Source organism: Planktothrix rubescens CCAP 1459/22 (assembly GCA_904830895.1).
GTDB classification, from domain to species: domain Bacteria; phylum Cyanobacteriota; class Cyanobacteriia; order Cyanobacteriales; family Microcoleaceae; genus Planktothrix; species Planktothrix agardhii.
In genome coordinates, this window is the sequence record LR882958.1 from 5,083,259 (window position 1) to 5,198,601 (window position 115,343).

Annotated in this window: 101 protein-coding genes, 3 tRNA genes and 1 pseudogene (2 of these 105 running past the window's edge); 58 read left to right on the forward strand and 47 right to left on the reverse strand. The window is 40.0% G+C overall.

Annotated features, from left to right (window positions below):
• Positions 1-2,553, reverse strand: the 5' portion of a protein-coding gene (locus NMG86_RS23070) for a WD40 domain-containing protein (RefSeq protein ID WP_026796594.1). Its footprint begins 954 nt before the window's first position; only the first 2,553 of its 3,507 coding nucleotides appear in the window; its start codon is at positions 2,551-2,553; the stop codon falls past the left edge of the window.
• A gap of 2 nt (positions 2,554-2,555) precedes the next feature.
• A complete protein-coding gene (locus NMG86_RS23075; protein WP_026787867.1) occupies positions 2,556-4,274 on the reverse strand; it encodes an AAA-like domain-containing protein in 1,719 nt (572 codons plus the stop codon).
• A gap of 266 nt (positions 4,275-4,540) precedes the next feature.
• Between NMG86_RS23075 and NMG86_RS23080 the strand changes: the two genes are divergently transcribed.
• Together NMG86_RS23080 and NMG86_RS23085 are read left to right on the forward strand one after the other, a co-directional pair.
• Positions 4,541-4,807: a hypothetical protein gene (locus NMG86_RS23080; RefSeq protein WP_087882118.1), complete on the forward strand. Its 267-nt coding sequence runs from the start codon at positions 4,541-4,543 to the stop codon at positions 4,805-4,807.
• A 2-nt stretch (positions 4,808-4,809) separates the two neighbouring features.
• Positions 4,810-5,106 carry a DUF4926 domain-containing protein gene (locus NMG86_RS23085; protein WP_081692268.1) on the forward strand — a complete coding sequence of 99 codons (297 nt, stop codon included), beginning with the start codon at positions 4,810-4,812 and terminating at the stop codon, positions 5,104-5,106.
• Here NMG86_RS23085 and NMG86_RS23090 read toward each other — a convergent pair.
• From NMG86_RS23090 to NMG86_RS23105, 4 genes are all read right to left on the reverse strand, one after another.
• Entirely contained in the window at positions 5,074-5,340 is a 267-nt protein-coding gene (locus NMG86_RS23090; protein WP_199918589.1) for a toxin-antitoxin system TumE family protein, read from the reverse strand. The genes NMG86_RS23085 and NMG86_RS23090 overlap by 33 nt on opposite strands.
• Positions 5,337-5,636, reverse strand: a complete 300-nt coding sequence (locus NMG86_RS23095) for a hypothetical protein (RefSeq protein WP_026787869.1) — start codon at positions 5,634-5,636, stop codon at positions 5,337-5,339. Before NMG86_RS23095 ends, NMG86_RS23090 begins: the two co-directional genes overlap by 4 nt.
• Before the next feature lie 155 nt (positions 5,637-5,791).
• A complete protein-coding gene (locus NMG86_RS23100; RefSeq protein ID WP_043938998.1) occupies positions 5,792-6,220 on the reverse strand; it encodes a type II toxin-antitoxin system VapC family toxin in 429 nt (142 codons plus the stop codon).
• On the reverse strand, positions 6,217-6,522 hold the full coding sequence (locus NMG86_RS23105) for a hypothetical protein (RefSeq protein WP_026787871.1): 306 nt from the start codon (positions 6,520-6,522) through the stop codon (positions 6,217-6,219). The genes NMG86_RS23100 and NMG86_RS23105 overlap by 4 nt, the downstream gene beginning before the upstream one ends.
• A 92-nt stretch (positions 6,523-6,614) precedes the next feature.
• On the opposite strand from NMG86_RS23105, the gene NMG86_RS23110 reads away from it, so the two are divergent.
• Positions 6,615-7,424: a creatininase family protein gene (locus NMG86_RS23110; protein WP_026796596.1), complete on the forward strand. Its 810-nt coding sequence runs from the start codon at positions 6,615-6,617 to the stop codon at positions 7,422-7,424.
• A 445-nt stretch (positions 7,425-7,869) separates the two neighbouring features.
• Entirely contained in the window at positions 7,870-8,616 is a 747-nt protein-coding gene (locus NMG86_RS23115) for a DUF561 domain-containing protein (protein ID WP_173401010.1), read from the forward strand.
• A gap of 70 nt (positions 8,617-8,686) precedes the next feature.
• Here NMG86_RS23115 and NMG86_RS23120 read toward each other — a convergent pair whose 3' ends face one another.
• On the reverse strand, positions 8,687-9,343 hold the full coding sequence (locus tag NMG86_RS23120) for a calcium-binding protein (protein WP_026796598.1): 657 nt from the start codon (positions 9,341-9,343) through the stop codon (positions 8,687-8,689).
• Positions 9,344-9,542: 199 nt separating this feature from the next.
• Between NMG86_RS23120 and NMG86_RS23125 the strand changes: the two genes are divergently transcribed.
• Positions 9,543-10,199 (forward strand): DUF2301 domain-containing membrane protein, encoded by a 657-nt coding sequence (locus NMG86_RS23125; RefSeq protein WP_026787875.1) that lies wholly within the window; start codon positions 9,543-9,545, stop codon positions 10,197-10,199.
• 107 nt (positions 10,200-10,306) lie between these two features.
• Here NMG86_RS23125 and NMG86_RS23130 read toward each other — a convergent pair whose 3' ends face one another.
• Positions 10,307-11,635, reverse strand: a complete 1,329-nt coding sequence (locus NMG86_RS23130; RefSeq protein WP_026787876.1) for a cytosine deaminase — start codon at positions 11,633-11,635, stop codon at positions 10,307-10,309.
• Between the two features lie 272 nt (positions 11,636-11,907).
• Here NMG86_RS23130 and NMG86_RS23135 point away from each other — a divergent pair, with 272 nt between their 5' ends.
• The 8 genes from NMG86_RS23135 (at position 11,908) to NMG86_RS23170 (ending at position 25,736) form a co-directional block, all read left to right on the forward strand.
• A complete protein-coding gene (locus NMG86_RS23135) occupies positions 11,908-13,443 on the forward strand; it encodes a ferredoxin--nitrite reductase (protein ID WP_026795180.1) in 1,536 nt (511 codons plus the stop codon).
• Positions 13,444-13,497: 54 nt separating this feature from the next.
• Entirely contained in the window at positions 13,498-14,826 is a 1,329-nt protein-coding gene (locus tag NMG86_RS23140; protein WP_026795181.1) for a CmpA/NrtA family ABC transporter substrate-binding protein, read from the forward strand.
• A gap of 141 nt (positions 14,827-14,967) precedes the next feature.
• Positions 14,968-15,807: a nitrate ABC transporter permease gene (gene ntrB, locus NMG86_RS23145; RefSeq protein WP_026787879.1), complete on the forward strand. Its 840-nt coding sequence runs from the start codon at positions 14,968-14,970 to the stop codon at positions 15,805-15,807.
• Between the two features lie 46 nt (positions 15,808-15,853).
• Positions 15,854-17,857, forward strand: coding sequence for an ABC transporter ATP-binding/substrate-binding protein (locus NMG86_RS23150; protein ID WP_026796599.1), 2,004 nt, complete (start codon positions 15,854-15,856; stop codon positions 17,855-17,857).
• 39 nt (positions 17,858-17,896) lie between these two features.
• Positions 17,897-19,807 carry an ABC transporter ATP-binding protein gene (locus NMG86_RS23155; RefSeq protein WP_081694414.1) on the forward strand — a complete coding sequence of 637 codons (1,911 nt, stop codon included), beginning with the start codon at positions 17,897-17,899 and terminating at the stop codon, positions 19,805-19,807.
• A 186-nt stretch (positions 19,808-19,993) separates the two neighbouring features.
• Complete coding sequence (locus tag NMG86_RS23160; RefSeq protein WP_026796600.1) at positions 19,994-22,186, forward strand: molybdopterin oxidoreductase family protein; 2,193 nt, start codon at positions 19,994-19,996, stop codon at positions 22,184-22,186.
• A gap of 187 nt (positions 22,187-22,373) precedes the next feature.
• Positions 22,374-23,261 (forward strand): hypothetical protein, encoded by an 888-nt coding sequence (locus NMG86_RS23165; protein WP_026796601.1) that lies wholly within the window; start codon positions 22,374-22,376, stop codon positions 23,259-23,261.
• Between the two features lie 282 nt (positions 23,262-23,543).
• Entirely contained in the window at positions 23,544-25,736 is a 2,193-nt protein-coding gene (locus NMG86_RS23170; protein ID WP_026796602.1) for an alkaline phosphatase D family protein, read from the forward strand.
• A gap of 123 nt (positions 25,737-25,859) precedes the next feature.
• On the opposite strand, the gene NMG86_RS23175 is transcribed toward NMG86_RS23170, so the two are convergent.
• Complete coding sequence (locus tag NMG86_RS23175; RefSeq protein ID WP_026796603.1) at positions 25,860-26,939, reverse strand: PIN/TRAM domain-containing protein; 1,080 nt, start codon at positions 26,937-26,939, stop codon at positions 25,860-25,862.
• A 169-nt stretch (positions 26,940-27,108) separates the two neighbouring features.
• On the opposite strand from NMG86_RS23175, the gene hemW reads away from it, so the two are divergent.
• Positions 27,109-28,389 carry a radical SAM family heme chaperone HemW gene (gene hemW / locus NMG86_RS23180; protein ID WP_026796604.1) on the forward strand — a complete coding sequence of 427 codons (1,281 nt, stop codon included), beginning with the start codon at positions 27,109-27,111 and terminating at the stop codon, positions 28,387-28,389.
• A 217-nt stretch (positions 28,390-28,606) separates the two neighbouring features.
• On the opposite strand, the gene purF is transcribed toward hemW, so the two are convergent.
• Together purF and purL are read right to left on the reverse strand one after the other, a co-directional pair.
• A complete protein-coding gene (gene purF / locus NMG86_RS23185) occupies positions 28,607-30,085 on the reverse strand; it encodes an amidophosphoribosyltransferase (RefSeq protein ID WP_026787886.1) in 1,479 nt (492 codons plus the stop codon).
• A 175-nt stretch (positions 30,086-30,260) separates the two neighbouring features.
• Positions 30,261-32,708, reverse strand: coding sequence for a phosphoribosylformylglycinamidine synthase subunit PurL (purL, locus tag NMG86_RS23190; protein ID WP_087882119.1), 2,448 nt, complete (start codon positions 32,706-32,708; stop codon positions 30,261-30,263).
• A 196-nt stretch (positions 32,709-32,904) separates the two neighbouring features.
• On the opposite strand from purL, the gene tadA reads away from it, so the two are divergent.
• The 3 genes from tadA to NMG86_RS23205 all read left to right on the forward strand — a co-directional run bounded on the left by tadA (position 32,905) and on the right by NMG86_RS23205 (position 34,664).
• Complete coding sequence (gene tadA / locus NMG86_RS23195) at positions 32,905-33,393, forward strand: tRNA adenosine(34) deaminase TadA (protein WP_026787887.1); 489 nt, start codon at positions 32,905-32,907, stop codon at positions 33,391-33,393.
• A 131-nt stretch (positions 33,394-33,524) separates the two neighbouring features.
• Positions 33,525-34,199, forward strand: a complete 675-nt coding sequence (locus NMG86_RS23200) for a lysophospholipid acyltransferase family protein (protein WP_026787888.1) — start codon at positions 33,525-33,527, stop codon at positions 34,197-34,199.
• A gap of 42 nt (positions 34,200-34,241) precedes the next feature.
• Positions 34,242-34,664 carry a hypothetical protein gene (locus tag NMG86_RS23205; RefSeq protein ID WP_052338572.1) on the forward strand — a complete coding sequence of 141 codons (423 nt, stop codon included), beginning with the start codon at positions 34,242-34,244 and terminating at the stop codon, positions 34,662-34,664.
• A 52-nt stretch (positions 34,665-34,716) separates the two neighbouring features.
• On the opposite strand, the gene NMG86_RS23210 is transcribed toward NMG86_RS23205, so the two are convergent.
• Positions 34,717-34,911, reverse strand: coding sequence for a hypothetical protein (locus tag NMG86_RS23210; protein WP_026787890.1), 195 nt, complete (start codon positions 34,909-34,911; stop codon positions 34,717-34,719).
• 322 nt (positions 34,912-35,233) lie between these two features.
• Here NMG86_RS23210 and NMG86_RS23215 point away from each other — a divergent pair, with 322 nt between their 5' ends.
• The 3 genes from NMG86_RS23215 to rne all read left to right on the forward strand — a co-directional run bounded on the left by NMG86_RS23215 (position 35,234) and on the right by rne (position 42,363).
• Positions 35,234-37,942: a TIGR03960 family B12-binding radical SAM protein gene (locus NMG86_RS23215; protein ID WP_026796605.1), complete on the forward strand. Its 2,709-nt coding sequence runs from the start codon at positions 35,234-35,236 to the stop codon at positions 37,940-37,942.
• A gap of 792 nt (positions 37,943-38,734) precedes the next feature.
• On the forward strand, positions 38,735-39,907 hold the full coding sequence (locus NMG86_RS23220) for an RNA-guided endonuclease InsQ/TnpB family protein (RefSeq protein WP_043938993.1): 1,173 nt from the start codon (positions 38,735-38,737) through the stop codon (positions 39,905-39,907).
• 179 nt (positions 39,908-40,086) lie between these two features.
• Positions 40,087-42,363 carry a ribonuclease E gene (gene rne / locus NMG86_RS23225; RefSeq protein ID WP_026787892.1) on the forward strand — a complete coding sequence of 759 codons (2,277 nt, stop codon included), beginning with the start codon at positions 40,087-40,089 and terminating at the stop codon, positions 42,361-42,363.
• Positions 42,364-42,434: 71 nt separating this feature from the next.
• Here the strand turns inward: rne and NMG86_RS23230 are convergent, their stop codons facing one another.
• The 3 genes from NMG86_RS23230 to NMG86_RS23240 all read right to left on the reverse strand — a co-directional run bounded on the left by NMG86_RS23230 (position 42,435) and on the right by NMG86_RS23240 (position 45,786).
• Complete coding sequence (locus NMG86_RS23230) at positions 42,435-42,920, reverse strand: hypothetical protein (protein WP_043937797.1); 486 nt, start codon at positions 42,918-42,920, stop codon at positions 42,435-42,437.
• A gap of 201 nt (positions 42,921-43,121) precedes the next feature.
• On the reverse strand, positions 43,122-45,002 hold the full coding sequence (locus NMG86_RS23235) for a calcium-binding protein (protein WP_052338573.1): 1,881 nt from the start codon (positions 45,000-45,002) through the stop codon (positions 43,122-43,124).
• Between the two features lie 127 nt (positions 45,003-45,129).
• A complete protein-coding gene (locus NMG86_RS23240; protein WP_051319559.1) occupies positions 45,130-45,786 on the reverse strand; it encodes a calcium-binding protein in 657 nt (218 codons plus the stop codon).
• 285 nt (positions 45,787-46,071) lie between these two features.
• Between NMG86_RS23240 and NMG86_RS23245 the strand changes: the two genes are divergently transcribed.
• A complete protein-coding gene (locus NMG86_RS23245; RefSeq protein ID WP_026787894.1) occupies positions 46,072-46,578 on the forward strand; it encodes a GNAT family N-acetyltransferase in 507 nt (168 codons plus the stop codon).
• 131 nt (positions 46,579-46,709) lie between these two features.
• Here the strand turns inward: NMG86_RS23245 and NMG86_RS23250 are convergent, their stop codons facing one another.
• Positions 46,710-47,156, reverse strand: a complete 447-nt coding sequence (locus tag NMG86_RS23250; RefSeq protein ID WP_042154851.1) for a hypothetical protein — start codon at positions 47,154-47,156, stop codon at positions 46,710-46,712.
• A gap of 202 nt (positions 47,157-47,358) precedes the next feature.
• On the opposite strand from NMG86_RS23250, the gene NMG86_RS23255 reads away from it, so the two are divergent.
• A complete protein-coding gene (locus tag NMG86_RS23255; RefSeq protein ID WP_026787895.1) occupies positions 47,359-47,832 on the forward strand; it encodes a photosystem I reaction center protein subunit XI in 474 nt (157 codons plus the stop codon).
• Positions 47,833-47,886: 54 nt separating this feature from the next.
• Positions 47,887-48,003 (forward strand): photosystem I reaction center subunit VIII, encoded by a 117-nt coding sequence (locus tag NMG86_RS23260; protein WP_026787896.1) that lies wholly within the window; start codon positions 47,887-47,889, stop codon positions 48,001-48,003.
• 172 nt (positions 48,004-48,175) lie between these two features.
• Here the strand turns inward: NMG86_RS23260 and NMG86_RS23265 are convergent, their stop codons facing one another.
• The 4 genes from NMG86_RS23265 to NMG86_RS23280 form a co-directional block, all read right to left on the reverse strand.
• Positions 48,176-48,748 (reverse strand): Uma2 family endonuclease, encoded by a 573-nt coding sequence (locus NMG86_RS23265; protein ID WP_026796606.1) that lies wholly within the window; start codon positions 48,746-48,748, stop codon positions 48,176-48,178.
• Positions 48,749-48,761: 13 nt separating this feature from the next.
• Positions 48,762-48,944 (reverse strand): hypothetical protein, encoded by a 183-nt coding sequence (locus tag NMG86_RS23270; protein ID WP_026787898.1) that lies wholly within the window; start codon positions 48,942-48,944, stop codon positions 48,762-48,764.
• Positions 48,945-49,082: 138 nt separating this feature from the next.
• Positions 49,083-51,197: a single-stranded-DNA-specific exonuclease RecJ gene (locus tag NMG86_RS23275; protein ID WP_043938991.1), complete on the reverse strand. Its 2,115-nt coding sequence runs from the start codon at positions 51,195-51,197 to the stop codon at positions 49,083-49,085.
• Positions 51,198-51,373: 176 nt separating this feature from the next.
• The gene (locus tag NMG86_RS23280) at positions 51,374-51,658 is read right to left on the reverse strand and encodes a DUF427 domain-containing protein (RefSeq protein WP_026787900.1); all 285 of its coding nucleotides are present in this window, start codon (positions 51,656-51,658) and stop codon (positions 51,374-51,376) included.
• A gap of 162 nt (positions 51,659-51,820) precedes the next feature.
• Between NMG86_RS23280 and recQ the strand changes: the two genes are divergently transcribed.
• The 7 genes from recQ (at position 51,821) to NMG86_RS23315 (ending at position 59,899) form a co-directional block, all read left to right on the forward strand.
• Entirely contained in the window at positions 51,821-54,007 is a 2,187-nt protein-coding gene (gene recQ / locus NMG86_RS23285) for a DNA helicase RecQ (RefSeq protein ID WP_026787901.1), read from the forward strand.
• Positions 54,008-54,128: 121 nt separating this feature from the next.
• Positions 54,129-54,761 (forward strand): HAD-IB family phosphatase, encoded by a 633-nt coding sequence (locus tag NMG86_RS23290; RefSeq protein ID WP_026787902.1) that lies wholly within the window; start codon positions 54,129-54,131, stop codon positions 54,759-54,761.
• 163 nt (positions 54,762-54,924) lie between these two features.
• Entirely contained in the window at positions 54,925-55,965 is a 1,041-nt protein-coding gene (locus tag NMG86_RS23295) for a patatin-like phospholipase family protein (RefSeq protein WP_026796608.1), read from the forward strand.
• A 21-nt stretch (positions 55,966-55,986) separates the two neighbouring features.
• Positions 55,987-56,838 (forward strand): RnfABCDGE type electron transport complex subunit D, encoded by an 852-nt coding sequence (locus NMG86_RS23300; protein WP_043938989.1) that lies wholly within the window; start codon positions 55,987-55,989, stop codon positions 56,836-56,838.
• 24 nt (positions 56,839-56,862) lie between these two features.
• Positions 56,863-58,185, forward strand: a complete 1,323-nt coding sequence (locus tag NMG86_RS23305; RefSeq protein WP_026796609.1) for a DUF2330 domain-containing protein — start codon at positions 56,863-56,865, stop codon at positions 58,183-58,185.
• A 90-nt stretch (positions 58,186-58,275) separates the two neighbouring features.
• Entirely contained in the window at positions 58,276-58,839 is a 564-nt protein-coding gene (locus tag NMG86_RS23310) for a Uma2 family endonuclease (RefSeq protein WP_026796610.1), read from the forward strand.
• Between the two features lie 163 nt (positions 58,840-59,002).
• On the forward strand, positions 59,003-59,899 hold the full coding sequence (locus NMG86_RS23315; protein WP_052338574.1) for a pentapeptide repeat-containing protein: 897 nt from the start codon (positions 59,003-59,005) through the stop codon (positions 59,897-59,899).
• Between the two features lie 159 nt (positions 59,900-60,058).
• Here the strand turns inward: NMG86_RS23315 and NMG86_RS23320 are convergent, their stop codons facing one another.
• Positions 60,059-60,940 carry a 4-hydroxybenzoate solanesyltransferase gene (locus tag NMG86_RS23320; protein WP_026787907.1) on the reverse strand — a complete coding sequence of 294 codons (882 nt, stop codon included), beginning with the start codon at positions 60,938-60,940 and terminating at the stop codon, positions 60,059-60,061.
• A 103-nt stretch (positions 60,941-61,043) separates the two neighbouring features.
• On the opposite strand from NMG86_RS23320, the gene NMG86_RS23325 reads away from it, so the two are divergent.
• Positions 61,044-62,693: a Ppx/GppA phosphatase family protein gene (locus NMG86_RS23325; protein WP_026798766.1), complete on the forward strand. Its 1,650-nt coding sequence runs from the start codon at positions 61,044-61,046 to the stop codon at positions 62,691-62,693.
• A 29-nt stretch (positions 62,694-62,722) separates the two neighbouring features.
• Here NMG86_RS23325 and NMG86_RS23330 read toward each other — a convergent pair whose 3' ends face one another.
• Positions 62,723-66,490, reverse strand: a complete 3,768-nt coding sequence (locus NMG86_RS23330; protein ID WP_026796612.1) for a hypothetical protein — start codon at positions 66,488-66,490, stop codon at positions 62,723-62,725.
• 119 nt (positions 66,491-66,609) lie between these two features.
• Between NMG86_RS23330 and NMG86_RS23335 the strand changes: the two genes are divergently transcribed.
• Positions 66,610-67,413, forward strand: coding sequence for a Uma2 family endonuclease (locus NMG86_RS23335; protein ID WP_042154834.1), 804 nt, complete (start codon positions 66,610-66,612; stop codon positions 67,411-67,413).
• A 133-nt stretch (positions 67,414-67,546) separates the two neighbouring features.
• Here NMG86_RS23335 and petN read toward each other — a convergent pair whose 3' ends face one another.
• Entirely contained in the window at positions 67,547-67,636 is a 90-nt protein-coding gene (gene petN, locus NMG86_RS23340; RefSeq protein ID WP_071782645.1) for a cytochrome b6-f complex subunit PetN, read from the reverse strand.
• A 67-nt stretch (positions 67,637-67,703) separates the two neighbouring features.
• Here petN and NMG86_RS23345 point away from each other — a divergent pair, with 67 nt between their 5' ends.
• Positions 67,704-68,126, forward strand: a complete 423-nt coding sequence (locus tag NMG86_RS23345; RefSeq protein ID WP_026795198.1) for a hypothetical protein — start codon at positions 67,704-67,706, stop codon at positions 68,124-68,126.
• Between the two features lie 2 nt (positions 68,127-68,128).
• On the opposite strand, the gene NMG86_RS23350 is transcribed toward NMG86_RS23345, so the two are convergent.
• Positions 68,129-69,013, reverse strand: a complete 885-nt coding sequence (locus tag NMG86_RS23350) for a PhzF family phenazine biosynthesis protein (RefSeq protein ID WP_026795199.1) — start codon at positions 69,011-69,013, stop codon at positions 68,129-68,131.
• Positions 69,014-69,108: 95 nt separating this feature from the next.
• Positions 69,109-70,416 carry an ABC transporter substrate-binding protein gene (locus NMG86_RS23355; protein ID WP_026796613.1) on the reverse strand — a complete coding sequence of 436 codons (1,308 nt, stop codon included), beginning with the start codon at positions 70,414-70,416 and terminating at the stop codon, positions 69,109-69,111.
• Between the two features lie 185 nt (positions 70,417-70,601).
• On the opposite strand from NMG86_RS23355, the gene pilM reads away from it, so the two are divergent.
• The 6 genes from pilM (at position 70,602) to cobD (ending at position 77,568) form a co-directional block, all read left to right on the forward strand.
• Complete coding sequence (gene pilM, locus NMG86_RS23360) at positions 70,602-71,693, forward strand: type IV pilus biogenesis protein PilM (RefSeq protein ID WP_026796614.1); 1,092 nt, start codon at positions 70,602-70,604, stop codon at positions 71,691-71,693.
• Positions 71,694-71,737: 44 nt separating this feature from the next.
• A complete protein-coding gene (locus tag NMG86_RS23365; RefSeq protein WP_026796615.1) occupies positions 71,738-72,571 on the forward strand; it encodes a PilN domain-containing protein in 834 nt (277 codons plus the stop codon).
• On the forward strand, positions 72,568-73,356 hold the full coding sequence (locus NMG86_RS23370) for a hypothetical protein (RefSeq protein ID WP_026796616.1): 789 nt from the start codon (positions 72,568-72,570) through the stop codon (positions 73,354-73,356). The genes NMG86_RS23365 and NMG86_RS23370 overlap by 4 nt, the downstream gene beginning before the upstream one ends.
• 120 nt (positions 73,357-73,476) lie before the next feature.
• Positions 73,477-75,804 (forward strand): secretin GspD/PilQ domain-containing protein, encoded by a 2,328-nt coding sequence (locus NMG86_RS23375; protein WP_043938988.1) that lies wholly within the window; start codon positions 73,477-73,479, stop codon positions 75,802-75,804.
• Positions 75,805-76,170: 366 nt separating this feature from the next.
• Positions 76,171-76,476, forward strand: a complete 306-nt coding sequence (locus NMG86_RS23380; protein ID WP_026787917.1) for a non-specific DNA-binding protein Hbs — start codon at positions 76,171-76,173, stop codon at positions 76,474-76,476.
• Between the two features lie 9 nt (positions 76,477-76,485).
• On the forward strand, positions 76,486-77,568 hold the full coding sequence (gene cobD / locus NMG86_RS23385; RefSeq protein ID WP_026796618.1) for a threonine-phosphate decarboxylase CobD: 1,083 nt from the start codon (positions 76,486-76,488) through the stop codon (positions 77,566-77,568).
• Between the two features lie 650 nt (positions 77,569-78,218).
• On the opposite strand, the gene NMG86_RS23390 is transcribed toward cobD, so the two are convergent.
• Entirely contained in the window at positions 78,219-79,580 is a 1,362-nt protein-coding gene (locus NMG86_RS23390; protein ID WP_081694415.1) for a polysaccharide deacetylase family protein, read from the reverse strand.
• A gap of 88 nt (positions 79,581-79,668) precedes the next feature.
• Here NMG86_RS23390 and NMG86_RS23395 point away from each other — a divergent pair, with 88 nt between their 5' ends.
• From NMG86_RS23395 to NMG86_RS23410, 4 genes are all read left to right on the forward strand, one after another.
• Positions 79,669-80,241 (forward strand): Uma2 family endonuclease, encoded by a 573-nt coding sequence (locus NMG86_RS23395; protein ID WP_026787919.1) that lies wholly within the window; start codon positions 79,669-79,671, stop codon positions 80,239-80,241.
• Between the two features lie 166 nt (positions 80,242-80,407).
• Positions 80,408-80,896, forward strand: coding sequence for a DUF29 domain-containing protein (locus NMG86_RS23400; RefSeq protein ID WP_026787920.1), 489 nt, complete (start codon positions 80,408-80,410; stop codon positions 80,894-80,896).
• 292 nt (positions 80,897-81,188) lie between these two features.
• Positions 81,189-81,338 (forward strand): hypothetical protein, encoded by a 150-nt coding sequence (locus NMG86_RS23405; protein WP_155806310.1) that lies wholly within the window; start codon positions 81,189-81,191, stop codon positions 81,336-81,338.
• A gap of 192 nt (positions 81,339-81,530) precedes the next feature.
• A complete protein-coding gene (locus NMG86_RS23410) occupies positions 81,531-82,379 on the forward strand; it encodes an acyl-CoA desaturase (protein WP_026795208.1) in 849 nt (282 codons plus the stop codon).
• A gap of 79 nt (positions 82,380-82,458) precedes the next feature.
• Here NMG86_RS23410 and NMG86_RS23415 read toward each other — a convergent pair whose 3' ends face one another.
• Positions 82,459-83,172: a rubrerythrin family protein gene (locus NMG86_RS23415; RefSeq protein WP_026796619.1), complete on the reverse strand. Its 714-nt coding sequence runs from the start codon at positions 83,170-83,172 to the stop codon at positions 82,459-82,461.
• A 143-nt stretch (positions 83,173-83,315) separates the two neighbouring features.
• Here NMG86_RS23415 and NMG86_RS23420 point away from each other — a divergent pair, with 143 nt between their 5' ends.
• The 3 genes from NMG86_RS23420 (at position 83,316) to NMG86_RS23430 (ending at position 84,331) form a co-directional block, all read left to right on the forward strand.
• On the forward strand, positions 83,316-83,738 hold the full coding sequence (locus NMG86_RS23420; RefSeq protein ID WP_042154808.1) for a Fur family transcriptional regulator: 423 nt from the start codon (positions 83,316-83,318) through the stop codon (positions 83,736-83,738).
• Positions 83,739-83,940: 202 nt separating this feature from the next.
• On the forward strand, positions 83,941-84,153 hold the full coding sequence (locus NMG86_RS23425) for a hypothetical protein (RefSeq protein ID WP_026787924.1): 213 nt from the start codon (positions 83,941-83,943) through the stop codon (positions 84,151-84,153).
• Between the two features lie 105 nt (positions 84,154-84,258).
• Positions 84,259-84,331, forward strand: a tRNA-Ala gene (locus NMG86_RS23430).
• A 114-nt stretch (positions 84,332-84,445) separates the two neighbouring features.
• Here NMG86_RS23430 and NMG86_RS23435 read toward each other — a convergent pair.
• Complete coding sequence (locus tag NMG86_RS23435) at positions 84,446-85,102, reverse strand: pentapeptide repeat-containing protein (RefSeq protein WP_026787925.1); 657 nt, start codon at positions 85,100-85,102, stop codon at positions 84,446-84,448.
• Between the two features lie 150 nt (positions 85,103-85,252).
• Positions 85,253-86,317, reverse strand: coding sequence for an undecaprenyldiphospho-muramoylpentapeptide beta-N-acetylglucosaminyltransferase (murG, locus tag NMG86_RS23440; protein WP_026796620.1), 1,065 nt, complete (start codon positions 86,315-86,317; stop codon positions 85,253-85,255).
• 95 nt (positions 86,318-86,412) lie between these two features.
• Here murG and NMG86_RS23445 point away from each other — a divergent pair, with 95 nt between their 5' ends.
• The 4 genes from NMG86_RS23445 (at position 86,413) to pyrF (ending at position 89,442) form a co-directional block, all read left to right on the forward strand.
• Positions 86,413-87,255, forward strand: a complete 843-nt coding sequence (locus NMG86_RS23445) for a DUF8623 domain-containing protein (protein ID WP_052338575.1) — start codon at positions 86,413-86,415, stop codon at positions 87,253-87,255.
• A 137-nt stretch (positions 87,256-87,392) separates the two neighbouring features.
• Positions 87,393-88,364, forward strand: a complete 972-nt coding sequence (locus NMG86_RS23450) for an ABC transporter ATP-binding protein (RefSeq protein WP_026796621.1) — start codon at positions 87,393-87,395, stop codon at positions 88,362-88,364.
• A gap of 190 nt (positions 88,365-88,554) precedes the next feature.
• Positions 88,555-88,628 (forward strand) — tRNA-Met (locus tag NMG86_RS23455).
• A gap of 106 nt (positions 88,629-88,734) precedes the next feature.
• Positions 88,735-89,442, forward strand: a complete 708-nt coding sequence (gene pyrF / locus NMG86_RS23460) for an orotidine-5'-phosphate decarboxylase (protein WP_026796622.1) — start codon at positions 88,735-88,737, stop codon at positions 89,440-89,442.
• Between the two features lie 37 nt (positions 89,443-89,479).
• Here pyrF and NMG86_RS23465 read toward each other — a convergent pair whose 3' ends face one another.
• The 3 genes from NMG86_RS23465 to NMG86_RS23475 form a co-directional block, all read right to left on the reverse strand.
• Complete coding sequence (locus tag NMG86_RS23465; RefSeq protein ID WP_026787930.1) at positions 89,480-90,433, reverse strand: BadF/BadG/BcrA/BcrD ATPase family protein; 954 nt, start codon at positions 90,431-90,433, stop codon at positions 89,480-89,482.
• Positions 90,434-90,625: 192 nt separating this feature from the next.
• Positions 90,626-91,510: a S1 RNA-binding domain-containing protein gene (locus NMG86_RS23470; protein WP_026787931.1), complete on the reverse strand. Its 885-nt coding sequence runs from the start codon at positions 91,508-91,510 to the stop codon at positions 90,626-90,628.
• 188 nt (positions 91,511-91,698) lie between these two features.
• A complete protein-coding gene (locus tag NMG86_RS23475) occupies positions 91,699-92,433 on the reverse strand; it encodes a dienelactone hydrolase family protein (RefSeq protein WP_026796623.1) in 735 nt (244 codons plus the stop codon).
• Between the two features lie 301 nt (positions 92,434-92,734).
• On the opposite strand from NMG86_RS23475, the gene NMG86_RS23480 reads away from it, so the two are divergent.
• Both NMG86_RS23480 and NMG86_RS23485 read left to right on the forward strand, forming a co-directional pair.
• Positions 92,735-93,718, forward strand: a complete 984-nt coding sequence (locus NMG86_RS23480) for a GntR family transcriptional regulator (protein ID WP_026787933.1) — start codon at positions 92,735-92,737, stop codon at positions 93,716-93,718.
• A gap of 55 nt (positions 93,719-93,773) precedes the next feature.
• Complete coding sequence (locus NMG86_RS23485; RefSeq protein ID WP_026796624.1) at positions 93,774-95,264, forward strand: hypothetical protein; 1,491 nt, start codon at positions 93,774-93,776, stop codon at positions 95,262-95,264.
• Positions 95,265-95,420: 156 nt separating this feature from the next.
• Here NMG86_RS23485 and NMG86_RS23490 read toward each other — a convergent pair whose 3' ends face one another.
• Positions 95,421-97,481, reverse strand: a complete 2,061-nt coding sequence (locus tag NMG86_RS23490; protein ID WP_026787935.1) for a prolyl oligopeptidase family serine peptidase — start codon at positions 97,479-97,481, stop codon at positions 95,421-95,423.
• Between the two features lie 194 nt (positions 97,482-97,675).
• Between NMG86_RS23490 and cofG the strand changes: the two genes are divergently transcribed.
• From cofG to NMG86_RS23510, 4 genes and pseudogenes are all read left to right on the forward strand, one after another.
• Complete coding sequence (cofG, locus tag NMG86_RS23495) at positions 97,676-98,656, forward strand: 7,8-didemethyl-8-hydroxy-5-deazariboflavin synthase subunit CofG (protein ID WP_043937808.1); 981 nt, start codon at positions 97,676-97,678, stop codon at positions 98,654-98,656.
• Positions 98,657-98,672: 16 nt separating this feature from the next.
• A tRNA-Cys gene (locus NMG86_RS23500) sits at positions 98,673-98,743 on the forward strand.
• Positions 98,744-98,867: 124 nt separating this feature from the next.
• Positions 98,868-100,088: a DNA double-strand break repair nuclease NurA gene (locus NMG86_RS23505; RefSeq protein WP_026796625.1), complete on the forward strand. Its 1,221-nt coding sequence runs from the start codon at positions 98,868-98,870 to the stop codon at positions 100,086-100,088.
• Between the two features lie 143 nt (positions 100,089-100,231).
• Positions 100,232-100,518: pseudogene (locus NMG86_RS23510) on the forward strand (transposase); the annotation flags it as partial.
• Positions 100,519-100,674: 156 nt separating this feature from the next.
• On the opposite strand, the gene NMG86_RS23515 reads toward NMG86_RS23510, so the two are convergent.
• The 5 genes from NMG86_RS23515 to NMG86_RS23535 all read right to left on the reverse strand — a co-directional run bounded on the left by NMG86_RS23515 (position 100,675) and on the right by NMG86_RS23535 (position 107,110).
• Positions 100,675-101,154 (reverse strand): nucleotide exchange factor GrpE, encoded by a 480-nt coding sequence (locus NMG86_RS23515; protein ID WP_026787938.1) that lies wholly within the window; start codon positions 101,152-101,154, stop codon positions 100,675-100,677.
• 78 nt (positions 101,155-101,232) lie between these two features.
• Positions 101,233-101,589 carry a J domain-containing protein gene (locus tag NMG86_RS23520; RefSeq protein ID WP_026787939.1) on the reverse strand — a complete coding sequence of 119 codons (357 nt, stop codon included), beginning with the start codon at positions 101,587-101,589 and terminating at the stop codon, positions 101,233-101,235.
• A gap of 12 nt (positions 101,590-101,601) precedes the next feature.
• Positions 101,602-104,358, reverse strand: coding sequence for a tetratricopeptide repeat protein (locus NMG86_RS23525; protein WP_052338576.1), 2,757 nt, complete (start codon positions 104,356-104,358; stop codon positions 101,602-101,604).
• Positions 104,355-104,900 carry a LysM peptidoglycan-binding domain-containing protein gene (locus tag NMG86_RS23530; RefSeq protein ID WP_043937809.1) on the reverse strand — a complete coding sequence of 182 codons (546 nt, stop codon included), beginning with the start codon at positions 104,898-104,900 and terminating at the stop codon, positions 104,355-104,357. The genes NMG86_RS23525 and NMG86_RS23530 overlap by 4 nt, the downstream gene beginning before the upstream one ends.
• Complete coding sequence (locus NMG86_RS23535; RefSeq protein ID WP_026796626.1) at positions 104,900-107,110, reverse strand: Hsp70 family protein; 2,211 nt, start codon at positions 107,108-107,110, stop codon at positions 104,900-104,902. The genes NMG86_RS23530 and NMG86_RS23535 overlap by 1 nt, the downstream gene beginning before the upstream one ends.
• A gap of 922 nt (positions 107,111-108,032) precedes the next feature.
• Between NMG86_RS23535 and NMG86_RS23540 the strand changes: the two genes are divergently transcribed.
• Both NMG86_RS23540 and NMG86_RS23545 read left to right on the forward strand, forming a co-directional pair.
• Positions 108,033-108,449 carry an element excision factor XisH family protein gene (locus tag NMG86_RS23540; RefSeq protein ID WP_026787943.1) on the forward strand — a complete coding sequence of 139 codons (417 nt, stop codon included), beginning with the start codon at positions 108,033-108,035 and terminating at the stop codon, positions 108,447-108,449.
• Positions 108,437-108,772: a XisI protein gene (locus NMG86_RS23545; protein WP_026787944.1), complete on the forward strand. Its 336-nt coding sequence runs from the start codon at positions 108,437-108,439 to the stop codon at positions 108,770-108,772. The genes NMG86_RS23540 and NMG86_RS23545 overlap by 13 nt, the downstream gene beginning before the upstream one ends.
• Before the next feature lie 155 nt (positions 108,773-108,927).
• Here the strand turns inward: NMG86_RS23545 and NMG86_RS23550 are convergent, their stop codons facing one another.
• The 9 genes from NMG86_RS23550 to NMG86_RS23590 form a co-directional block, all read right to left on the reverse strand.
• Entirely contained in the window at positions 108,928-109,626 is a 699-nt protein-coding gene (locus NMG86_RS23550; protein ID WP_026796627.1) for a hypothetical protein, read from the reverse strand.
• A 46-nt stretch (positions 109,627-109,672) separates the two neighbouring features.
• Complete coding sequence (locus NMG86_RS23555) at positions 109,673-111,190, reverse strand: tetratricopeptide repeat protein (protein WP_148291985.1); 1,518 nt, start codon at positions 111,188-111,190, stop codon at positions 109,673-109,675.
• A 182-nt stretch (positions 111,191-111,372) separates the two neighbouring features.
• Positions 111,373-112,083 (reverse strand): Mov34/MPN/PAD-1 family protein, encoded by a 711-nt coding sequence (locus tag NMG86_RS23560; protein ID WP_202806749.1) that lies wholly within the window; start codon positions 112,081-112,083, stop codon positions 111,373-111,375.
• Positions 112,084-112,139: 56 nt separating this feature from the next.
• Positions 112,140-112,649: a ubiquitin-conjugating enzyme E2 gene (locus NMG86_RS23565; protein ID WP_043939644.1), complete on the reverse strand. Its 510-nt coding sequence runs from the start codon at positions 112,647-112,649 to the stop codon at positions 112,140-112,142.
• 2 nt (positions 112,650-112,651) lie between these two features.
• Positions 112,652-112,906, reverse strand: coding sequence for a ubiquitin family protein (locus tag NMG86_RS23570; protein ID WP_026787947.1), 255 nt, complete (start codon positions 112,904-112,906; stop codon positions 112,652-112,654).
• A gap of 8 nt (positions 112,907-112,914) precedes the next feature.
• A complete protein-coding gene (locus NMG86_RS23575; protein WP_026796629.1) occupies positions 112,915-114,072 on the reverse strand; it encodes a HesA/MoeB/ThiF family protein in 1,158 nt (385 codons plus the stop codon).
• Between the two features lie 390 nt (positions 114,073-114,462).
• Positions 114,463-114,648 carry a hypothetical protein gene (locus NMG86_RS23580; RefSeq protein ID WP_026787949.1) on the reverse strand — a complete coding sequence of 62 codons (186 nt, stop codon included), beginning with the start codon at positions 114,646-114,648 and terminating at the stop codon, positions 114,463-114,465.
• 158 nt (positions 114,649-114,806) lie between these two features.
• Positions 114,807-115,223: an alternative ribosome rescue aminoacyl-tRNA hydrolase ArfB gene (arfB, locus tag NMG86_RS23585; protein WP_026787950.1), complete on the reverse strand. Its 417-nt coding sequence runs from the start codon at positions 115,221-115,223 to the stop codon at positions 114,807-114,809.
• Positions 115,224-115,257: 34 nt separating this feature from the next.
• Positions 115,258-115,343, reverse strand: partial view of an ABC transporter ATP-binding protein gene (locus NMG86_RS23590; RefSeq protein WP_026787951.1) — the 3' portion only. Its footprint extends 1,255 nt past the window's final position; 86 of the gene's 1,341 nt are visible here — the last part of the coding sequence; its start codon lies off the right edge, out of view; its stop codon occupies positions 115,258-115,260.

The following is a 115,343-nucleotide window of genomic DNA, read 5'->3' on the forward strand; positions in this document are numbered from 1 at the left end:
GCCGTTGAGAGTCCGCAACAGTTTACGCTCTCGACTCCACCACAGCTTAATGGTGTTGTCTTCACTCCCAGAAGCCAGGGTTTTACCGTCGGGACTCCAACTCACACTCATGACCGACTCCTCATGGCCGTTGAGAGTCCGCAACAGTTGACCCTCTCGACTCCACAACTTCATGGTCTTGTCTAAACTCCCAGAAGCCAGGGTTTGGCCGTCGGGACTCCAACTCACACTATAGACCCCACTCTCATGACCCTTGAGGGTTTGCAACAGTTGACCCTCTCGACTCCACAGCTTAATGGTGTTGTCCCAACTCCCAGAAGCCAGGGTTTGGCTGTCGGGACTCCAACTCACACTATAGACCCGCTCTTCATGACCCTTGAGAGTCCGCAACAACTTGCCCTCTCGACTCCACAGCTTAATGGTCTTGTCTAAACTCCCAGAAGCCAAGGTTTTACCGTCAGGACTCCAACTCACACTCCAGACCGACTCCTCATGGCCGTTAAGAGTCTGCAACAGTTGACCCTCTCGACTCCACAGCTTAATGGTCTTGTCTAAACTCCCAGAAGCCAGGGTTTGGCCGTCGGGACTCCAACTCACACTATAGACCTGATTCTCATCGCCATTGAGAGTCCGCAACAGTTGACCCTCTCGACTCCACAGCTTAATGGTCTTGTCTAAACTCCCAGAAGCCAGGGTTTGGCCGTCGGGACTCCAACTCACACTCCAGACCGACTCCTCATGACCCTTGAGAGTCTGCAACAGTTTACCCTCTCGACTCCACACCTTAATGGTGCTGTCATAATCCAGCTTAAATGGGGTTTTATAACTCCCAGAAGCCAGGGTTTGGCCGTCGGGACTCCAACTCACACTCATGACCAACTCCTCATGGCTCTTCCAGCTATTCTGCTCTCTGATGTTATACAACGTCTTCTCAAGGGTGGTAATTGTTTGCAAACGGGTATCATTTTTTTCCCAAACAGAAGGATCTAATTTTTTCAGTTGTTTGGCTGTGGTTAAGGCTTCTTTTAGGGCTAATAATTCTTGACCCTGACTGAATAATTCCCTCGCAGAAGAAGCTTTTAACCTGACTTCTGTGGCTGCTAAAGTTAACTTTGCTTCTCTGACTGCAATCGTAACTCCAACGAAAGCAACGAAAGCAACGGCAAAGGCGACACCAGAAATCAGCCCGATTAAAGTAGCTCGTTGTTTGGCTTTTGATAAAATTTCATAAGCTTTTTGTTTAGCATCTAATTCTACTTGCATCGCCCGTTTATCTAATTCTTCACTGGCTGCTAAATATTGATAATCTTCACTACTCAGGCTTTTTCCCTCAGCCCATTTTTTCGCTTCTTTTAACGCTTCCCCCAGCAACAACCGGGACTCATCCTGACGTCCTGACTTTTCCCAAGCACTAAACGCTTCTGCATAAGGTCGTAAATCTGCTAAAGCTGTTTCTACCCAAGTTAAATTAAAAACCGTTGCATATATTTGATTATAAACGTTGAGTTTTCCCTCATGTTTAACCACTAATCCTGATAGCCGCAACATCACTTGATCAGAGTTATCTTCCGCCGGAATTCCCTGTTGTTGTAAGATTTGTTGATAGAGTCCGAGAAGTCGTCCCGTGCGTTGATGTCCGGCATAAAAAATGCGAGATCGAATTGTTCTTAAATGTTCGGGAGTGTCCTGTCCTTCCCAGTTGGTAATAATTCGCTCGTGAACTAAATTTTCCACCCATTCTGTCTCTTTATTTAGGGGAATTTTCTGCTCCGTTTCTCGAATCAGTTTACAGAGTTTTTGGGTTAAAAACGGTTGTCCTCCCGACCAATATAAGACCGCTTCTAATACCTTTTCTGGGTTATCAGTTTGAGCTATAAATCCATCGGCGAGGGGCTGAGATTCTGTTAACTGAAATCCGGTTAATTCTATCCCTCGACCAATATTAAAGGGAGTGCGTCGTTTATCTTGAATTAAATCCGGTGGCGTTGTCACTCCTAATAAGGCAAAGGTTAACCGTTGATAAATCGGTTGATCTGCACGATGATTATAACATTCTCGAATTAAGGCAAAAAAGTCATCAATTTTAAAGGGTAAACTTAAAATACTATCAATTTCATCAATAAAAATTACAATCGGTTTTGTAATTAATTTCAGAAGAATGTCTTCTAAAAACCTGCCAAACCGTTGCGTAAAGGATAAATGTTGATGATTTTCCCACCATTCCTCCGAGTCAAATTCCGTATATAATTCTAAGCTATTACTAATTTCTTCAATCATCCCTCGATACCACTGTTCGGGGGTAATTTCTAAAGTTCCAATGGCGGTAATATCAATCGCCACACAAGCATATCCTTCCTCGTCTAACCGTCGCCTGGTTTGCACCCTTAAACTGGATTTTCCCATCTGACGACAGTTAAGAACATAACAAAATTCTCCCTGTTTTAAAGCCTCGTAAAATTCCTGATCAGCCGCTCTTTTAATATAGGTGGGAGCATCAACGGGAAGACTCCCCCCCACTTGATAATCATAGCGAGATTGGGAATTATTATTCATAATTATACCCCCAAGCGATCGCTAAAATAAAGCCGATAAAGATTACACAACGGAATCACATCATTTCCCCGAAATTTAACTAAACCCATACTTCTAAGTTTAAAGCCTAAATTGCCTTCTAACCGCACAGGATTCTCAGAAGCAACAACTCTTTTCATCGCATTAGCTAATTCCCCATCGTTTTGATTTAAGTTAGATAAAAGACGACGTAAATGATCACTATATAACCCTTCTTCTGTCGGAGAAATTGTGATAAATTCTTCTAGTGTTAAACGCGATCGCGCCATTTCATACAACGCTTTTCTAACTAAATAGGGGTGTCCATCTACCATTCCCATTAAAGTTTCTATTTCTGAATTTGACCAGTTTAAACCATGTCGTTTAACTAAATCTGTAACTTGTTCTCCCGTTAATTCTGGTAATTCAATCGGTAAACCCACATTAAAGGGAGATTGATTAATATTTAAGGGGATATACACTTCTTTAGAATGGGCAATCACTAGCCGTAACCGTTGCCATACAGGTTCATTTTTGCCCTTTTCGTGCCAAGTTCGCAGTAACGCAAAAAATTCTTGAGCAATTTCAAGATGTTGAAACACCTGATCAACTTCATCTAATCCTAACGTTAACGGTTCAGAAATTGTTTTCAATAAATACCGTTGAAAATAGTTACTACATTTGGTTTTACTCCCTAAACCTCCTTTCCAAAAATCCGATAATTTATCCTCTAATTCTAACTCATTGGCAACATTAGCACAAAATCCTTGTAAAAACAAATCAAGACTATTGAGAGAATCATGATCAAATTCTTGAAAATTCAGATAGGCGGTTTGATGTTGATGTTCTTTTGCAGAGTTTAGAATCCGTTGCATTAAAGATGTTTTTCCCATTTGTCGGGGAGCTTTAATTCTAATTAATGCCCCTGTTTTTAAGATCGTTTCATAACAATCTGATTCAATGGGAGGACGTTCAATATAAAGGGAAGAATCCAAACGCACCGATCCTTCTGGACTATCCAAACTTTGAGAACAAATGGTTGATTCTGTTAAAGAATCTGGATGTTCAATAATCGTTTCAAACGCTCTTGTATTCTCGTGATTTGTAATCGTCTCTGCGATTTCTAATTCTACTGAAGGATCTAAATCACATTGTCGTTTAATAATCGGGTTTAATTCCTCTGGAATTCCTGCCATACTAATACTCGTACAGCCATATTTATAAGCAAATTCAAAGTCTTTACCAGCACCCAAAGCATCATAAAATCCTATCGCAAACTCAATGGCTGCTTTATCTCCTACCGCCTGTTTCATCCCAATTACATAAGGGATATGATGAACAATTCCTTGGGCTTGTATTTCCGAGTAACAGGCATTTAAAACCACACATTCTATATGCTCTTTAAACAGTTTAAATAAACTCGCCAACGCCTTCGCATTCACCAGTTGAACTTGTCCATTTTTATCTTCTAAAGCTAACCCCCCTTCTCCCACTCCATGACCAGAAAAGTGAATAATTTGAGGGTTTAATTCTAAAACCGCACGCTGCATATCTCTGGGAGTAACCGCCCATCTTTGCTCTAAATTAAATTCGGCTCTTTTTTTAGATCGTTTTAATCCTTCTTCAATTTCTCTAACTTCTTCATCTAAACGCAATGGAGTAGAAGATTTAGGATTTGCGGCTAAAAATAAAATTGTTTTCTTCTTGCGACTGACACCACTCATCAATAAAACTCCTACTATACACACTATACGAGGTGAAAAATTCTCAATTTCCTACGATTGAGTTTAATTTTAAACCCTATTGTCCAGAATTCACCTCTGTTTTAACATAAAAATATTAATCCGCCTAGAAATTGCATTCCCAGGTGGGTGAAAGCTAAGAGAGTTAAGTTTCCCAATCCCTACCCTAAACCGATTTAGGATTGCTATCCCACTCCCACCCCAGTTGAATTGGGTATAATTAAAAAATCTCTCAAACATCAGATGTTATGAATACTCTTAAATACAAGACAACTATTAAAAACGGTAAACTCGATTTACCCTCCCTCGATTTACCCTCCCTCGATTTGCCAGAAGGAACTGTTGTTGAGGCAATTTTATTAATTGGCAAATCAACCGAAACCGATGAAACAGATTATCTACTATCTACAGAAGCTAATCGCCACCATCTAAAAGAAGCTGTAGAATCACTTAAACATCCTGAGAACTATATTTATGTCGATATTCTGAGTAACCCCATAGCTTCAAACCACTGATTATGAACGAAATTCAAGAATACGATTTGGTGGCTCTAACCGAAGATGCGATCGCTACCCACAAAGTCACCAATCAGCAAATCCTACTCCGTCGAGGGCAAATGGGAACAGTTTTGATGTCTTTTGATCAAAAAGCATTTTTAATTGACTTTACAGATCAAGAAGGCAATACTTTTGCAATGGAAACTATCGAAACCGTTAAACTTTTACGCCTTATTAATGAACCTGAATTAGTAGGGTGTTCCATCGCAGCGCCCGCACCAATATTAGATCACAATCACAGAGAAACGTTTAATTAATTGTCTATCATCTTTTTGCCAATGAAAACTATACTTAATTATTTTTACTTGTTCTGATTGAATTTCAAAAAATTCAAACATTTCTAAAAAACTACGATCTTTTAAAGTTAGTCGGTATCGCCATAGTCCTTTAGTGACTTGTACTTCTTCTCTAAGAATGGTGAAACCTATCACTTCTGGACAAAGAGCAATTAACGATTTTATCAAAGCTAAATAATCTTCAGCATTGATCATAATGCTTTCTCTAAATTACCAATTTTGACTAAAATATCTTGACGCAATTTACACAAACTAAACCACTCAAAAAAATCCATCTCATCCCCTAATATTCCCGCCTCAAATTGTTGTATAAACTGTTCAGAATCCAATTTATAAGTTTGCTCAAATTTGCTAATATCCTGATTATAAATTGCTAACTTCTGCTGATGACGAGTCAAAATAATGCTGAGAAGTTGCCCAATAATTCGATCTAATTCTGTGCAATCGCTACAATTTTCACTTAGGAGTTCTAATTTTTCTAATGTATTCATAATTACCCCGATTAACGGCTAAACTTGATTAATATTAACTCTAGTATACAATAGTTAAATCATTATCTTGAATTAACGTAATTGAACTCATGATCCACAAGAAATTGTGATTGTTTACTCAGCAAACCGGGTTTCTTAGTCAAATCAAAATTAAACTAGCGATTATCAACAAAAAGAATAACAAAACCCTCTTGAGTAAAATGATGATCGTGAGTTAAAATTCGACTGATTTCCATTTGCTTCATCGTCATCATTGAAATACAATCTGTTAAACTATATCCCTTATCTAGTCGCTGTTCATATAACTCCAAAGCACCTAAAAACGTTGACCGAGATTGAGATAATACTACCACCTTTTCTGAGTCAGCATTTAGTAACTGACGAACCGTAATAACCGCCTGTTCGCGCAACTTTGTACCACCATCAGATAAAAAATTAAGAACTTCAGTTAACACTTCATCAGTCGTAATAATTTTAGTCTTACCTAGTTTTGTTGTAAGTGCGATCGCTTGACGGTGGAAAGTATCACGGGGACTGAGTAAGGCAACCCAATAAAAGGTATCAGCAAAAATTAGCTCAGTCATGATTGCGTATTTTTGTAGAGATAGCGATCATGATGTTCTGCACCATCCCTTGGCAAAACATCCAAATCCTCATCCGATAAATTACTAACAAAAGAACTAGCAATTTCTAACAAAAATGCACCCGTATCTTCTGCCGGATCTAAAGGGTTTTCTGTTAAATTGGAACTGGGAAGTGGTTGCTGATTTGTATTGAGTCGCCATTCTAAAAAGCTAACAAAATCTAAAACCTCTTGCAAAACAGGTTCAGATAAAGTTTCTAAATGCTCTAATTTGTCTAAAATAAGCTCTTTGATTGCGTTCATAATTACCCCGATTAACGGCTAGACTTGATTAATGTTAACTCTAGTATACAATAGTTAAATCATTATCTTGAATTAACGTAATTGAACTCATGATCCATAATTTTATTCCCCCAGAACGATTTTTTCCCTATTTAACCTGGACAGAAATTGAATCAATGACTGATAAAAATAATGTGGTTATTTTACAACCGATTGGCTCAATTGAACAACATGGCCCTCACTTACCGTTAATTGTTGATGCTGCGATCGCAACGGCTATAACAGGTCACGCCTTAGCCCAACTTAATCATAACATTCCTGCATACGCTTTGCCAACAATTTATTATGGAAAATCTAACGAGCATTGGCATTTTCCTGGTACAATAACGTTAAGTTCCCAAACTTTAATGGCGGTATTAATGGAATTAGGCGACAGTCTTTATCGGGCTGGATTTAGAAAATTAGCTTTTATTAATGGTCATGGTGGACAACCGCAAATATTAGAGATGGTGGCGCGAGACTTACATCAAAAATATGAGGATTTTTCCGTATTTCCTTTATTTGTTTGGCGGGTTCCAAATATTGCTGGGGAATTATTAACCCCGAAAGAATTAGAGTTAGGAATTCATGCCGCAGATGCGGAAACCAGTTTAATGTTATCTTTACTGCCAGAACAAGTTAAAATGGAGAAAGCTGTGTGTGAATATCCCCATAATTTACCCGAAAATAGTTTATTAAGTATGGAGGGAAACTTACCCTTTGCTTGGGTAACAAAAGATTTAACCAAAAGTGGAGTTTTAGGTGATGCAACGGTGGCAACCAAGGAAAAAGGCGATCGCATTTTAGCCTCTTTAGTTAATAGTTGGGTACAAGTTATTGAGGATTTATATAATTTTCAACAACCCCAAAGGTTTAGGGATTAATTGAATATTAACGCAGTGCGAGCGTCCCCGCTCGCTAGTTTCTCTAACAATAGGTTTGGTTTTTATAACAATAGGTTTGGTTTTTATAATATAGCAATCTTAAATGATTTGCGATCAGAATATAGAACCCCACCCTAGCCCTCCCCTTACTAAGGGGAGGGTTGGGAGGGGTCGAGATAGATGGAAATATTACAACTGATTTAGGATTGCTATAATAGGTTTGATTTTTATAATAATAGGTTTGATTTTTATAACCAGCGAGCGAGGACGCTCGCACTACTTTAATTTATATAATTGCACACCAAACTCAAATAAAAATGCTATAATTGCAGATAACAAATAATTTTTATGCTTACGATCACCGGAATGTTATCAATTGTGGCATAATGTTTTTTACCTAAGATAGATAGAGCCCTGAAGGGCTCACTACGTCAATAATCAAATTATGATGAATTCATCCTTACAACGAGCATTCAACCAAGGTAACGCCCTAAAAGTAATTAGCGGTTTAACCAATTTCAACGTCGGACGGGTCGCTTCTGTGGTCAAAGCCGCAACCAAAGGCGGCGCAACTTTTGTGGATATTGGCGCTGACCCTAATTTAGTCGAAATCGTGCGTCAATTAACCCATCTTCCCATCTGTGTTTCTGCGGTTGAACCCGAAAAATTTGTAACTTGCGTAGACGCAGGTGCAGACCTGATTGAAATTGGCAACTTCGACGCTTTTTACACTCAAGGACGGCGTTTTGAGGCGGCGGAAGTGCTGCAACTAACCCACGAAACCCGGGCTTTACTGCCCCATATTACCCTATCTGTCACCGTTCCCCATATCCTCGAACTCGACCAACAGGTTGAACTCGCCCTGGAACTCGTCAAAGCGGGTGCAGATATCATCCAAACCGAAGGCGGTACCAGTTCTTCCCCAATTCATGGCGGGACATTGGGACTAATTGAAAAAGCAGCCCCGACCTTAGCAGCAGCCTCGGAAATTTCTCGCGCCGTGTCCGTCCCGGTGTTATGCGCTTCGGGTATTTCTAATATTACTGCTCCGATGGCGATTGCGGCTGGTGCTGCGGGCGTTGGTGTGGGTTCAGCTATTAACCGCCTCGATAACGAAGTGGCGATGCTGGCGGTAGTTCGGAGTTTAGTCGAAGCCTTAGCAACGGTTAAAGCTAACCGAGTTTACGCTTAATATTTTTTTGGAAATCAAAAAATGTAGAGACGTGAAATTTCACGTCTCTACGGGATTTAAACATAACGACTTATGAATAATTTATAAACCAGATTGAATAATCTTCTAGCAAAATATAGTTTGGAGAATCTTCATCTGATGGTTCTAATTCCGCTAAAGAAAGGGTAAATTCTCGTTGATCACTCACCCGTTTAACATCTACCATAATCCCATCCGTTTCATCAAATTTAGGCTGAAAATTTTCTAATACAAAAACATCGGTGTAAGAGGGATTAGTTTTTTTTAATTTCTCATACTCTTTGGTTTTTCCTGGGCCATAAAGATATTCTTCTTCCCATAAAAATTCTTCTGACCCACCCAAATAACAAGGTAATTCAAGATTTTCTTTCAAATACTTAAAATATTTATTTAAAGTTTTTTGATTAACCTTGATCCGGCTATTACCTAAAATTTTCTTGATTTTTCCTTCAAATTGTTCAACATCAAAGGTTTCATCGTCATCGTCATCGTCATCTTCAACATCAAAAAAATCTTTATTAATTAATCCCAATGACTCCATCTGTTCAATCATACTTTTCAGTATCATTCTGGGATCGGAGGAGTCCAGACTATTTCGTCGCTTATTCACTAAACCGGATACAATCGTTTCATCAATTTGAATAGGTTTCAAATCATCTCCAGGTGGCTGTAATTTGTTTTTGTTTTTGTTTTGATATAGTTTAGACATTCTGTTACACCAAGCACAGTAGTTCTTCGTCTCAACCCTAGATGATTTTAATTAATCTGGTTTAAGGTTTATAGTGATAGAGACGTGATTAGTTTACACATCTACCTACTTTCAGCCTTAAGATTTTTCTATGGGGAAGGGAGTAGAATTTAGTATATCGTGCCACAGGTATTTTTGATATTCTCAAGGGGAAAAAATTATGGTACAAACACAGCAGGACTCTATACCCGTTATTTATCAAGGACAGTTTGGCAATTATACAATTAACGATCACGATCGCCAAAGTGTGATTATTTACCGCACGGGCATAATTATAGCAGCCCTGTGCTTCACCGTCGCCACCGGATTAGTTTTATTCCAACTCAATACCCCCGGGGTTCTACAAGCATTAACCCCCATCTACTTCTGTTTTTGGTTAGGTTTAGGAGTGAGTTTATTCACAATTCATATCTATTTAATTCAGTTACATCAACTCCTAGAACTGTTTTGGTTAATTGGTGGAATTGCTTCGGTAGTTTTCGCTGTGGTCGATGCAGAACCCTTAGCATTAACAATTTATCACAATCCTTATAGCTTATTTGGAGTGGGATTTACCTTTGTGGCGTTAACAGGAATTTATTTTAAAGAAGCCTTCTGTTTTAATCGGGTGGAAACGAAACTCCTAACTCCTTTGGTTCCGATTTTGTTATTAGGATTTATGGCTGGTTTGTGGTCAGTTGATGCTCAAAAAATTTTACTGGCATTTTGGGCGATTCAATTTATCATTTTTGCAGGTCGGAAAATATTCCAAGGAATTCCAGGGGATATTGGGGATAAAAGCGTTTTTGATTATTTAAAAAATCAACAGTTAGCCTAATACAAAAATTGTTGATCCCCCCCTAACCCCCTTAAAAAAAGGGAGGAACAAGACTTCAAAGTCCCCCTTTTTAATGGGGATTTAGGGGGATCGTATCTGGGCTGTAATCAAAAGTTATCAAAAATAAGCGGATCTAATTCTGAATAATCGGGTAATTTTTCTTCTAATATTTTACCATTTCTAATCACAATCCGATCGCTTTGACACCGAGATAATATTTCACTCAAATAACGTCCTTGAAAAATAATAAAATCCGCAACCATTCCCACACCAATGCGTCCTGTATCGACTAAACCCATAAAATCCGCCGGGGTTTTGGTGACACTCGATAACCAATCTTGAAACGGTCGATCTAAATGACAAATTCTCACCGCCATTTTAAATACTTCTAACTCATCATGGTCACCAAAACCATAAAACGGATCACGACAATTATCACTAGCAAAAGCCACGGAAATCCCCGCTTGTTTCAATTCATGGACTAAGGTTGTTCCCCGCCAACGGGGGGTTTTTGGAAGTTCAGAGGGATGATATTGACGATCTTGTAAATAGAGATTACACATCGGTAAACTGACAATTCCAATATTCGCGGCTTTCACCAATTCTAGGATTTTTTGAACAATATCCTGCGGTTGTACGGCTAAACTACAACAATGTCCGCAAATAATTTTACCTTCAAATTGATATTTTAAAGCTGCTTCCGCAATTTTATATAAACAAACAGATTCCGCTTCTCCTGTTTCATCAACATGAAAATCTAAGTTCAAATTCCGATCTTTAGCAATGGCAAAAATTCGCTCAATTTGTTGCTCTAAATCAGGATTAATATAGGCAAAACCACCTAAAATTCCGCCTGAATCTGCTACTTTATTAACTAATTTTTCCCCTTCTATCGTTAAATAATAGTCTAAAGTGGCTAAGGAAACACCTTGCAAAATTAAGCGATCTTCCCATGCTTTTCTTAATGTGTTAAAAACATCCCAGTTTATATCTATCAATCTTCCCGCCGAATCTAAATGGGTTCTAATGGCTTTAGTTCCATGGATATAACTACACTTTAAACCAAATTCCATTCGTCGGTAAATATCTTCGGTAGTCCAGGTTTCTTCATCTTTAAATATAGCGGTTAAGGCATCTGCAAAGGTTCCTTTAATATTTGGCGATCGCTCCCAAATATGACCCTTATCTAAATGAGTATGAACATCCACAAAACAGGGCCAAATTTGTTTCCCATGTAAATCCACCGTTGGGATATTTTCTAACTCAACAGATCCAGTAACAACAATCTGATTAATAATTTCTGAGACAATTTTAATATCAACTAAAGCCATACCCTCCATATTAGCTGAATTTGCGATCGCCCTATCAACATCGGTGAGTACACAAACCGGGACACGAACATTTTTCAGCCAGTAACAAGCAGTATTTGGAATCATAGAGCTAGGGAATAGGGAATAGGATTGCTATATGCAAAAAATGTATCGTATCAATGCTAAATCTTCATAAAACTTTAAGTTTTGTAACATTAGCTACGATTGCATCGGGTATAGGGGTCTAACTTAGTCACATTGCTTAACCTTTGGGTTGAGGCCAAAAACCTCCCAGTTCAAACACAAAAGGTCAATACTCTGATTTTAGATGACAGACCCGTTAATGTTTGGCCAAATTTGATCCAAATTCGAGACATAGCAACACCGAGGAATCCGCTATGACCAGCACAGTCCCGCAAAAAACAGCCACAAACAAATTTGAAAAACTCAAAGCCGAAAAAGACGGTTTAGCGGTTAAAGATGAACTAGAAACCTTCGCCCAACTAGGCTGGGAAGCTATGGACGAAACCGACCGAGACCACCGCCTGAAATGGCTAGGGGTGTTTTTCCGTCCGGTGACTCCGGGGAAATTTATGATGCGGTTGCGTTTACCAAATGGGGTGATCACCAGTGAGCAGATGCGGGTTTTGGGCGAAATCGTGCAACGCTACGGTGATGACGGTAGTGCTGATATTACCACAAGACAGAACCTTCAGTTAAGGGGAATTAGAATTGAGGATCTCAGCGATATTTTTCAGAGGTTTGAAAGGGTTGGACTAACGAGCATTCAGTCGGGAATGGATAACGTCCGTAATATTACGGGTTCACCCGTTGCTGGATTAGATGCCGATGAACTCTATGATACCAGGGAGTTAGTGCAACAGGTTCAAGACATGATTACCAACGAAGGAAAAGGGAATCCTGAGTTTAGTAATTTACCTCGAAAATTCAATATTGCGATCGCAGGCTGTCGAGATAATTCAATTCACGCCGAAATTAATGATATTGCCTTTATTCCCGCATTTAAACAGGAAACTTTTGGCTTCAATGTCATAGTTGGAGGATTCTTTTCTGCCACCCGTTGTGAAGCCGCTATTCCCCTAAATGTTTGGGTAAAACCCGAACAAGTTGTCGGTCTTTGTCGAGGAATTTTAGAAGTCTTTCGAGACAATGGGCCCAGGGGAGTTCGCCAAAAAACTCGGTTAATGTGGTTAATTGATGAATGGGGAATTGAGAAGTTTCGTTCTGAAGTTGAAAAACAAATCGGTTATGCTTTAGAATTAGAAGCCGAAAAAGATGAAATTCTTTGGGAAAAACGGGATCATTTGGGAATTTATAAACAAAAACAACCCGGATTAAACTATGTAGGATTAAATGTTCCCGTTGGACGTTTATATGCTAACGAAATGTTAGAATTATCCCGCATTGCTGAAGTTTATGGTAGTGGAGAAATCCGCTTAACCGTTGAACAGAATGTGATTATTCCCAATATTTCTGATAGTCGGTTAGAGGCGTTTTTAACCGAACCGATTTTAGAAAAATTCTCCGTTAATCCCTCCGCCTTAAGTCGAGGATTAGTTTCCTGTACCGGATCACAATTCTGTAACTTTGCTTTAGTAGAAACTAAAAATCGGGCTGTCGAATTAGTTAAGGAATTAGAAGCGGAATTAACCGTCGAAAAAACCGTCAGAATTCACTGGACAGGCTGCCCTAATTCCTGCGGACAACCCCAAGTAGCTGATATTGGATTAATGGGAACAAAAGCCCGTAAAGAGGGCAAAACCGTTGAAGGAGTAAACCTTTATATGGGCGGAAAAGTCGGTAAAGATGCCCAACTAGGTGAATGTGTACAAAAATCCATTCCCTGTGAGGATCTCAAACCCGTTTTGCGACAAATTTTAGTGGAACAATTTGGCGCCAGAGTCAAAGAATAATCAATTTCAAAATCCACATCAACACCCTACTAATACGGAATCAAAACACATAACATGAGTAAACTTTCACGACGGAAATTCCTGTTTACAGCCGGTGCAACAGCGGCCGGAACTCTCATCATTCATGGTTGTGCTGCTAATAACAATCCTTCCACAACCACCACTACAACCTCTAGTCCAGCCCCGGCGGTTAATATTAATCCGGCGGATGCTCCAGAAATAGCAACAGCAACATTAGGATTTATTGCCTTAACCGACTCCGCCCCCCTAATTATTGCCTTAGAAAAAGGCTTATTTGCTAAGTATGGAATGTCGGATGTTAAGGTGCTTAAACAAGCCTCTTGGCCAGTAACACGGGATAACCTAGAATTAGGTTCCGGTGGAGGCGGAATTGATGGGGCGCATATTTTATCCCCCATGCCCTATTTAATGACATTAGGAACTATTACCAAACAACCCGTTCCGATGTATCTTTTAGCCCGATTAAATACTAATGGTCAGGCAATTTCTTTAGGTAAAGAATATCTGGATGCTAAAATTACCGTTAATGATAGTGCCAAATTCAAAGATATTTTATTAACCGCTAAAAATGCAGGAAAAGAACTCAAAGCTGCCATTACATTCCCCGGAGGAACTCACGATTTATGGATGCGGTATTGGTTAGCATCCGGGGGGACTGTTCCAGATACTGATATTTCCATTATTCCGGTGCCACCTCCCCAAATGGTAGCAAATATGAAAGTCGGAAATATGGAAGGTTTCTGTGTTGGTGAACCTTGGAATGCCCAATTGGTTAATCAAAAAGCAGGATATACCGCATTAATTACCGGAGAATTATGGAAAGATCACCCCGAAAAAGCCTTTACCATGCGGGCAGATTGGGTTGATAAAAACCCCAAAGCCGCTAAAGCTTTAACTATGGCTGTATTAGAAGCGCAACAATGGTGTGATAAACCGGAAAATATTGAGGAAATGTGTAAAATTGTTTCCCAAGATAAATGGTTTAAAGTGCCTTTTGAAGATATTATTGAGCGATCTAGGGGAAATATTGATTTTGGGGATGGTCGGGTGATCACCGCCAGTCCCATCGCCATGAAATTCTGGAGAGATAATGCCTCTTATCCCTATAAGAGCCATGATAGTTGGTTCCTAACCGAAGATATTCGCTGGGGATATTTACCAGCCGATTTAGATATTAAAGCCACCGTTGATAAGGTCAACCGCGAAGATTTATGGCGGGAAGCGGCGAAGTCTTTAAATGTTCCCGCAGCCGAAATTCCTGCTACTCCTTCTCGTGGCATTGAAACCTTCTTTGATGGCGTACAATTTAACCCCGAAGATCCTAAAGCCTATCTCAATAGTTTAGCGATCAAAAAGGTCTAATTTTCCCATATTTTCTGTAGCGGCGGGTTATTCAAGGTCTAACAATTCCTACAGATAATATTAATAAACAATGATCCCCCCTAACCCCTGCTTGGTAAAGGGGGGCTGCAAGAGAAAAAAACTAACTAATTTATAATCATCATGACTACTGGCACTAAAACCACTTCTAATAGTAATAATCCTTTGAATTTTGTTTTCAATTGGTTTAATAAAAATCGTAATCAAATTATTCGTCCTTTGATTGGGGTCTTTATTTTTCTGGCAATTTGGCAACTATTATGTTCAGGAGAAAATCCTAATTTACCTTCTCCCATTACAACAGTTAAAGAATCTTGGAATTTAATTATTAACCCATTTTTCGATAATGGGGGCACAGATAAAGGGTTAGGTTGGCAAGTCATCGCCAGTTTACAACGGGTGGCGGTTGGCTTTAGCTTATCGGTGGTCGTGGGAATTTCCCTAGGGATTTTAGTGGGGAGTAATAGCTTTATGTATGATGCCTTAGATCCCCTATTTCAAATTCTCAGAACAATTCCGCCTTTAGCTTGGTTACCTATTGCTTTAGCTGCCTTACAACAATCGAATCCTGCGGCTATTTTTGTGATTTTTATTACGGCAATTTGGCCGATTATTATTAATACCACCGTTGGGGTACAACAAATTCCTCAAGACTATAAAAACGTGGCTAGAGTCTTACGTTTACCCAAACATAAATACTTCTTTAAAGTATTATTTCCCTCCGCAGTTCCCTATATTTTCACCGGATTAAGAATTGGGATTGGTCTATCTTGGTTAGCGATTATTGCGGCGGAAATGTTAGTCGGTGGAGTTGGGATTGGATTCTTTATTTGGGATGCCTATAATAGTTCTCGAATGAGTGCAATTATCGTGGCTTTAATTTATGTCGGAGTCGTCGGTTTAATCCTAGATAGAACCATTGGTTTTATTGCTTCTAAAGTGGTTCCCGCCGACCAGAAATAAACCCGAAACTATACTTGTTAACCCTTAACTAATCTAATCTTTAATTATGTCTGTATTCGTACAAGTTGATCACGTCAATCGCGTTTTTAATCTTCCCAATGGAGAACAATATATTGCCCTAAAAAATATCGAACTCAAAATTGATAAAGGGGAATTTATTACCTTACTTGGACACTCTGGCTGTGGAAAATCTACCCTATTAAATATTATTGCGGGGTTAGATCAAGCCTCAGAAGGAGGGATTATTTTAGAAGGGCGAGAAGTTCGAGAACCTGGGCCAGATCGAATGGTGGTATTTCAAAATTATTCCCTATTACCGTGGTTAACCGTTAGGGAAAATATTGCCTTAGCGGTTGATGAAGTGTATCGTAAACTTCCTAAAACTGAACGAAAAGAAATTGTTGAAAAACATCTTAAATTAGTCGGTTTAAGACAGGCTGCGGATAAACGACCGGGGGAAATTTCGGGGGGGATGAAACAACGAGTCGCGATCGCTCGTGCCCTATCCATTCGACCCCAATTATTACTCCTAGATGAACCCTTTGGAGCCTTAGATGCTTTAACTAGAGGTGGGTTACAAGAGCAGTTAATGAAAATCTGTGAAGCCAACCAAGTCAGCGCCGTCATGGTGACCCACGATGTCGATGAAGCCTTATTATTATCCGATCGGATTGTAATGTTAACTAACGGCCCAGAAGCTCATATTGGGCAAATTTTAGACGTGAATATTCCCCGTCCCCGTCAACGGATGGAAGTGGTAAATCATCCCAGCTATTATGCCTTGCGGAATGAAGTTGTTTATTTTCTCAATCAACAGAAAAAAGCCAAAAAATCAGTTACCAAAAAAGCACCTATGGTTATTGCTAAAAATGGCTTAGAAAAAGTCAATTTAGACCTGGGTTTTATTCCCCTAACAGACTGCGCCCCCCTAATTATTGCTAAGGAAAAAGGGATCTTTGAGGAATATGGATTAAGCGAAGTTACCCTCAGTCGAGAAACCAGTTGGAAACTGTTAGGTCAAGGCGTAGTAGAAGGTCGTTTAGACGCGGCGCAAATGGTGGCAGGAATGCCCATAGCGATGACCTTGGGCTTTGGAAACAATCTACCCATTCCGATTGTTACGGCCATGACTCTCTCTCGAAATGGGAATGGGATTACCCTGAGTAAAAATTTATATGAACATGGGGTAAAAACCCTAGAAGATTTTAAAATTTATATCGAAAATAACCTTGACAAAGTGCATACTTTGGGTATGGTTCACCCCAGTTCGATGCACAATTTAATGTTGCGTTATTGGTTAGCATCCGGGGGTATTAATCCCGATCAAGATGTTAATTTAACGGTGATTCCACCGCCCCAAATGCAAGCCAATTTAAAAGCCGGAAATATTGATGGGTATTGTGTGGGGGGGCCTTGGAATGCCCGATCTGTTCATGAGGGGTTAGGATTTGTTATTGCTAATAGTTTTGATATTTTCCCGAATGGACACACGGAGAAAGTTTTAGGGGTGAAAGAGGAGTGGGCAAATCGCTATCCTAAAACCCATGTTGCTCTAGTAAAATCCTTAATTGATGCCTGTGACTATTGCGATGATCGGCGAAATCGAGAAGAAATTTTAGAGATCTTATGTCGGGATGAATATATCGGATCGGCTCCAGAATATACCCGTTTAGGATTTATTGACCCCGTTGATCGGGGCAATGGTCAACCAGCCGAATTATTGATAAATTACAATCAGTTTTATGTGGATAAAACTAATTACCCCGATGCTACAGAATTTCTCTGGATCATGGCAGAAATGGCTCGTTGGGGGATTACACCCTTCCCGAAAAACTGGGTTTCTATCCTAGAAAGGGTATTAAGAACTGATGTTTATGGCCAAGCAGCCCGGGAATTAGGATTGTCCGATACAGGACGCGATCGCCAAAGCGTTAAGCTACTTGATGGCACTATTTTTAATCCTAACGATCCGATTAAATATCTCAAAAATCTCAAGATTAAACAAGAAATTCGGATTGAAGAAATTATCCTAGATCCCATAGCAGCCTAAAACAGTCTAATCGTCAACCATTGTTTAGTCTAAAAAAATATGCAAATTTTAGATAGTATTTCTTCTAAACCAATGCCATTTTCAAAATCCGATGCTTTTTTGGTAATTGATCAAGTTTCTAAAGTCTATAACACAGCAAAAGGTGAATATGTTGTACTTGAAAACGTCAATCTTGAGGTGCAAGAAGGCGAATTTATCTGCATTATTGGTCACTCTGGTTGTGGAAAATCTACCCTATTAAATATGGTGGCGGGGTTTAATCAACCCACCACTGGGGTCGTATCAGTTCAGGGAAAAACTATCACCGAACCTGGGCCAGAACGGATGGTAGTATTTCAAAACTATTCCCTCCTACCCTGGTTAACCGCAAAAGAAAATATTCAGTTAGGAGTTGAGTCAGTATATCCTGACAAATCCGCCGCCGAACATAAAACCATTGTTCAGGAAAATTTAGAGTTAGTCGGGTTATCGGAAGCAGCGAATAAAAAACCCGCCCAACTCTCAGGAGGTATGAAACAACGGGTTTCCATCGCTAGAGCTTTAGCTACCCGTCCCCAAATGTTGATTTTGGACGAACCCTTTGGCGCCTTAGACCCCATCACCCGGGAAGAACTTCAGGAAGAACTACTAAGTATTTGGCAAGATCATCGAATTACGGTTCTGATGATTACCCATGATATCGATGAAGCCTTATTTTTAGCCGATCGTCTGGTGATGATGACCAATGGCCCAGCGGCTCAAATCGGGGAGGTACTAGATATTCCTTTCTCCCGTCCCCGTAACCGCGCCAAAATCACCGAAGATCCTCGATACTACGAATTACGCAACTATGCCCTCGATTTTCTATTCCGGCGCTTTGCCCACCATGAAGAAGATCAAGACACAACTGAAGATACAACATCTGACATGGAATCGGCACAAAGCACTACAATATCACCCAGTTCTAGTCCTATAGCAACAGAGGTGCTGAATATGCAACCCGATAATCCTAACCCTAATGAAAATCCTTATGCTAAACCTTCTGAACCTGAATTAATCCAGGAAGAAAGTTCCGCCACGATCTCGGAAGAAATGTCTCCATCGGCGAAAACCGGAGTGTTATTTGCCCTATGGGGAGTCATTCTCGCCACCTTAGTCGGATCATTAGTTTTTAACTCCTCTGCGCCTACTACCCCCAATAAAGAGGCAGAAACCCCAGAATCTTCCTCAACGACAATGGAGACGTCAACCCCTGTGATTGTGGAAACCGCGACTCCGATCACAACACCCTCTCCGACTTTATCGCCTAGTCCCACGGCGACTTTATCCCCAGGTACAGTTCCCTCCGTTAGTATTTCTCCATCCCCTGAGTCTGTCCCAGTGGCTTCTCCTAACCCGGTGGCAACGACTTCCCCTAGTCCCACTAATAGCGTTGCATCTACCACAACAATAATAACAACAACCCCCTCTCCCAGTTCAACAACGGCGATCGCACCTACCACAAATGTATCTCCAACGGTTTCTCCCTCACCCATTGCTACGGCGTCCCCAACCCCAGGGAGTTTAGCCGAGGCTACGGCATCTCCTTCTCCTGTTGCTACCGGATCTCCGGCTACAACACCAACAACAACGTCTTCGCCTTCGCCTTCTCCTATGGCAACATCCCCCAGTAGCAGCACTACAGCCACTCCTAGTGCGGCGGATTTAGAAAAGTTGAATCAAGAGGTTTTTGCTAACATCAATGAGGCTTGGACAAGCACTCCCGTGACCGCAGTTTCTGTTTATTTAGTTAAGGTGAGTCAAACGGGGGAAATTTTGAGTTATGAGGCTAAATCTGCCGATGCAACTCAAAATCTGAACAATACCCCTCTGCCTAAGTTAGTGAAATCGGATGTGACCCAAACTCCCTATACGCAATTTGAGGTGACATTCACTCCCGTAGGAACCTTGGATCTAAAACCTGTTCCCTAGGGAATATTTTAAGAGGAATTGGGAGTTAATTATTATCCCAATTTCTCACTCTGAGTTAACAATTTTTATATTAAATAAATTTTGGAATTCGTTGTTGGGCTTTAGCCCTCAATATTCCTGGGCTGAAGCCCCAAAAGATGAAGGGCTGAAGCCCAACAACTAGCCCAACAACTATTTTATAAAACAATGAAATCAATTAAAACCCTTTGCCCTTTTTGTGGTGTCGGTTGTGGTTTAGAAATTCTATCCACAGCAACAGCCGATCAAGATATTAAACGAAATGAACAGGAAAACCCAGTTTGGAAGGTGAGAGGCGATCGCCAACATCCTTCTAGTTTGGGAATGGTCTGTGTTAAAGGAGCCACCGTCACCGAATCAATTCATCGCGATCGCCTTTTATACCCAATGATTCGAGAAACCCTAGATCAACCCTTCCGCCAGGGGAGTTGGGAGGAAGCTCTAACTTTGATCGTGGATCGGATCAAAACCGTTAGTCATGAATATGGTTCCGATGCCCTATGTATGTACGGTTCCGGTCAGTGTGTTACCGAAGATTATTATGTGGCACAAAAACTATTTAAAGGTTGTTTAGGAACCAATAATTTTGATGCCAATTCTCGTTTATGTATGTCATCTGCCGTTTCAGGTTATGTTCAGAGCTTGGGGGCTGATGGGCCGCCCTGTTGTTATGATGATTTAGAATTAACTGATTGTGCTTTTATTGTAGGTAGTAATGCCGCCGAATGTCATCCAATTATATTTAATCGTTTAGCCAAATATCATAAAAAAAATCCCCACGTTAAACTAATTGTTGCTGATCCTCGATGCACCCAAACCGCAGCAGTTGCCGACCTGCATTTACCGATTCGCCCCGGAACTGATATTGACCTATTTAATGGTATTGGTTATTTATTATTAAAATCGGGAAATATTGATACCCTATTTGTGGAAGAATGTACCCGCAATTTTAAAGAATATGCTCAACTTTTACAATCTTATCCTCCCGAAAAAGTTGCCGAAACCTCTGGAATTACTATCGAAGCCTTAGAAACCGCTGCCCGTTATTGGCAAGAATCTAAACGGATTTTATCTATGTGGTCAATGGGATTAAATCAATCCTCCGAGGGTACGGCAAAAGTGCGATCGCTAATTAATTTACACCTAATGACCGGTCAAATTGGTAAACCCGGTTCTGGCCCGTTTTCCCTCACCGGACAACCCAACGCCATGGGCGGACGGGAAGCCGGAGGACTGGCCCATCTATTACCCGGCTATCGATCGGTAACTAACCCCCAACATCGGGCTCAAGTTGAACAGTTTTGGGGTATTCCCCCAGGTCGCATTTCCCCCCATACCGGACGCACCGTTTGGGATATGATTATCGGTTTAGAACAGAATCAGGTGCAGTTTCTCTGGATCGTCGCCACCAATCCGGCCGTGAGTATGCCTGACCTGAAACGCACCAAAGCCGCCCTATTAAAATCCCCCTTCACTGTCTATCAAGAAGCCTACTATCCCACGGAAACCGCCCCCTACGCCCATATTTTACTCCCCGCTACCCAATGGAGTGAAAAAACCGGGGTGATGACCAACTCCGAAAGGCGTGTAACCTACTGTCCGGGGTTTGATATCCCTTTGGGAGAAGCCCGACATGACTGGGAGATTTTTGCTGATGTCGGTAGGCGTTTAGGGTTTAAGGAAGAATTTGCTTTCCAAACCTCGGCGGATGTCTATGCTGAATTTGTGCAGCTTACTCAAGGGCGTCCCTGTGATATGTCAGGGTTAAGCCATGACCGTTTGCAACAACAGGGGCCGACCCAATGGCCCTGTCCAGAAGGAGAAGTTGACTCTCGTATTTCCTCCAAACGCCTCTACACCAATAATTATTTTGCCACCCCCGACGGTCGGGCGATTTTTGGCCCTTACCATTCCAAGGGGTTAGCTGAACCCAGTGATCCCGATTATCCCTATGTGTTGACAACGGGGCGTTTATATGGGCATTGGCACACCCTCACCCGCACCGGGAGAACGGCAAAAACCCAACAAATGCACCCCGACCCATTTATAGAAATTCATCCCAAAGATGCAGCTAATTTGGGGATTGAAAATGGCGATATTGTGCAAGTCTGTTCTCGACGGGGAAGTTGTCAATTTCCCGCTAAAGTCACTGCCTTTATTGCCCCTGGAACCGTCTTTGTCCCGATGCACTGGGGGGCGTTGTGGGCCGCAGATGCAGAAGCCAATAATTTAACCCATCCCCACGCCTGTCCTGACTCCCGCCAACCGGAATTAAAAGCCTGTGCAGTACAGTTATCAGTTATCAGTCATCAGTCATCAGTTATCAGTTCAAGAGTTGACAGTCATCTAGGGAACCTTTGATAATTTTTATCGACTATTAGAGTAAGTCAGGAATTAGAGAAACGACTAACTCCCATCTACCCTAAAGAACTTAAAAAGTCTGATCAAGACCTTTAAAATCATCTTTTGGGATGATGCAGAATCCCTAAAAAAATGTTAGCCTAAAATAAATAAAGGGATTCAAAATTTTATTAAGTTGAGTTAACCCATGAAAACCACATTAACCTTAGCAACATTAATATTATTAGCCAGTTCAATGCTCCCAGCCCATGCTGTGATGCTCAATAACCGGACTAATACAGACTTATCAAGACAACCCTCTCAAGATTTAATTCTGGCTCAAAATAATTTTGACCAATATCGTCAACAGCGTCACGCACAGTTAGAACAACAAATGCGGGAGGAGGTGAAAAAACCTCAATATAATAATTTGTCCCCAGCCCAAAAAGTCCAAATGATTCGGGATGCTCATAAAACTTTAGATCAAAGTTTAGACCGGGAATATGAAACCTGGAAAAAACAGCAATCTAATAATAATAATAATGGCCGTTACAACAATAACGGGAATTATAATAACAACAATCCCAATAATCAACAATCCTTTGATCAATATCGTCAACAGCGTCATGCACAGTTAGAACAACAAATGCGGCAAGATATGAATCAACCTCAATATCGCAATTTATCCGCAGCCCAAAAAGCCCAAATGATTCGAGATGCTCATATTAATTTGGATCAAAATTTAGATCGGGAGTATGCGAATTGGCAACGGGGTAACAATAACGGGAATTATAATAACAACAATCCTAACAATCCCAATAGTCAACAATCCTTTGATCAATATCGTCAACAACGTCATGCACAGTTAGAACAACAAATGCGGCAAGATATGAATCAACCTCAATATCGCAATTTATCCGCAGCCCAAAAAGCCCAAATGATTCGAGATGCTCATATTAATTTGGATCAAAATTTAGATCGGGAGTATGCGACTTGGCAACGGGGTAACAATAACGGGAATTATAATGGCAGCGATCGCTATGATCGTTATAATCGTAACAATCAACCCTATCCTAATGGGGGTTATAATCGTTAATTGTAGGGTGTTTAAGTACGGCGCACGAACCATCTCAAATCAATTGATCATTAATCAACAGCCTTGAATTAAAATGAAGGCTCAAAACTCAAACTTTAGTCAATTTTAACCGACTAAAGTTTGATTATTTTTTGGGAGGTAATATTAGATTCTAAATATTAAACTAACCACAATATTTTAGGAAATTAACAAAAAATCCGTCCCAAGGTTGTAATATTTTATTGTAGGGGTTTGGTCTTCAAACCCAACCCAGTATCGGAAGTCCCCTATTAAATTGTATTTATGTTATCAGCCAATGGCTTATTTAATGAATCCTTTTATTTAGCACAAAACCCCGATGTGGCGGTGGCGGTTGCTAGTGGAATTATTGCTAATGGATTTCAACACTTTATTGAGTCCGGTCAATTTCAGGTTCGCCAACCCAGTCCCCTCTATGATGAATCCTATTATTTAGCTACAAATCCTGACGTTGCCCAATTGATTAAGAGTGGAGTTTTTGCCAGTGGTTTTCAACATTATATTAACCTGGGACAGTTGGAAAATCGCAGCCCCAGTGTTTTATTTGATAGTACCTATTATTTAACCGAAAATCCGGCTCTTGCGGCCATCGTTGCCCAGGGAAATATTACCGGAATTGAGCATTTTGTTAACTTTGGACAATTTGAAGATCGCAGTCCCACACCCTTTTATAATTCTAACTATTATTTAGCTAAAAATCCCGATGTTGCCATTGCCGTTGCCCGGGATGAACTCACCGGAATTGAACATTATATTAACATTGGAGCCGCCGAAAATCGTCAATTTACCCCCTTTATTCAACCCCAAGGTTCTAGTTTACCTAATCGAGTCGCCACCGGAGATACAACCCCCAATTCCACGGTATTTTTAACCCGTAGTTCGGCGGCGGGAACTGTTAGTCTGGAATATGGGAATAATCTTAGTTTTATTAATCCTTTGGGAATCCTTTATACTACCGTCACAGATATTACCGAACCTGTTAAGTTAACAGCTAATAATTTAACTCCAAATACTCAATATTTTTATCGGTTTACCAATGCAGAAGGAACATCATCAGTAGGAAGTTTTCGCACTCCAGCAGCTATTGGAACCCAACAGGGATTAAGATTTGGAGCCACCGCCGACGGACAAGGGGAATTAATGCCCTATATGTCGGTTAATAATGTTCCTGAACGCAATTTAGACTTTTTTGTGGGATTGGGAAATACCATTTCTGCTGATACGATTTCCCCCGATTTACCCGGCGTTGAACAAGCGGTTACTCCCCTAGATTTTAGAACTAAATATAATGAGATTGTTTCCCCCCGTTTAGAACTTAATCCTTGGGCAAATTTACAAGCTGCAACAACAATATATAGCACTTGGAATGATCAAAATTTAATTACGGGTTTTGCGGGGGGAGAAATTCCCGCTTTATCTCCTCAACAGTTATTTTTTGGAACTGACGGACAATTTATTAATAATACTGATCAATTTAACATCGGTTTACAAGCCTGGAAAGAGTATAATCCCGTGGGAAATCAAGTCTATGGAAAAACCGGAGATCCTCGTACTACTAATCAAGAAAAACTTTATAGATATCAACCTTTTGGCAGTGATGGGGCGTTATTTGTATTAGATGCACGTTCTTTTAGAGATGCACCTTTACCTCAAGTTCCTGACCCGGCTTTAGATAGTCAAATTAATCAATTTTTAGCATCTTCTTTTGACCCTAACCGGACGTTATTAGGAAAAGCACAGTTAGATGATTTAAAGATTGATTTATTAGAAGCACAAAACTCTGGGGTGAGTTGGAAATTTATTTTTTCTCCGGTTCCAATTCAGAATTTAGGATTATATGATTCTGCTAACCGTTGGGAAGGATATGCCTCTGAACGTCGGGATTTATTACAATTTATTGATCAAAATAATATTAAAAATGTTGTATTTGTATCGGGAGGTGCCGGAGGAACTATTGTTAATGAGTTAACCTATCAATTGAATTTTGATCAACCTCAAATTAAAACCGATGCGATTGAAATTACTGTAGGGCCCATCGGTTATCAGTTAAATTTAGGTGAAAGCTTTATCCCTGGAACTTGGGGGTCAGAAATTATGAATTTTAGTTCTATTGATACTATTACCCAGGATACTAAGGATTTTTACGCAGGGTTAGATACGGCTTCAAGTAAAGATCAATTAGTCCAAAATATTCTGAATAATCAACTAAATCAATTCGGATATGATCCGATTGGTTTAGATGAAACAAAACTGAATGCTGAGTTAATTAAAGGGTCTTATTTTGCAGTTCATAATTTTGGCTGGACTGAATTTATTGTTGATCCAAAAACTCAAAAATTGCAGGTGAATGTCTATGGAATTGAACCTTACACCCAAACAGATATCCAGTCAATTCCAGCTAATATTATTAATCGTCAGCCAGAAGTAATTAGTCAATTTGTGATTAATTCAATATAGCGCTAGGGAACAGCCCCCCGTGCACGGGGGATTTGGGGGAGAGGTCACACAGTTTTTCCTAGAGAATGAAACAGCCCCCCGTGCACGGGGGGTTTGGGGGGGCTATTCCCTATTCCTATAAATTCAAGCGATCACAGAATGTTCAGGACGGGCAAAAATCATCCGACCTGCGGAAGTTTGCAAGGAACTTGTCACAATTACTCGTACCAAATCTCCGACATACTCACTTCCATCTTCTACAACAACCATTGTACCATCATCTAAATAACCAATACCCTGAGATGGTTCTTTCCCTTCCTTTCTAATTTTCAACTCAATAATATCCCCTGGTAAATAGGAGGCACGGATCGCTTGCACCAAATCATTAATATTCAAAACTGGAACTTGTTGTACCGTTGCCACCTTTGATAAATTGTAATCATTGGTTAATAGCGTGCCATTGATTTCTTGAGCAAATCGGACTAATTTGGCATCGACTGTTTGCGGTTCTTCATAATCAATGGAATGAATCGAAATCTGATCGGGATAGTCTTCTCGTAGACGATTCAAAATATCTAATCCTCGCCGTCCTCGCACCCGTTTTTGATCATTAGCGGCATCAGCAACTAATTGTAACTCCTGTAAAATAAACTGAGGTACTAAAATTTGACCTTCAATAAACCCTGTTTCTAACAAACTTTCAATCCGACCATCAATAATACAACTGGTATCAATTACTTTGGTATAAGCAGGTTTTAGAGTTCCTTCCGCCAATAACATTGAGTCTAAACTACCCGGATTAATAATTCTGAAAAATGCCCGTCCGTGGGTATCCGCTAAATTAACGCCCGTAAACCCAAACATGGCACTACATAACAGTGCAAACAAAGGTTTCATAAACCCAAATTCCCTGGGAATAGGCAGTAAAAATAACGGTGCTAACATTAAATTAGCGACTAATAATCCAATCACCAAACCGATAGCACGGGTGATTAATACGTCAAGAGGCATCTGGCGAACTTGGTCTTCTAGGCGACGATAGGTGGTTTGCACCACTAAACCAATTACGCCTCCGATTAAAGCTGTAAATGCACCCGTAACCGATCGCAGTCCTTCGATATTTGTGACTTGATCGAGTACGGGTTTCGGAAGCAATTCGATGCCGTAGAAGCCCGTCCCAGCACCAGCTATTATGAATAAAATAATAATGATTGCATCTAGCATGATTTTAAGCCGATGGGAGTGGTTTGGAAATCCCGTTCAGGATATCCGTGGGTTTGTGTACCATTATATCTTCAGTGGGAAACCTAATCGGTATCCGACCGCTAGGGAAAACCGACCGCACTAATTATCCCGACTCCATTATTGTCCACAATCTCCCTAAACCCTTAATATGACTAATTCTTCTATTCTCACTAACACTCAATCTCAACCCGGTTTTCCATCTTTAGAATCACCCACATCCGCTTATTTACATATTCCGTTTTGTCGTCGCCGTTGTTTTTACTGTGATTTTGCCGTTGCGGTTGTAGGCGATCGCAAACATGGGGATAATTCTGGCATGATTCAAGAATATGTAAAAGTATTATGTCAAGAAATTGCCCAAGAATCCGTTTCTGCTAATATTTCTCCTTTAAAAACCGTTTTCTTTGGCGGTGGAACTCCTTCCTTATTATCGGTTAATCAGTTAGAACAAATTTTACATCTAGTAGATCAACAATTAGGTATTGCTACGGATGCAGAAATTTCTATGGAAGTAGACCCCGGAACTTTCGATCAAGAAAAATTACAAGGTTTTCTGGATTTGGGGGTAAATCGAATTAGTTTAGGGGTACAAGGATTTCAGGATAAACTCTTACAATTAGCTGGGCGATCTCATACCGTTGATGATATTTTTTCAGCAATTAATATTATTGAAAAAACTGGAATCAAAAACTGGAGTTTAGATTTAATTTCCGGTCTACCCGAACAAACCTTAGAAGATTGGGAATATTCCTTAAAAACCCTATTAAAAATTAACCCCAATCATATCTCGATTTACGACCTAATAGTCGAAGATAAAACACCCTTTTCTCGATATTATACTCCGGGTGAATTTCCCCTACCCACGGAAGAATCCACCGCCCAAATGTATCGTTTAGCTCAACAACTTTTAACACAAGCTGGCTATGAACATTACGAAATTTCTAACTATGCCAAACCCGAATTTCAATGTCAACATAATTTAGTCTACTGGAAAAAACAACCCTATTATGGTTTTGGCATGGGGGCGGCAAGTTATCTTCAGGGTTATCGCTTAACTCGACCTCGAAAACGACAAGAATATTATGCCTGGGTTAATGGTAATTATTCATACAATATTGCCGAATTTGTCGATACAACCCAAGAAAAACTATTAGAAACATTAATGTTAGGATTACGGTTAGCAGAAGGAATTAATTTAGAATATCTATCACAACAATTTGGAGCCGAAACCCTAGCCAAAATATTAACAATATTAATTCCTTTTAAAAATCAAGAATTAGTTCAATTTTTAGATACCCAAAAACAACCTATTTCTAACACCATTCAACCGGACTTAAATCAAGGTTTTATTCAATTAACAGATCCCGATGGTTTCTTACTTTCTAATCAAATTTTATCTACATTATTTGCAGAATTAAGTGATCTGTAACTTAGGTTATAGCAGTTGCCGCATCTATTAGGACATTCTTGAAAGCTAAAAGCTGCTCACAGTAAGTATTTACCTATAGCGAGATTGCCTATTCCCTATTGCCTCTTGCTATACATCCTATTCTTTGTGTCTTTGTGGTTAAATAAAGATAAAAACCGGGTTTCTTAGGTCAAAAATCCGGTTTTTGGGGGCAAGTTTATAAATTATATTTCAGAATTTAAACCGTTACCGATTTTTCCAAAATCAATTTAGATCGTTTTACCTTTTCAGGAATATCAATCGGATAATTCCCAGTAAAACACGCCGAACAGAAAGTATTAGTATCTTCCCGAGTGGCGATTAACATTCCTTCCCAACTTAAATAAGCTAAAGTATCAACCTCAATCTGTTGACGAATTTCTTCCACTGATTTTGTTGCCGCAATCAATTGATCCTGACTATCAGTATCAATCCCATAAAAACAAGGATGAGTCACCGGAGGAGAAGAAATTCTCATGTGAACTTCCTTAGCACCCGCATCCCGCAGCGCCTTCACAATTTTGCGGCTGGTAGTACCTCGGACAATCGAATCATCCACAATAATCACCCGTTTACCTTCCAAGACATCCTTTAACGGGTTTAACTTCATCCGAATCCCCGACTCCCGCATACTTTGAGTCGGTTGAATAAACGTCCGACCCACATAACGGTTTTTAATTAATCCCTCAGCAAAAGGAATCCCAGACTCCTGAGAAAATCCAATCGCCGCCGGAATCCCAGAGTCAGGAACCCCGATCACAATATCCGCATCAATAAAGGATTCTCTAGCTAAAATTCGTCCGATTTCCAAACGATAACTATAGAGACTTTCGCCACACATCACACTATCAGGACGGGCAAAATAAATCATCTCAAACACACATAATTTCCGGGCGGGTTTCTGACTCCAGTGGAAAGAAGACATTCCTTCTTCTGTAATCCAAACCAATTCCCCCGGTTCCACATCCCGCAGATATTCCGCCCCAATAATATCTAATCCACAGGTTTCCGACGCCAAAACATACCGTTGCGGACTTGTCGGTAAAATTCCAATCACTAATGGTCGAATCCCATTCGGGTCACGGACTCCCATCATTCCTTTGGGTGTCCCAATCACTAAACTATAGGCCCCCTGACACTGGGTAAAAGCACTTAACGCCCCTTCTAACCAGTCTTTGCCACTATTGACTTCTGAAGCGATCGCTAAAGCAATCATTTCGCTATCGGTGGTGGTCAGAAAATCACATTCCCGCCGGGTTAATTCTGCACGCAATTCGCCCGTATTGACTAAATTACCATTATGTGCTAGAGCCAGGGAACCCAGGCGAGTTGAAACCACCGCCGGTTGAGCATTCACCCGACGGCTTGATCCCGTCGTGGAATAGCGGGTATGACCGACAGCCAGATTCCCAGTTAACTCATTTAAAATATTTTCATTAAACACCTGGGAGACTAATCCCATCTCCTTATGTAAATGCACCTTGTCGCCATCAAAGGTGGCAATTCCGGCGGATTCTTGGCCTCGGTGTTGTAGCGCATATAGACCAAAATAAGTCAGTTTAGCGACATCCTCCCCTGGAGCATACACCCCAAAAACGCCACAGGCTTCTTCCGGCTTATCAGGTCGTTCGTGATCAACCTGAGCAGAGTGGGTATCTAGGGAATCATTTGGAATCATTTTACGGTTTTGCTCCTGATTGGCAAAGTCAGATAGTGGGATTTATGAATTAAGGCTACTGGATAGCGCGAGTATAACTACTCAAAAGTTAACATTTTCTTAATCTTATCCCTTTTTAGCTGAAATCGCAAGAAAGTCTCGCGTCTGGAATCTTCTCTGTGTCTTTGTGGTTAAATTAATCCTGACCATCCACCCTGCGTTCAATCGCATTAAAATAGCGATCGCCCATTTCTCCAAGATCAACCTCAATTAAACCCTGATCATCGGCTAAAATCCTTAAAGGTTCAGATCCCGAACCCACAAAACCAAAGTTTTGCCAGATATCGTTTTCTTTCCCTAACTGTTGTTCTAAAAACCCTTCCCAAACCAACTGAGATTCAGGATGCACAGAAACCAGAATTTGTCCCCCTCCTTCTCCAAATAGAATATTATCCCAACGGACAGAAGGATTAGAACCTAAACCCAGCTTAACCGTCGCCCCTTTTTGGCCACTCAGACAAGATTCGGCCAGCGCCACCGCTAACCCCCCTTCAGCACAATCATGGGCCGATTTAATCCAACCTTGACGAATACCTTCCCGACAGGCAGTTTGTACCTTTTGTTCTAACTCAAAATCTACCCTCGGAGGCTTACCCGCAATCGTACTATGCAACACCGCCAAATATTCCGACGCGCCTAACGTGGGTAAAGTTTTGTCATCCCCCAAAAGATAGATTAAATCCCCCGAACTTTGCCAACCTTGACCACAAACCTTAGTTAAATCCGTAATTAGTCCCACCATTCCCACCACCGGGGTCGGATAAATTGATTCCGGGTTCCCCTCTGCATCTAGGGTTTCATTATAAAGTGACACATTCCCCCCCGTCACCGGAGTATTCAACGCCTTACAGCCATCGGAAATCCCCCGACAAGATTCCGCCAACTGCCAATATCCAATCGGTTTTTCAGGACTACCAAAATTCAAGTTATCCGTCACCGCAATCGGTTCGGCCCCCACACAACTTAAATTCCGGGCGGCTTCGGCTACCGTTGCCTTCGCTCCTTCGTAGGGGTCAAGATACACATACCGAGAGTTACAGTCTACTGTTGCGGCTAGTCCACGATAGACCCCCCTCAGTCCCCCCTTACCAAGGGGGGAAGCCGGATCTTCAAGCCCCCCCTTATCCAGCAGGGAAGCCGGATCTTCATCTTCAAGCCCCCCCTTGGTAAGGGGGGGTTGGGGGGGTTCCAACGGCCTTAACCGAATCACCGCCGCATCCCCACCCCCAGGAACTAAAACCGTATTATTCTGAACTTGATGATCATATTGTCGATAAACCCAGCGTTTAGAAGCAATAGAAGGGGTGTCTAATAAAGTCAATAACACTTGATTCCAAGATTGAAATTCCCCCTTAATTTTAATTCCTGATATTGTAGATTCCGGTAAATTTTCCGGTTTCCATTGCCAAGCTATTTGAACATATTCTGGCGGTTCTGATAATATTTCTCGCGGATATAATGGCGTATTTTCTGCTAAAGCATCCGCCGGAATTTCCGCCGCAATTTCCCCTTGAAATAAAATTCTAACTATGGGTTCGGCAATCACAGTTCCCGCCACAACCGCTTGTAATCCCCAACGATGGAAAATATCAATTAACTCCTGTTCTCGCCCTTTTTGAGCGACAAATAACATCCGTTCTTGAGATTCCGATAATAGATATTCATAGGCAACCATTCCCGTTTCCCGTACCGGAATTAAGTCTAAATCTAGCTCAATTCCTACCCCACCTTTTGCCGCCATTTCTGATGTTGAGCAGGTAATTCCTGCCGCTCCCATATCCTGGGCTGCTACCACCGCACCCGTTTTAAATGCTTCTAAACAAGCTTCCACTAAAGACTTTTCTAAAAACGGATCTCCCACCTGTACCGCCGGACGATCTTGAATCGATTCTTCACTTAATTCGGCACTGGCGAAACTCGCTCCCCCCATGCCATCCCGCCCCGTTGTTGAACCAACATATAACACCGGATTTCCAATTCCTGAAGCACCAGATTTGACAATTTCTGGGGTTTCCATTAACCCAATTGCCATCGCATTAACTAGGGGGTTTCCGTTATAAGCTGGATCAAAATAAACCTCTCCCCCAACAGTTGGAACCCCGAAACAATTACCATAATGACTAATACCAGAAACCACCCCTTTAAATATTTGTCTAGTTCGGTTATCTTCTAAGGAACCAAACCGCAAGGAATTTAACGCCGCAATTGGACGCGCTCCCATCGTAAAAATATCTCTTAAAATTCCCCCTACTCCCGTCGCAGCGCCTTGGAATGGTTCAATAGCTGAAGGGTGATTATGGGATTCGATTTTAAAGGCAATATGCAGCCCATCACCAAAGTCCACAACTCCGGCATTTTCTCCTGGGCCAACTAAAATTCGTTCTCCCGTGGTGGGAAATTGTTTGAGCAGAGGGCGGGAATTTTTATAACAACAGTGTTCGCTCCACATCACCCCAAACATCCCTAATTCCGCTTTGTTGGGATGTCTTCCTAAGCGTCGGACAATTTCTTCATATTCTTCGGGTTTGATGCCTTCAGAGGCAATTTCTTCAGCAGAAAAGGGACAATTATTTTTGGTAGACATCTATACAAGCGATCGCACTTTTCACCACAGCATTTCCCATTCTATCTTCTCCTCACTCAAAACTGATTTGATTAAAAAAATTGCCGACTAGATAGGAGCTACCCTTGACAAATTCCCGCAGCCGTCGTATAATGACTATACGGCTAACATGGACATACACTTGATTAAAAAATCAATATACAAACACAACCCCCCGATGTCTGGTTCCCCAAACCCAATTTTTAACAACTATTCCACCCATCAATATTGGATGAGTCGGGCTTTAGAATTAGCGCAACAAGCTGGAGAAGCCGGAGAAGTCCCCGTTGGAGCTATTATTATTAATCAGAACAATCAACTAATTTCCCAAGCCCAAAACCGCAAAGAAAGAGACTGTGACCCCACCGCCCACGCCGAAATATTAGCCCTACGAGAAGCAGGAAAACTATTAAAAAATTGGCATCTAAATACCTGTACTTTGTACGTCACCCTTGAACCCTGTCCCTTATGTACCGGAGCCATATTACAAGCTCGTTTAGGGTTACTGGTTTATGGCGCCGATGACCCCAAAACCGGAACTATCCGTACCGTTATCAACCTTCCCAATAGTCCCTGTTCTTATCATAAATTATCGGTTTTAGGTGGAATATTAGAATCTCCTTGTCGTCAACAATTACAATCTTGGTTTGCTCAAAAACGCAATTAAATAGACAATAAAAAAACTGTCCTAATCACGATCAATAAAACCCTTTAAACTGTTTAAAATCCAGTTAAGAGGTTTATTCAACCTGCGAAAACCGTTATGCTCATCTTTGATCTAATCAATCTTTTGCAAAAATGTCCATATCTACAAAAGAAACACAGGTTAATTCTGACGTTTCTCCCTTGCTGGCTGCAATTGTTTATCCCTTGGGACGACATCTGGTTTTACCATTTTATTTTAAATCCTTGGAAGTCATCGGCCAAGAAAATCTTCCCCAACAAGGCCCTATTATTTTAGCACCAACCCATCGTTCCCGTTGGGATGCAATTATGATTCCCTTTTCCACAGGTCGCTATGTCACCGGGCGGGACTTGCGGTTTATGGTTACGGTTGATGAAATGAAAGGACTACAGGGGTGGTTTATTCGTCACCTCGGTGGGTTTGCAATTAATCAAAAACATCCGACTATTTCTACGATTCGTTATGGCGTGGAATTGCTACACCAAGGAGAAATGTTAGTGATTTTTCCAGAAGGAAATATTTTTCAGGATGACCAAGTTCACCCCCTAAAATTAGGACTGGGACGTTTAGCCATCCAAGCGGAAACTAGCCAGGAACATTTAGGAATTAAGATTGTCCCGATTTCTGTACGCTATAATCCGATTATTCCCTGTCGAGGTTCTAGTGTTAAAATAAAAATCGGTACTCCCTTATCTGTGACTGATTATTGTCAAGGTTCAGCCAAAAAAGATGCTCAACATCTGATTCAAGATTTACAATTAGCACTGAACCAAATTGATCAACCCTAAGTGTTATAATTATAACTACTTTTAATTAATAAGCTGTTAAGCATGATGGACTCTAGCTTGAATTTTAAGCCCGGTCAAATTGTGGGATTAAATCATCAAAACAGTTGTTTGTATGCAGAAGTAATTCAAGTTGTCGAAGTTCGGGGAGTCTGTTGGGTAAGACCTTTGATGTTAATTCAAGGATTATCTGAATATCCAGAAGACAATTTTTCGAGTTTTGGTTTTACCCCGGAAACCTTTATTTTATCTGATTTACGCCAAAGTCCTGATTTAATTTGGCCAACACATTTATTTAGGGCTGCTTTGGATACGGAAGTTATTACTTTCTTAGCACAGTTAGAGTCTCCAGAGGCTAATTATCCTGGACTTAAACGAGTCAATACTTGTTCTGCTCACCAACAACTGCAAGATTTTATCGGTCAGGTTTGGCGAGCTTCTGCTAATATTTTTGATTCTAATCGTTAGAATACAAAACCCTGTTTATTGTTGCATCTCGAAATTTTTAAATCCCAAGCTATTAATGGCTAGAAACTAAGCGAATGCGCCCAGCATCCATTTCTTCCATTAATAATTCTAAGGCTTCATAATCGACATCGGAAACATAACCCAGTCGGGTTAATTCTGTATTAATCGCATTTTCAATTTCAGGAGTCAGACATCTAAAATAGAGAGCTTTTTCAACCAGTTTACGAATCATATTCGTTGCTGACATAGTAGGTACGGATAACTCGCATATTTTTATTATGTTATAAATAGTGATTTTTATTTGTGATCATATCCTTTTATTTGAAGTGATCTTTATCACTTAATATATGGGAACTTTGGTAACATTTATTTAGTCCCAATTTCATCTACCTTGAGATAGATTTTCAGTATATTTTAATACGTTTGACCCAAAAGTTATTTTAAAAAATTAATTGTTTTTTAGGTTTCGTCCTCAAATATTTGATTACACGGTACTGCTACAATCAACACGATGGCAACATCAATGGTAATCTTAAAATATTGTCGTTATTAATAGGGTGAGGTTTGCCTTGAATGTCGCAGTCGAGAAACTAATTACACCAGAAATTCATCAACCTGCCCGTTATCTGGGTCAGGAGTTAGGCGCCAAACGCAAACCTTGGGAGTCCGCCGTCGTCCGTTGGTCGTTAACCTATCCTGAAGTTTACGAGGTCGGAGTCTCAAACCTTGGCCATGTTATTCTCTATAATATCTTAAATACTCAACCTCGGCAATTATGCGATCGCGCCTATCTCCCAGCGTCGGACTTAGCAAAAAAATTACGCGAGACTAAAACCCCTTTATTTGGTGTTGAGTCCCGTCATTTTTTAATTGATTTTGATATTTTAGGATTTAGCCTCAGCTACGAATTAGGGGCAACAAATATCTTAGAAATGTTAGATTTAGCCGGAATTCCCCTAACTTGGGAAGACCGACAAAATTATTCGGTTTGGGGTGATGATCAAAATTCTGATCAACCCCATTATCCCTTAATTTTTGCCGGGGGACAAACGGCCACATCTAACCCCGAACCCTACTCGGATTTTTTTGATTTTATCGCTTTAGGAGATGGGGAAGAATTATTACCAGAAATTGGATTAATTTTAGAAGAATGCAAGAAAAAGAACTTAGATAGAAAAGCCGTATTACTAGATTTAGCCCAAATTCCAGGGATCTATGTTCCCCAATTTTATCAGATGGCAGAAGATGGTTCTGTTCATCCCAAACATCCTAATGTTCCTGCCAAAATTTTAAGACGGGTAGCCGCACCAATGCCCGCCTATTCGATTAAATTTGTTCCTTATGTGCAAACAGTTCATGATCGGTTAGTAATTGAAGTTAGACGGGGTTGTACCAGGGGATGTCGTTTTTGTCAACCGGGAATGTTAACCCGTCCAGCGCGAGATGTGGAACCGGAAGATGTGATTCAAGCTGTTGAAAAAGGGATGAAAGAAACGGGTTATAATGAATTTTCCTTATTATCTTTGAGTTGTTCCGATTATTTATCCTTACCCTCGGTGGGAATGGAAATTAAGAACCGTCTTAAAGATTATAATGTTAGTTTATCTTTACCTAGTCAACGGGTAGATCGCTTTGATGAAAATATTGCTAATATTCTAGGGGGAGCGCGACAAAGTGGGTTAACTTTTGCCCCAGAAGCGGGAACTCAAAGAATGCGAGATATTATTAATAAAGGGTTAACTAATGAGGAATTATTAAAGGGAGTTAAAACCGCCTTTGACCAAGGTTGGGATAAAATTAAACTCTATTTTATGATTGGTTTACCCGGAGAAACCGATGCCGATATATTAGGAATTGCCGAAACCGTTGCTTGGTTAAAACGAGAATGTTCTGCTAAAGATCGCAGAAAGTTAAACTTTAATTTAACTATTTCTAACTTTACACCTAAACCCCATACTCCCTTTCAATGGCATTCAGTTTCCACAACAGAATTCCAACGCAAACAGAAATTATTAAAACAAGAATTTCGACAAATGCGAGGGGTAAAGGTAAACTTTACTGATGTTAGAATCTCGGCCATGGAGGATTTTGTTGGTCGAGGCGATCGCCGTTTAGGGCCAGTGGTGCGTCGTGCGTGGGAACTCGGCGCCGGAATGGACTCCTGGTGGGAAAGTTTGGATCGAGCTTTTGGCGCTTGGACACAGGCTATAGAAGAAGCAGGTTTGAGTTGGAAATATCGTCGGGTGGAAAGCGGGGAATGGAATTTAATTGAGGGAACAGGGAACAGCCCCCCCAAACCCCCCGTGCACGGGGGGCTAGGGGGGGAGGAAACAGGGAATAGTCAAGAACAGGATTATGCAGTATTATTAGATCAGCCCTTACCTTGGGATCATATTGATAGTGGAATTGATAAAAATTGGCTCAAGGAAGATTTAAAACTGGCTTTAGAAGCGGCTACCGTTCCCGATTGTTCCTTTGAAAGTTGTTCCCATTGTGGAGTTTGTGGAACCGATTTTGGTCATAATATTGTGATCAAATCTCCCCCAATTCCCCAATTTGCCGGAGAATTTATTCCTAATTCTCAACGAGTCCAACGTTTAAGAGTTAGATTTGGAAAATTAGGAGATATGGCTTTAGTCGGACATTTGGATTTATTCAGATTATTTGATCGGGCGATTCGTCGGGCTTCAATTCCCTTAGCGTTTACCGGAGGATACCGTCCAAATCCGCGAATTTCCATTGCTTTTGCCTTACCATTAGGAGCAACAAGTAGCGGAGAAATTGTGGATTTTGAATTAACAGAATCCATGAATATCGAGGAATTTCGCCAAAAATTAGCCCAGGGTTTACCCGATAATATTCCTTTGTATCAAATTCAAGAAGTTCCCATAGACTTACCCTCCCTAACGGATGCGGTGGAAAAAGCAGAATATTATTTAACCGTAAATTGGATAGGAGAAATAGACGCTATCCCCGAATGGTTAAATTGGATTAATGCAGTTAAAGCCACATCAGAAATTTTATGGGAGAAAACCACAAAATCAGGCAAAAAGAACATCATAAATTTACGAGAACAATTATTTGAACTGGAGATGATTTCCGAGGAAGATCAATTGTTGCGTTATGTGGGGAGTTGTCGGAATGATGGGACACAACTACGACCCGAACTAATGATTAAGATGTTAGAACAGGTAACTGGCCAAGAATTCCAACTGTTACACATTCACCGCCATTCACTTTTAACGCGACCCGAAAAGATTTCTATATCTGGTTGGTGATAATTTGTGTTTACGACCGTGCTATAATGAAACCCGGTAAGCCAAGTTTTGTAGCATAGTGGGCGGGTTCGCCTGAATCTAGGCTACAAACCGACAATATTACAGATTGCAGGTTAGAAGCGGCTATAATAAACTGATCAAACCGGAAGCTCACCTGTACTTAAAGTTAGTGTAGGTTCTTGACTGGTAGCGCACCTGTTGATCAGGCGGTTGGGAAATCAACCAAACCCTAATGTTACTAAAAATCAACGGAAGAAAGTAGCAAAAAACTTTTTCTGGCATCTGTCTTGATACCATAAAGAAACAAACACTTTCAATGGCTAGATTTAAGTTCATTGAGGGCAGTTGGGGGAGAGATCATCTAGCTTGGAATGTGCGATCTAGGCTGTAGTCCCTAAAGTTTTCGTAGATACGGATACTATATTGGTGAGTTAGTCAAGAGGTCAACCCCTGTCAAACCCAAGTATTCCTTTGGACAGAATCATGATGAAGGCAGATGGATAACAAATAACCGCCTATAATTTCATTTTCCCATAACCTTTAAAGGCTTAAATTTGATGGATTTTGGATATTAAATTTGGGTGTTTGTTAACCGTTGATTTTCAATGATCAAAACCTGATTCCCTCTTGCGGTTTGCCCGTTGGCTCGGTGTGTCCTTGGTGTCTTCCTAATGGCGATAAAATTCGCATTAATGAATTTATCGAAAAAATGGGTTTAAAACCCCTAAGTTCTACTTAGGCTTTTTATTCAATTGTATTGTATACTGAAGAAGAAGATTTTAAGAGCAAAGAATGAAGTTAAGGTATCGGTATAGAATCTACCCAACAGACCAACAAAAGGGGCTAATATCCCGATTGTTTGGTTGTTGTCGTGTGGTTTTTAACGATGCCTTAGCTTACTGTCAAGATCAATACCGTGCGGGTAGTAAAAAGCCTTCTAGTGGCGAACTTTCTAAAAGACTTACAGAACTCAAAAAAACCGAGGAGAAAATCTGGTTGGGAGAGGTTTCCTCTATTCCCTTACAACAAAGTTTAAGGGATTTGGAGCAGGCTTATTCTAACTTTTTCAAATCCTGTAAAGTCCAAAGAAAAGGCAAGAAAGTTAAGCCACCTAAATTTAAGAAGCGTAAGTCTAAACAGTCTGCTAAGTTCACCGACAATGGGTTCAAACTCTATCCTAATTCTGATTACATTTACCTAGCCAAAATTGGTGATATCAAAGTGATTTGGAGTAGGGAGTTACCCGCAATTCCTTCTGGTGTTACCTTAGTCAAAGATAGTGCTGATAGGTATTTTGTGAGCTTTGTAGTTGAGTTTAATCCTCGGCAATTAGCAAAGAACGGACAAAGTGTTGGAATTGATTTAGGAATCACCGATTTTGCTACATTAAGCGACGGTGAAAAAATTAAATCTCCTCAACCTTTAAAGAAACAATTAAAGCGTTTGAGGAGATTACAGCAAAATTTGTCAAGAAAACAGAAGGGTAGCAGAAGAAGGGAAGTTGCTAGAAAAAAACTAGCCAAACTTCACGCTAAAATTTCTGATACCCGAAACGATTTTTTGCATAAGTTGTCAACTAAGATTATTCGTGAAAATCAAACAATAGTCTTGGAAGACTTAAATGTTTCAGGAATGGTTAAAAATAGGAAATTAGCCCGTGCTATTTCTGATTTGGGCTGGCGTAGTTTCAGAACTATGTTAGAAGCCAAGTCAGTCATGTACGGGCGTGATTTTCGAGTAATTGATAGATGGACTCCCACTTCTCAAACTTGCTCTTGCTGCGGTTTTCGCGGTGGCAAAAAAGAGTTGAGTGTTAGAGAGTGGACTTGTTTAAATTGTGGCGAATCTCATGATCGAGATATCAACGCAGCAATTAATATTTTAGTCGCCGGAGGGCTTTCGGAGACTTTAAACGGACGTGGAGAGAAGGTCAGTCTTTCTGCAAAGAAAGCATCGTCTCTGTGAAGCGTCAACCCATCCAGCATTTCAGCAGCTATCTCCTGAGTTTGTCGAAGGGTTGATTTGTTGAAATAGATGGAATCCCCGTCCGTTTTACGGCGGGGCGGATGTCAATAATCACGTCAATATTGCTAGGTACACGCAACGTAGGTGCTGACCATATTGCTAAGTTTTGAGGGAATTGAATGTCAAAGCAAATTATTATCGCAGAACAGCAACGAATCGCTGCTGTCTTTTCAGAAGATCAAATTCAAGAACTGGTGGTAGCGACCGGAAATCACCAAGTTAGTGATATTTATCTCGGTATCGTGGAAAATGTCCTACCAGGGATTGATGCCGCCTTTGTCAATATTGGAGACCCGGAACGGAATGGATTTATCCATGTTTCCGACCTGGGGCCATTACGATTAAAACGCAGTTCCGGTTCGATTACCGAACTATTAAGCCCCCAGCAAAAAGTGTTGGTGCAGGTAATGAAAGAACCCACCGGAACTAAAGGCCCTCGGTTAACCGGAAATATTTCCTTACCCGGACGGTATTTAGTGTTAATGCCCTATGGTAGAGGGGTGAATTTATCCCGTCGCATTCGCACGGAAAATGAACGCAACCGTTTAAGGGCCCTAGCCATTCTAATTAAACCCGCCGGAATGGGATTATTAGTCCGCACAGAAGCGGAAGATATGCCCGAGGACGCGATTTTAGAAGACTTGGAAAGCCTACAAAAGCAATGGGAATTGGTGCAACAGGAAGCCCAATCTTCCCGGCCTCCGGCTCTGTTAAATCGAGATAATGATTTTATTCAACGGGTGCTCCGCGATATGTACAGCACCGAAGTTAACCGAATTGTGGTCGATACCAGCACGGGGGTGAAGCGGGTCAAACAACATTTGATGAGTTGGAGTGTAGGCAAAGCTCCTCAAGGGGTGTTAATTGACCACCACCGAGAACGGATTCCGATTTTAGAGTATTTCCGAGCTAATGCAGCTATTCGAGAGGCTTTAAGACCTCGGGTAGATTTGCCATCGGGCGGTTATGTTGTGATTGAACCAACGGAAGCCCTAACGGTAATTGATGTTAACTCTGGCTCCTTTACCCGTTCGGCAACCTCTAGGGAAACGGTGTTATGGACAAATTGCGAAGCCGCCACCGAAATCGCCCGTCAGTTGAGGTTACGCAATATTGCAGGGGTGATTATTGTGGACTTCATTGATATGGATTCCCGCCGAGACCAATTACAAGTGCTGGAACATTTTAATAAAGTCCTGAAGGCCGATAAAGCCCGACCCCAAATTGCTCAATTATCAGAATTAGGGTTAGTGGAATTAACCCGCAAACGCCAGGGCCAAAATATCTATGAATTGTTTGGCAAAACCTGTACCACCTGTGGAGGCCTAGGCCATATCGTTCAGTTACCCGGAGAACCCGAACCCGAACCCGCAGAAACCACGGAACGGCTCGTGATTCCTAGTAATCGGATTATTCCGTCGCCGAGCAGTGGGGACAACTCAGAACGGCCCAGTTTACGTCCGGTTCCGGTTTATGAACAGCCGTCTTCCCGGGAAGAACCCGAAGTTTTAGATCTTGAGGCGTCTGAGGGTTTCCAAGAGTTAGAACTGCTCAACCATCCCAGTTATCAGGATATTGGCGCCAGTAATGCCCGTCGCCGTCGCCGTCGAATTCGGGATATGGATTCTTTAGGGCGAGATGAGGAACTCCCCGCCCCTGATGTTCGGGTGTCTCCAACGGTGAACTATGGGGAACCTCGCACGGATGTTGGGTTTAGTGAAGGGTTCTCAGGACGCAGTGGATTGAGTGAACGCAGTCGCCCCACAAAATCCGAAATTATTAAACCTTCGGTGGAACCAGCCGAGGTGATTTCGGTGGAAATGACTCCAGAGGAACAGGAGGTTTATGCGTTGATGGGGATTTCTCCCTTGATGCTCTCCCATGAACAGGTGAAAAATTCTCGCTCTGTGATTGTCACGGTTCGCTCTCCAGGGGAATCCCCTGTTTCTCCCACGACTCTGATGGATGAAGACTCCGATGAAGGACAAAACCTGCCTCTGTCGATTGGGTCGGGTGAAAGAACTATGCCTGAACGGTCAATTTCTGAACGGATTATTCTCGACCGAACCATAACCGATCGGACAAGTTCACCAGTAGTTATTTCTGAGCGGATTGTTCCCGAACGGTCAATTTCTGACCGGATTATTCTCGAACCGAAAAAACCGGCAATACTAGAAATACCAGAAATAATAGAAATACCGGAAATAACAGAAACACCGAAAATACCAGAAACCCTAGAAAAAATTGAAGAACCTGAAACAACAGTAGAATTTTTTGTACCGGAAACTGAGGATGAGTCACCATCGGAGGATACCTCTGAATCAGATAAGGATCATCAACCGGGTGAACCGATTATTCGCCGCCGTCGCCGTCGGTCTTCGGCTCTGACGGATTAAGAACAGTTATGGGATATTGAGGGTTAACAGTTAATTGCTAACCCTCAACCCAAACCTAATTACTTAGGTAACTACTTGACTTCAATAATTTCTGTATCCCCGATTTCTTGATTCTCAACCATGAAGGTTTCATGACCATTTCCGTTTAAACTAACCCGAACTTCATTACGTCCTGCTGGTAGTTCCGAAAGATAATACCAGTTTCCATAAATTCGGGTGACTTTCTTCCCATTGATATAAAGGTGAGCGTGTCCTTCTTGATAGGAGTCGCTGGGTTGATTGGCTCTTTCTGGTGTGAATTTAAAATTAGTCAATTTCAACTCTAAATTCCATCCCTGACGGGCATCAGGATGGACAATCAGATCCACCGATGGTATGGGTTGACCAGGGGGAATCGAGATCATTTTATGGTGAGGGGAAGATGTATCATGTTGTTGTTCATGGGCTTCAACAGATGATAAACCTAATCCAGTAAAACTACTCAAAATTGTTCCCAAAAGGAGAGAAAACCCAATCACAATAGTTTGGTTTTGTTTGAAATTAAATTGGCAATTCATCAAATTAACTCAAGTAAATAAAATGGATTTTTTTATGGTCTGATATTAATTTTTTTACCTAAATATTAGTTTTGTCAAAAGACAGCTTGTCAAACTTAAGCACACTGATCACAGTTATGGGCGGGTTTATTAAGATTGGGGTGATTCACAAAGATTGAATAAACCCGCCCCTACAAATGATTACTGATTTTTGATCTATATCTATCCTAAAATAGTAATATTCGGATCATCAGCAATAAAGTTAGCTGCGGTGAGTTGAACTGGGGTTATCCCTTGTACTAAACCATAAAAGGTTGTTCCCGATTGAATTGATGTGGATACTAATGCTGTACTACCATCGACTGGTACGGTGACAGGCGTTAATGTTAGTTGGGCAAAAGTTATCCCCGAAGGTAACATAATTTTATCGGTTCCGCCAAGAAAATCGGTGATTAGGTCGGCTTGATTTAAGCTAGTTGCGGCGATGGACGCTCCAGGTAACACAAAAATATCAGCATCGGCTCCCCCCGTGAGTTTATCTTGATCCGCATCACCAATCAAGTAATCCGCACCTGCACCGCCATCTAAGACGTCTGCACCTTTACCACCCCGGATAATATCATTTCCCACACCCCCCAATACGGTGTCATTGTCCAGGTTGCCATTGATTAAGTCATCTCCCTCTTGACCATCAAGGTTATCTGACCCTTTGCCGCCACGAATAGCAATCCGAATGGTATTGGCTGGAATTGTTAAAGTGCGATCGCCATCATTACCACCTCCGGCTAATATTTTATCATCCCCTAAATTGCCATTAATATTATCAGCCGATACGCTTCCCACAATGAAATCATTTCCATTTAAGGCTTGAATATAAAGGTTGGTTGCTGTTGCCGGGACAAAGGTATTATCGGCGGCGTTGGTAAACACAAAAGATGTAATTCCTTGGTCAACAAAGGTGGTATTTCCACCCCCTGGTGCTGGAACATCTGGCCCAGGATCACTTGCAGAGGCTGTTGGTGTTGTCCAAGTAATATTAGAGGTGGGAGGGGGTGCGGTGTTAGGAATATTAGAGTTGATAATATCTTGGCCTTTCAGATTCACAACGTCTTCAATTAACCCAATTCCTGCGGTTTTTGATGTGGTATCGGCATAAAAATCAACAATCAACAAATCTTGAGTTGGGTCAATTTTGCCATCAATATTTAAGTCAATAGCCAGATTTTTTCCTTGTCTTTCTAAACCATAACCCGTTGTACTAGGGCCAGATAGTAATAGGGTTATACCTGGAATAAAAAGACTGTCTGCTGCTCCTCCGGTATCTTGAATTTCAGTGCCATTACCAGTAGTAATAACGGTGTAGAAATCATCGCCTAAACCCCCTTTCAGGGTATCTTTTCCTCCGGCTCCAGCCAAATTATCACTGGCCGCACCCCCAATTAAAATATTATCGCCCCCGGCTCCAGTCATATCATTGGGAATACCAGGAGCGCCAGTTATATTTTCAATCGGCCCAGTAATATTATCGGTGGCAATAACAACACCACCCCCGTCTAAAACTTCTCCCTTTGTGGTTAAATTAACTGTAATTCGATTAGCTCCAACCGGAAAAGTTGGGGTGACTTTTTCATAGGAAAGGTAGTCAATTCCATCTCCCCCATCGACATTATTTGTTCCTAAACCGCCAAAGAAAGTATCGTTTCCATCTCCACCAATGGCGTTATCATCTCCTTCTCCCAAATCGAAAGTATCGTTTCCTTTGCCACCATCACCGATGTCATTCCCCTTTCCACCGAGGATAATATCATCTCCTAGACCGCCAATCCCATAATCATTGCCATCGCCTAGGGTAATACTATCATTACCATCTCCGCCATTAATAGGATTATCGTCTCCGCCTCCGGCATCAATAGTATCATTTCCGGCTCCACCATCGGCTTTATCAGACCCATTCAATAAAAGGATAGTATCATTTCCGGCTAAATCAGATTCTTGAATCGTAATTAGAGGAATCAGAGGTAGACCATCTTTGGTAATGGCAACCAGTGGAAAAGCACCGATTTGAAGAACATCACCTAAATCTGTTCCTTGGAAAGTAGCCATTTGTTGTTCCTTTTGTTGTAAAAAAATGTTAAATCCTACTTCAAGCTAGTTTAAATATTCAATACTGTCAATATTCCTGATGATCAATATTATAAATCTTAGATTTTTATAGCAATCTTATCGGCAATCAATTGTTTAAATTAATAGCAATAAATTGATTAATCAAACCTCCGGGGCTGAGATTGGCAACAAATCCCAAAAATTGATTAGAATTGATCACAGAAATTAAAGTTCCTGGAGTGCCATTAATAACGGTAGACGTGAGCAGAATATTATTTTGATTCAAACCCTCGGTTAAACCAATTTGATCCTCACCGATGATAAAATCCGTAATAATATCCACATTATTCATATTACTGATAGCCGCACTAACAGGAAGAATAAAAATATCATTTCCTGAATTTCCTGTGAGTAAATCCTGTCCCTGGTCACCACTTAATAGATCATTTCCCTCCCCTCCGAATAGGGTATCATTACCTTGTCCACCAAAGAAGATATCATCTCCCCCTTGACCCTGGAGAATATCATTGCCTTGTAATCCTTGCAAAGTATCATTCCCATCCCTTCCGGTTAGAATATCATTGCCCGATGTCCCTAATAATACTTGTGGCACTGCAAGGGAATTGATCAGTTTTGTCGAGTCAAAATAGGCATCCCCCAACACCGGGTTAGTAATAATCGGAGGGACAATAATTCCTTGGGTTACTAATTCTTGACTAGGCGGGTTAAATCCCCCAAAATTTATCACTGCACTACCGCCATCATTAACAAAAAATATAGACATTTTGTTTTTTGGTATGGATAGGAGATAGACAATCTGGCGACGGGGAAAATATAGAACCTTTAATAAACAAGCAACAATCGGAAACGATAATGACTATTTTGTTCTTATGAGAACACTTAGACAATAAATCACTATTATCTCCGGCTAATTGTCCATTACCTATTGCCTATTTCCCGTGATTATTGATATTATTATAACACTTGAAAAATCAATTACCCATTCGTAATTCGTAATTCGTAATTCGTAATTCCTAATTACCCCATTCCCAAAAAGTTGTTAAAAATAATGAAGATTCGGGATGCAGTTGAGACGGACTTACCAGCAATAGTTGATATTTATAATGCCGCGATTCCAGGGAGAATGGCGACAGCAGACCTGGAAATGATCTCGGTGGAAAGTCGAATTCCTTGGTATCAAGAACATCAAGCTCAGACTCATCCGGTTTGGGTGATTGAGTTAGATGAGCAAATTTTAGGATGGTTGAGTTTCCAAATCTTTTATAACCGTCCAGCCTATAACGGTACAGCAGAAGTGAGTATTTATGTTCATCCTAAATATCAAGGTCAGGGAATCGGAAAAAAACTATTAACCCAAGCGGTGCACCACAGTCCTAGTTTGGGATTAAAAGCGTTACTGGCGTTAATTTTTGCCCACAATCAACCCAGTTTAGAATTATTTAAACGCTTGGATTTTGAACAATGGGGTTATTTACCCAGAGTGGCTGATTTAGATGGAATTGAACGGGATTTAGTGATTATGGGACTTCATCTAACCCCGGCCAAAATTGATTAACTCCAAAATTTAATCCCCGACATGGGAGCAAAAAAAGTATTTTTGAGTCTATAGACTTGGGATTCTACAAAATTAAGGAGCTTATCCAATTAACTGCTGATCTCGGAGATCGGCAGTTTTTTTTATTGGCTTTAGCGACGTTGTACAGGTAATCCTGGTGCGGTCTGAAGGTCAAGATCCCGATAGGAAGGTTGGGTCAGAATTGACGTGCTGTAGGGATTAATTAAATCGGCTGTACGAATAATCGGGTCGCTACTGGTTTGGCGCAGCATTCCATCCCGATACAATTGATTCACGAGACGGGCATCATTGGTCATTAGGGTTTCGGGAAAACCATTGATACCGTTGGGCCAAGGGAAACTAACCCCTAAATAAGTAGACATTTGACCCAGTAAGGATTTGTTTTTAAAGACATCCCCAGAAGTTCTTGAGGCTGCTCGCATAAATTCTTCCGCAAAGGGTTGATAGGTGGTGGGATAGTCCTTAAACATCGGTTCAGCTTTGACAGCAGTGGCTAACACCGTCGATGCGATCGCCCCAACCACAGCATAGCTCAGGGATTTTAAGCGGTTATTCATAATCCTAGTTCCTCGATAACTCGTTAAATCTTAACCTGTTTTGTTAATCCCAGCCTTGACACTGGACACACCAACCAACGTGGAGATGTGAACTTTTTTGAAGCTTATGCTCATTTTTGTAACGAGATTGCCTATCCCTGCGTAAAATATGAGCTTAATAACTGCTACAAGTTCTTCAATAATTAGAGGAGAAAGAAACCCCATGGCAGAATTGATTAAACCCTATAATGGCGATCCCTTTGTCGGCCATCTGTCCACGCCGATCAGCGATTCCGATTTTACCCGTGCATTTATCGGGAATTTGCCCGCCTACCGTAAAGGTTTATCTCCTTTACTGCGGGGCTTAGAAGTCGGTATGGCCCATGGTTACTTTTTGATCGGGCCTTGGATTAAACTTGGGCCATTACGCGATCATCCCAGCGCCGCTAATTTAGGTGCATTAATCTCAGGAATTGCCTTAATCCTGATTGCCACGATTTGTTTATCTGCTTACGGATTAGTTTCTTTCCAAAAAGGCGATTCAAATACTGGCGACTCTCTGCAAACCTCTGAAGGTTGGAGTCAGTTTGCTGGTGGTTTCTTCATCGGTGGAATGGGTGGCGCTTTTGTTGCCTTTTTCTTGCTGGAAAACTTCGGTTTAGTTGATTCTATTTTCCGAGGCTTGGTTAATAGCTAATTTAGCTTTTTACCAAACATCAAAACTTTCTAACATTCAATAGGAGAATTTGATATGACCGGAGCTTATGCAGCCTCTTTTTTACCTTGGATTTTAATTCCCGTGGTTTGCTGGTTAATGCCAGTTGTGGCAATGGGTTTATTATTCATCCACATTGAAAGCGAAGCTTAGATCTTTGTTTTGATTCGCTAAAAATCTCCGCCATTATGGTGGGGATTTTTTTGTTTGTTTAAGGTTATTAAGTATTTAAACTATGCACCCTAGCGAGCGAGGACGCTCACACTACTTATACTTTCGATCTTAATAGATAAAATAGAGAATATTGAGATCAGGAGGATTTTATTTAAGTCAGATTCACTTTTAACCAACTCAATATATCCCTCAAGGTTATAGTTAAATTAGAGATGAATTGAGGAACCGGAATTACAGCATCCAGTTCATCAAAAAACAGGGGTTGTTGTCCTGAAGGATAAACAAAAATAGACTTTTCCTCTGGAACAATTAACCATCCCATTTGACAACCGCAATTCAAACAATGTAAAATATTACTGGTAACTTTAATTGTGCTTTGTTCCGGGGATAAAATCTCAATTGTCCAGTCAGGATGAGCTTTAAAACTATTAGCAATATCTCCATCATGATCAAGCGGAATTCGTTCCCAGACAAAAACTACCACATCAGGAATAATAGAACGACCGCCAAAGGTACATCTTAACTCAGGTAAAGCTAAAGCGATCGCTTGTTCTTCAGCCATATTATTAATAACTGTAACTAATTTACCTTGTAGTTTACTATGTTTTCCTTGTGGCATGGGTTTCTGGATAATTTGACCATTAATATATTCGTTTGCGGGTTTGGTTTCGGGTAAATTTAGAAAGTCTTCTAAACTCAATGTTTTGTTAAGAATTTGTACCATTATTGCTTCCTTATCAAGAATTATTTAATAGATTATTCAACCTTGACAACCGCTTTTTGCGAATAACTGCTTCTAATTTAGCATTAATTTCTTCTAATTCTAAATTAAACTGTTCCATTTCTAAATGAGTCCGGCGTAAATTGGCTAATAGTCTTTCTCTTGTTGTCCGATCAGGAATAGGGTGTTGTTGGTTCATGGTAAATTCCACTCTAATTTTACTTCTTCTAAACTGCGTTCCCATGCGAGAATTCTAGCTTGAGTTGGGATATTATTGACAATATTATCGAGACAATCTTTGCGACTGACCAACAATCTCTCTAAACCTTCCCCATTTCTACTCTTTTTGATTATCTTCTAAAGCTCTAACTGCCGCCTGAATTAAATTATAAAAAACAGGTTGAGACACATCAACAGTTTGAGCATCCTGACGACTTTTTCCTAACAGTCCAAAGCGTTGACCTTTTTTTATAGCTAACACTTCCCCTTTCTGATTTCGGATTTTTAATTCTTGGGTATTACCAACATAAGATAAACTACAACTATATTGTTTATCATTATAGTCAAATTCTGCACTTTTATTGACTTGATGGTGTGGAATTTCTGGAGATTCGGGTAATCTCGCCCCGACTAATTCTAACTCTATATTGGTTTGACCATTCCAACTATTTTCTTTTAATTGATAGGCGATATCTAAACAGTGGGGAAGGGGAAAATAGTCAGCCCAACGCCAAGCCATGCCATTAATTGTGGGTAAGGCGGTTAGTTGAGTATGGGAATATTTATCTTGGGTTAAGGTGAGTTTAATATGTCCTTTTCCGACAACTTTTTGTTGAACAATTCGCACGTTAGGAGTCCAAAATGTAGGGGCGTTATTTTCTATACCACAGGGATGTAATTGATTAATTTGATCATAGAGATTAAAGTTAATTTCACTTAAATCCGCTTGAACATCAATTTTAATTAAGGGTTTTAGATGTTCTAATTCTAAACATTGATGGGCAAATTCACTTAATCGGGCTCTAATTTGATCTAAGTTTTCTGTGGGGAAAGAAAACCCTCCGGCGGCTTTATGTCCTCCGAATTTACCCAGTAAATCTTGACAATATTCTAAGGCTTTAAAAATATCAAATTCCGCAATTCCCCGGGCTGAACCTCGAACTATTTTAGGAGATTCTGTGTCATCTTCTGGCTGTTCATAGGTTCCAATAAACACAGGAACACCGTATCTTTCTACTAACCGAGAGGCGACAATTCCAATCACACCATGATGCCATTCTGGTTGCACAACTACTAACACCCTTTCTTGTTTTAAATCAATATTTTCTGATTCTATCCAAGCGATCGCTTCCTGTTGAATTTCTTCACATAATAATTGTCTTTGTTGATTTATTTGTTCACATTGCATTGCCCGTTCTAAGGCAATTCCCATATTTTCTGTTGTTAATAATTCGATCACAATTTGGGGGTCAGCTAACCGTCCAATGGCGTTAATTCTTGGCCCCAAACGAAAGCCAATATCATCGGGTTTTAGGGTTTTATTATTGGTAGATGGGAGGGAATTTTCGGGCTGTTCTTCCGATTTTACTTGATATCCGGTAGAGACTCCGGCCACTTGAATTAAGGCTTGAATCCCGGTGATTTGGGAATAGGGAATTAACTTTAACCCTCGTTTTAACCAACGTCGGTTAACTCCAACCAAAGGAGCTAAATCCGCAATAGTTCCTAATGTAAATAATTCTAACAATGGATTGACTAATCCTTGAATTTTACCTAATTTTTGAGACAAACAAATGGCTAAAACATAGGCAACTCCCACCCCAGCTAATCCTCGATAGGGGGATAATAACGGTAATAATTTAGGGTTGAGAATCGCGTCGGCTGGGGGTAGTTTTTCAGGTAAATCATGATGATCGGTAATAATTACAATTAACCCTAATTCTTTGGCTCTAGCAATGGGTTGATAGGCAGAAATCCCGTTATCAACCGTGAGGATAATTTTAACGTCTTCCTGATGAAATTCTTCTACTATTCGGGTATTAATTCCATAGCCTTCTTTCATGCGGCTAGGAATAGCATAATTAACATTAGCTCCCAAGGTAGAAAGCGATCGCATTAATAAAGCCGTACTGGTCATACCATCGGCATCATAATCCCCACAAATTGCGATTTTATCACCCTGATTAATCGCATTTTCTAATAGTTCTACACTTTTTTCTAAATCCTTAAATTCCTCCAGGGGAGAGGGTAAAACTTGAGATTCAGGAGTTAAAAAAGCCTCCGCTTGTTCCGGGGTTTCAATCCCACGATTAATTAAAACTTGGGTAACTAATGGGATAATTCCCAGGGTATCTGCTAACTGTTGAGCAAGTTCAGATTGTTGCGGGAAAATATACCAGCGTTGATTCGGGAGGTGATCACAATTCAAGGATTCCGGGGAAGAAGGTTGCACAGTTTATTAAGATTAATCTAAATAAAAGAATACTCTATTATATCAAAATTATTGTTATTTTTAACAAAAATTAAGGGGGTTTTATTGATAAAATCAGGAGCAAAATATTACCTAAAAAATCAGGTATTTTTTGCCCTGATCGCAATTTGGGTTTTATTAAGACAGATTAATACCGCTTAAACTGCAACTTTAACCCCTCGCCAAAATGCAATATGACCCTCAATATTTTTAGCCGCAGATTTTGGTTCAGGATAATACCAAGCGGCGTCCTTATTAACTTCACCTTCAACAACTACATTATAATAACTAGCAACTCCTTTCCAACTACAAGTTGTATGGGTGTTACTTTCTTGAAAATATTCACGGTTGATGGAGTCCGAGGGAAAATATTGATTACCATCAACGACAACGCATTTGTCACTTTCTGCTAAAACTGCACCATTCCAAACCGCTTTCGGCATAAATCTCCTCTAAACTTTGTAACTTTATCTTAAAATTTAACACCTTTAAGGCATTAAATAACTGTTCTGGGTTCTGAATTACAAAAAATTATCGGGATATCCCAACCATTTACCCAGTTTTAATTATAAAATAAAAAAGACGTTTTATCTAAATTACGAGCAATGTCAGGGCTAATTTCTACTCCCTTCGCCCAACCCCAATCCCTAGAACAGTCTCTTAAACATTTTTTTGGTTATGATTCCTTTCGACCCGGACAGCGCGAAATAATTGACCAAGCGCTACAAAAGCGAGATTTATTAATTATTATGCCCACCGGAGGCGGAAAGTCTCTGTGTTTTCAACTTCCAGCTTTATTAAAACCTGGATTAATGATTGTTGTGTCTCCTTTAATTGCCTTAATGCAAGATCAAGTGGAGGCATTACAAGATAATGGAGTTGGTGCTACCTTTCTCAATAGTACCCTAACGGCTGCGGAAGCAAAATCGCGGGAAACGGCAATTTTAAAAGGAGATATTAAACTGCTTTATGTTGCCCCAGAACGATTATTATCCGACCGATTTTTATTTTTTTTAGACACCCTAGAAGAACAGTTGGGAATCTCTGCTTTCGCCATTGATGAAGCCCATTGTGTTTCTGAATGGGGACATGATTTTCGCCCAGAATATCGAAAATTAAAACAACTGCGAATTCGTTATCCTAAAATTCCAGTTTTAGCCTTAACAGCAACAGCAACCAACAGGGTGAGACAGGATATTATTCAACAGTTAGAGTTAAAAAATCCCTATATTCATGTTGCCAGTTTTAATCGCCCTAATTTATATTATGAAGTGATTCCCAAGAAAAAACAAACCTTCACCCAGCTATTAAAAATTATTCAGGATGTGGGAGGTTCGGGAATTATCTATTGTTTAAGTCGAAAAAACGTAGAAGACTTGGCATTCCGATTACAAAATCATGGGATTTCAGCCCTACCCTATCACGCCGGACTTGAAGATCAAATCCGGTCAGAAAATCAGACTCGGTTTATTCGAGATGATGTTCAAATTATGGTGGCGACGGTTGCCTTTGGCATGGGAATTAATAAGCCCGATGTACGCTTTGTAATTCATTATAGTTTACCCCGAACCTTAGAAAGTTATTATCAAGAATCCGGTCGGGCGGGACGGGATGGAGAATCGGCTAGATGTACATTATTTTTTAGTTATGGTGATATTAAAACCATTGAATATTTAATTGAACAAAAACCCGATCCCGATGAACAACGCATCGCCCGTCAACAGTTAAGACAAATGTTAGATTATGCCGAAGCATCGGAATGTCGGCGCACCGTTCAATTGAGTTATTTTGGTGAATTTTTCTCGGAAAATTGTGCAAAATGTGATAATTGTCAGACACAAAATCCGGTGGAAGATTGGACAATTGAAGCGATGAAATTTTTATCTTGTATTGCCCGATGTCATGAAAGATTTGGCATGAATTATATTATTGATGTATTAAGAGGATCGAAAAGTCAAAAAATTCTGGATCGACGTCATGATCAACTTTCTACTTATGGTATTGGTAAGGACAAAACGGCGGAAGAATGGAAGAATTTAGGCCGATCTCTTTTACGTCAAGGACTCTTGGATCAAACCACTGATGGTTATGCTATTTTAAAGTTAAATTCCCGCAGTTGGGAAGTGATGAAACGGGAAAGAACCGTTGAAATTACTGTTATTAAAGAACAAAATGTCGAAAAATCGACTCGTTCTTTAGCAATAGAAGCGGAAATGTTATTTGAACAGTTGCGCCAACTACGGAAAAAATTAGCCGATGAACAATCTATTCCTCCCTATATGGTTTTTTCCGATTCTACGTTAAAATTAATGGCACAACAACGACCCCAAAATTTAGAAGAATTAAGTCAAATTTCTGGAGTCGGGAGTTATAAATTAGAACGTTATGGTAAAGAATTTACTGAAGCTATTTTTACCTATTGTCATGGACAAAAATTGTCCAATTCTTCCTCTAAAAAATCAGAATCTAAACGTCTAACCCTAGAAGATTTATCCGATAGTTTAATCATGACTTTATCTTTATATCAAGACGGTTTAAGTTTGAATGCGATCGCCAATGAACGAGGATTAAAAACCAGTACCATTGCCGATCATTTAGCCCAATTAATTGCCGCCAATCAAAATATAAATATTGATCAATTTGTTGAACCTGAACGGCAAAAAAATATTATTCAAGCCATCGAAAAAGTTGGAGATATCAGCTTAAAAACAATTTATGAATGTTTGGGAGAAAACTATAATTATGAAGAAATAAAAATGGTTAGAGAATACTGGCGACAGCATCCTAATTAACTCGTTGTTGCGCCCGTTGTTGCACTCGTTGTTGCGCTTCAGCGCTCTTAACAGACTCCGCATCCCAACAACAAACTAATAAATGTTTTCCATTATAACTAATAACCTACCCAAACCAATTATGAACCCGATTATTTTTTGTGACTTCGATGGAACTATTACCGCAGAAGAAACTTTTGTAGCCATGTTAAAAGAATTTGCCCCAGAAAAGGCTGGGGAAATTATACCCTTATTGTATAGCCAGGAAATGACATTACGAGAAGGAGTTAGAACCATGTTAGAATCAATTCCATCCCGTTGTTATCCTGAAATTATAGAATTTTCTCGAACCAAAACAATACGACCCGGATTTGTGGAATTTCTGGATTTTCTTAATACCCAAAAAGTTCCTTTTATCCTGGTTTCAGGAGGGGTTAGGGTGATGGTAGAAACGGTTTTAGGAGATTTAAGTCAAAAAATTAATGGGATGTATGCCGTTGATTTAGACCCCTCAGAGGAGTATTTTCAGGTTAATTCCGAGTTTGAAGCCGATACAGAATTAGTCGCAAAAGTCAAGGTTATGGAACGCTATTCCCAGGCTGAAAAAATTGCCATTGGAGATTCGATTACCGACTTAAATATGGCCTTAGCAGCCCCAATTGTTTTTGCTCGCGATCGCTTGGCAAAATATTTAGACGAATATCAAAAACCCTATATTAACTGGACAGATTTTTTTGATATTAGAGATCACTTATCTCAAAAATGGAAGATATAGTAGGGAACAGCCCCCCCAAACCCCCCGTGCACGGGGGGCTAGGGGGGGAGGGAACAGGGGGAAAAGACTTTTTGCTGCATTCGTCTGTGTCCTAACCGTGAGTCGCATGACTGCTATATTATAAATTCATTCATTATTTTTAAACAGGAGAAAATCTTAAAATATGGCACAATTTACTCGGATTCTTTCTTTAGATGGCGGTGGACTGCGGGGAATAATTTCTGCCGAAGTTTTAAAGTATGTCGAACAGAAATTACAGGATTTTACAGGAAACTTAGATGCCAGAATAGCAGATTATTTTGACTTAATTGCTGGAACTAGCGTCGGAGGAATTTTAACGGCTCTTTACCTTTGCCCCTATCTTGAAAATCCGCTCAGACCGCGATGTTCTGCTCAGGAAGTTTATGATTTTTTTCGGTATAAATCAAGTCAAATCTTTGATCCTATTTCTAAAAATTCCTTGCCCGTCTTGGGAGAATTATTTGATGAAAAATACTCCTATCACAAGTTTGATCAGATCATGGGTGATTTTTTTCAAGATCTTAAATTAAGCGAACTCCTGAAACCTTGCTTAATTACTTCCTATGAAATAGAAAAGCGAAAAAGTCAATTTTTCACCCAACATGATGCTATTTTAGATCCCAAAAATGATTATTTTATTAGAGATGTTTTACGAGCCACTTCCGCCGCCCCTACGTTATTTGAAGTAGCTCAAATTAAGGCAATGAATCAGGATGTTTATACCTGTATTGATGGAGGAGTTTTTGCGAATAATCCTGCTCTTTGTGCCTATGCAGAAGCTCGACATAAATTTAATCGTGACTTTAATCTCGATAATCGCTATGAGAAAGGCCCAACCGCTAAACAAATGGTGGTTTTATCTTTAGGTACAGGAGTGGTTAAAAAGAAATATCCCTATGAAGAAGCAAAAAATTGGGGAAAATTACAATGGCTTGAGCCTTTATTTGATATTATTATGACCGGGGGGGCGGAAACCGTTGACTATCAAATGCAACAAATCTTTGATACCACAGAACATCCTGAAAACTATTTGCGAATTAATACGGTTTTGGAAAGTCGTAAAACCTTAAAAATGGATGATTCCTCGGAAGCCAATTTGAACGAAATTGCTAAATTAGGGCAACAATTAACAGAAGAAAATCGTCAACAGCTAGATCAGTGGATTCAACTGCTTTTACTTTAATCTTAATTTCAGGTGAATATCATGTTTAAAGATGCTCGTAACGCTCAAATCCTATTTCTATCAATGTTTTTGCTCCTAGGAATTGGAACGAGAGACTGGACATTACGACCGGATTTTATACTGATCATTGGGTTAAGTTGTTTATTCACTCAATGGTTATGTTCCTCGATTTACTCCTTCTATATTAACAAAAAAATTACCCTTTTATCCCTTGAATTTTTAAGCTCTTGGCGTAGTGCTTTAATTACTACATTGGGGTTATGTTTATTGCTCAGAGCCAATCATTGGACAACCTTAGCTCTAGCCGGATGTTGTGCGATCGCCAGTAAATTTATCTTTCAATCCCAGGGAAAACATTTTTTTAATCCCGCTAACTTTGGGATTATTATTGCCCTAACTCTAAGCGCCGATGCTTGGGTTTCCCCAGGACAATGGGGAACCGATTCCTGGTATTTATTACTATTTTTAGGAACCGCAGGAATTATTCTTAAAAAAGTTGGTCGTTGGGATACTTCCGCCACCTTTTTAATCACCTATATGGGATTAGAAGCGGTGAGAAATTTTAGCTTAGGTTGGGGTTGGGATGTATATACCCATCAACTGATGAATGGCAGTTTATTATTGTTTGCATTCTTCATGATCACCGATCCGCGCTCTATTCCCAATGCCACCTTAAGCCGGATTATTTGGGCGGTCTTAATAGCCGGATTAACCTTTATTTTACAACATCAATTTTTTATCTCAACGGCTCTATTTTGGGCTTTATTTGCCCTCTCTCCCCTGACCTTAATTTTAGATCAAATTTTCCCAAATCATCGCTTTTCTTGGTCTACAAACCCCCCCAAATATTTGCCTTTATCTGCTTCTTTATAGATCATATTTTAATAGGAGTTAATAATGAAAGGTTTAAATCGGTTAATTCTCTTTTTAATTGTTGTTTTTGCTGGTATTAGTTTTGCGGCCCCCGCCTTAGCCTTTTGTGGTTTTTATGTAGCAAAAGCCGATGCTACTTTATATAATCAAGCCTCACAAGTTGTGATTGCCAGAGACAAAAATCGGACAATTTTAACTATGGCAAATGATTATCAAGGAGCAGCAAAAGATTTTGCTTTAGTAGTTCCGGTTCCTGTGGTTTTAAAACCCGAACAAGTTAAGATTGGAGACGCGAAAGTTATCCAACAATTAGATGCCTTTAGTGCGCCCCGACTGGTAGAATATTTCGATCCCGATCCCTGTAATCCCTACCCGATAGATCCTTCAACAATGTCAGGAGGAACTAGAGGAGCTCCGACATTACAGGAACAAAAACGAGAATCAGAATCCAGTTTAGGAGTCACAATTGAAGCTCGTTTTAGCGTCGGTGAATATGATATTTTGATCTTAAGTGCGAAAGAATCCGATGGATTAGAAACTTGGTTAACGCAAAATGGTTATCAAATTCCTGAAGGAGCAAGTGCTTTATTAAAACCCTATATTCAACAGGGATTAAAATTTTTTGTTGCTAAAGTTAATTTAACCAAATTTGATCAAAGTGGGTTTCAAAATCTGCGTCCTTTAATGATTGCTTATGAATCACCTCGGTTTATGTTACCGATTCGTTTAGGCATGATTAATGGCAAGGGAGAACAGGATTTAATTGTTTATTTATTGTCTCCGAAAGGTCAAGTCGAATTAACTAATTATCGCACGGTTAAGATTCCTTCCGATCAGGATATCCCTGAATTTGTCAAAGAAGTTTTTCCAGGTTTTTATAAATCCCTATTTAATACAATTCATCAACGGGAACAGAAAAAAGTTGCCTTTTTAGAATATGCTTGGAATATGGCAGGATGTGATCCTTGTTCTGCCGATCCTTTAACTACAGAAGAATTAAAGCAAGCGGGGGTATTTTGGTTGGATTCCCCGGCGGGAAATTCTACTTTTATTACTCGCTTACATATTCGCTACGCCCGCAATACTTTTCCCGAAGATTTAAACTTTCAAGAAACAGCAAACCAAACCAACTTTCAAGGTCGATATATTATTAATCATCCCTATCGTGAATCCATGCAGTGTTCACAAGCCCAACAATATCGGCAATCTGTTCGTCAAAGACAGCAACAGGAAGCACAAAACTTAGCCACATTAACGGGCTGGAAAATTGAGGATATTCGGCGTCGGATTAATTGGATAGAATCCACTTCAGATTCCTGGTGGAATCGAATTTGGCATAAAAATTAATTGTGTCAGCAAGGAATATAAAATAGGAAAGTTGCTCCTGATTCCGAATATTGCTAAACTAAAATACAAGGATTTCGGAGCAACAAAGCCATGACCGTTGCCAAGGCAAAATTTTTAAGATTAGAGGAATTTCTGAAGTTAGCAGAAACTAAACCTGCTGGCGAATATATTGACGGTGAAATCATTCAGAAACCCATGCCAAAGCCTCGCCATTCTCGACTTCAAGGAAAGTTAATTAATGCCATCAATGAAGTCACAGAAACAGAGGCAATCGCCTATGCTTTTCCAGAGTTGCGTTGTACCTTTGGGGGTCGTTCAATTATTCCTGATATCGCCGTCCTGCGTTGGCAAAAAATTCAATTAAATCAGCATGGGGAACTGAGTGATAATACACTAATTATTCCTGATTGGTCAATTGAAATTCTTTCCCCTGATCAAAAAGCAAATCGTGTGATCGATAATCTTTTACACTGCATCAGACATGGCTGCCAATTGGGATGGATGATTGATCCCGATGATTATTCTATTCTGATTTTTTCTCCTCAACAAGAGCCTAATGTGTTTAGAGGTTCTTGTCAATTACAAATCCTAGAAGATATTAATTTAGAACTAACCGCCGAACAGGTTTTTGCCTGGTTAAAAATAGGCAAATGATTAATTAAAATAAAACCGTAGGAGTCGGTTAGTGTAACCTTTGATAAATATAGCAATGAGCAGGTTAATCTCTGCAACTTCCTGATGTTCTTTGTGTCTTTGTGGTTAAATTAGCCTTTTTAATGATAGGATTGGAAACAATGAGTCAAGCGTAAAAATCAATATGAACGATAAAAATGATAGTAACCCGAAAAAGGGTAGTTTTCCGTTAGTAATGGTATTAGGATCTGGACTTGTTATCGCGATCCTAATTATTGCAGGTTTAGCTGCAATCGTAATGAAGAAGCCAGAAGTTACCACTTCACCCTCTCCAACTCCTTCAGTCGCATTATCAGAAACTCCCTCTCCAATCCCCTTAGCAACGGAAACACCAACCTCTTTGCCAACTCCTTCAGCTTCAGTATCAGCAAGTCCCTCTCCTAGTACGACTGTATCTCCATCTGCAACAACTACGCCATCTTCTTTATCTGTCAGTCAAGCTGTTGAGCGTTTACAGCAAACACGGGTATGTCCAGCTTGCGATCTTCAAGGTGCTGATCTTAAAGGTATTGAGCTTAGGGGGGCTGACCTAAAAAATGCTAATCTTCAGGGTGTGAACTTAGCTGGTGCAATTATCGGCGGTACAAATTTAACAGGCGCTAATCTTAGCGGTGCTAACCTAAGTGAGGCTCAAATATACGATAATAATTTTGATGGCGTTAATTTGAGCAACGCGAACTTAAGCAAAGCTACATTTTCTAGACCTACCCTAATCCGTGCTAATTTAAAAGGTGCAGATTTAAGTGGTTCAAAGATTGATGATTCTGATTTTTCGGAAGCAGATTTAAGTGGTGTTAACTTGAAGGATGCTCGGCTAGGAGGTGGTCTAAAATTGACAAAAGCAATTTTAGATAATGCCGACTTATCGCTGGTGATCTGGGAAAATTTGACAAATGAAATGGTTGATGGTGCTAGTTTTAAGAATGCCAATCTAAAAAGCTCTAACTTAACTCAACTGAATGATTTTAAAAATGTCACCCTGACGGGTGCAACCATGCCAGATGGTACAGTCCATCCCTAAGAACTCTAGGAGAAAAGCCGACTCCTATTCTATGTCTTAACCGCTTTGGCGGTTGCTATACCTGTAAGTTGGGCAGGTTTAGAAAGGTTATTGGTGGGAAGCATAGATTTTTACCGAACCTGCCCCTACAGACTATTATAGATTAGTTTAAATAAGTTTTTAAAGCAAAAACCCACCAATCATTCCCCCTAATAAAATAAAACCAATTCCCACATTATTCCGAAAGATTTTAGCATAAATAGGTTTAGGAAGATCGGGATTTAGTAGTTGATAATATTGCCTAAACCATAGTATAATAGAAAGGATTAAAGTTAACCAATATTCCCAATGTAACTGAAGATTCCAGCCTAAAATTCCCAATAATATTCCCGTCCCTAAAAACAAAATTCCCACGGCATTCGCCGATTGATCTCCGAAAAAAATAGCACTGGAATTAATACCCAAACGTTGATCATCTTCGCGATCGCTCATGGCATAAACAGTATCAAATCCTAACGTCCATAATACCGTTGCTCCCCATAAAAACCAAGTAGATGTCTGTAAACTTCCCACGGCCGCCGTCCAACTAATTAATACAGCAAATCCCCAAGCAATTGATAATATTAATTGTGGCACAGGAAAGACTCGTTTTGCTAAGGGATAACCAATAATTACCGGAACTGCTGCTACCGATAAGCCAAAACTCAAGGGGTTTAAATAAACCGCCAGTCCCGCCGCACAAGCAAAGGAAATCACCGCGATCGCAATAGCGGTTTTTACCGTTAACGCCCGGGAAGCCAGGGGACGGGTGCGGGTGCGTTCCACTTCTGGGTCAATATCCCTATCCCATAAATCATTCACCACACAGCCCGCCGCACTGGTGGCCAAAGTCCCAAAAACAATAATTAAAATTAAACTTAGGGGCGGTGTGCCATGGGTAGCTAGGAAAATTGCCCACAATGCCGGAATCATCAAAATCAGACGTCCGGCGGGTTTATCCCATCGCAATAGCCGAATAATCGTTTGCCAAGTGGGTTCGGGGGGATTAGATGGGGTCAGCATTGCAGGTTGAATCAAAAAAATTGAATTGAATCTTTACAATATTTTGTAACATAGATCCGCCCACAGTCTAAAATTAAAAGCAGTAGCTTTTTAGAGACTGATTATGGTCACATCAATGCCTTTGGTGAGAGAATCTGAACCCACAGACGACCGAGATCGAATCCTAGCTGCCATTGATTTAGGCACGAATTCTTTACACATGGTTGTGGTGAAAGTTCAACCCCAACTGCCGACATTTACGATTATTGCCCGGGAAAAAGAAACTATTCGTTTGGGAGATTGTGAGGAAAAAGGCAATCTCAAACCGGATGTAATGGAACGAGCTATTGCTTGTTTAAAACGGTTTCAAGGTGTGGCTAAAACCTTTAACGCTGAACAAATTGTGGCGGTAGCTACCAGTGCCATTAGAGAAGCGCCCAATGGTCGAGAATTTATTAGCCGAGTCGCCGATGAACTGAACTTAGAAATTAGTTTAATTTCTGGTCAAGAAGAAGCCCGACGCATCTATTTAGGGGTGCTGTCGGCGATGGAATTAAATAATCAACCCCATATTATTATTGATATTGGTGGCGGTTCTACGGAACTAATTTTAGGTGATGGTTGGGAACCTCGATTTTTAAGTAGTACAAAAGTCGGTGCTGTTCGATTAAGCAAGGATTTTGTCCATAGTGATCCGATTAGTCGCACAGAATTTTTATATTTACAAGCCTATATTCGAGGCACATTAGAACGGGTTGTGGATGAATTATTTTCCCATTTACAACCGGGTGAAATTCCTCGTTTAGTCGGAACTTCTGGAACCATTGAAACCTTAGTAGGAATTAAAGCCAGAGAAAAATCAGGCATAGACCCGACTCGTTTAGGTGGCTATGAATTAACTTTAGAAGAATTACAGGAATTTGTCAATAGAATTCGCAAATTATCCTATCCAGAAAGATTACAAATACCGGGTATGGCTGACCGTCGGGCGGAGATTATTGTCGCCGGAGCTTTGATTTTACAAGAAGCCATGACCTTGTTAAATATTCAGTCTTTAAAAGTCTGTGAACGGAGTCTGAGGGAGGGGTTAGTGGTAGACTGGATGTTAACCCATGGGTTAATTGATGATCGTCTCCATTATGGCAGTTCTGTTAGAGAAAGAAGTGTTTTAACTATTGCTCAAAAATATCAAGTTGATTTAGAACATAGTCAACGAGTTGCTACTTTTGCTTTAAGTTTATTTGATCAGACTAAAGGATTATTACATAATTGGGGATTAGCAGAACGGGAGTTATTATGGGCGGCGAGTATTCTGCATAATTGTGGATTATATATTAGTCATTCCGCCCACCATAAACATTCCTATTATTTAATTCGCTATGGGGAGTTATTAGGATTTACGGAAACTGAAATTGATGCGATCGCAAATTTAGCCCGATACCATCGTAAGAGTAGTGCTAAAAAGAAACATGAAGCCTATCAAAATCTACCTCGAAGGTTTCGACAAGTAATTGACCAATTGCATCCTTTATTAAGGTTGTCAGTCGCCTTAGACCGACGCATGATTGGGGCTATTTCTCAGGTGGTTTGTGAATATAAACCCATGACGCGGGAATTTCATTTGAAGTTAAAACCAACCTATGCTAACGATGATTGTGCATTAGAATTGTGGAGCTTGAACTTAAAAAAAGAAGCCTTTGAAATCAACTATGGATTAAAGTTAGTGGCTAAATTAGAATCTAAAAATAATTCAAACCCCACATTCCCCCAGTAGAGACGTTGTATACAAAGTCTCTACTATTCTTATTCCCAGGTTTGTAATTCTGCTACCCAGTTATTCCAAAGGGTGATTAACTGTTCTCGACGGGTTTCAAAATTAGCGGCAATCCAGATTAAAATCACCCCTAAAATAAACACAATTATCCACTTGATAAAGGAATAAACGGAATTAAGAATAATCAGTTGATTCACAATATTAATTAAAAATATTGCGGTTCCAATATAGAGAAAAGCTCTAATTCTTAATCCTAATCCGACAAAAATTATGATTAAATTTAAAATTCCGGGTACAACTCCGGTTCCTTCAGAGGTCGCCAGGGAAGTTCCAGATAAAATAGCCGTTCCTAAGACCCTTAATCCATGGCGTAAATCTCGATTTTGTTCTAATTTTAAACTCGGTTCAACTTGGGAAAAATAGAGTAATGAGCAGGATATCGGGAGAGTAAAAATAAATATATCATCTATTGAGCCTAGCCAATCATAAAAGGTAAAACTAATTAAGATTAAACTTAGGTAAGTTAACCGAATATTTTGGGTAAATTTTGCTAAAATAATATAAAATAGAGTTCCAAAGACTACTGAAAAATACCAAGTCAACTGTTGTTCTGGTTGCAGAATAGAATGGGAAACGATAAGGGTAATTACGGGGAGAATAATTGCTACTCTTTTCCAAGGTCTAACTGGCCATCCCCAAATATTCCAAGGAAGAATATAAAAGAAATAAGATAAAATTGAGACTAACGACCCCGACCAGGGAATCAAAAAGTCGCTTATATCTAGTAAATTTTGTAAATAGATGACTAAACCTGTTATTTGTATCAAACCAACATAAATCCAAGTTTCTGCTGTGTCTAAATCTGAATTATGGCGACCTTGAAATAGCGCATAACGAATTAATAATAAACTGGTTCCAATCGTTAAGAGAAGTTGGGAGTTAATAGGATTTGAAATCACTAAACCTAATAATATACTACTGATAAACCAATGTAGATGGGCAATAATTGTAATCTCAGGTTCAGGAATCCGTAAATAAGCTATTAACCAAGGACTAAGAATTCGGTAGCCATACATTAAGCTAGTTCCTAATGTGGCAAAAGCAATCCATTGTTCTGTTAAAGGTTGGGTATGAATTTGATAGAATAATATTTCATAGGTAGAAACAGAAATCCCCATCAGTCCTAAATAAACTAGAGGTTTAGCTTCAATATTTCTTCTGCCAATCCCAATTAAAATTAAGGCGAATGCTAAAGAGATTAATCCCGTCCAGTTAGCGGAGGTTTGAACTCGAAAAATAATAGCTAAAATCCCATAAATAATTGGAATAATTTGCCAAGGATTAGGCAATTTTTCAATTTGATAATGACGTTGCCACCAATCCCCGAATAGTTGGGTCGTTAGTCCTAAAATAATATTAGCAACGGCGAAACTAACTAAAGATTGATTGCTAGAAATCAATCTTTCAATAATAAGTAATTCTATCGCCCAAGCTAAACTATATAATATCCAAGGAGAGAATCCAGACTTAGCTATTTTCCGAGGGTTTGCTAAATCAAATCCTCGAAAACTTAGGGCTGCAATTAAAATAATTAGGGTAGAAATTAGGGTAAAATCTCTGGGGATTTTATACAATAAAACCCCAAATGAATTAAGGGTTATAATTGATAGTTCAAATCCTAACAAAGTAATAGCACAACCATCAAATGCTCGTTGATAAAGTCTAACAATATTGGATTCAGTCACACCGTAACGGAATAACATAAAACGTAATACCCATAATCCTGCGATAGTTAAACTTAAAAATATTAACCATCCTTCCACTGTAACTAAATCCTTGACGGATAGGAATAAAAAAGCTAATCCTAAACCTACGGTAAAAACCGATGAAAATAGGGTTTTAATGATTTGAGTATTAACAACCATAAATACTGTTGTTAAGCCTAAACTCCATAAATTAATTTGAGGATTGAATAGGTTTAAAACCTGAACTAAACCACAGGCTATTATACTAATAATAACCGCTTTTTTTTGTTGAGATTCTCTGGTTTGTGTAGCCACATAAGTTAATCCTAGGGGTGTGATTAACCAAGCCATTATCGAGGAATGGGGCGTGGAAAATTCAAAGTTAGTCAAAAATAAAATATAACTGATTCCTGATAATAATATTCCCAGGTCTAAGGCATCTTTACGGATAATATTTGCCCCCGGACTATTGACCGTAAATAATAGAAATTCACCTACCATTAAGATTAATAAAATAATTGCCCAATCGTCTAGGGCTAAGTTAGGAAATTGCCAGTAAACCAGATTAGCAAAGGTGACTAACCCTAAAATATGGGTTGCCAAAACGACGATAGGTTTTAGGGGTTGACGACGACTGATAACAACTGCTAAAGTAATAGTTGAAGCTAATAGATTTAGCGATCGCAATGCCGGATTTGATAGAGACAAACAGGTTAAAAACGTAGCAAATAGTAAACTCAGAAAATCTCCAAAATGGGCTACCTTTCGTTGTGGACGGTGATAAATCCAATCGGTTATAACCACCATAAAAATCAAATAGGGAAACCATGTTAAACTCAGTAATGCCCAAGGAGAATCCTGAGAACTGGATATTTCTACCCCTACATTAATGGCAGTTTTCCTTAATTCTGGCGGAATTAAACGACCGACTAAAGCCACCATTGATAACCCAAAACCAAATATTGCCGCCAAATCTCGCTCTCGCCAATATTTTAATAAATGGTGACTGAAAATCCCGATACCAATTCCACTAACTAAAAATGCCTGCCAAGGTTGGATATAAACAGTTACTAACCAACCGAATAATAAAATAAAATAGCTAGAACGATGTAAAATTAATGAGGAAGAAATATAGAGAAATCCGGCAAAAATTCCCAAAGCTAATCCCAGTTGACTAATATCAACATTGACGACAAAAATCGCCCGACCGAAAAGCAGAGTTAAAAGATAAATAACAACAATTTTAAAATCAATTCTTGGGCTAGAAGTAGAAGAAGTCGGGGGAGGGTTGACAATGGTTAAAAATACCGTAATCATGATGCCCAAATAAATCGCAATTACGGGAAAACCGGGAATTTGCCATCCCCAGTTTAAATAACTTAATCCTAAATGATTGAATAGAGAACGGCGTTGGAATTGTCCTTGATTTCGATATAAAGTTACAGTTAAAATAGTTAGGACTAGGGCAGCAATAGCAATAGTCAATAAACCCAAGGAATCTGACCACAACTTTAACCCATCCATTGCCCAAAAATTCAGAGGAATTAATAATAAAGTGACTAATTTTAAGGCTTCGGAAGTTACAGGGAAACGGGACTGTTGACTTCCCCATAAACTCGCTCCCCAAAAAGCAAAAGTATAGGCAAATAAAATTAAATATTGTCCAGTGGCGGGAAATTTTTCCCACTGACTTGCAGCCAAAACTCCAGAGGAAATAATAACTAAAAATAAGCCTAAAAACAATAGCCAGCGAACACTCAACTCAGCTTTTAATGATTCGACTAAATTAGTGGCAAAATTAGGCAATTGAAAAGCAGGTTGAGGGGATGTAGAAACAACAAGCTTTGGAGTTATTTTTTCTGCCAAAACCCGTTGATTATTCCCAGAATTAACCGTCTTTTTGGGTAGAGGGTCACTCAAATAAAGTTCACCAATTTGACGAACTTGTGCATCGGATAATAAACCCAAATTCAACCAAACTTCTAACCCCTCCAATAACCGGGGATTGCTGCTATCCGCCTGAATTAAAATGCGAATTAAAGGTTTAGACATGGGCAAAACCGGGTGTAGGGTATGGGAAAGAAAACCGGGTAGACTTTAATTTAAGCTATTTTTGTATTTTAAAGTATTTATTATGATATACTAAATTATAGGTATTGATTTAGTCTGCTATGTACCAAACTAATCCCCCACGTTCCCCGAAAGAAGTCCTACCGACGATGTATGACCTGAAAAGTGAAGACCCGGAGGAACCCGGTTTGCCAGACGAATTCCATGATTTACAACCCGAATTGTTGAGAATAACTTTCCGTCCGCCGAGTTATTCCCCCGACTCGGTTTTTGTTGCTAGTGACCTGAATTTGTATTACGACCCTCGCCATTTTAACTGGTATAAACGTCCCGATTGGTTTGCCGTAATTGGGGTTTCTCGGTTGTATGAACAGCGAGATTTACGATTAAGTTATGTAACTTGGCAAGAAGGAGTAAATCCCTTTGTTATTGTTGAATTATTGTCCCCAGGAACAGAAGCGGAAGATTTAGGTCAAACCCTACGGGAAATTAATCAACCTCCGACGAAATGGGAAGTCTATGAACAGGTTTTACGCATTCCTTATTATGTGGTTTTTAGCCGCTATACGAATCAACTGCGGGTGTTTCAAAATAGTGCTAGTCGTTATCATGAATTAACGGTTTCAGACTCCCGAATTTGGATGCCGGAATTAGAATTAGGTTTAGGATTATGGCAGGGATGTTATCAAGAAATTACCGGATGTTGGTTACGTTGGTATGATCAAAATCAGAACTGGATACCGACACCTACAGAACAAATAGAACAGGAACGTTTAAGGACAGAACAGGAACGTTTAAGGACAGAACAAGAACGTTTAAGGACAGAACAAGAACGACAAAAAGTTGAACAATTAGAAGCTATATTGCAGCGTTATCGAGAACAATATGGCGATTTGCCCGAATAATTACGAATTACGAATTACGAATGAGTAAGCTATCAGTAATCAGTTAATTTATCAACAGTGAATGATTAACTCTTACACTGATAACTGATAACTGATTACTGATTACTGATGGTTTAGGTTTGACGAATCAATATCAGAATCCGTTACGCGCCCAAACAACCATTGAAATTGAAAACGTAAATAGCACTAACAGCGAAACCCAGCCCAATGACACAATATCCATAGTGATGTATAAAAAAACGTTGCAAAATAACTCTACCCTAGATCATAACTTGAAATGACGCGATCGCATGAACCCTAACTCCTCCTCAAATTTTACGGCTACCGAACGGTTAGAATCCCTAAAGGGCGGTCTTCTGGCAGGTTTTTCTGTAGGACTCAGCCATCTTGTCCTGAGTGGTGTCAACCTGTGGCTTTGGGACGCCCCCGTTAATTTTCTATTTTCGACCCCCCTAGCTGGGTTTAGCGGGTTTTTATTTGGAGTCACCTATCGCTATATTATTCGCCGGGACGATAATCCCCAGTTAAAATTGGGGGGGATTTTTGCCTTTGGACTGGTACGCGCCCTCGCGGGAATGGAAATTCAACTTAATACCCCAACCTCCCTCGAACAAATAGCCCGGTTTGGGGGAGAAAGTTTATTATTATTTGGAATAGCCGGATTGATTTTAGATATAGCCTTACAAAAAGCTTGGGTTAAACCTTTTAATTAATCTTAAACCAAAATTCCCTCTGCAACTTTAATCACATTTCCCCCGACTTCCACTTGAATTAAATCTCCTATTTTTTCAGCTTTTAACAATAGTAAAGAAGGACGATCAATTTCATATCCTTGTTCTACTTTAATATTAACTTGATCGGAACCAAAGTAACGATAATGTGACAAATACCCGGCCAAACAACCATTAGCACTTCCGGTGGCTGGATCTTCCGTAATTCCTAAAGCGGGTGCGAACATTCTAGCACATAACTGATTTTCGGGATGATGGGTTTCAGGACAAAATATAAAAATTTCCTTAGCCATTGTTCTTTTAATTAACTCAGTATAATATTCCAAATTAACCTTAGCTTTTCTTAATGCAGATTGAGTTTTTAAGGGTACAATAATAAACGGAATCCCCGTAGAAACCTCTTGAATCGGATAATCAGGATCAAAATCAGAGAGTTCTAAATTAAGAACAGGTGCTAATAGTTTATGATCATAAATATGAGTAAATTCGGGAGAATTTTGTCGCATCCAGAGTATTTTTTTTCCTGATTCTTCAGGTTTCCAATTCACCGGAATTTGACCCACAGCTAAATTTAAAATCACCTGAATAACATCAGTTTTAATTATTTCCTCAGAAATTATATAAGCAGTTCCCAAGGTAGGATGACCCGCAAAAGGTAATTCCCGTTTAGGGGTAAAAATTCGCACGGGATAACCGCCATTATCCGGTTCAGAATCACAAATAAATGTGGTTTCTGAATAGTTCATTTCTTGGGCAATTTTGAGCATTTCTTCATCGGATAACGACTCAACTCCGTCACCCCAAATTACCGCTAATTGATTTCCAGTATATTTGGTTTCGGCAAAAACATCAACAATGGAGAATTTTATAGAATCTATCATTTTTGTTACAAAGTTTAATCTTAATTTTTTTTACTGTTAACGGGGATGGGCGAGAAAACCTCGCCCCTACAGTTGATCACTGATTATCTTTCATTCCAACTTTTTTCCGCATCTGCGATCGCTTGGTCAACCGTTTTTTGATTCAACATTGCAGCTTGTAGATTATCATAAATGATTTTTTGCAACTGTTTAATATCTTTTTTCGGGGGAATCAAAACCTGGGCATTTTTGAGTTCTGCTGCACTAATTAAACGAGCTTGATCTGCCACCGTTGAATTAGCAGGAAGGGTGGTAAAATGACTATCTTTAAGAGCATCCTGAATAGAAGGTAAAACATTAGCCGCTTTCGCAAATGCCAGTTGATTGGTACTATTAGTTACAAACAAAGCAAACTTTAAAGATTGTTCAGGAACATTCGTTGATTTAGGCATAACTAAATTCATTACCGCCACCGTAGTTTTCCTAGTATCTCCAGTAATTTGAGGGGCGGGAACAGAAACTTTAGCTACCGTGGGGGCGTTTTGACCAATAGCTTTTAAAAACTGTGGCCCCGATGTTAATAAAGCTATTTCTCCCGCCTGATATAATTCAATTGCTCGGCGATGTCCTTGAGTTAAAACCTCTTTAGGAAGCAAATCTTTTTGAAATAAATTAACCCAATATTCAAAAGCTGCTTTACCTTCAGGAGTATTAAAAGCCGCCTTCCCATCTTTATCCAATAATACCACACCCATCTGTACTAAAGATTGTAAAACCTGGGCGGAATCTTCCGGCACAAAAGAGACAAAAAAAGCATATTTTCCAGTTTTTTCCTTAACTTGGGCAGCGACTTTTGCTAATTCCCTATAGGTTTTAGGAGGTTGATTTATTCCCGCCTGTTGCAATAATTGTTGATTATAAATCGTCAGTTGAGTCGTTAAATACCAAGGAATCCCAAAAGTAACAGTTTCACATTTATTATTCGGACAAACATCAATTTTATTAGCCTGCCAAATATTCGGCAAATATTGAGATTGAACCGTTTCAGGTACCATTTCATTCAAATTTAACCAAGCATTCCGTCCCGCGAGTAAGGCAGCAAAATCAGGATTTAAGTTAATCACATCAGCAGCCGTTTTCGCAGCCACCGCCGCCAGCACCTTACTTTCCATAGCAGACCAAGGAATATCAACCCACTTCACTTTTATTTCTGGATTTTCTGTTTCAAAATTAGCAATTAATTGATTAAAATAATCCGTAAATTGTGGTTGAAGTTGCATCGTCCAAAACTCAACTTCCTGCTTGCCATTTTGAGAAGTAGGAGAAGGAGTAGAACAACTAACCCCCCAACTTAAACATAATCCTAAAACCAATAACAAACCAAACCGTTTCCAAGATTTTAATTGTTGCATTTTATTCATAAATCAACTAAACCAGATAAATTTTGTTAAACTATATCTTATATCTTCCTTCGTGTCTTTGTGTCTTTGTGGTGACTTATACAGTCAAAAAATCCCAGGTATTGATCAAAAAAACAGGGTAACATGGGAAAAATAATTGTACCTGTTTACCCGGATCGATCACTCAAACTAAAAATATGGTTAGTCTATTAAAAGGACTGTTTTCCAAGCGCAAGCCTGGAATTGGCATCGAGTTATCCACGGAAAGAATTAACGTAGTCGAACTGAGGAAAAAAGGCAACCAATTAAAGTTAGTCACCTTAGCAGTTACTCCGGTTCCCGAAGGGATTGTCCAAGATGGTCAAATTGTCGATACCCCAGCCATGGCTGAGTTAATTCAGTCCACTGTCACCGACAACAATATCAAAGCCAAAACCGTAGGCACATCCATCCCCGGACGGGAAGCAGTAACCCGGATTATTCCGGTTCCCGCCGAACTCAATGACGACGAACTCAAAGAATACATGAACGCCGAGTCGGGATTGTACCTCCCATTTCCCAGGGAAGAAGGAGACGTCGATTATCAAAAATTAGGGCGATTTGTAGATGAGGATGGCATCGAAAAAGTACAGGTTTTATTAGTCGCCACCCGCAAAGAAGTGACGGATACCTATGTAGAAACCTTTGCTCAAGCGGGTTTAAAAGTTACGGTATTAGAAGTCAGTAGTTTTTCTCTGATTCGTACCCTAAAACATCAACTCGAGCAGTTTTCCTCCACAGAGGCCGCGATTATTGCCGATATTCAATTTGATAGTACGGAATTGGCGATTGTTGTCAATGGCATTCCCCAGTTTAACCGCGCCATTCCCATTGGTCTGTTCCAAGTACAAAGTGCCTTAAATAGTGCCATGAATTTACCTCCTACGAGGGATGTCAGTGAATTACAGGCTATGACCCTTCCCGTGACTGATACAATGGGAGCATTAAACGAGCCGAATCCGGGAACCAATGCCATCATTAAGGTTTTCGCCGAATTAGCCGATGAACTGCGTCGTTCCGTTGATTTTTATATTAATCAAAGTGATGGCTTAGAAATGGCACAGTTACTATTAACTGGCCCCGGGGCTGCGATTGGACAACTCGATGAGTTTTTCATGCAACGGTTGGCCATGCCTGCCACCCAAGTTGACCCGATTGAATCCCTCGCCCTTGCCTTTGAGCGGGAAATTCCCCCAGAACAACGTGCTAGTTTAGGAGTGGCATTAGGTTTAGGAATGCGAATGGCCTAAATCGGGGATCACTCAGCCGTAAACCGTCAATACTTCAACTGATTATGTATAACTTAGAGATCAACTTTTTGAATGATCGACCCGATCTATTAGAACGGGAAGTTCGACAACAGGTGAGTTCCACCAAGAATATTGACCAGACTCCTATTTTAATCGGTGTTGGGGCGGCTGTAGTCCTAAATGCCATCATTGGCGGAGCTTGGTTGATTTTTGACCGACAAAATGCCGATTTACAAAAAGAACTCGATACCCTCGTTGCCACCTTGGGCACAAAAACATCGGAGGTACAAGCCTTAGATCAAATTAATGACCAAACCAAGCAAGCCAATCAGGAAGCCGACGCCCTGGCCACCGTATTTAATCAGATTAAACCCTGGTCAGCCCTCAGCCTGGAATTAGGACAACTGATGCAGGTCGCCGGGGTGAGAATTATTGATATTAAACAAACTGAACCCGAAATCATCCCAGTGGCAGCAGCCGCACCCGCAGCCGCACCCGCCGACGCTCAAGCGGCCGCCCCGCCCCCGCCACCAGATCCAGCAACCGCTAAATTAGAAATTTCAGGAGTGGCTAACTCTTTTACCCAAATTAATGACTTTATATTATTACTGAATCAATCCCCCTTTTTTAATGGGGAAAAAACCCGATTAATTTCGGCTAAATTAGAAGAGAATCCCACTCAACTTGTATCCAAACTCGCTGGTACGGACACGGGGAATCTTAAACCTCAGTTACAATCGGTGGTCAAATATACAATTGTAACTAATCTCAGTCGAGCCAGCGCCTCCGAGTTGTTACCCGAGCTTCAAAGTAAAGGAGCTTTAGGATTAGTTAATCGGATTAAAACCCTTCAGGAAAAAGGAGTCATCAAGCAATGACCGTAGCCAATGAATTTATTCAAGATGTAGACGGCGAAGACAGTGGGCCAGTTATCTTTGGCATTGCCTTAACACCAAAAATCATGGGAATTGGTGCGGGAGTTGCTGGTGTCCTCGTAGCGGGTTTTTTAATTTATCAATTCGTGCTTCCCACCTTAACCATAGGACAAACTCTGCGGGGAGATATTAAAACTAAACAAGACGAAATTGAGAAACAAGATCAACGTTTGCGCGAAAAGGATAAGGCTAAAAAAGAATTAGCAGACGCTGAAATTCGTCGAGATACAGTTACAGCCTTATTTGCTGATGATGCTAGTTTAGAAACTCTGTTATTTGATATTAACGAACAGATTAATAAAATTAACGCTGGGATAATTGATGGTGACAAACTAGCCCAACTCACCCAGTTTAAACCGATTCTACCAGAAAAACCAGAAGACAGGGACGAGATTGTTAACGATAGTAGCCTAGGGGCAGAGGTAAATGGCAAACTCAGAAGACGCAGATATGAAGTAGAATTTACAGGCAGTTTTGAGCAAACTCGTCAGTTTTTGGTTGCCTTAGAAAGATTACAACCTTTATTAGTGGTTAGAGGCTTAAAATCCCAATTAGGGGATGCAACTTCCGTGATTGAGGGAGAATATCGACAAGGGAAATTTGTTCCCTCTGCGAATCAACCTCAAAGACGCCTAAAAAGCAGTTTTGAATTACAGGTATTATTACCCTTGAGTCAAGAAGAAGTTAAAGCTGTGGCTGCTGCGGCTACTGCTGAACCTCCTAAATAATTGAAATTTAGGCCAAAGTTGTTGTAAGGTAGCAGGATATTGACAATTGAAGTGTTGAGACGTTGAGGTGTTGGCTATTAACTAACATCCGAAATTTAGATCTTGTGTTGAGGAGCAAACGTGAAACATTTTCAAAGAATTGGTACAGGAATTTTAACTGGTGCTGCGATCGCCATTGTGGCACCAACCCCGGCATTTGCACAAACCCAAGTCCAAGATATCCGACTGGTGGAAATGAACGGGGAAGTGGCTTTAGTCTTAGTCACCCGTAGCGGAGAACGACCGGAGGTTTTTGTGGTCAGACGCGGCAATGATTTTGTTGCCGATATTATTAATACCCAACTTCCGGCCCAAAAACAAAACTTTCAACAAAATAATCCTATCCCTGGTATTGCCTCGGTGGTAGTTACCCAACTGGATTCTACCAGTGTGCGGGTGATTGTCAGTGGGGTGAATAGTCCCCCCGAAGCCCGAATTATGCAAGGGGCTAACGAAGGGATTGTGATCAGTATGGGTGCATCTGCGGGTGCTGTGGCTCAAGTACCGAATCAAGTCCCCCCAGCAGCACCGCCCGTACCTCCAGCCCCCCCAGCCAGAAGCCCTCAACCCGTATTAGTTCCCGATCCTCAAATTACTATTGATGGCCGTAATCTGCCCCAGAGTGGGATTCGCCCTTCCGATGCGGCTCCGCCTTTCCTTCCTCGGGCCGTTGCCCCACCCTTGGGAGATATTGCCGTTTCTAATATTAACGCCGGAATCCCAACAATTCGACTAAATACCACTCAACGGATTCCCCGTTTAGTATTACGAGATGCCCCGGTGAGTGATGTTTTAGCATTATTAGCGAGAACTGCTGGACTCAACTTAGCAATCAGTAATTTGTTCAAAGAAGACGCCACTGGTGAGTTTAGAGCACCCAATGGCGAACTGGAAGAAAAACAGATCACAGGACGAAAAATATCCTTAGATATTGAAAATGAGTCTGTTGAAGATGTTTTTAACTATGTTTTACGCTTAAGTGGATTACAAGCTAATCGTGTCGGGAATACGATTTTTGTCGGTGTTAAACTGCCCACCACCGCCAGTGATGTCGTAGTTCGCAGTCTCAGACTGAATCAGGTTCCAGCAAAGATCGCCGCCGGTTTTTTGAGTAGTCAAGGGGCAGGAACTCAAATTCAGATCGATCAAATCCGAATTGAGCAGGTGGGAATAGGGGTTAATTCAAGATATGTTGAGACCAGAACACCAACAATTACAGAACTAGCTGCTAAGGAGTCCGATAGTCCCCTGGTACTGAAAGGATTATCCATCTCCGTAGATGAACGACTCAATTCTATTACTCTCATTGGCCCGCCATACTTAGTAGAAACGGGAGTAGCCATGTTAACCCAGATGGATTTACGTCAGCGTCAAGTGGCTGTTAACGTTAAAGTCGTTGACGTCAATTTAAGCGGAGAAGAGGCAGCCAGTAGTAGTTTCTCCTTTGGGGTCAACGATACCTTCTTTGTGAATGATGGCGGTGCGGCATCAGTTAATTTTGGAGGATATAATCCCCCGAACCGAACAACTGCAACCACTGGGATTAATGGGCGACCGATTGTTCCGAATACTCCCCTTGCTGGTCGGGCTCCTTTTTATGATCGCAATGGAGTGGCGATTAATCCTTTAACTGCCCCCGGAGGAGGGGTGAGTTTAGACCCGATTGCCCCTGTAACCGAGCGTCCCGGTCAAGTTGGGGTATCCGAGTACACACCCTTTACCAGAAATTTAGCCACTGGAGCTTTAACGGGTTTAGGTTCAACCACTAATAGCCTTTTTCCCTTTTTCCAATATCCCCGCAAGTTCTTATCAACTTTAACCGCTCAAATTATTAGTGGTAATGCTAAGATTCTCACCGATCCGACCTTAGTGGTTCAGGAGGGTGAAACAGCAAAAGTTGCCTTAGTTGAAGAAATTGTTAAATCAGTCACAACAACATTTGTAGACACGGTTTCCGGGACAAGGGACAGCAAAGACTTTACCTTTCAAAATGTGGGTTTAACCCTGGATGTTAACGTGGAACGGATTGATGATAATGGCTTTGTTTCCATGCGAATTAACCCCACTGTCAGTGCCCCCGGAGATCAAGTCGATGCTGGTGGTGGTGATTTTGCCCGTCAAATTCTCAGCCGGACGGTCGAATCTGGTTTAATCCGTTTGCGCGATGGTCAAACCTTGATTTTATCGGGGATTATTCAGGAACAGGAACGGGCTACAGTGAGCAAAATTCCATTATTAGGGGATTTACCCATTGTGGGCTCTTTGTTCCGCAGAACCAATAAGCAAAACCAACGGGCGGAAGTGATCGTCTTAGTCACGCCTCAAATTTTGGATGACAGCGATCGCGCTCCCTACGGTTATGAATATAGCCCTAGTCCCGATGCCTTACGGATGATGCAAAGACGGTAAATTAGTAACATAGCCCTTTTTACCCCCCTGCCCCCCTTACCAATGGGGTTAGAACCCAGTTCCCCCATTACCAAGGGGGTAGAATCCAGTTCCCCCCCATTACCAAGGGGGTAGAATCCAGTTCCCCCATTATCAAGGGGGGGCCAGGGGGGGTAAAACCCAGTTCCCCCCATTACCAAGGGGTAGAATCCAGTTCCCCCCATTACCAAGGGGGGGCTAGGGGGGGTAAAACCCAGTTTCGACTAAAATTTATAGCTTACTGCTTGCTTTAAGTTGACACAGATCGGTCACTTCGCTCTTACCAGTCAACAGTCAACAGCTATACTATTGATTGCTTCATGCCAATTTTAAGGAGTAAAAACTCAAATGAACAAAGGTGAATTAGTGGACGCCGTAGCAGAACGGGCCAGTGTGACCAAAAAACAAGCTGATGCGGTGTTAACGGCAGCTTTAGAAACCATCATGGAAGCAGTTTCCAATGATGACAAAGTTACACTGGTTGGCTTTGGTTCCTTTGAGTCCCGCGAACGCAAAGCCCGGGAGGGTCGTAACCCGAAAACTGGGGAAAAAATGGAAATTCCCGCCACCAAAGTCCCGGCCTTTTCATCAGGGAAACTATTCAAGGAAAAAGTGGCTCTGACTAAAGCAGAGCCAGACAGTGATGAGGACTAATTTCTAGGCGTGGAAGCAACCCATTCACCCCGTCATGGGGGAAATTTGATTTGGGCTGCGACCGTGGCCGACTGCTCTCCCTTGGATATTCTGGATTTTTCCGCCAGTATTAATCCTTGGGGGCCGCCTTTGTCGGCTCTGGTGGCAATTCAAGACCATCTGAGGGATTTAAAAGCCTATCCCAATCCTGATTATGGAGAATTGAAAGAAGCGATCGCCACTCAAATCAACCGCGAAACCGGATCGAACTTCCTAGGGGCGGATTGGGTTTTACCCGGAAATGGGGCCGCAGAGTTACTGACCTGGGCAGGACGGGAATTAGCGGCATTAGATGCGACCTATTTACTGACTCCTGCCTTTGGCGACTATGGGCGCTCACTAAAGGCTTTTGAGGGGAATGTGATTGAGTGTCCGCTTGCGATGGCTTCTGTTGAGTTAGATTTCTCTATGCCTCAACCCTTGAGTTCTAAATCGGGGTTATTATTAAATAATCCCCATAATCCCACCGGAAAACTGTTTACGGCTGAAATATTATTAGAATCCTTAAAACAGTTTGCTTTGGTGGTGGTGGATGAGGCATTTATGGATTTTTTACTTCCTAGCCAACAGCAAAGTTTAGTTTCTTGGGTGAAGGAATATGAAAATTTAGTGATATTGCGATCGCTAACCAAATTCTATAGTTTGCCCGGACTGCGTTTAGGATATGCGATCGCCCATCCCCAACGCCTAGAAAAATGGCAACAGTGGCGCGATCCTTGGCCTGTAAATAGTTTGGCAGTGGCGGCCGGAATTGCTGTTTTACAAGATCATGAATTTCAACAACAAACCTGGAATTGGTTAGAAGAATCTCGTCCTCAATTATATCATAATTTAGCCAATATATCAGGATTAAAACCTTATCCAGGTGCGGCTAATTTTATTTTAGTAGAATCTGATGTTTCGGTTTCTAAATTGCAATTAAATCTATTAAAAAAACACCGAATTCTAATTCGGGATTGTTTGAGTTTTCCCGGTTTGGGCGATCGCTATTTCCGAGTTGCAATTAGAACCGAAGCCGAGAATCAAAGGTTAATTGAGGCGTTAAGGGATTAACTAATTTCCCCTAAATAGGGGTTCAGCCCCCAACCCCTATTTTTATCCTAGACTAGATCCCTCTAAATCCTGATTGAGTTATTAATTCAACTCAGCTTCTATTTTAGGAAAATCCCCCTTCTGATAAACAGCAATTTGTTCAGGGGTTTTTGACACTCCCACGACTACGCTACGCTAAAGTCGTTGGATTCTCCTATCTAGCCCTACCTAAGTAGTATTCATGGAGTTGCCTCCTTACTGTTTCCAGAGTTGCTTCACAGCAACATTAGAGGAGAGTACGAGGACTCTGAGGATTGCCAAACACCTCGCCCTAATTAGCAACTACGACTATTACAGTCTCAATCTCTGATTGGATTTTGCGTAGTTCTCTATAGCTCACTAAGGTTGTTACAGTAGTTGCCTTTTTCTCGCTATTGACAACTTGTTTGGTTGTCGGAACATCCGACTAGACAAGCTAGGAACATCCTGCTATACTCCTTCCTAATCGTATATCGGAATAGAAGCCATGTCAAGAGAAAACCGATTTTCAATGTGGATGACTGATAGGGAGTCCGAAAAGTTGAAGATATATGCCGGAAGCCAATCTGTATCAATGGCTGAAGTTCTTAGGGATTATATTAAAATCTTGACTCCACCTAAAGGTGGCGACACTACATCCCACCCTTGAAAGAGGTGGGCTTTGTGTCGAGAACTTGTAAATCCATAAAATCCGCCAACTCGCTATAGGTGACACACCGAACTTCTGGTTTCCCACAAACCTCCTCAGCAAAACGAAATAGCGCATTCCAGTAAGCTCCCTGATTCCAAGCTGAAAAGTGATGACCGATATTTACAGGCGCACGGTTGCCAGAATAGTTACTATTGAAGTATTTTAAATAAGTTTGAAAAGTATCTTCTTCATAGCGCTTGGCATTACTAGAATTTGGTTTTGCCTGAGAATGGAGATAGTAAAAGTTATAATCCATTGATAGAACATTTTTGCGGGTAATTGCCGTTGTTAGGGAAGCCAGGGGAAAGTTCCAAATCCCATTTTCTTGTTTTGGCCAGTAATTCGCCGCTGCTACTTTGCTCGTATCATAGCGAAATCCGGTTTTCTTCAAAGTTTTGTATAAACCCGGACTCTGACCCAACTCAGGAGCGCGAAAACCTTGAATGGCGCTGCGGTCAAAGGCAAAAGCACCCTTCAAACCATTGATTTTGTAGGCATCAAAAATAAACTGATCAAAATAGTCAAACTCTTTTTTCCAGTCCGCCTCACTCCAGCGACTCCCATCAAAGTGACCCACCGCATGGGAGCCAATTTCATGACCCTCTTGGTATGCTTGATTTAACTGTTCCAGACGGAGATTAATCTCTTGCTTAGTGCCACCCCAACCAATGGCAGACCGTCCCTGACCCTTGCCCCCAGGGGGTTTATAGAGGTTGCGTTTCTCATTATTAACAAAATAAACCCCACTAATAAAATAGGTAAAGTGAGCCGGAATATTTTTTTTCGCCATACTTTGAGTAAAGTTGCGAGATTTTTTCCAGGCATCTAGGGAATAGGAGCCATCAAAAGCCAGTAGTACAAACTGAGGGGGACGACCTGCTACCGGATTTTGATCCTGAATTAGTTTATACAGTAAGGCGGAATTCCAGCGAGTTGACCCGCAAGCATCACCCCCATCAGCATCCTTACAGGCGGCAACCAATTTCTGAGAAAAAGGCCCCAAGGCCTGATTTCCTTCTACGCAATAGCCCAAAATTCGATTCAGGCGACTCCCATCGGGACAACGCCCTTTTCCATTAGAATAGAAATAACCTCCTAAACTATTAACAGGTTTTTTGGGGATTGGTTTCGAGGTTTCGGAGACTACTAAGTTAGACTGTTCGGTGGGTGAAACCAGCGAGGAGGGCTTGGCGCAACCCCAGAATATTAAGGATGAACTGAGATAAATGCAGGTTTGATAAAACCATTTTGACGTTTTCAACACGATGCTCCACTTCTTCAATAAATCACCAAATTCTACCATTTGTAGTAAGCCCTTCAGGGCTTAGATGCGTTCATGCTTCACTACAAAATGTTAGAATTAATTTAAAAATAACTTTATTTTCAAAACTATGATTGCTAATCAACACGAAACTTACATTTCTCCCGAAGATTATCTAGCAGGGGAAGAAACCAGCCCGATCAAACATGAATATATTGACGGACAAGTTTATGCAATGGCAGGGGCGAGTGATGCTCATGTTACAATCGCTGGAAACTTATTTACCCTGTTAAGAAATCATGTTCGAGGGCGGGGTTGTCGGGTTTATATGTCCGATATGAAAGCTCAGATAGATACGGCTAATATTTATTATTATCCTGATGTTATGGTAACTTGTGATCCCATGGATAAAAAATTTACAAATCATAAAAAATATCCTTGTTTAATTATCGAAGTTTTATCCCCAAAAACAGAAGCATTTGATCGTGGTGACAAGTTTGCCGACTATCAACAATTAGAAACCTTACAAGAGTATGTTTTAATTAACCAAAAACGTCAGCGTGTAGACTGTTTTCGTCGCAATAACGAAGGTTTGTGGGTATTACAATTCTATCATTCAGGCAGTGAAATTCATCTCACCAGTATTGATTTTCGCACTCATATCGAGGCTTTATATGAAGATGTTACCTTTGAAGATAATTAACTTCGTAGTAAGCCCTTTAGGGCTTAGAGTCCTGAAGGACTCACTACGAAATGAGCAACTTATTCAAAGTATTGAGTAGGTGATAAACAGGGTTTATTGACCCTATATAGCGATAAATTATGGAATCTGTTATACTTATGTAGATAAGAGAAAGGGAGTCAAAAAAATGACCACTATCCAATCAACGACAACTGCAATAACATCCCTTTATGATCGGGATTTTTATCTGTGGTTACAGACAACTATCAACATATTAAAAGAGGGAAAATTTGCCGAAGTAGATTTAGAGAACTTACTAGAGGAACTGGAAAGTATGGGGAGAAGCGATAAAAATGCTTTAAAAAGTAATTTGAAGGTACTTTTAATGCACTTACTCAAATATAAATATCAGCCAGAAAAACGAACAAATAGTTGGCGGTACATCATTCTTGAACATCGTCAACGCCTCCGAGATACCTTCAAAACCAGCCCGAGTCTATATCGTTTTTTTGAAGATATTTTTAATGAATCTTATCAAGATGCCAGGGAACTAGCCGCCGGTGAAACAGGTTTATCTATTAATCTATTTCCCACGGAGTCTCCCTTTACTGTAGAAGAAGTTCTTAATCCTGATTTTTTACCTTCTGAGAAGAATTGCCCAAAAAATGATCAGTAGGGATACGATATATCGTGTTCCTATGCTTTGAAACCTTTTGAAGAACGACAAAAGAGAGATAAACACTTATTGACAATTACACTAAAATATTTTAGTCTAAAAATTGTGTAATTATATACTCAACTTAAAATAGCAAAATTAATTGAGTCTGTTGACAGAATTTCCGCTTGGGGTGTTAACCCAAGATTTATTTGAATGTGAAAGTTATCCTAAAATTCAACAAAAACATGATATAATCCGGTTGGTTTAAATTTAAGATAACGAGGAAACCCGTCTGAACTTAAGAAAAAATTTGCGATCGCAACCCGGAATCGAAGTCGCCAGCGAAGCTACGAATGCTGAAACAGGCTTGTTGAATCAATTGATAATGATACATACTCAAGGGAGTGATCAAAATCTCGCCATCGCTGATCGAACTTTAAACCCAACAACAACTGGATAAACATTTTGTTTAAACTCAAATCAAAGGTTGATGAAAATACCAGAGATTTATTCAAGAGATCGCCAGGTAAGTCGGTGAGTTTTTGATTCACAATTTTTTCAGGAAGGATGGATAGAAATTTCTGTTATCCTACAATCAACCCAGATTGGCTTCCATTGATTAATTAAACATTTATTAGTTGAGGAGATTTTCATGACGTTTCAGACCGCAACTTCCCCGGAAAATGAACCAAAATTAAGCGGTTTAACAGTTGCGTTTTTCGGTATTATCCATTTGCTGGCTTTATTAGCACCTTGGTTTTTTTCCTGGTCAGCGTTAGGAATTACGCTGTTTCTACACTGGTTTTTTGGCAGTATTGGAATTTGTTTAGGCTACCATCGTCTATTAAGTCATCGCAGTTTTAAAGTTCCCAAATGGTTAGAATATGGGATTACTTTAGTTGGGGTTTGTGCCTTGCAAGGGGGGCCGATTTTTTGGGTAGCCGGACACCGTTTGCACCATGCCCATACCGAACATGAAGATAAAGATCCCTACTCCGCAAAACGAGGATTTTGGTGGAGTCACATGATGTGGATTTTCTATCCTCGTCCATCCTTTTTTGACGCTGAACACTACAAACGATTTGCACCGGATTTAGCACGAGATCCCTTTTATTGTTGGTTAGATCGGTATCATCTGTTAATGCAAATTCCCGTGGCCTTACTGCTTTATGCCATTGGGGGTTGGTCATGGGTCATTTATGGGGTATTTGTCCGGGCTGTGGTGTTGTGGCATAGTACCTGGTTGATTAATTCGGTAACTCATATGTGGGGATACCGCAGCTTTGACACCAATGATAATTCTCGGAATCTTTGGTGGGCGGCAATTTTTACCTACGGGGAAGGTTGGCATAATAACCATCACGCCTATCCGAATGTTGCTAAAGCGGGACTGAAATGGTGGGAACTCGATATGACTTGGTGGTCAATTTGGGTTTTAAAAACCGTTGGTTTGGCCCAGAAAGTGGTCATGCCCCCGACTCAACGGGTAAAACAAGCCTAAGAATAGGGAACAGGGAACCCGCCCCCTAAGACAGTTGATCCGATGGGCGGGTTTTTCATTGTGATTTGGGGGAAACGGGTTAGGCTGCGATCGCTTCTTCGTAAACCATAAAGCTCTTTTTGGTTACGCCACAAATCGGACAATGCCAATCTTCGGGAATGGCTTCAAAGGCTGTTCCTGGGGCAATACCGGAATCAGGATCACCGACAACAGGATCGTAAATCATTGAACATTGGCGACAAATCCATTTTTGGGTTTGAGGATCGCCAGGAGCGGATTTGGCGGTCGCAGCCCCACCGTGTAGTGTGTTCATGGCTTCCGTATATTGGTCGGCGTGATGATGTTCAATCGGAACCAACAAGCCAAAGTTAGAGGCGGCTTTGCGGAAAATTCCAGCGTGTTCCCGGGACTCAGCCTCTTGTTCTTCAAATTCACTCACCGCCTTCTGATCCCGATCAACTCGGGCTTGGGCGGCAAATTCGGGGTACATGGTGGTGTATTCGTAGGTTTCTCCTTCAATGGCTAACTCCAAACACCGGGCGGCAATTTTTTTCTTTTCTTCGTCGGATAGGGCATCGGGGTCAGCGACGACTAATTCAGGATGCAGGAGGCGGAAATGGGCGAAGGCGTGTTCTGTTTCTTGATTGGCGGTTTCTCGAAATAGTTTGGACAAATCCCCCATCCCAAGTTTTTTTGTAACTTCTGCGAAAAATAGATATTTGCGATTGGCCATTGATTCTCCACCAAAGGCAGATTCAAGGTTTTTGGCGGTTTCTGCGTTGGATAAGTCCATTGTGTCTCCTTTTATTGATCTGGCTATATCTAAGAATAATTCTTAGCTTTAAATTTGTCAAGGATAAGAATAAGATTGATCTAAAGTTCAGTTACTTAAAATAAATGTTATGATCTGTAAAGGAAGATTTAATATAGCAAGCCATGGAAGGTCAGAATAAAACCACCGAGATCAGCCAAAAGATGAAGCAAAAGGGGTTACGCATCACCCCCCAACGTTTTGCGGTTTATGCTAATCTCTTGTCTCGTTACGATCACCCGACAGTGGATGATATTCTCACCGAGATTAATCGGGAACTTCCTATCGCTTCTAAAGCTAGTGTTTATAGTGCTTTGACGGTTTTGCGATCGGTGGGATTAGTCCGAGAGGTACTGCTAGATGAAGGGGTAACTCGTTATGATGCCAAGGTGGAACCCCATCACCATTTTGTCTGTGAGTGTTGTGGGCAAATTCAGGATTTAGAGTGGGATGTCCTGGGTGATTTGCCTCTTAACCCTTTACCCCCAGGGTTTCGGGTGAATGCCTATGAAATTACGGTTAAGGGCTGTTGCGATCGCTGTGATTGATGGGTAATGGGTAATAGGTAATGGGTAATAGGTTTTGGGTAATGGGTAATGGGTTTTGGGTAATGGGTTTTGGGTTTTGGGTAATGGGTTTTGGGGGGATGAATCCTCTCTGTTGATCTTCTACGGAGTGATGGAATTGCTGAAGCTGGCATTCTGATCGGAACACTTGTTAGAATAGGGGAAATGTTACGAAACGTAACTTATGTTGATTCCTATTCTAATAATTGATGTGGCTCTGGTTGCTTGGTCATTACACTTAATGAAGCAAGCTGTGGAGTTCAAAGAATACTCCTTCATGCTGGCCGGGATCTTGGTTGCCTTGTCCGCCGCCGCTATGGGGTTAGTTTACTTCCTGATGGGATCTTGTATTGATCACTTCGCCCAAATGTCTCAGCACGCTTATTATTACTTTTAGTAGCCTTCGGAGCGTTGGGAATTCCGTTATCCTACACTCCGAAAAAAAGTTTTCACTGACTACTTGACAAAGCATTGGTTAAAAGACTATATTGAAATAATGCAAGGGGTTATAGCTCAGTTGGTAGAGCACCGCAATGGCATTGCGGGGGTCAGCGGTTCGAGCCCGCTTAGCTCCATTTATAAACAGTGTCCAATGGATAGTAAATAGTAAAATAAAATATCAAACCTCCAGGTAGGAATCCTGAATAGGTTGTGATATTTTGTTGTATGGGTTTGGTTTCTACAGGTTTTTATCGACGAATATCCATTAAATTTGCATTAATCATTGTGGTATTTTCTAAAGTCGCTCCGGCTAAATCTGAAGCGGTTAAATTTGCACCCGTGAGATTAGCGCCTGTTAAATCGGCATCGCGGAAATTAACACCACTGACATCAAATCCGTATAAACTGCCTTCTTTTAGCTTCACTTCACCTAAAGTAGCAACAGATTGTTGAGTATTTCTGAGGTTAGCACCCGTTAAATCTGCACTCTCTAAATTTGCTCCAATCAGATTAGCATGACTCAAGTTAGCATGGTTTAAATTAGCAATTACTAAACCCGCTAAACTCAGGTTAGAATAGCTCAAATTAGATTGTTCTAAATTAGCCCCATGTAACTTAGCTGCAACTAGATCGGCACTTTCTAAATTCGCTTCGGTCAATACAGCCCGATTAAAATTAACTTCATTCAGATTAGCACCCTGTAAATTAGCTCCTTTCAAGTTGGCATCTCGAAGATTAGCACCTTGAAGGTTCACACCTGCTAACTGAGCACCACTAAGGTCACACCCAGGGCAGTTTTTGGTTTCCAATAGCTGCTTGAGATGGGCGGGGTTCTCAGCCTGAGCGGGAACAGTTAAACCCAAGATCATCATCACTACTGTGGTGGCTACTGTTGCGAATTTCATACCCACACCCTCAAAAAACTTTATCTTTTATATCATCTATTATTATCGGGCATTGGGGTATGCGTGAAATCCCTGTTGTCTGTGATATTGTTTTGATCCCAGTGTGACGGAAATCACTGAGAAAAACCGTTACTGTTGATACAGTCCCCTCTAAACTACAAGCTTTCTGATTAAATCCCCTAATTGTTCTGCACTGTTGGTGATGGCAACGGAGGCGGTGGCTTGGGCCATTTTTTGTAACTGTTGAGGTGATTGTAACAGATACAAAACTTTACTCGCTAACAGGTCTGCGGTCAAGTCCTTTTGTGGAAACATCCACGCCGCACCCGCCCCGGCAAAAACCTTGGCATTATAGGTTTGATGATCTTCGGCGGCAAAGGGATAGGGAATTAAAATTGAGGGGGTGTGGGTAATGGCTAATTCCGTTAAGGTTCCTGCCCCTGCCCGACTCACGGCAAAAGTCGCCCGTTGAAACAGGGCTGCCATATCATTATAAAAAGGCATTTTAATATACTGAGGATGGTTTAACACCTCGACGTCGGGGTCATTATTTCCCGTTAAATGGACTACCCACGCCCCGGCTTCAAACCAAGTAGGAGCAGCCTCTCGGACTAATTTATTCACACTTACCGCCCCTTGACTTCCCCCAACCACCACAATAACGGGAACCTCATCGGGGAGGAAAAAAGATAAGGGTGCAGAAGTCTGGAGAAAGTTGGGACGCACGGGGGTTCCGACTACAACCGTATTAGTACGGGGAAGATAAGGAATAGCCGCTTCAAACCCTAAACCCACGGCATTACACCAGGGGCCAAAATTGCGAGTCACTTTTCCAGGTAAAGCATTAGACTCATGGAGAATTACGGGTAGACCGAGGGAACGAGCCGCAATAATAGCGGGTGCTGCAATATAGCCTCCGGTGGTGAATACCCCGCGAAACTTACCTTTTTTCAGGAGATGGCGAACTTGCACCAGGGAACGGGCGAATTTGACTAAGATTTTTAGGGTTCCTAAACCCAGGCGTTGCTGGAAGCCTTCAACGGAGATGGTATGGAGGGGATATTGGGACGGGACTAATTCTCGTTCGAGGCGATCGGGTACACCTAACCATTCTATCTCAAAATCAGACAGGTTTTCGGCGGTGGCGATCGCCGGAAATAAATGTCCACCTGTCCCACTGGCGGCAATGAGTAAGCGAATGGGTGTTTGACTCAAGTGTTCTCCCCTAGACTACGTTCAACTTTGTGTTATGGCTTTTTAAGTTACCATAAAACTTACAGGAAATCGCTATTCTTAATTTTGAAAATCCAATGACAATTTTTCCCATAGTTCAACGACAATCTTTTCAGAACAGGTATGGTGTACAGATGCGCCATTTATGGGCAAAGCCATTATTTTATGTAGTTCTAGGAACCATACTTTGGGGAATGGGTACGGGGATTTCCCTACGGGCGAATGCCGAAACCCCAGAAACAGCCCCCGCCAATGTCACTAATCTTTTAAATCAAATTGATGCCGCCGCTAATCGTCGAGACGTGGAAAAGGTAATGGGCTTTTATGGCTCTAATTTTACCAATTCTGATGGATTAGACTATCAAAGTTTGAGACAGGTTCTGAAAGAATTTTGGAATAGATATTCTCAACTTAATTATCGCACAGAATTACAATCTTGGCAACAAAATAGCGATATTTTAACCACAACAACTATTACGGAAATTACCGGAACTAAAAAAATTGATAATCGCGAGTTTGCCTTAACTTCCACCATCACATCACAGCAACAAATTCAAGGGGAAAAAATTATTAAACAGGAGATTATAGCAGAAAAAAATCAACTAACTTTAGGCAAGAAACCGCCAACGGTAGTTTTTAATCTCCCTGAACAAGTTAAAGCGGGTCAGGAATTTAATATTGATGCAATTGTTCAAGAACCTTTAGAGAATGATATTTTAATTGGAACCGCCATTACAGAACCCATTACCGCAGAAACCTATAATAATTCCGGTCTTTTACAATTAGAATTTTTACCCTCTGGCGGTATTTTCAAAGTAGGTCAAGCTCCCGATATAGCCGGAAATAATTGGATTTCTGCTATTTTAATGCGTCAAGGAGGAGTAACCTTAATCACCCAACGCTTACGAGTAGTCAAATAATCAGTCATCAGTCATCATTTGTAGGGGCGGGTTCATCAAGATTTAGGTGATTAACAACAATCTAAAATAACCCGCCCGTACCAGTTATCAGTTTATTACCCAATTCGTAATTCGTAATTCCTAATTCGTAATTCGTAATGATTCCTTTATTAGAGGTTAAAAATTTAGCCGTTAAGTTTTTTACCCTTGATGGGGTGGTTCATGCTGTGAATGGAATTTCCTATCAAGTCTATCCAGGGGAAACCCTAGGAATTGTTGGGGAGTCGGGGTCAGGAAAAAGTATTAGCGTCTTATCAATTTTAGGGTTAATTCCATCACCACCAGGGAAAATTACCCAAGGTGAAATTTTATTTGAAGGTAAAAATTTAATTAAATTCAATCCTCAACAATTACAACAAATTCGGGGTCATGAAATTGCGATGGTTTTTCAAGACCCGATGACTTCTCTTAACCCGGTTTTAACTATTGGTAAACAACTTACAGAAGCATTACAGATTCATATTAAATTAACATCAGAACAAGCTAAAAACCGAGCTATTAAACTATTGAAACAGGTGGGAATTTCCAATCCAGAAAAACGATTAAAAAACTATCCCCATGAATTTTCTGGAGGAATGCGTCAACGGGTAATGATTGCCATGGGTTTAGGATGTCAACCTAAATTATTAATCGCAGATGAACCCACTACCGCCTTAGATGTAACTGTTCAAGCGCAGGTTGTAGAATTAGTTAAACAACTAAAAAATGCACAGGGAATGTCTGTCATTTGGATTACCCATGATTTAGCATTATTAGCAGGATTAGCAGATAGAATTATAGTCATGTATGCGGGGCAAATTGTTGAACAAGCTACGGTGCATCAACTCTATAAAAACCCTCGTCATCCCTATACAATTGGACTATTAGAAAGTTTACCCCGACTGGATCAAATTCGTCAAGAACCGTTAAAAGCAATTGCTGGAATGCCACCCAGTTTAATAGATTATCCCCTAGGATGTCCCTTTGCTCCGCGATGTCGATTTGCGATTGAACATTGTTTTCAAGAAAACCCTAAATTAGAATTGATTGAAACCGAGCATCAAGTTGCTTGCTGGGTAAAACCAACTTAGGAATGGAAAACCAAGAACATTCGGTCTACTGTAGACGGGGATAGTGATTTTACCTTTGATGCCGTTAGGCGTTGATCACAATAGAGCATCTGCTTTTCCCCCTACCTCCCCTGCGCCAAAAAAAATATTTTCCAAAAGGGGTTGCCAAATCCAGAAGGTTATGGTTATAATACAAAAGGAAGAAAAGCAACGCGGGGTAGAGCAGTCTGGTAGCTCGTCGGGCTCATAACCCGAAGGTCAGGAGTTCAAATCCCCTCCCCGCCATTTTATAAGATAATATCATCTTTGTTTTTTGAAAGGGGACTTGTTGAAGGTATGGCAAGTTCCTGGTACTGAGTCCTAAAGGACTCACTACAATTTATAATTGAAAATGAACTTAGATAAAATTATTGTTCCCTTGGATGTTTCTAGTAAAGAAGATGCGATCGCCCTAGTTGAAAAACTGCATCAAGTTACATTCTGGAAAGTGGGTTTAGAATTATTTGTTAGTTGTGGCCCAGAAATTTTAACCTTCCTCAAATCTCAAGAAAAACGCATTTTTCTGGATTTAAAATTTCATGATATTCCTAATACCGTTGCTGGAGCTTGTCGGTCTGCTTCCCGATATGGTGTGGATTTAATTACCCTTCATGCAACAGCCGGAAAAACAGCCATGAAAGCCGCACAAATGGCCGCAGAAGATGGCGCAAAGGAGGCGGGTTATCCCGTCCCCAAATTAATCGCTATTACCCTATTAACCAGTTTAAATTCTAGGGATTTAGCCTTTGATTTAAAAGTACCTTTAGAGTTACCTGAATATGCTTTAAGTATGGCTTTATTAGCTCAAGAAAGTGGGTTGGTGGGGGCAGTTTGTTCTCCCCAGGAAGTCGCCCAACTCCGTCAAACCTGTGGGGATGAGTTTCTATTAGTTTGTCCGGGGGTACGTCCGGTTTGGGCAGATAAAGGCGATCAACAACGGACTTTTACCCCATCCGAAGCCCTGAAAGCCGGGGCGAATTACCTGGTTATTGGACGTCCGATCACCGCCTCTAATGATCCCGTTAAGGCCCTAGAACGTATTATTGAGGAAATTAGGTAAGCTGTTGTTTATTGTCTAATTGTCCTTGATGATCAGACTATTCTAGTGCTAACAATCCCGCACCATAAGCTGGTTCATGACGAGGAGATATAATATTAGCCCAAGGAGCGATCGCATTAATTTCAACTTCAAATTGATGGCGAAAATTAGCTAATCCTTGCCATACTCCTCCGGTCACTACAATTTCAAAGGATTCTGTTGGTTCAAATAAAGCATTAATGGCGACTTCCGTAGCTAAAGCTAATTCATTAACGGCATTTTTAATAATATTTTGAGCGACCGAATCACCCTCCGCCGCAACTTGATCTATAATGGGCGCTAAACTAGCGATTTTTTTAACTCCCCATCCTTGACGGTAAATAATAGGAATTAATTCTTCAATGGAATTTAACTTTAAAGTGTCTTTAAATTTGGGAATTAGATTCGTATATTCTAGGCGACCATCATGGGAACGTAAGGCAGCTTTTAGCCCCTGAATCGCAATATCATAACCACTGCCTTCATCTCCTAAAATATAACCCCAACCGCCGACTCGTTTTGTGATTCCTTGACGATTTTTTCCGAATATATGGGAACCTGTTCCGGCAATTACAACTATACCAACGGAGTGACCTAAACCTCCGACTAAAGCAATTACACTATCACCATTAATAATAATATTTTCTGGGGTTAATTTCCAGTCAATAGATAATTCTTGGTGAGTTTGAATTTCTTGGATCAAATTACGAATTAAATCAATATCTTCAGGACGCCCTACTCCTGCTAATCCTAAACTAATTCCTTGAATTGGAACTAACCCTTCTAAGGCTAAAAAACTCTGATCAACTGCTTGTTTAATCGCTGAAATAATGTTGATTTTAGCTGCATCAATTCCGACTGTTTGATAATTAGAGGGCCCGGCTTGTCCCCGTCCTAATATTTGACCTTCGGCATTCATTAACACACAAACTGTTTTAGAACCGCCGCCATCAATTCCTAAAACATGAATCATGAGAAGTTTGACAATTAAAATTATAGAGGGAACAGCCCCCGCCGTGCACGGGGGGCTAGGGGGGGAGGGAACACCGGAACACCGGAACACCGGAACAGGGGGGGAAAGACTTTAACAGATAGATTTGCTGGATCGGTCTTTGTCAAAAATAATCCCCCTAAAATAATAATAATATTAGGGGGAAATTTTAAATTACAGAATAATTAACTTTTTAGCTCTTTCTGAACGAGCTTCGGCTGATTCCATCACTTCTGATAATTTCTCGACTACTTCACCTGGATAATTTTCTAATATTCGGGTAGAGAGGGAAATCCGATGGCGACCTTCATCTAAACTAATCACCATTGCTTTGATAAAGTTACCTACGGGGAAAAGGGTGGGTAAAGATTCAACATATTTTTGACTGACTTCTTTAATGTGAATTAATCCGGTCACTCCTTCAATATCCACAAACACGCCAAAGGGTTTAACTCCCATGACTTTTCCTTCCACCAGTTGACCGACTTCTAGTTGACTAAAACCGATGGATTGAGAGGCTAATCTTTGGGATAAAACAATTTTATTCCGTTCGGGATCTAATTCTAAAATACTAACACTTAAAGATTGATCAACTAAGGAGTCTAGGTCGTCTTTTTCTAAGAGATGCGATCGAGGAATAAATCCTCGTAAAGAATGAACTTCAACGGTCACACCTCCTCGATTTACTCCGGTCACTCTAGCTTGTAAAGATTGACCTCCATTTTGAGCGTCTAGGAGTTGATCCCAAATTTGTTTCATTTCTAATTGTCGGATGGAAAGTAAGATTTGACCATCGGCATTTTGTTCTCTAATAATTAGAAAATCTCGCTCCTCTTTTAAGGGGAGAATTTCGGAAACATCCTCAACTTCTACAATTGAAATCTCTTTTTTAGGAATAAAACCAGGAGATTTAGCTCCTTTAATATCAATGTAAGCACCATCACTGGTATAGGATTCTACCTGACCCTTGACGATTTGCCCTTTATGTAAATCATAATTCTGTTGATCTAGGGCTTTGGCAAAATCATCAAGAGAAAAGGACGGGTTTTTAGTAGCCATAACAAAAAGTAAAGAAAAACAAAAATAAAGGTGTTAGGAACCTGCTTATAACGCTGCTCTCGTCTTCAACAACACTCCAATCTTCTGAGCATAACACAGTTAGAGGAGGTCGGGTGAATAAGGCGGACAGGGGAGGCGGAAGTAAAATATTCCCCATTCCCCATTCGTAATTCGTAATTCGTAATTCTCTATAACTCCTGCTGAAAGATTTGTTTAACCTGTGTCCAGGCGTCTTGAGCAGCTTGGGGGTTGTAGGTGCTGCGTTGGTCGCAGAAGAAGCCGTGATCGGTTTTGTAGCGGAAAATTTGATGGGGAATTTGATGGTTTTGGAGTTCGGTTTCGATTTGATCTACTTGTTCGTTAGGAATTAGGGGATCTTCTGTGCCAAAAAAGCCATAGAGAACCCCTTGAATGTCTGCTGTACGGGTGATTGTTGGGGCTCCGCCACCGGGGGTCATAGTGGCAATCCCAGCCCCATAGAAACAGGCTGTGGCTTGGATATCGGGGAGGGTGGCGGCTAAATAGACGACGTGACCGCCAAAACAAAACCCAATGGTACCGAATTTGGGTTTTAGGTTGGGGAGGGTTTTTAAGTATTTGAGGGTGGCTTGAATATCGCTTAATAGTTCTGGGGCGGTAGTTTGATCTTTATATTTTCGTCCTAATTCTATATCCTCTGGAGTATAACCGACATCAAAACCCGGGGCAAAGCGTTGATAAATGGCGGGTGCGATCGCAATATATCCTTCTTTGGCGATGCGTTCGGTCACATCTCTAATATGGGAATTAACCCCAAAAATTTCTTGAATCACAATCACGGCGGGAAATGGCCCTTCTCCCTGGGGTTGAGCGAGATAGGCGTCAATTTGTAAGTCCCCATTGGGAATCTGAACATTGGTGGTGTGTAGGGGTTGATTGATCATTATCTTTTAATCTGTTACGAATAACTCTCAACACTATACCGATATATCCCCAAATCGGGTAATATGCAAGATATCAAATGATTGCAATTGATAATGAATAAAATTAATCAAAACTTTCTGATACAAAACGGGTAAAACTTTAGAACTCGTTAAAAAAAACAAAAAGCCGATCAATAAATGGCACAATTAAAATTAAAGGGTGTAAAAATTTTCAGGAGATAAATCCATATTTTTCTCAAACAGTAATGTCTGGGAAATAGACACTTAACCCATTTTTCTTTATTCCCTTGGAGATTTAATCATGGTTCGGTTTTATATTCAACCTGATAGCGATATTCCCGCCTCTAACCAACTATTTAATCAGATTAGATTTGCGATCGCCTCTCGAGAATTTCCCCCTGGACAACGTTTACCCAGCACTCGTCAACTGGCGATGGAAACGGGATTACACCGGAATACGATTAGCAAAGTTTATCGACAATTGGAAGATAATGGTTTAGTAGAAGCTCAGGCGGGATCGGGGATTTATGTGCGGGCTTTAGGTAATGAAAGTGGCTCTAGGTTAAACTCGCCGATTTTAGAAGATTATCCCCAAGCTAATAAAACTATTCAACGAAGTTTGGATGAATTATTATCTCAAGGATGTACCCTGAATCAAGCCAGAGAAATGTTTCTTGGGGAAATTGATTGGCGATTACGGTGTAGTGCCCGGGTTTTAGTAACGGCTCCGGCTCAAGATATTGGGATTGGAGAATTAATGGCTCAGGAATTAGAAGAAGCCCTAAAAATTCCAGTACAATTAGTCCCGATTGAACAGCTACCCGAATTATTAGAAAAAGTCCCATCGGGAACGGTGGTGACCAGTCGCTATTTTATTGGACAAGCCGAAGCCATTGCCGCCCCTAAGTCCGTGCGGGTGATTCCGATTGATATTCATAACTATGCGAAGGAAATTGAGTTGGTGCGGGATGCTCCCAAGGGGACTTATTTAGGAATTGTGAGTCTGAGTTCGGGGTTATTAAGGGCGACGGAAGTGATTATTCACAGCTTGCGGGGGGATGATATTTTGGTACTGACGGCTCAATTAAGCGATCCCTATAAGATTAATTCGATTATTCGCACGGCGCGGATTATTATTTGTGATCAAGCCAGTTATCCGGTGATCAAGAATTTGGTTCATACCAATCGAGAAGAATTGATTCGTCAACCTCAATTGGTCTGCTGTCCGAATTATATTGGTGCAGAATCAATTAATTTGCTCAAACGGGAGTTAGGTTTGAGTTAAAATTGAACATCTAAAATTTTAATGGTAGAATATCTCACTTACTAGGGAGAAAATTATGAAAACAGCAGTTTTAGAACAAAAGCAAAAACAAGATATTAGCAAATCCTCCGAGGTAGAAGCTAAAAATCCTTTTTTAGAAGAAGAAACGGAAGAATATAATCCTTTTGATATTCAAGATATAGAGGCTTTAGAGGATATCAGTACATCGGTTGAGGAAGAAACTGATATTGATGAACCATCTCCCCAAGAACCACCAATTCGTAAGGGATTAAATCTAGTTTTACTGGCTAAAATTGCTGCGGTTTTACTTGTGGTATTTGGATGTGTTTATACTGTAACTCGTCCCTGTGTGACGGGAGAATGTCAGGAAATAGATACCGCCAGAGATTTTAGTCAAAAATCTAAACAAATCATTGAAACCGTCAGTTCTTCTAAAGCTCCTATTTTGGCGTCAGAAGATTTACAATCGGGGATTAAACTCTTAGAAACCATTCCTTTTTGGTCGCCCCGTTATCCTGAATCCCAAGCTCTTTTATCGGTTTATCGTCAAGAATATAACGAATTAAATTCGGTAGTTAAATCCTTAAATGTGGCGGCAAAGGCTTCAGAAATGGGTCAAAATCCACCCCATTCCGTAGAAGATTGGACGAAAATGCAATCTTTATGGGAAGAAGCGATCGCCCTTTTAGATCAAGTTCCTAATAGTAGTATTGTTTATCCCTTTGCTCAAGCCCGATGGCAACAATATCGTGCTAATTTAGGGGATGTGAGAAATCGCTTAAAATTAGAACGGGATGGGGAACAAATTTTAGCCACGGCGAAGAAAACCGCCCAAGTTGCAGAAGCCCGTCAAGGAGTAGCCAAATATGCCGAAAGTTGGCAACAGGTGTTTGAAACTTGGCAAACCGCAGCTAATACTTTATCGACTATTCCCTATGGGACAACGGCTTATCAATCAGCCCAGGTTTTATTAGCCCGGTATCAACCTAAAGTAGAATCGGCTCGCGATCGCAAAACCATTGAACAAGTGGGTTTAGATGCTTATAATCAAGCGATTAGTAATTCTGAACAAGCCAAACTTTTAGAACAACGGGGTGCTTGGTCTGAGGCTGTTACCTATTGGAGTCGGGCGGTCAGTTACGGAAAACAAGTTCCGGTTAGTAGTTCCTATTCTGCGAAAATTAAGCCCCTTTTAACAACATTTAATGAGTCTTGGAAACGGGCAGATATTCAAAATCAGATTACATCTCGTTTGGAAAAAGCCCGTCAAGATTTAGGTAAATTATGCAGTGGAAATCCCAAGGTTTGTAACTATAGTGTAACTGAAAGTTTGATTACGGTTCGCTTAACCTCTGAATATGTCAATCAAATTCAATCTACGGCTAAAAATGCCGATCAAGCAGGGGATTCTAAAAAACGTTCCGAAGCTGAAAAGCACGTTCAAGTCCTCAAAGTTGCTTTAGAAACTATTAGTCAAAATGCCAAAATTTCCCTAGAAGTTTATGGGGCTAATAACGAAAAAATTGCCACCCATGTTCCTTTATAAAAACTGCTAAGTAGTTAGGCTCATTGTTGTGCGTTGTTGTGCGTTGTTGCGCGTTGTTGCGCACGTTGTTGCGCACGTTGTTGCGCTTCAGCGCACGTTGTTGTGCTTCAGCGCCCCTAGAAAGAGCGCTAAAGCGCAACAACGGCAACAACGTTTTTAGGAATTAATCTGGAGAACTCGCTTTAAAAAAGCAAATTGATCGGCAATTTCCTCAATCACTTTATCCGTGGGTTTTCCGGCGCCATGTCCGGCTTTTGTTTCAATTCTGATTAATACTGGATTTTCCCCAATATGGTGTTCCTGTAAAGCAGAAGCAAACTTAAAACTATGGGCGGGAACCACTCGATCATCATGATCTCCTGTGGTAATTAAAGTAGCAGGATAGGCGGTTCCTGGCTTCAAATTATGCAGAGGAGAATAGGCGTATAAGGCTTGAAATTCTTCGGGATTTTCCGGCGAACCATAATCGGAACACCAGGCCCAACCAATAGTAAATTTATGGAAGCGGAGCATATCTAAAACCCCCACCGCAGGTAACACCGCCGCGAATAAATCCGGGCGTTGAATCATACAAGCTCCTACTAACAACCCACCATTACTTCCCCCCATAATTGCTAATTTTTCAGCCGAAGTATAGCGTTTTTCTATTAACCATTCGGCGGCACTAATAAAGTCATCAAAGACATTTTGTTTCTTGAGTTTTGTTCCGGCTTGATGCCAATTTTCTCCATATTCTCCCCCGCCTCGTAAATTGGCGATCGCATAAACACCACCCATTTCCAACCAGACTAAACGACTAATAGAAAACGAAGGCGTTAGGGAAATATTAAATCCCCCATATCCATATAATATTGTCGGGTTATTTCCATTCAATTCTACCCCTTTTTTAGCAGTAATAAACATGGGAATTAAAGTACCATCTTTACTGGGATAAAAAATTTGTTGGGTTTCGTAATCATCGGGATTAAAGTCAACCTGAGCTTGACGATAAATTGTACTTTCTCCCGTAATCAGATTGTAGCGATAAATAGTATTAGGAGCGGTGAAACTGGTATAACTATAGAAGGTTTCCGTATCATATCGCTTCCCCCCAAAACCTCCCACAGAACCAATTCCTGGTAATTCAATTTCCCGAACAAATGACCCATCTAAATTAAAGATTTTCATTTGAGTATGGGCATCTTTCAAATAATCGGCAATGAATTGATTATTTAAAATGTTAACTCCTTCTAGGGTTTCTGGAGCTTCGGGAATAATTTCGGTAGGAATTTTGGTATTAATATCAATGGCAATTACTCGACTTCGAGAAGCATCTAAATCCGTCGTAAACCAAAAGATATCTCCTTGATAATCAATAAAACTATAACTGGCTTCAAACTCAGAAATTAGTTCTATAACCTCAGTATTGGGTTGAGTTAAATCTTGATAAAAAACCAAGTTTTTAGATTCAGTTCCCTTCCAAACAGAAATAATTAAATACTTACCATCTTCGGTAACAAATCCATTAAATCCCCATTCTTTATGATCAGGACGTTCATAAATTAAGGTATCTTCAGATTGGTCAGTTCCTAAATGATGGTAATAGAGTTTTTGAAAATAATTGATTTCTTCTAAAGGTTTTCCGTCCTGGGGTTGATCATAACGACTATAATAGAATCCTTGATGATCGTGTGTCCAAGATGCTCCCGAAAATTTAACCCATTTTAAATGATCCGATAAATCTTCTTTAGTATTAATATCTCTGACTTTCCATTCTTGCCAATCAGAACCGGAAGTTGATAACCCGTAAGCGATTAAATTTCCATCTTCACTAATAGACATTCCTGATAGGGCAACTGTACCATCATCAGATAGGATATTTGGGTCTAATAAAACTTCAGGTTCGGCATCTAATGAGTCTAAAACATACAAAATACTTTGATTCTGGAGTCCATCATTTTTAAAATAAAAATAGCGATTTCCCTGCTTAAAAGGAATCCCATATTTTTCATAATCCCAAAGTTGAGTTAGGCGTTGTTTAATCGTTTCTTTGGCTGGAATTTGATTCAAATAACCGAATGTTACCGCGTTTTGGGCTTCAACCCATGAAGCGGTTTCTTCTGAGTCTAAATCTTCTAACCACCGATAGGGGTCAGCAACGGTGACGCCATGATAATTGTCAACTTGATCAGATTTCCGAGTTTGAGGATAGCTAAAGATTGAATTCTGTTCAGACATGGGGTTAAATAATAAGGGTTGAACTGTACTGTAGTGTACTGTAGGGTGAGAGCATCGCAGCGTCACGCACCACTTGACAGATGATTAAATTGAGATCATCGGCGAGTTTTGATAAATTATTTTGAGGTATTCTCGAACTCACCCCTACTGATTCTATTATAATTGAAAAAGATCATTATGATGAAATTAAATTTATGATCAATCAACAAATTACTTACAGTCGGGCTTATACCTTAGTTCCGACGTATGATTGTTTTAATCGCTGTAGTTATTGTAACTTTAGAACCGATATTGGTAAAAGTCCCTGGTTAACCTTAACAGAAGCCGAAAAAATTTTAAAATCACTTCAAAATCAAGGAATTATTGAGATTTTAGTATTAAGTGGAGAAGTCCATCCCAATAGTTCTCAACGTTTGGCTTGGTTTAAACGGATTTATGAATTATGTGAATTAGCAATATCTTTAGGATTTTTACCCCATACCAATGTTGGGCCATTAAATTTCACGGAAATGACCCAATTAAAACAAGTGAATGTTTCTATGGGTTTAATGTTAGAACAAATTAACCCCAAATTATTAGAAACCGTTCATCGTTATTCCCCTAGTAAAATCCCAGGACTGCGATTAAAACAGTTAGAATGGGCAGGAGAATTAAAAATACCATTTACCACGGGTTTATTATTGGGAATTGGAGAAACCTCGACAGACTGGCGAGATACTTTAAATGCAATCACAATGATTCATAAACGATGGGGACATATTCAAGAAGTAATTTTACAACCCCATAGTTTAGGGAGTCAACAAAGCGATCCCAGAAACAGTTTTAATTTACAACAATTACCCGAATTTGTGGCGATCGCCCATTCTATTTTACCTCCTGATATTACCTTACAAATACCCCCCAATTTAGTTACCCATCCTGATATTTTATTAGCCTGTTTGGAAGCCGGGGCGCGGGATCTCGGCGGAATCGGCCCCCGTGACGAAGTGAACCCCGACTATCCCCATCCCCATCAGCAGTCCTTACAGGAGATTCTAGCCCCCAATGGGTGGGAATTGGTGCGACGGCTGCCCGTTTATCCTCAGTACGATCCTTGGGTATTCCCTGACCTGCAAGGAGTTGTGACGGAATGGCGAAGAAAACTTGCTATTTCAGAAACACCTGTGTTATATTAAATAACTGCATGGTCGTGGCGGCATAGCCAAGTGGTAAGGCAGAGGTCTGCAAAATCTCCATCCCCAGTTCAAATCTGGGTGCCGCCTTTAAAATAATCAATTTATGGGGTCTAGTCTTTCAGGATTTGATCCTTTATTTAGTTTGTTTGTTATGATCAAATATTATTACGGAACCTGCCCCTACATTTTCTTGTTTCCCCCAAAATAACTTATGTTAGATCTAACAAAATTGGCTCAACAAATGCAAGGCATGAGTCAACATATTAATCGAGAAGCAGAAGCATCCCGTAAACGCATTGAAATCGCTTTAAATTTAATTGAACAAGCGAAATTAAATGATGATCAGTTAATGCGGAACTATGAAGACTTTCAGGCGAAAATGATCTTTAAACCCGCTACTCCCTTAGAACCTTTAAGTTATTGTCCTGATATTAATGCACCTCCTTTAGCCCATACCGTTTTTGCCACGGATGGTTCCCAAATTGCGCCCAGTGCCCATGAAATTGCCTATTGTTATTTAATTAATATCGGGCGAGTAATTTTACATTATGGTCAAAGTCGTCATCCGATTTTAGATAGTATTCCTGAAATTTATTATCGCCCGGAAGACTTATATTTATCCCGCCAATGGGGAATTAAAACCGAAGAATGGATGGGATATCGTCGGGCCGTATCGGAAGCGATTATTTTAGCAGAATCGGGGAATCAATTATTAGAAATTTCACCAAATCAACAGTTAACTGTTCCCACTTTAGCCTTAGTTGATGGCTCGTTAATCTATTGGTTTTTAGAACAATTACCCTCAGAAGCCAGAGATTTAATTTTATTACCAATTTTAGAATCTTGGGAACAGTTACGGTTAGCGGGTATTCCTTTATTTGGATATGTCAGTGCTTCTCGTAGTAGTGAAAGTTTATCTTTTTTACGGTTACAATCCTGTCCCTTTGATCAACCCAATTGTTTACAACATTGTCCGGGGATAGGAGGTATAATTTCAACCGGAAGCGAGAAAAAAGCCCCTTGTCAAGTGTTTGAACCCCTGCGGGATACGGTATTATGGGAATCCCAATTAAAACCCGGTCAACGGAGTCCTTTTTGGCGTTCTAATTCATCAATTTTAGATTTATATGAACATCATCAAATCTATTTTTGTTATGTGAATATGGGTAGTGAAATCGCCCGTTTAGAAGTTCCGGCTTGGGTGGTAGAAAATTCTGACCAATTAGAGTTAGCATTAGGAATGGTGATGGCGCAAGTTCAAAAGGGATATGGTTATCCAGTAGTGTTAGCAGAAGCCCATAATCAAGCAGTGGTAAAAGGGGGCGATCGCACTCGATTTTTTACCATGTTAGAGCAAGAAATGATTAAAGCGGGATTAAGAAATGTGGGAATTTCTTATAAGGAAGCAAGAAAAAGAGGTAGTATTGCGTGAAATCAGTCATCACTGTAGAGAGGTGCCATGGCGCGTCTATAGCACGTCTCTAGCAGTTATCAGAAAATACAATCAAAGAGTCCTGTGCGTCGTAGGTTGGCGTGCAGGACTTTTAGCCCTGTTTTCTTTAAACCCCGAACCCCACAATTCATGTAGACAAAATTTACCGAACCAGAGAAAACCGAGCTTGGTGTAAAGAAAAAGGAATTAGAATGAGTGGCCCCCGTTAGGTAGACCACCAGGAATTAGTAGTAAAGCCACTAAGAAATAAGTATTAGAAGATGAAAAAATTAGGAATGCTATTGAGGGTAAATTTGGTCAAGGAAAAAGAAGATTTAGCCTCAATCGCATTATGAATAAACTAGCTCATACTTCCGAAACGGCAATTACTATTACTTTTTTAGTCATGAATCTCTCTGTGATTCTTAGATAGATTTTTTGGTCAATTTTTTTATTCAATTACTTTTTTTGGGTAATTGATATTGCATGATTACCCTTCCCTTCAATATCAATGTTTTGAATTTAGCTTTAATCATCTATTGCTACCTGATAACAAAATTACGCAAATTCTCAAAATTTTTTTTATTCATTCTAATTTAGAGGTAATCACCTCAATCGGACGCAATACTTTATCATTGACTCGAAATCCTTGACGCACAACTTTTGTAATGGTTTGAGGTGAAAGATCCGGTTTAATTTCTCGATCAACAACTTTACAAACTTCAAAATCGGGCTGATTTCCCTCTAATTCAATCGGTGTTACTTGTCGTTTTCCGAGAATATTTAATAATTTTTTCTGAACATTTCCTACCGATTTCGGTAAACGTTGAATAAACTGGGGACTAGGATCGGGATTATTAGCCATATATTCCATTAAAAAGTCTAAAGCATCGACTACTTCTAATAATTCTAAAAATAATTCTTCATTAGCAGCTTGATTCTCAGAGTCTTGTTCGCGTAAAGTTTGTTTTAGTGAAACTTCTTGTCTGAGGAGAGTCCCGATTTTATTAAGGATGCGATCGAGGATTTCACTACTTATTAGATGATTCTCGGTTGGGTGATTCATAGTTATTCTATCCTAATTATTCATTGAAAAATTTTTAGTCTTCCAGAAACCGGATTTCTTCAAGAAATCCGGTTTCTATTAAAATAACGTCGCTCCTAGCTTTTGATCGACTTCTGAAATTTGATTAATTTGCTGAATCATTGTGTCTAAATTATCAAATTCTGATATAAACTTGACTTGAGTTTCTGGAGTTTCTAACTCAGAAAAGTCAGTGCGTTTAAATCGTTGAATCGGGGGTAAAATCGGGCGAAGATAATCGGCTAAAATTCGTTCTTCCTGATTCATTAAAGTTTTTCTAGCCTTAGCAATAATATCAGGAGAATAGCTGCGTTTTTTCATGGCTAGAGTAAACGCTTTGGTTATTTCAGCATTGGAAGCACCCGGAGATACTTCTAATACATCATAAGGATTTGGATTAGATAATTGATGATCCATGATTAAATCTTCCTAATAATAGATTCCTAACTGAGAGAAAATCGGTTGAAATGCAGGTTCATTGGGACAAAGTTGATAAGCAAATCGTGCCAGTTGCATAATTAGCTCGTGGGGTAATTGGCGACTTTCTGCACCCTTCATTAAAGCGATAATGAACTGTTCAGCCAGGTAGCGACGAACGGGGTCATATTGACAAGATTTTGCTCGTCTAACAGCATCTTCATATCGATTTTGTTTCATCAACTTATGAATTTCATTGAATTCTTGACCGATCTGATAAATTTCTTTAATCTCTGATTCTTGGGGAAGTAGTTCATAAGCCCATCGACTAAAATTATATAAATCTTCAAAACTTAAATTATGTTGATTAAATCCCTCAGCAAAAACTTCTAAGCAGATTTTACCAATTTGGAATTTAAGCTCGTTATTGTTGGAGTTTTTAGCCCGACTAACAGCCTGCTCAAATTTACCATTTTTCCAAAGTTGATCGATTTCTTCTGCTACTGTTGTATATTCTATTCTATTGATTAAATCAATAATAATGGGATGATAAGCATCAATTTTTTGGAGTTCTTTGAGTTGTTGTAATGCCTGAGTAGAATTAATGGTTTTATTGACTAAGTTTTGACGAATTTTTTCCGTTTTATGTTCAATTAAATAACTCCGAGATTCTTGACTGTTTAAAAGTTCATACCAAAATTCAGCAAAACTAAACTGTTCATCTATATTTGATATAACGTTCCTTTGGTTTTTACATAATCTGTCAATTTGATTAAACCATTCAGAATTAGTTGGAAATTCATGTTTAACTAATTTCAACACAGAAACAGCTTGTTTCCAACGGTTTTGTTGGAGATAATAATAGCCTTCTGAATAGGATAAAAACCCCTGAGCAAAACGTTCTGCTTCTGTTTTAGGAGATATCCCAGAGGGTTTAATTTTGATAGCTCGTTCTAAATCTCCTTCAAAAGCCGCAGCCACCGCTATGCCAAAAGAACTATAAAGAGCTACCAAAATTTTAACTTCTAAAACCGATGAATTTGTAACGGTTGGAAGTTGCAATGTTTTTAAAGAACGTTGATGACGTTCATAACATTCTGGTAAGATAAAAAGAACATCAATGTTAGCGCTAAAGTTAGGAAACTTTTTAATTAATTGTAAAGCCAGGGTATCTCGACGGAAGCGATCGCGCCACTGTAAATACTCTTGAGGATGATCATCTTTAAGGGTATCAATAGAAGTTGATAGCAAAGACTGTAAACGGGTAGAAACCTCTGAATAATTGACGGATTTACCTTGTAACCAAGAAAGATTTTTTAGGTTTAGGGATGGGTCAAGATTAAAGTTTGCTAAAGCTGTTGTACCTGCTATTAACCAATCTCCGCGTTTATTAGGATAGATTTGAGCTTGATAGTAACAAGCAATAACCCAATTATGCAAGGATTTAATATCACAATTTTGAATCCATTGACTTTCTGTATTTTCAGCAATTTTTAACCAATCTTTTTCTTGCCAAATTTCAGACTCTAAACGAGGCTGAATATGGTCTTCTAAGTTGGATTTTACAATAGGATCAACACCATGTTTTTTGATGAAATTACTGCTACTAGACAGAGCTAATTTCAGTTTATTATTATTAACATATTCCTCAATTTCTCTAATTTCTAACAAACGCTGACGTTGAGTAATATTTTGGAGAATTAGACGTTGCTCTTTAACTTGAGGATCAGCTAAAGATTGCCATTCTCGATCCGCTTGTTGCAAATTATTCTGCTTAAAATAGGCAAAACCTCGCAAGTAATTCGCCTGTTGTCCAGGGACTTTTTCTGAATAATGAATCACCTGATTCCAGTTTTCTGTTTTGAATGATAAAAGGCTTAACCGCATTCGAGCTTCTGTTAACTCTGGTAATAACATTAAAGCTTCTTGGTAGTGCGTATCTGCTTTTTTAAAATCTCCCGATTTCTCAGCTAATAGTCCTTGATTAAATAATTTTTTACCCCGAATAACCCGACTTAATTGCCTAACTAATTCTTGTCCATCTGAACGATTAAATTGAGCTTGAGCCGGGTCTAATACAGCCAAAGCGTCCTTAAATTGACCTGCTTTTGCCATCGATCTAACTTTTTTTAAGGTTACTTCATATTGTTCTTCTTGCTTGACTTGAACAGAACTATTTTGAATTGCTGTTTGTAACTCATCAGTCACAAATAATTCCTGGGCTTGTGCAAAATAAGCTAAGGCTTGCTTAAACTGTTTTTGTTTAGCTTGCTCTTGACCTGTGGCGAAAAAACTTTGAAATTGATGGCGACATTTAATTTCTTTTTGACAACGCTCAGTGGATTGAATTAACTTCGGATCATCAATCAGATTTGTACATTTTTGATACAGTTGTACAACCTGTGATAAGACCGTAATATCCATAGGATTCTTTTGATCAGAGGCTTCAAGTTTCCTTGCAGAAGCTAAGGTTTTTTGAACCATTTTAACTTGACTATGCCATTTGTTAACCTGGGGTTTAAATTTTTCTAGTACATCTCCCATCGCCATATATCTAAATCTTTGTTCAAAAAAAGTAGGCGATGATGGCCATTGAGCGATGACTTTTTTCCCAATTTGAACGGCTTTTAGGAGTTGCTTCCGTTGCGCTAATGTTCTAGCTTGTTGAATATCTTTTTTAGATTGGGCTGCTTTTTGAAAAACCTCAACAACACCCACTCCAAAAATGATTAGGCTTAAATAATTAATCCAGTTTGAAATTGATTTCATGGACAATTTTCCTCTAAATTAGGAACAAAAAAGACTTCTCCGATCTCAATCGAGCTTTCTCTGCCTTTAAGGGTTGGGTTAACTGCAACAATTTTTGAAAATAACTGACTGCTACCGTAAAATTGAGCAGCAATTTTATTCAGAGAATCTCCCCGTTTAACGGTGTAATAAAAACCCCCACAGGATGATTGAGATCGAGTAGATTTTGCAGTAGATTTGATAGTAGGAGGCTTTAATTCGGGTAAAGGGGTGGTAGTAGTTGCTGTTGAGACTGGCGGAGATGGTTTAGTAGCAAATAGAGAGGTTCCCATTGCTCCTAAACCGAACCCTAAAACCAGAATTAAAATGGCTAAAATCACCAATTTTCCCGAAATATTGGGTTGAGTATTTAACGAATTTCCTGCGGGAATTACTATTGATTTTTCGTCAACTATAGGGAGTTCTTGTAGTTGGCGAATTAGAGATAAATCCGTTTCGCAATTCGGGCAAATATTGTCTTCTATTTCGGGGCGATCGCAAACTGGACAAGTTAATTTAATCATTAGCGTGTTAATCCTGTAGCAATAGTTCCGGTGGGTAAATCCTGATCTAAATATTTCATAATATCAGGACGAAGTTCATCAAAAATACGATTGATTTCATATTCATTCCCCTGTTTTAAAGCACTAATTAGTTGGGAAAATTTACCTTCCATGACTCTAGCATGACTAGGATTAATCCGATAAGCTTGTGCAATTCCTTCACGAGTTAGACAGATTAACTTAACTGGATCTGGCAGGTTCTCATACTCTCGTCTTGCATCTTCTGCTAGTTTTTGCAAGGCTGATTTATCATTACGTTCTAGGGCTTGATTTAAGTCTTGAACTAAGGTTTGTAATCGCTGTTTTTGGGCGGGATGAATTAAGGAATCACAAACCTCTAGGACAAACTCAAACATAGTTTGATAGAATTGAGCAGTATCTCGTTCTTCCGAGGCAAAATTCTCTAATTCTTTGAGTTTATTCTGAGCAGCTTCTAAGCGATCTGATTGAATCTGATCATTGTGATAAATTTGATTGGCTGACTTGATTACCTCTCCCGCAATTTCATTGGCATTTTGCACACCCGTTTCTGTTAAATTAGCAGCCGCATTCAGTTCTTTAATTCTTTGTTCCACCTGTCGAGAGATTTCTTCATTTATCCCTCCGCGAGAGAAAGAACAACTCACTTTAACCTCTGGTTTGTTTTTGAGTGCAGCCATCATTTGTAAGGAGTTATTTTGTTCATCTAATTCGACCGTTACTAACACTTCTGTTCCCCGTGGATAGGGTTGATCTAAGGCTAACCACATATCGCCAATGCGTTCATCTCGGTCAGTGTTATCTAAATCTTTTCTCACCAGATCGGGACTAAAAAATTTAAAATGAATTAAGCGTTGTCCGTCAGCTTCTGTTTTGAAATTATGGAATTTTTTAACCGGAAGAATCTCTCCTTGCGGAATAATTATAAATCGAGGATCATCGACTAATTCAATACAATAATCACGGGAAACTGTTGTGACTTTTTCGGTTAATCCGGCTGCTACAATTGCCGCCCCTTCTGCAACTGCATACATGGGATTAGGATGTACTAAAACTTGATTGATTGGGAAAGCTTCTCGAATTTTTTGTTGGACTATAGGAACCTGTGAGGAACCTCCAACTAACAAAATTACATCAATTTGATCTAAAGGATAATCAGAATATTTGATCACATCATAGCAAATTTTAACGGAACGCTCAATTAAAGGTGTAATTAATTGCTCAAATTTTTGACGAGTAATGGTAACTTGAATGGGAACCGCCATTCCTAATTCATCTAATAGAGGTGTGGAAGTAATAATCTCGGCTGAAGGCTGACTACTGAGTTGAATTTTGGCTTTTTCCGCTTCAATTTTCAGTTCTCCTAATAAACGAACCCGTTGATAATGGGGCATTTTGGCAATTAATTGATCAAGATTATTTAAACCTTCTTGACGGGCGACTTCTTGCTTAACAAATTCAATAATTGAGTGATCAAAATCATCTCCTCCTAACCATAAATCCCCGGCTTTCGCAGATTCAATAAATTGATTGCCCACCGCCGTCACAATTGAACAATCTAAAGTTCCACCCCCGAAGTCATAAACTAAAAGGGTTTTAACTTCATCAGAATTAGGACTATAACTATAGGAAATAGCAGCAGCAGTGGGTTCGGGAAGCAGTTCTCGTAAACTTAATCCGGCTTTCCCAGAGGCGATTTGAGTTGCATATCTTTGTTTATCATTAAAATAGGCAGGAATAGTAACAACGGCTTGATTAATAATACTTTTCTGTCCGGTTTTAGCTTGGTGAGTTTGAGCATTTTGGACTAATTTTTTGAGAATTTCTGCCGCAATATCTTCAGGTTGATATTCTTTTCCCCCTAACCAAACGGAAAGACTATTATCTGTTCCTTGAGTGGATTTAGTAATTTTATAACCAAAGCGAGATAATTGTTCTTGAATAACCGGATCATTAAACCCTCGTCCGATGAGACGTTTAATCGAAATGATCACGTTTTCGGGATCGTTTTGCAATTGATTATAGGCACTATTTCCAACTTTAATTTTACCTTGATCTAAGGCGACGACAGAACGGGTTAATTTTCGATCTGGTGGGGTGTTATCCTCTGCCGTTACGACATCAGTATGGGCTAATTTAAAAGCTGCTACTGAGTTGGTTGTACCGAGATCAATTCCAACGATGTTACCCATGATGTTTGTCCTAATTTAATCTAATATTGATGATTTGTTTGAGTGTAGAAACCAAGTTTCTTAGGGTTATGTTTAATTCATGTTTTACCCCCTACTTAACTCTGGAATTTTTTGGATTAGATACGCATTACTTCGCAATAGTTTTCGAGCGAGTTGTTGTTTTTGGATAAAGTTGGGTGATAAATTTTGAGATGAACCTCCTAAACCTAAACGGTAGATCACTTCTTTCGCCGCAATGGAGCGATAATCAAACCCCATTGAGTCGGCATAAAGGGCGCGGGAAGTATCGCATCCATCATTTTTGAGTTATATCTTAGGAGTTTATACCTCACATATTGTTTTGTCAATCAGTGAAATTACGGAACTTTCGTTTCATATTTTTTTGAAGTTTAGGCTCAATCTACCCCTCGTTAGTCGAGCTATTTCACTAAAATATGATCTCTAAAACCCAGAGATAATCGTGCTACCAGTCAGAATCTGATTCGTTTCCCTCCCACATCTCCCGTTCTGAATCTCTTTCTAATTCCCGATCTAAGGAGTTTTGTTCTCGGTGATCATCCATCGTAACTATCCTGAACATCCCGGTCGGAGTCATATTCGTGGTCGTTGTTGTCGTAACCGTCCTCACCTGGGCCAAAATTATCGTAATCCATAGTCAGAATCCCTTATGATCACTTCTACTGACCTATTGCAACCTGCGAACAAAATTACGCAAATTTTCAAAAAATTTTTTTTAGAGTTCTGGACTCAATGCTATGGTTCGTGTGATTTCTCGTTGCTAGGTTCTACCTAGCAATGCCCAATTGCAGGCTCCGCCTGCTATGATTCGGAGGCAGAGCCTCCTGTTAGCATTCCCTGGTAGAACCAGGGAACAAGGGAACAATATCTGGTTTATAATTACACTGCAAGAAGGAGTAAAATCATGCCTGCAAAGGATATCTACCATGATGCTGTTAAAATAGCCTTAGAAAAGGATGGCTGGACAATTACCAAAGATCCCCTAGTCCTGCAATGGGGGGCTAAGGATTTGTTTGTGGACTTAGGGGCTGAAAAATTACTTGCAGCCCAAAAAAATCATGAAAAAATTGCTGTTGAAATTAAAAGTTTTGTGGGTAGTTCCCAAGTTAATGATTTAGAAAAAGCCGTAGGTCAGTATATTGTTTATCGAAATATTTTAGAAGAAATTGAAACTGACAGGGTTTTATATTTAGCAATTTCCCAAAAGGCGTTCCGAGATATTTTTATTGAACCGTTAGGTAGTCTAGTTTTAAGAAAAAATCAACTACATTTACTTGTTTTTAACCCTCAAAATCAGGAGGTTATACAATGGATACTTTAACAAAATACCAAACCATTATTTATCAAATTTTAAACGAATATGCTAAAATTCCCTATTCCTATGGAGAGCTAGAAAGGAGGTTTATTATTAGTGAGGACAAAAATAGTTATTTATTAATGACCCTAGGATGGCAAGGAGATCAACGAGTACATGGCTGCTTAATTCATTTAGAGATAAAAGATGATAAAATTTGGATTCAACGGGATGGAACAGAAGACGGTATTGCTGAAGAATTAGTTAAGGCTGGTATCTCTAAAGAAGATATTGTTTTAGCCTTTCAACCGCCAGAAATTCGCTCCTATACAGAATACGCTGTTAACTAATCAAGAAACCGTTATCAAGAAATCGGGTTTTTGAGTTAACCTAATACTAAGCCACTGGACAGCCCTAGCCTATACTCGACCAGGGGAAGCCCTGGAACAAATTAGAAAATTACGCAAATTCTCAAAAATTTTTTATTCATTGGAGATTATGAATTTCAAACAACATCTATCCACTGAATATTATTAGGTTTTGGCGGCATTGGGATGTCTCGCCATTCAATAGAAGGTAAAGAATTATCTTGGGGAGATTCTGGTTCAGTTACAAGAAATGGGATTTCAGGGATATTATTAATAGTTGATTCTCGGTTATTAGATTCTTGTTGAGTCATTTCTGGTACAGTTACTTCCTGTTGTACTGTTGACTCCTGTAAGGGTAAAAACAATTCAGGTTTAAACCAAGTTTCACCCCCAACAAATAATTCCTCTACAACCATTATTTCAATATTGAGGGAATGGCATTTTCTCCGTAGTTCTCGACTACTAGCCAGGAATACTATTTGAGATTCAAGGATTTCAGCAAGATGCAGTGAACTTAACAAATAACAATCTAATAAATTATTATTATCCAAAGGTATATTTAAGATATTCAACTGATCGCCATAATTTTTTTCATTGATGAAATAAATTATTCCATTATTAAGGTTTCTAAAAATTAAATCATTAGAATGGGCTTCCGCCTCCAAAACATCCAGTATTTGAGTAGCAGTTGTGGTTGCATTTGCAAAATTACCATTTTTGAGATAACTCAGTTGTGTATAAAGATATTTAGGTAAAACCATATCTTTGGAACTTTGAATAATAAGTTCGGGCTGACTCATACATAAATCTGGTTCGATACAGTAGAATTTTTTCATGTTGATCTCCTGGTTTTTATGGAATTAAAGATTCATCAACGCTTGATTAGATTATTTGATTTTGTAAAGCATCTAGTTTAGCTCGAAGATAATCATTAGGATCAATATCTAAAGCTTTTTGATAATTTTCAATAGCTTTATTACTGTTTCCTAAAGCTTTATAAGCATAAGCTTGTTGAGCATAGGCTTGAGATAACCAGCTATTAGTATGAGTCTGCTTAAAACTAAGACTAATAAGACTAATAGCTTTATTACTATCTTCAAGAGCTTGTTGATATTTTCCTAATGACAGATGAGAAAAACATCGCTTAATATAAGCAGGAATATTACGAGGAGCAATACTGATAATTAGGGTACAATCTTCTACTGCTGGCTGATATTGACCTAATTGAATATAAGCATCTCTGCGCCAACTGTAAACCTGAATATCATTAGGGTTAAGGGTTAACGCTTTTGTAAATTGTTCAATAGCTTGCTGATATTTTTCTTGATTAATCAGAGTAATTCCCTGATTAAAATATTGCTCATATAAACGATTCTCAGTATTAGTTAAATTAGTTAGATGTTGATGAGCATTAACATGATATTGCTCAAATAAACGATTCTTAGCATTAGTTAGATGTTGATGAGCATTAACATGATTAGGGTTAAGTCTAATCGCTTCTTTACAGTCATCAACAGCTTGTTGATACTCTCCTAATTCCATCTGAGCCAATGCTCGGTTATAATAAGCATTAGCATGATTAGGATTCAGCCTAATGGCTTGGTTAGAGTCATTAAGAGCTTGCTCATAATTTTTTAGAGAATTATAAGCACTTGCTCGGCCAATATAAGCACTAGCATGATTAGGATTCAGCCTAATGGCTTGGTTGCAATCATTAATAACTTCCTGATACTTATTTAAAGAATAATAAACCTTACTTCGCAAAACGTAAGCATTAGCATGATTAGGATTCAGCCTAATTGCTTGGTTAGAGTCATTAAGAGCTTGCTCATAATTTTTTAGAGAGTTATAAGAATAACTTCGCCAAACGTAAGCATCAGCATGATTAGGATTAAGGCTTAATGCTCTCGTAAATCTGTCAATAGCTTGCTCATAGTTTTCATGATTACAGGCTAAAATACCCTGATTATAATAGTCATCGAAAGACAGATGGTGGGGTAAAGTATAGGCTGTTATTTTATCATTTGTTTGGCATTGATCACATCTATTATTGATATATAGGTAACTGTCTTCATGATAGCCAAGTTGACAGCGAACACAAAGATAAATTGTTTCTCCAGGTTTAAATTCTTCTCGACTGACTAAATCTTTTTGTCCAATTAAGTTTCTCAACAGTTCATCAATATCAAAGAAGTGTTGACTTCCGCTTAAAAAATCGTTATCAACAATAGGATTTGATGTCTGTGATGATGACAATGTTGTAGATGTGGGATCTTCTATCCAACTAATACCATGTCTATCTACAGTTGTAGAAGAAGACGAGCTTGTAGTATTGGGTTGATTTTGCATTTGAGAAGTAGACGACTCAGAGGAGGATCGTGAATTGTTAGAAGATGCCACATTATTCAAAAGATAGAATCCAAAAGATTAAACCCAATGGAAGAACAATAAACCAGAGGGGCGGAATTAATAAACACAAGAAAACTGAGCAGCCTATACAGCCACAATATCCTCCTGAGCTATCACTCTGTCTATTACTCATACATCTATAATCTATGGGATTTTGAAGTTGTGATCTCCTATTAATTGGTATCCGATTTTAGGGCTTCTTGTCTCGTGTCTTGAGTCCTAAAAAAATTAGGTTCGACTTTTTGAGCTTTTTCCCCTAAAAAGTAACCAATTTTATTTTGTACTGGATCACAGACAATGGATAAACACCAAGGATGGGGGAAAAAAGAGCGTTGAGTCCGCATATCTGTTCCCGACATAAAGACACCAATATTAGGGTGAGAATGATACCAGCCAATAATATTTGCTTCTGGATGAGTTGCTTTAGCGTGGTTCATAATTCCGACCCAAGAATCTGGTGTAAATTCTAAAGATGCTCCAGTTCCAATGGTTGCGGGTGCAGGTACAGCGGCTGTTACTTCCACATAAATCCCAAACGTAGGATCAGTGTAAGCATTACCAAATAAAATTCCTCCCTGTTCAACCCTTAAGTTACTTTTTAAATGCTCTTTTAGCTTTTTTAGAGCATCTTCTAAGATATAAACTTTAGGGTATTCTGGAGTAATATTGCGCTCTTGTATAAATTCTTGAATTGGCTTTTCTGTTGGTTTAAAAACATCCTCAGATTCTACCCATTCAATCATCGATTGAGATTTAATTACCTCCTGTTTTTCTACACTATATTTATCTGGATTTGATTCATCCTGATCAAGCGCTTCTGGAATTGATTCATCTTGTCCTTGAGGCAAACCCAAGGTTTCTGAATCATTTTTTTTTGCCATCATAGCTTTTACAAAACCCCATATTTTCTCTGGTTTTTTAATGAAAGTTGTACCCCAGTTCATAGATCATTCCAAACGATTTGAGCTTGTGGCTTTTTAGCACTTTTGAAGGTTTGATTATCCACCGGATAACGGTTAGGGTTCCGATTAGCCCAGTCTTTTGCATCACCATTAGCAGGACTATTCAAATTTAGAACGTCCTTGGAATACTGGATAATTTTGCCAATCCGAATCACTAATTCAGAAAGATTTTCTGCCATTGTCCAATAGGAACCCAGACAAACCCGTTGGTTTGTATAAACATTTGGGTGAAAAATAGGGGTTAAAAACTCAGCAGAAGGTGAATTTTTGGGATAGTCATTGCTGAGAGTAATTTTAACTCGATGATTTGTGCGGAAAACTGGATCATTACCTTGCAGTCGTTCAATTCCTTTGCATCGGTATTCAATCACATATTCATAGGCGGGTTTACCTTGGCTAGAAATTAAAGCAATCGTTCCACCTGAATTGGCAATCAGTTGTGAAACTTCATTAAAGTCATTTTCTAAGCGTGTTTCACGAATTCCCATAATCAACCTGCCTCTAAAATAGGGTAAACTTCAAGAACATCATTTTCCATAACCCCAACTGTTCCTAGTGTTGTTCCTGGATCAAGTTGTTGGCCTGTTCTTTCTACACGCACAGCGTAACTGGTTTTATTGGGAAGGTTCCAACGTTGTTGCGTAGCTTGAACCAGTTCTTCAACGCTGAGATTTTTAGGTAAAGTCACAGACGCTTTACGAGTTTGATCAGCCGAGCGAATTACTAAAGAAATTGAATCAGACATACTAACTCCTAAATTGGACAAAACTGAATTGCGATTTGACCTTTCGAGGTCTTGCAATGTAGTATCTCGTTCTCTGGTAGACATAATTCTCCCAAGGTTAAATTTTCTCCACATTCCTGTAGTGAAAAATTCTGAATCACTTCAAAACTTCTTTCTTGGTGACACTTAGGACAAGCAAGTTTAGATTCAGAATATCGACTTAGAGGAAGATTAACGCGCTCTTGATAACCACATTCTGAATTCAAGCATTGCATTGTACTAATGATTTCTTTTCGCAATGAGAGAATCAGTTCTGTAAATCCAGATTCTTGAATCTGCCTAAGAATTTGTTGAACAGTCAGATTAGAATTATAACCAATCTGAACTTGAGGTTCAAGAGCTAAATCATGAGCAATACAAGTTTCTTGGCGTTGAATATTTACCTTAAATACCATCCAAGGATTTAAGCCTAAAAATACTTTTTCTCCAGGGTTGAGAAAACCAGGTTGTTGATGTAAATAAAGTAAGGCTTGCTGTACCTGCATAGCTCCAACAATGGAAGCAATTGTGGCAGTGGTTGGCATGGCAGTTTCTGGAATATTCCGCTTCATTCCTTGGCAAGAATAACGTTGGTTGCGTCGTTCCCACATTGCATTAGAAATGCTGCATTCATAGCAAGCTGCCTCGGTTTTAGGGTCAAAAAAACTAACTTCTCCTTCCCCTACACCAAGACCACCATTAATCCAAGGAATTCCAGCGCGATAAGCCATTTGGTTGATGGCCCAGCGTGCATTTACACTATCTAAACAACCAATAATAATGTCATGTTTTCGGACATCTCCAATACTGAGATCAAATTCCAAATCTCCGTAAATCGTTTGGATAGATAATTCGGGATTAATTTCTAAAGCTCGTTGACGTGCAACTTCGACTTTTGGCAATCCAACATCAGACTCTCGAAATAAAACAGAACGGGTCAGGTTGGTAATAGAAACAGTATCAAAGTCAATGATAGTTATATTACCAACACCAACAAGGGCTAGGTTTTTAAGAACTTCATTTCCTAATGCACCTGCTCCTGCAATTAAAACCTTTGCAGATTTTAATCGTTCTTGTTGCCACCAATCAATTAAATGGTGCCGATCATAACGGCTTTCAACTTCAGTTTCGATAACAAATGAATCCATGAGAGCCAAGTTAGAGTTTATAGTCCCCCTAAAATAGAGGAATTTACCGAGTAGCAATGAATGGGGATATTAGAAAAAAATATTGATCCGCTCAATGCTTTTAATTTGGGTAATTTAAGGAGCTACTAATAATACAAATATCAGCGATGCTCTGATGAAATTGGTGTGATCAAAGAAATAGATACTCAAAAATTAGGATGAATTAGGGCGATCGCATCCATCATTTCTTGAGTTATATCTTAGGAGTTTATACCTCACATATTGTTTTGTCAATCAGTGAAATTACGGAACTTTCGTTTCAGATTTTTTTGAAGTTTAGGCTCCGTCTACCCCCTCGTTAGTCGAGCTATTTCACTAAAATATGATCTCTAAAACCCAGGGATAATGGTGCTACCAGTCAGAATCTGATTCGTTTCCCTCCCACATCTCCCGTTCTGAATCTCTTTCTAATTCCCGATCTAAGGAGTTTTGTTCTCGGTAATCATCGTAACTATCCTGAACATCTCGGTCGGAGTCATATTCGTGGTCGTTGTTGTCGTAACCGTCCTCACCTGGGCCAAAATTATCGTAATCCATAGTCAGAATCCCTCATGATCACTTCTACTGACCTATTGTAACCTGCGAACAAAATTACGCAAATTTTCAAAAAACTTTTTTAGAGTAGTAGGGGCGAGTTCAGTCGAGTTGCTGTTAATTAGGAAAGATATTGTTGAACCCGCCCTTATAAACTTCTTTTACTCATCAATGACTTTTCCCCGCATGGTCTTCAAATGTGAGTGCTTTGTTTTGCTATCCAGACGCCTTCTCTGAGAACTGCGAGTCGGTTTACTCGGTTTACGAGGTTTAGGAAGCGAAATCGCACTTTTAATTAAGTCTTGAAGTCGTTGTAAAGCTTCTTCCCGATTTTGTTCTTGACTACGGTATTCCTGTGCTTTGATAATAATTACCCCTTCTTTACTAATACGTTGATCATTTAATGTTAATAGTCGCTGTTTGTAATATTCAGGTAATGAAGAAGCGGAGATATCAAAACGTAGGTGAATAGCTGTTGCTACCTTATTTACATTTTGCCCACCTGCTCCCTGAGAGCGAATTGCACTCATTTCAATTTCATGCTCTGGAAGGCTGAAAATGTTAGAAATTTTTAACATAATTGATTAATAATTTGAGGAAAAAATAGAAAAATTAAGCACGGTAAGGGAGGATGGCTAAGTCTGTTTTTGGATCGAATAAATGAATTTTTTCCGGCGTTAGCGCTAACCAAATTTTTT

Excerpts from the sequence above, each read along its gene's own strand:
- NMG86_RS23075 (WP_026787867.1), bottom strand. The coding sequence starts at position 4,274 with ATGAGTGGTGTCAGTCGCAAGAAGAAAACAATTTTATTTTTAGCCGCA.
- NMG86_RS23080 (WP_087882118.1), top strand. The coding sequence starts at position 4,541 with ATGAATACTCTTAAATACAAGACAACTATTAAAAACGGTAAACTCGAT.
- NMG86_RS23085 (WP_081692268.1), top strand. The coding sequence starts at position 4,810 with ATGAACGAAATTCAAGAATACGATTTGGTGGCTCTAACCGAAGATGCG.
- NMG86_RS23090 (WP_199918589.1), bottom strand. The coding sequence starts at position 5,340 with ATGATCAATGCTGAAGATTATTTAGCTTTGATAAAATCGTTAATTGCT.
- NMG86_RS23095 (WP_026787869.1), bottom strand. The coding sequence starts at position 5,636 with ATGAATACATTAGAAAAATTAGAACTCCTAAGTGAAAATTGTAGCGAT.
- NMG86_RS23100 (WP_043938998.1), bottom strand. The coding sequence starts at position 6,220 with ATGACTGAGCTAATTTTTGCTGATACCTTTTATTGGGTTGCCTTACTC.
- NMG86_RS23105 (WP_026787871.1), bottom strand. The coding sequence starts at position 6,522 with ATGAACGCAATCAAAGAGCTTATTTTAGACAAATTAGAGCATTTAGAA.
- NMG86_RS23115 (WP_173401010.1), top strand. The coding sequence starts at position 7,870 with ATGATGAATTCATCCTTACAACGAGCATTCAACCAAGGTAACGCCCTA.
- NMG86_RS23120 (WP_026796598.1), bottom strand. The coding sequence starts at position 9,343 with ATGTCTAAACTATATCAAAACAAAAACAAAAACAAATTACAGCCACCT.
- NMG86_RS23125 (WP_026787875.1), top strand. The coding sequence starts at position 9,543 with ATGGTACAAACACAGCAGGACTCTATACCCGTTATTTATCAAGGACAG.
- NMG86_RS23130 (WP_026787876.1), bottom strand. The coding sequence starts at position 11,635 with ATGATTCCAAATACTGCTTGTTACTGGCTGAAAAATGTTCGTGTCCCG.
- NMG86_RS23135 (WP_026795180.1), top strand. The coding sequence starts at position 11,908 with ATGACCAGCACAGTCCCGCAAAAAACAGCCACAAACAAATTTGAAAAA.
- NMG86_RS23140 (WP_026795181.1), top strand. The coding sequence starts at position 13,498 with ATGAGTAAACTTTCACGACGGAAATTCCTGTTTACAGCCGGTGCAACA.
- ntrB (WP_026787879.1), top strand. The coding sequence starts at position 14,968 with ATGACTACTGGCACTAAAACCACTTCTAATAGTAATAATCCTTTGAAT.
- NMG86_RS23150 (WP_026796599.1), top strand. The coding sequence starts at position 15,854 with ATGTCTGTATTCGTACAAGTTGATCACGTCAATCGCGTTTTTAATCTT.
- NMG86_RS23155 (WP_081694414.1), top strand. The coding sequence starts at position 17,897 with ATGCAAATTTTAGATAGTATTTCTTCTAAACCAATGCCATTTTCAAAA.
- NMG86_RS23160 (WP_026796600.1), top strand. The coding sequence starts at position 19,994 with ATGAAATCAATTAAAACCCTTTGCCCTTTTTGTGGTGTCGGTTGTGGT.
- NMG86_RS23165 (WP_026796601.1), top strand. The coding sequence starts at position 22,374 with ATGAAAACCACATTAACCTTAGCAACATTAATATTATTAGCCAGTTCA.
- NMG86_RS23170 (WP_026796602.1), top strand. The coding sequence starts at position 23,544 with ATGTTATCAGCCAATGGCTTATTTAATGAATCCTTTTATTTAGCACAA.
- NMG86_RS23175 (WP_026796603.1), bottom strand. The coding sequence starts at position 26,939 with ATGCTAGATGCAATCATTATTATTTTATTCATAATAGCTGGTGCTGGG.
- hemW (WP_026796604.1), top strand. The coding sequence starts at position 27,109 with ATGACTAATTCTTCTATTCTCACTAACACTCAATCTCAACCCGGTTTT.
- purF (WP_026787886.1), bottom strand. The coding sequence starts at position 30,085 with ATGATTCCAAATGATTCCCTAGATACCCACTCTGCTCAGGTTGATCAC.
- purL (WP_087882119.1), bottom strand. The coding sequence starts at position 32,708 with ATGTCTACCAAAAATAATTGTCCCTTTTCTGCTGAAGAAATTGCCTCT.
- tadA (WP_026787887.1), top strand. The coding sequence starts at position 32,905 with ATGTCTGGTTCCCCAAACCCAATTTTTAACAACTATTCCACCCATCAA.
- NMG86_RS23200 (WP_026787888.1), top strand. The coding sequence starts at position 33,525 with ATGTCCATATCTACAAAAGAAACACAGGTTAATTCTGACGTTTCTCCC.
- NMG86_RS23205 (WP_052338572.1), top strand. The coding sequence starts at position 34,242 with ATGATGGACTCTAGCTTGAATTTTAAGCCCGGTCAAATTGTGGGATTA.
- NMG86_RS23210 (WP_026787890.1), bottom strand. The coding sequence starts at position 34,911 with ATGTCAGCAACGAATATGATTCGTAAACTGGTTGAAAAAGCTCTCTAT.
- NMG86_RS23220 (WP_043938993.1), top strand. The coding sequence starts at position 38,735 with ATGAAGTTAAGGTATCGGTATAGAATCTACCCAACAGACCAACAAAAG.
- rne (WP_026787892.1), top strand. The coding sequence starts at position 40,087 with ATGTCAAAGCAAATTATTATCGCAGAACAGCAACGAATCGCTGCTGTC.
- NMG86_RS23230 (WP_043937797.1), bottom strand. The coding sequence starts at position 42,920 with ATGAATTGCCAATTTAATTTCAAACAAAACCAAACTATTGTGATTGGG.
- NMG86_RS23235 (WP_052338573.1), bottom strand. The coding sequence starts at position 45,002 with ATGGCTACTTTCCAAGGAACAGATTTAGGTGATGTTCTTCAAATCGGT.
- NMG86_RS23240 (WP_051319559.1), bottom strand. The coding sequence starts at position 45,786 with ATGTCTATATTTTTTGTTAATGATGGCGGTAGTGCAGTGATAAATTTT.
- NMG86_RS23245 (WP_026787894.1), top strand. The coding sequence starts at position 46,072 with ATGAAGATTCGGGATGCAGTTGAGACGGACTTACCAGCAATAGTTGAT.
- NMG86_RS23250 (WP_042154851.1), bottom strand. The coding sequence starts at position 47,156 with ATGAATAACCGCTTAAAATCCCTGAGCTATGCTGTGGTTGGGGCGATC.
- NMG86_RS23255 (WP_026787895.1), top strand. The coding sequence starts at position 47,359 with ATGGCAGAATTGATTAAACCCTATAATGGCGATCCCTTTGTCGGCCAT.
- NMG86_RS23260 (WP_026787896.1), top strand. The coding sequence starts at position 47,887 with ATGACCGGAGCTTATGCAGCCTCTTTTTTACCTTGGATTTTAATTCCC.
- NMG86_RS23265 (WP_026796606.1), bottom strand. The coding sequence starts at position 48,748 with ATGGTACAAATTCTTAACAAAACATTGAGTTTAGAAGACTTTCTAAAT.
- NMG86_RS23270 (WP_026787898.1), bottom strand. The coding sequence starts at position 48,944 with ATGAACCAACAACACCCTATTCCTGATCGGACAACAAGAGAAAGACTA.
- NMG86_RS23280 (WP_026787900.1), bottom strand. The coding sequence starts at position 51,658 with ATGCCGAAAGCGGTTTGGAATGGTGCAGTTTTAGCAGAAAGTGACAAA.
- recQ (WP_026787901.1), top strand. The coding sequence starts at position 51,821 with ATGTCAGGGCTAATTTCTACTCCCTTCGCCCAACCCCAATCCCTAGAA.
- NMG86_RS23290 (WP_026787902.1), top strand. The coding sequence starts at position 54,129 with ATGAACCCGATTATTTTTTGTGACTTCGATGGAACTATTACCGCAGAA.
- NMG86_RS23295 (WP_026796608.1), top strand. The coding sequence starts at position 54,925 with ATGGCACAATTTACTCGGATTCTTTCTTTAGATGGCGGTGGACTGCGG.
- NMG86_RS23300 (WP_043938989.1), top strand. The coding sequence starts at position 55,987 with ATGTTTAAAGATGCTCGTAACGCTCAAATCCTATTTCTATCAATGTTT.
- NMG86_RS23305 (WP_026796609.1), top strand. The coding sequence starts at position 56,863 with ATGAAAGGTTTAAATCGGTTAATTCTCTTTTTAATTGTTGTTTTTGCT.
- NMG86_RS23310 (WP_026796610.1), top strand. The coding sequence starts at position 58,276 with ATGACCGTTGCCAAGGCAAAATTTTTAAGATTAGAGGAATTTCTGAAG.
- NMG86_RS23315 (WP_052338574.1), top strand. The coding sequence starts at position 59,003 with ATGAACGATAAAAATGATAGTAACCCGAAAAAGGGTAGTTTTCCGTTA.
- NMG86_RS23320 (WP_026787907.1), bottom strand. The coding sequence starts at position 60,940 with ATGCTGACCCCATCTAATCCCCCCGAACCCACTTGGCAAACGATTATT.
- NMG86_RS23325 (WP_026798766.1), top strand. The coding sequence starts at position 61,044 with ATGGTCACATCAATGCCTTTGGTGAGAGAATCTGAACCCACAGACGAC.
- NMG86_RS23330 (WP_026796612.1), bottom strand. The coding sequence starts at position 66,490 with ATGTCTAAACCTTTAATTCGCATTTTAATTCAGGCGGATAGCAGCAAT.
- NMG86_RS23335 (WP_042154834.1), top strand. The coding sequence starts at position 66,610 with ATGTACCAAACTAATCCCCCACGTTCCCCGAAAGAAGTCCTACCGACG.
- petN (WP_071782645.1), bottom strand. The coding sequence starts at position 67,636 with ATGGATATTGTGTCATTGGGCTGGGTTTCGCTGTTAGTGCTATTTACG.
- NMG86_RS23345 (WP_026795198.1), top strand. The coding sequence starts at position 67,704 with ATGAACCCTAACTCCTCCTCAAATTTTACGGCTACCGAACGGTTAGAA.
- NMG86_RS23355 (WP_026796613.1), bottom strand. The coding sequence starts at position 70,416 with ATGCAACAATTAAAATCTTGGAAACGGTTTGGTTTGTTATTGGTTTTA.
- pilM (WP_026796614.1), top strand. The coding sequence starts at position 70,602 with ATGGTTAGTCTATTAAAAGGACTGTTTTCCAAGCGCAAGCCTGGAATT.
- NMG86_RS23365 (WP_026796615.1), top strand. The coding sequence starts at position 71,738 with ATGTATAACTTAGAGATCAACTTTTTGAATGATCGACCCGATCTATTA.
- NMG86_RS23370 (WP_026796616.1), top strand. The coding sequence starts at position 72,568 with ATGACCGTAGCCAATGAATTTATTCAAGATGTAGACGGCGAAGACAGT.
- NMG86_RS23380 (WP_026787917.1), top strand. The coding sequence starts at position 76,171 with ATGAACAAAGGTGAATTAGTGGACGCCGTAGCAGAACGGGCCAGTGTG.
- NMG86_RS23390 (WP_081694415.1), bottom strand. The coding sequence starts at position 79,580 with ATGGTAGAATTTGGTGATTTATTGAAGAAGTGGAGCATCGTGTTGAAA.
- NMG86_RS23395 (WP_026787919.1), top strand. The coding sequence starts at position 79,669 with ATGATTGCTAATCAACACGAAACTTACATTTCTCCCGAAGATTATCTA.
- NMG86_RS23400 (WP_026787920.1), top strand. The coding sequence starts at position 80,408 with ATGACCACTATCCAATCAACGACAACTGCAATAACATCCCTTTATGAT.
- NMG86_RS23410 (WP_026795208.1), top strand. The coding sequence starts at position 81,531 with ATGACGTTTCAGACCGCAACTTCCCCGGAAAATGAACCAAAATTAAGC.
- NMG86_RS23415 (WP_026796619.1), bottom strand. The coding sequence starts at position 83,172 with ATGGACTTATCCAACGCAGAAACCGCCAAAAACCTTGAATCTGCCTTT.
- NMG86_RS23420 (WP_042154808.1), top strand. The coding sequence starts at position 83,316 with ATGGAAGGTCAGAATAAAACCACCGAGATCAGCCAAAAGATGAAGCAA.
- NMG86_RS23425 (WP_026787924.1), top strand. The coding sequence starts at position 83,941 with ATGTTGATTCCTATTCTAATAATTGATGTGGCTCTGGTTGCTTGGTCA.
- NMG86_RS23435 (WP_026787925.1), bottom strand. The coding sequence starts at position 85,102 with ATGAAATTCGCAACAGTAGCCACCACAGTAGTGATGATGATCTTGGGT.
- NMG86_RS23445 (WP_052338575.1), top strand. The coding sequence starts at position 86,413 with ATGACAATTTTTCCCATAGTTCAACGACAATCTTTTCAGAACAGGTAT.
- NMG86_RS23450 (WP_026796621.1), top strand. The coding sequence starts at position 87,393 with ATGATTCCTTTATTAGAGGTTAAAAATTTAGCCGTTAAGTTTTTTACC.
- pyrF (WP_026796622.1), top strand. The coding sequence starts at position 88,735 with ATGAACTTAGATAAAATTATTGTTCCCTTGGATGTTTCTAGTAAAGAA.
- NMG86_RS23465 (WP_026787930.1), bottom strand. The coding sequence starts at position 90,433 with ATGATTCATGTTTTAGGAATTGATGGCGGCGGTTCTAAAACAGTTTGT.
- NMG86_RS23470 (WP_026787931.1), bottom strand. The coding sequence starts at position 91,510 with ATGGCTACTAAAAACCCGTCCTTTTCTCTTGATGATTTTGCCAAAGCC.
- NMG86_RS23475 (WP_026796623.1), bottom strand. The coding sequence starts at position 92,433 with ATGATCAATCAACCCCTACACACCACCAATGTTCAGATTCCCAATGGG.
- NMG86_RS23480 (WP_026787933.1), top strand. The coding sequence starts at position 92,735 with ATGGTTCGGTTTTATATTCAACCTGATAGCGATATTCCCGCCTCTAAC.
- NMG86_RS23485 (WP_026796624.1), top strand. The coding sequence starts at position 93,774 with ATGAAAACAGCAGTTTTAGAACAAAAGCAAAAACAAGATATTAGCAAA.
- NMG86_RS23490 (WP_026787935.1), bottom strand. The coding sequence starts at position 97,481 with ATGTCTGAACAGAATTCAATCTTTAGCTATCCTCAAACTCGGAAATCT.
- cofG (WP_043937808.1), top strand. The coding sequence starts at position 97,676 with ATGATCAATCAACAAATTACTTACAGTCGGGCTTATACCTTAGTTCCG.
- NMG86_RS23505 (WP_026796625.1), top strand. The coding sequence starts at position 98,868 with ATGTTAGATCTAACAAAATTGGCTCAACAAATGCAAGGCATGAGTCAA.
- NMG86_RS23515 (WP_026787938.1), bottom strand. The coding sequence starts at position 101,154 with ATGAATCACCCAACCGAGAATCATCTAATAAGTAGTGAAATCCTCGAT.
- NMG86_RS23520 (WP_026787939.1), bottom strand. The coding sequence starts at position 101,589 with ATGGATCATCAATTATCTAATCCAAATCCTTATGATGTATTAGAAGTA.
- NMG86_RS23525 (WP_052338576.1), bottom strand. The coding sequence starts at position 104,358 with ATGAAATCAATTTCAAACTGGATTAATTATTTAAGCCTAATCATTTTT.
- NMG86_RS23530 (WP_043937809.1), bottom strand. The coding sequence starts at position 104,900 with ATGATTAAATTAACTTGTCCAGTTTGCGATCGCCCCGAAATAGAAGAC.
- NMG86_RS23535 (WP_026796626.1), bottom strand. The coding sequence starts at position 107,110 with ATGGGTAACATCGTTGGAATTGATCTCGGTACAACCAACTCAGTAGCA.
- NMG86_RS23540 (WP_026787943.1), top strand. The coding sequence starts at position 108,033 with ATGCCTGCAAAGGATATCTACCATGATGCTGTTAAAATAGCCTTAGAA.
- NMG86_RS23545 (WP_026787944.1), top strand. The coding sequence starts at position 108,437 with ATGGATACTTTAACAAAATACCAAACCATTATTTATCAAATTTTAAAC.
- NMG86_RS23550 (WP_026796627.1), bottom strand. The coding sequence starts at position 109,626 with ATGAAAAAATTCTACTGTATCGAACCAGATTTATGTATGAGTCAGCCC.
- NMG86_RS23560 (WP_202806749.1), bottom strand. The coding sequence starts at position 112,083 with ATGATGGCAAAAAAAAATGATTCAGAAACCTTGGGTTTGCCTCAAGGA.
- NMG86_RS23565 (WP_043939644.1), bottom strand. The coding sequence starts at position 112,649 with ATGGGAATTCGTGAAACACGCTTAGAAAATGACTTTAATGAAGTTTCA.
- NMG86_RS23570 (WP_026787947.1), bottom strand. The coding sequence starts at position 112,906 with ATGTCTGATTCAATTTCTTTAGTAATTCGCTCGGCTGATCAAACTCGT.
- NMG86_RS23575 (WP_026796629.1), bottom strand. The coding sequence starts at position 114,072 with ATGGATTCATTTGTTATCGAAACTGAAGTTGAAAGCCGTTATGATCGG.
- NMG86_RS23580 (WP_026787949.1), bottom strand. The coding sequence starts at position 114,648 with ATGGATTACGATAATTTTGGCCCAGGTGAGGACGGTTACGACAACAAC.
- arfB (WP_026787950.1), bottom strand. The coding sequence starts at position 115,223 with ATGTTAAAAATTTCTAACATTTTCAGCCTTCCAGAGCATGAAATTGAA.